Origin of the sequence: Streptomyces sp. NPDC050658 (assembly GCF_044457025.1) — a bacterium.
Lineage (GTDB): Bacteria > Actinomycetota > Actinomycetes > Streptomycetales > Streptomycetaceae > Streptomyces.
This window is the reverse complement of record NZ_JBITGM010000014.1, coordinates 1-114432: the sequence shown is the minus strand read 5'-3', so window position 1 is coordinate 114432 and position 114432 is coordinate 1. Positions and strand designations below refer to the sequence as shown.

99 protein-coding genes and 1 tRNA gene (1 of these 100 only partly in view) are annotated in these 114432 nt (G+C 70.9%); 58 read left to right on the top strand and 42 right to left on the bottom strand.

What is annotated here, in order from left to right; translation table 11 throughout:
• The 6 genes from eno to ACIBKX_RS35915 all read left to right on the top strand — a co-directional run.
• Window positions 1-1085, top strand: partial view of a phosphopyruvate hydratase gene (eno, locus tag ACIBKX_RS35940; RefSeq protein ID WP_363270105.1) — the 3' portion only. The gene continues 196 nt to the left of window position 1, outside the view; only the last 1085 of its 1281 coding nucleotides appear in the window; its start codon lies beyond the left edge, outside the window; it ends in the stop codon at window positions 1083-1085.
• Between the two features lie 90 nt (window positions 1086-1175).
• Entirely contained in the window at window positions 1176-1652 is a 477-nt protein-coding gene (locus ACIBKX_RS35935; protein WP_363270106.1) for a septum formation initiator family protein, read from the top strand.
• Window positions 1653-1674: 22 nt separating this feature from the next.
• Window positions 1675-2196 (top strand): DUF501 domain-containing protein, encoded by a 522-nt coding sequence (locus tag ACIBKX_RS35930; RefSeq protein ID WP_363270107.1) that lies wholly within the window; start codon window positions 1675-1677, stop codon window positions 2194-2196.
• 97 nt (window positions 2197-2293) lie between these two features.
• On the top strand, window positions 2294-3220 hold the full coding sequence (locus tag ACIBKX_RS35925; protein ID WP_363270108.1) for a Ppx/GppA phosphatase family protein: 927 nt from the start codon (window positions 2294-2296) through the stop codon (window positions 3218-3220).
• Window positions 3221-3618: 398 nt separating this feature from the next.
• Window positions 3619-5019, top strand: coding sequence for an NAD(P)/FAD-dependent oxidoreductase (locus tag ACIBKX_RS35920; RefSeq protein ID WP_363270110.1), 1401 nt, complete (start codon window positions 3619-3621; stop codon window positions 5017-5019).
• 201 nt (window positions 5020-5220) lie between these two features.
• Entirely contained in the window at window positions 5221-6525 is a 1305-nt protein-coding gene (locus ACIBKX_RS35915) for a cyclopropane-fatty-acyl-phospholipid synthase family protein (protein WP_363270111.1), read from the top strand.
• A 74-nt stretch (window positions 6526-6599) separates the two neighbouring features.
• Here the strand turns inward: ACIBKX_RS35915 and ACIBKX_RS35910 are convergent, their stop codons facing one another.
• Both ACIBKX_RS35910 and ACIBKX_RS35905 read right to left on the bottom strand, forming a co-directional pair.
• Entirely contained in the window at window positions 6600-9113 is a 2514-nt protein-coding gene (locus tag ACIBKX_RS35910; protein WP_363270112.1) for an FtsX-like permease family protein, read from the bottom strand.
• A gap of 58 nt (window positions 9114-9171) precedes the next feature.
• Window positions 9172-9942 carry an ABC transporter ATP-binding protein gene (locus ACIBKX_RS35905; protein ID WP_363270113.1) on the bottom strand — a complete coding sequence of 257 codons (771 nt, stop codon included), beginning with the start codon at window positions 9940-9942 and terminating at the stop codon, window positions 9172-9174.
• 400 nt (window positions 9943-10342) lie between these two features.
• On the opposite strand from ACIBKX_RS35905, the gene ACIBKX_RS35900 reads away from it, so the two are divergent.
• Window positions 10343-10425: transfer RNA gene (locus ACIBKX_RS35900), tRNA-Leu, on the top strand.
• 255 nt (window positions 10426-10680) lie between these two features.
• Here ACIBKX_RS35900 and ACIBKX_RS35895 read toward each other — a convergent pair.
• The gene (locus ACIBKX_RS35895; RefSeq protein ID WP_363270114.1) at window positions 10681-12309 is read right to left on the bottom strand and encodes an IclR family transcriptional regulator C-terminal domain-containing protein; all 1629 of its coding nucleotides are present in this window, start codon (window positions 12307-12309) and stop codon (window positions 10681-10683) included.
• Window positions 12310-12465: 156 nt separating this feature from the next.
• Here ACIBKX_RS35895 and ACIBKX_RS35890 point away from each other — a divergent pair, with 156 nt between their 5' ends.
• From ACIBKX_RS35890 to ACIBKX_RS35880, 3 genes are all read left to right on the top strand, one after another.
• Window positions 12466-13644 carry a 4-hydroxybenzoate 3-monooxygenase gene (locus ACIBKX_RS35890; protein WP_363270115.1) on the top strand — a complete coding sequence of 393 codons (1179 nt, stop codon included), beginning with the start codon at window positions 12466-12468 and terminating at the stop codon, window positions 13642-13644.
• 60 nt (window positions 13645-13704) lie between these two features.
• Window positions 13705-15081, top strand: coding sequence for an MFS transporter (locus tag ACIBKX_RS35885; RefSeq protein ID WP_363270116.1), 1377 nt, complete (start codon window positions 13705-13707; stop codon window positions 15079-15081).
• 66 nt (window positions 15082-15147) lie between these two features.
• Window positions 15148-16074 (top strand): Bax inhibitor-1/YccA family protein, encoded by a 927-nt coding sequence (locus ACIBKX_RS35880; protein ID WP_363270117.1) that lies wholly within the window; start codon window positions 15148-15150, stop codon window positions 16072-16074.
• A gap of 116 nt (window positions 16075-16190) precedes the next feature.
• Here ACIBKX_RS35880 and ACIBKX_RS35875 read toward each other — a convergent pair whose 3' ends face one another.
• Window positions 16191-16421 (bottom strand): DUF4287 domain-containing protein, encoded by a 231-nt coding sequence (locus ACIBKX_RS35875; RefSeq protein WP_356262997.1) that lies wholly within the window; start codon window positions 16419-16421, stop codon window positions 16191-16193.
• A gap of 132 nt (window positions 16422-16553) precedes the next feature.
• On the opposite strand from ACIBKX_RS35875, the gene ACIBKX_RS35870 reads away from it, so the two are divergent.
• On the top strand, window positions 16554-16835 hold the full coding sequence (locus tag ACIBKX_RS35870) for a hypothetical protein (RefSeq protein WP_363270148.1): 282 nt from the start codon (window positions 16554-16556) through the stop codon (window positions 16833-16835).
• Between the two features lie 57 nt (window positions 16836-16892).
• Here ACIBKX_RS35870 and ACIBKX_RS35865 read toward each other — a convergent pair whose 3' ends face one another.
• The 3 genes from ACIBKX_RS35865 to ACIBKX_RS35855 form a co-directional block, all read right to left on the bottom strand.
• The gene (locus ACIBKX_RS35865; RefSeq protein ID WP_363270149.1) at window positions 16893-17711 is read right to left on the bottom strand and encodes a hypothetical protein; all 819 of its coding nucleotides are present in this window, start codon (window positions 17709-17711) and stop codon (window positions 16893-16895) included.
• 299 nt (window positions 17712-18010) lie between these two features.
• A complete protein-coding gene (locus tag ACIBKX_RS35860) occupies window positions 18011-19231 on the bottom strand; it encodes an acetyl-CoA C-acetyltransferase (RefSeq protein WP_363270118.1) in 1221 nt (406 codons plus the stop codon).
• Window positions 19232-19548: 317 nt separating this feature from the next.
• Entirely contained in the window at window positions 19549-20550 is a 1002-nt protein-coding gene (locus ACIBKX_RS35855) for an SGNH/GDSL hydrolase family protein (RefSeq protein WP_399377036.1), read from the bottom strand.
• A 181-nt stretch (window positions 20551-20731) separates the two neighbouring features.
• On the opposite strand from ACIBKX_RS35855, the gene ACIBKX_RS35850 reads away from it, so the two are divergent.
• Complete coding sequence (locus tag ACIBKX_RS35850) at window positions 20732-22132, top strand: cystathionine beta-synthase (RefSeq protein ID WP_363277985.1); 1401 nt, start codon at window positions 20732-20734, stop codon at window positions 22130-22132.
• A 271-nt stretch (window positions 22133-22403) separates the two neighbouring features.
• Here ACIBKX_RS35850 and ACIBKX_RS35845 read toward each other — a convergent pair whose 3' ends face one another.
• The 6 genes from ACIBKX_RS35845 to ACIBKX_RS35820 are packed head-to-tail and all read right to left on the bottom strand — an operon-like array spanning window position 22404 to window position 27601.
• Window positions 22404-22826: a hypothetical protein gene (locus ACIBKX_RS35845; protein WP_363277984.1), complete on the bottom strand. Its 423-nt coding sequence runs from the start codon at window positions 22824-22826 to the stop codon at window positions 22404-22406.
• Window positions 22813-24258: a cytosine permease gene (locus ACIBKX_RS35840; protein ID WP_363277983.1), complete on the bottom strand. Its 1446-nt coding sequence runs from the start codon at window positions 24256-24258 to the stop codon at window positions 22813-22815. Before ACIBKX_RS35840 ends, ACIBKX_RS35845 begins: the two co-directional genes overlap by 14 nt.
• 14 nt (window positions 24259-24272) lie before the next feature.
• Window positions 24273-25220 carry an ABC transporter substrate-binding protein gene (locus ACIBKX_RS35835; RefSeq protein WP_363277987.1) on the bottom strand — a complete coding sequence of 316 codons (948 nt, stop codon included), beginning with the start codon at window positions 25218-25220 and terminating at the stop codon, window positions 24273-24275.
• A gap of 20 nt (window positions 25221-25240) precedes the next feature.
• On the bottom strand, window positions 25241-25912 hold the full coding sequence (locus ACIBKX_RS35830; protein WP_363277982.1) for an ABC transporter permease: 672 nt from the start codon (window positions 25910-25912) through the stop codon (window positions 25241-25243).
• Window position 25913: 1 nt separating this feature from the next.
• Window positions 25914-26561: an ABC transporter permease gene (locus tag ACIBKX_RS35825; protein WP_363277981.1), complete on the bottom strand. Its 648-nt coding sequence runs from the start codon at window positions 26559-26561 to the stop codon at window positions 25914-25916.
• Window positions 26558-27601 carry an ABC transporter ATP-binding protein gene (locus ACIBKX_RS35820; protein ID WP_363277980.1) on the bottom strand — a complete coding sequence of 348 codons (1044 nt, stop codon included), beginning with the start codon at window positions 27599-27601 and terminating at the stop codon, window positions 26558-26560. The genes ACIBKX_RS35825 and ACIBKX_RS35820 overlap by 4 nt, the downstream gene beginning before the upstream one ends.
• 151 nt (window positions 27602-27752) lie before the next feature.
• On the opposite strand from ACIBKX_RS35820, the gene ACIBKX_RS35815 reads away from it, so the two are divergent.
• The 3 genes from ACIBKX_RS35815 (at window position 27753) to ACIBKX_RS35805 (ending at window position 32432) form a co-directional block, all read left to right on the top strand.
• The gene (locus ACIBKX_RS35815; RefSeq protein ID WP_363277979.1) at window positions 27753-29312 is read left to right on the top strand and encodes an aromatic amino acid ammonia-lyase; all 1560 of its coding nucleotides are present in this window, start codon (window positions 27753-27755) and stop codon (window positions 29310-29312) included.
• Entirely contained in the window at window positions 29309-30142 is an 834-nt protein-coding gene (locus tag ACIBKX_RS35810) for a MurR/RpiR family transcriptional regulator (RefSeq protein ID WP_363277978.1), read from the top strand. The genes ACIBKX_RS35815 and ACIBKX_RS35810 overlap by 4 nt, the downstream gene beginning before the upstream one ends.
• Before the next feature lie 1702 nt (window positions 30143-31844).
• Window positions 31845-32432, top strand: coding sequence for a hypothetical protein (locus ACIBKX_RS35805; RefSeq protein ID WP_363277724.1), 588 nt, complete (start codon window positions 31845-31847; stop codon window positions 32430-32432).
• Window positions 32433-32710: 278 nt separating this feature from the next.
• Here the strand turns inward: ACIBKX_RS35805 and ACIBKX_RS35800 are convergent, their stop codons facing one another.
• The 6 genes from ACIBKX_RS35800 to ACIBKX_RS35775 form a co-directional block, all read right to left on the bottom strand.
• Window positions 32711-34078, bottom strand: a complete 1368-nt coding sequence (locus ACIBKX_RS35800) for an APC family permease (protein ID WP_363277723.1) — start codon at window positions 34076-34078, stop codon at window positions 32711-32713.
• 224 nt (window positions 34079-34302) lie between these two features.
• Window positions 34303-34677, bottom strand: coding sequence for a hypothetical protein (locus tag ACIBKX_RS35795; protein ID WP_363277722.1), 375 nt, complete (start codon window positions 34675-34677; stop codon window positions 34303-34305).
• An 84-nt stretch (window positions 34678-34761) separates the two neighbouring features.
• Window positions 34762-35172 (bottom strand): roadblock/LC7 domain-containing protein, encoded by a 411-nt coding sequence (locus tag ACIBKX_RS35790; protein WP_363277721.1) that lies wholly within the window; start codon window positions 35170-35172, stop codon window positions 34762-34764.
• A gap of 82 nt (window positions 35173-35254) precedes the next feature.
• Window positions 35255-35998 carry a transcriptional regulator gene (locus ACIBKX_RS35785; protein WP_363277728.1) on the bottom strand — a complete coding sequence of 248 codons (744 nt, stop codon included), beginning with the start codon at window positions 35996-35998 and terminating at the stop codon, window positions 35255-35257.
• Window positions 35999-36039: 41 nt separating this feature from the next.
• A complete protein-coding gene (locus tag ACIBKX_RS35780) occupies window positions 36040-36492 on the bottom strand; it encodes a hypothetical protein (RefSeq protein ID WP_363277720.1) in 453 nt (150 codons plus the stop codon).
• Between the two features lie 230 nt (window positions 36493-36722).
• Window positions 36723-38135: a diaminopimelate decarboxylase gene (locus ACIBKX_RS35775; protein WP_363277719.1), complete on the bottom strand. Its 1413-nt coding sequence runs from the start codon at window positions 38133-38135 to the stop codon at window positions 36723-36725.
• Window positions 38136-38306: 171 nt separating this feature from the next.
• On the opposite strand from ACIBKX_RS35775, the gene hutU reads away from it, so the two are divergent.
• The 8 genes from hutU to ACIBKX_RS35735 all read left to right on the top strand — a co-directional run bounded on the left by hutU (window position 38307) and on the right by ACIBKX_RS35735 (window position 45873).
• Window positions 38307-39971, top strand: a complete 1665-nt coding sequence (gene hutU, locus ACIBKX_RS35770; protein WP_363277718.1) for a urocanate hydratase — start codon at window positions 38307-38309, stop codon at window positions 39969-39971.
• A gap of 17 nt (window positions 39972-39988) precedes the next feature.
• On the top strand, window positions 39989-41191 hold the full coding sequence (locus tag ACIBKX_RS35765; protein WP_363277727.1) for an allantoate amidohydrolase: 1203 nt from the start codon (window positions 39989-39991) through the stop codon (window positions 41189-41191).
• Complete coding sequence (locus ACIBKX_RS35760) at window positions 41182-42561, top strand: formimidoylglutamate deiminase (RefSeq protein ID WP_363277717.1); 1380 nt, start codon at window positions 41182-41184, stop codon at window positions 42559-42561. Before ACIBKX_RS35765 ends, ACIBKX_RS35760 begins: the two co-directional genes overlap by 10 nt.
• A gap of 162 nt (window positions 42562-42723) precedes the next feature.
• Entirely contained in the window at window positions 42724-43896 is a 1173-nt protein-coding gene (gene hutI, locus ACIBKX_RS35755) for an imidazolonepropionase (RefSeq protein WP_363277716.1), read from the top strand.
• A gap of 66 nt (window positions 43897-43962) precedes the next feature.
• The gene (locus tag ACIBKX_RS35750; protein WP_363277715.1) at window positions 43963-44307 is read left to right on the top strand and encodes a peptidase inhibitor family I36 protein; all 345 of its coding nucleotides are present in this window, start codon (window positions 43963-43965) and stop codon (window positions 44305-44307) included.
• Between the two features lie 93 nt (window positions 44308-44400).
• Window positions 44401-44910, top strand: coding sequence for a DUF3995 domain-containing protein (locus ACIBKX_RS35745; protein ID WP_363277714.1), 510 nt, complete (start codon window positions 44401-44403; stop codon window positions 44908-44910).
• The gene (locus tag ACIBKX_RS35740; RefSeq protein WP_363277713.1) at window positions 44900-45424 is read left to right on the top strand and encodes an RNA polymerase sigma factor; all 525 of its coding nucleotides are present in this window, start codon (window positions 44900-44902) and stop codon (window positions 45422-45424) included. The genes ACIBKX_RS35745 and ACIBKX_RS35740 overlap by 11 nt, the downstream gene beginning before the upstream one ends.
• Window positions 45421-45873 carry a hypothetical protein gene (locus ACIBKX_RS35735; protein ID WP_363277712.1) on the top strand — a complete coding sequence of 151 codons (453 nt, stop codon included), beginning with the start codon at window positions 45421-45423 and terminating at the stop codon, window positions 45871-45873. The genes ACIBKX_RS35740 and ACIBKX_RS35735 overlap by 4 nt, the downstream gene beginning before the upstream one ends.
• 228 nt (window positions 45874-46101) lie before the next feature.
• Here the strand turns inward: ACIBKX_RS35735 and ACIBKX_RS35730 are convergent, their stop codons facing one another.
• Complete coding sequence (locus ACIBKX_RS35730) at window positions 46102-47085, bottom strand: RNA polymerase sigma factor SigF (protein WP_363277711.1); 984 nt, start codon at window positions 47083-47085, stop codon at window positions 46102-46104.
• 238 nt (window positions 47086-47323) lie between these two features.
• Here ACIBKX_RS35730 and ACIBKX_RS35725 point away from each other — a divergent pair, with 238 nt between their 5' ends.
• From ACIBKX_RS35725 to ACIBKX_RS35700, 6 genes are all read left to right on the top strand, one after another.
• Window positions 47324-47692 (top strand): STAS domain-containing protein, encoded by a 369-nt coding sequence (locus ACIBKX_RS35725; RefSeq protein WP_363277710.1) that lies wholly within the window; start codon window positions 47324-47326, stop codon window positions 47690-47692.
• Window positions 47693-47942: 250 nt separating this feature from the next.
• The gene (locus ACIBKX_RS35720) at window positions 47943-48455 is read left to right on the top strand and encodes an ATP-binding protein (protein ID WP_363277709.1); all 513 of its coding nucleotides are present in this window, start codon (window positions 47943-47945) and stop codon (window positions 48453-48455) included.
• Between the two features lie 225 nt (window positions 48456-48680).
• Window positions 48681-49415 carry an LPXTG cell wall anchor domain-containing protein gene (locus tag ACIBKX_RS35715; RefSeq protein ID WP_363277708.1) on the top strand — a complete coding sequence of 245 codons (735 nt, stop codon included), beginning with the start codon at window positions 48681-48683 and terminating at the stop codon, window positions 49413-49415.
• 98 nt (window positions 49416-49513) lie between these two features.
• On the top strand, window positions 49514-50506 hold the full coding sequence (locus tag ACIBKX_RS35710) for a WxL protein peptidoglycan domain-containing protein (RefSeq protein WP_363277707.1): 993 nt from the start codon (window positions 49514-49516) through the stop codon (window positions 50504-50506).
• Window positions 50503-51708: a hypothetical protein gene (locus tag ACIBKX_RS35705; protein ID WP_399376968.1), complete on the top strand. Its 1206-nt coding sequence runs from the start codon at window positions 50503-50505 to the stop codon at window positions 51706-51708. Before ACIBKX_RS35710 ends, ACIBKX_RS35705 begins: the two co-directional genes overlap by 4 nt.
• Window positions 51705-53075, top strand: a complete 1371-nt coding sequence (locus ACIBKX_RS35700; RefSeq protein WP_363277706.1) for a hypothetical protein — start codon at window positions 51705-51707, stop codon at window positions 53073-53075. Before ACIBKX_RS35705 ends, ACIBKX_RS35700 begins: the two co-directional genes overlap by 4 nt.
• Here the strand turns inward: ACIBKX_RS35700 and ACIBKX_RS35695 are convergent.
• The gene (locus ACIBKX_RS35695; RefSeq protein ID WP_363277705.1) at window positions 53038-54246 is read right to left on the bottom strand and encodes an MFS transporter; all 1209 of its coding nucleotides are present in this window, start codon (window positions 54244-54246) and stop codon (window positions 53038-53040) included. The genes ACIBKX_RS35700 and ACIBKX_RS35695 overlap by 38 nt on opposite strands.
• A 132-nt stretch (window positions 54247-54378) precedes the next feature.
• Here ACIBKX_RS35695 and ACIBKX_RS35690 point away from each other — a divergent pair, with 132 nt between their 5' ends.
• Window positions 54379-55146, top strand: a complete 768-nt coding sequence (locus tag ACIBKX_RS35690; protein WP_399376965.1) for an AraC family transcriptional regulator — start codon at window positions 54379-54381, stop codon at window positions 55144-55146.
• Here ACIBKX_RS35690 and ACIBKX_RS35685 read toward each other — a convergent pair.
• Both ACIBKX_RS35685 and ACIBKX_RS35680 read right to left on the bottom strand, forming a co-directional pair.
• Complete coding sequence (locus tag ACIBKX_RS35685) at window positions 55143-55967, bottom strand: alpha/beta hydrolase (RefSeq protein ID WP_363277704.1); 825 nt, start codon at window positions 55965-55967, stop codon at window positions 55143-55145. The two genes, ACIBKX_RS35690 and ACIBKX_RS35685, sit on opposite strands and share 4 nt — an antisense overlap.
• Window positions 55968-56086: 119 nt before the next feature.
• A complete protein-coding gene (locus tag ACIBKX_RS35680) occupies window positions 56087-57583 on the bottom strand; it encodes an oligopeptide:H+ symporter (RefSeq protein WP_363277703.1) in 1497 nt (498 codons plus the stop codon).
• Between the two features lie 477 nt (window positions 57584-58060).
• On the opposite strand from ACIBKX_RS35680, the gene ACIBKX_RS35675 reads away from it, so the two are divergent.
• Both ACIBKX_RS35675 and ACIBKX_RS35670 read left to right on the top strand, forming a co-directional pair.
• The gene (locus tag ACIBKX_RS35675; RefSeq protein WP_363277702.1) at window positions 58061-58738 is read left to right on the top strand and encodes a response regulator transcription factor; all 678 of its coding nucleotides are present in this window, start codon (window positions 58061-58063) and stop codon (window positions 58736-58738) included.
• A 141-nt stretch (window positions 58739-58879) separates the two neighbouring features.
• Entirely contained in the window at window positions 58880-60151 is a 1272-nt protein-coding gene (locus tag ACIBKX_RS35670; protein ID WP_363277701.1) for an ATP-binding protein, read from the top strand.
• Between the two features lie 40 nt (window positions 60152-60191).
• Here the strand turns inward: ACIBKX_RS35670 and ACIBKX_RS35665 are convergent, their stop codons facing one another.
• Window positions 60192-60719 (bottom strand): GtrA family protein, encoded by a 528-nt coding sequence (locus tag ACIBKX_RS35665; protein ID WP_363277700.1) that lies wholly within the window; start codon window positions 60717-60719, stop codon window positions 60192-60194.
• 209 nt (window positions 60720-60928) lie between these two features.
• On the opposite strand from ACIBKX_RS35665, the gene ACIBKX_RS35660 reads away from it, so the two are divergent.
• The 3 genes from ACIBKX_RS35660 to ACIBKX_RS35650 are packed head-to-tail and all read left to right on the top strand — an operon-like array spanning window position 60929 to window position 63829.
• The gene (locus tag ACIBKX_RS35660; RefSeq protein WP_399376961.1) at window positions 60929-62083 is read left to right on the top strand and encodes a 5-(carboxyamino)imidazole ribonucleotide synthase; all 1155 of its coding nucleotides are present in this window, start codon (window positions 60929-60931) and stop codon (window positions 62081-62083) included.
• On the top strand, window positions 62080-62625 hold the full coding sequence (gene purE / locus ACIBKX_RS35655; protein WP_363277698.1) for a 5-(carboxyamino)imidazole ribonucleotide mutase: 546 nt from the start codon (window positions 62080-62082) through the stop codon (window positions 62623-62625). Before ACIBKX_RS35660 ends, purE begins: the two co-directional genes overlap by 4 nt.
• Before the next feature lie 4 nt (window positions 62626-62629).
• Entirely contained in the window at window positions 62630-63829 is a 1200-nt protein-coding gene (locus ACIBKX_RS35650) for a dipeptidase (protein ID WP_363277697.1), read from the top strand.
• A 1705-nt stretch (window positions 63830-65534) separates the two neighbouring features.
• Here the strand turns inward: ACIBKX_RS35650 and ACIBKX_RS35645 are convergent.
• Both ACIBKX_RS35645 and ACIBKX_RS35640 read right to left on the bottom strand, forming a co-directional pair.
• Window positions 65535-65744, bottom strand: a complete 210-nt coding sequence (locus tag ACIBKX_RS35645) for a DUF397 domain-containing protein (protein ID WP_363277122.1) — start codon at window positions 65742-65744, stop codon at window positions 65535-65537.
• A 16-nt stretch (window positions 65745-65760) separates the two neighbouring features.
• Window positions 65761-66618 carry a helix-turn-helix transcriptional regulator gene (locus ACIBKX_RS35640; protein WP_363277123.1) on the bottom strand — a complete coding sequence of 286 codons (858 nt, stop codon included), beginning with the start codon at window positions 66616-66618 and terminating at the stop codon, window positions 65761-65763.
• A 250-nt stretch (window positions 66619-66868) separates the two neighbouring features.
• Between ACIBKX_RS35640 and ACIBKX_RS35635 the strand changes: the two genes are divergently transcribed.
• Complete coding sequence (locus ACIBKX_RS35635) at window positions 66869-67282, top strand: ATP-binding protein (protein ID WP_363277124.1); 414 nt, start codon at window positions 66869-66871, stop codon at window positions 67280-67282.
• Between the two features lie 116 nt (window positions 67283-67398).
• Here the strand turns inward: ACIBKX_RS35635 and ACIBKX_RS35630 are convergent, their stop codons facing one another.
• Window positions 67399-68556 (bottom strand): acyl-CoA dehydrogenase, encoded by a 1158-nt coding sequence (locus tag ACIBKX_RS35630; RefSeq protein ID WP_363277125.1) that lies wholly within the window; start codon window positions 68554-68556, stop codon window positions 67399-67401.
• Between the two features lie 188 nt (window positions 68557-68744).
• Between ACIBKX_RS35630 and ACIBKX_RS35625 the strand changes: the two genes are divergently transcribed.
• Window positions 68745-70088 carry a UDP-glucose/GDP-mannose dehydrogenase family protein gene (locus tag ACIBKX_RS35625; protein WP_363277126.1) on the top strand — a complete coding sequence of 448 codons (1344 nt, stop codon included), beginning with the start codon at window positions 68745-68747 and terminating at the stop codon, window positions 70086-70088.
• A gap of 31 nt (window positions 70089-70119) precedes the next feature.
• Here ACIBKX_RS35625 and ACIBKX_RS35620 read toward each other — a convergent pair whose 3' ends face one another.
• The gene (locus ACIBKX_RS35620; protein ID WP_363277127.1) at window positions 70120-70701 is read right to left on the bottom strand and encodes a CGNR zinc finger domain-containing protein; all 582 of its coding nucleotides are present in this window, start codon (window positions 70699-70701) and stop codon (window positions 70120-70122) included.
• Window positions 70702-70788: 87 nt separating this feature from the next.
• Between ACIBKX_RS35620 and ACIBKX_RS35615 the strand changes: the two genes are divergently transcribed.
• Window positions 70789-71157 (top strand): VOC family protein, encoded by a 369-nt coding sequence (locus tag ACIBKX_RS35615; RefSeq protein WP_363277128.1) that lies wholly within the window; start codon window positions 70789-70791, stop codon window positions 71155-71157.
• 163 nt (window positions 71158-71320) lie between these two features.
• Here ACIBKX_RS35615 and ACIBKX_RS35610 read toward each other — a convergent pair whose 3' ends face one another.
• Both ACIBKX_RS35610 and ACIBKX_RS35605 read right to left on the bottom strand, forming a co-directional pair.
• Window positions 71321-72439 (bottom strand): dipeptidase, encoded by a 1119-nt coding sequence (locus ACIBKX_RS35610; RefSeq protein ID WP_363277129.1) that lies wholly within the window; start codon window positions 72437-72439, stop codon window positions 71321-71323.
• 197 nt (window positions 72440-72636) lie between these two features.
• Window positions 72637-73995 (bottom strand): LCP family protein, encoded by a 1359-nt coding sequence (locus ACIBKX_RS35605; protein ID WP_363277130.1) that lies wholly within the window; start codon window positions 73993-73995, stop codon window positions 72637-72639.
• 129 nt (window positions 73996-74124) lie between these two features.
• Between ACIBKX_RS35605 and ACIBKX_RS35600 the strand changes: the two genes are divergently transcribed.
• On the top strand, window positions 74125-74673 hold the full coding sequence (locus tag ACIBKX_RS35600; RefSeq protein WP_363277131.1) for an acyl-CoA thioesterase: 549 nt from the start codon (window positions 74125-74127) through the stop codon (window positions 74671-74673).
• 142 nt (window positions 74674-74815) lie between these two features.
• Here ACIBKX_RS35600 and ACIBKX_RS35595 read toward each other — a convergent pair whose 3' ends face one another.
• Complete coding sequence (locus tag ACIBKX_RS35595) at window positions 74816-76177, bottom strand: LCP family protein (protein WP_399376955.1); 1362 nt, start codon at window positions 76175-76177, stop codon at window positions 74816-74818.
• Window positions 76178-76420: 243 nt separating this feature from the next.
• Here ACIBKX_RS35595 and ACIBKX_RS35590 point away from each other — a divergent pair, with 243 nt between their 5' ends.
• Window positions 76421-77461, top strand: a complete 1041-nt coding sequence (locus ACIBKX_RS35590; RefSeq protein WP_363277133.1) for a glycosyltransferase family 2 protein — start codon at window positions 76421-76423, stop codon at window positions 77459-77461.
• A gap of 61 nt (window positions 77462-77522) precedes the next feature.
• Here the strand turns inward: ACIBKX_RS35590 and ACIBKX_RS35585 are convergent, their stop codons facing one another.
• The 4 genes from ACIBKX_RS35585 to ACIBKX_RS35570 all read right to left on the bottom strand — a co-directional run bounded on the left by ACIBKX_RS35585 (window position 77523) and on the right by ACIBKX_RS35570 (window position 83372).
• Window positions 77523-79169 carry an LCP family protein gene (locus ACIBKX_RS35585; RefSeq protein ID WP_363277134.1) on the bottom strand — a complete coding sequence of 549 codons (1647 nt, stop codon included), beginning with the start codon at window positions 79167-79169 and terminating at the stop codon, window positions 77523-77525.
• 75 nt (window positions 79170-79244) lie between these two features.
• Window positions 79245-80987, bottom strand: a complete 1743-nt coding sequence (locus ACIBKX_RS35580) for an LCP family protein (protein WP_363277135.1) — start codon at window positions 80985-80987, stop codon at window positions 79245-79247.
• Between the two features lie 226 nt (window positions 80988-81213).
• Window positions 81214-82476: an LCP family protein gene (locus ACIBKX_RS35575; protein ID WP_363277136.1), complete on the bottom strand. Its 1263-nt coding sequence runs from the start codon at window positions 82474-82476 to the stop codon at window positions 81214-81216.
• Window positions 82477-82610: 134 nt separating this feature from the next.
• Window positions 82611-83372: a TIGR03089 family protein gene (locus tag ACIBKX_RS35570; RefSeq protein WP_363277137.1), complete on the bottom strand. Its 762-nt coding sequence runs from the start codon at window positions 83370-83372 to the stop codon at window positions 82611-82613.
• A gap of 161 nt (window positions 83373-83533) precedes the next feature.
• On the opposite strand from ACIBKX_RS35570, the gene ACIBKX_RS35565 reads away from it, so the two are divergent.
• The 5 genes from ACIBKX_RS35565 (at window position 83534) to ACIBKX_RS35545 (ending at window position 89264) form a co-directional block, all read left to right on the top strand.
• Entirely contained in the window at window positions 83534-85102 is a 1569-nt protein-coding gene (locus ACIBKX_RS35565) for an N-acetylmuramoyl-L-alanine amidase (RefSeq protein ID WP_363277138.1), read from the top strand.
• A gap of 96 nt (window positions 85103-85198) precedes the next feature.
• Window positions 85199-86281: an NDP-sugar synthase gene (locus ACIBKX_RS35560; protein ID WP_363277139.1), complete on the top strand. Its 1083-nt coding sequence runs from the start codon at window positions 85199-85201 to the stop codon at window positions 86279-86281.
• Window positions 86282-86976: 695 nt separating this feature from the next.
• Complete coding sequence (locus ACIBKX_RS35555) at window positions 86977-87246, top strand: DUF1905 domain-containing protein (protein WP_363277140.1); 270 nt, start codon at window positions 86977-86979, stop codon at window positions 87244-87246.
• A gap of 65 nt (window positions 87247-87311) precedes the next feature.
• A complete protein-coding gene (locus ACIBKX_RS35550; RefSeq protein ID WP_363277141.1) occupies window positions 87312-88316 on the top strand; it encodes a DNA-3-methyladenine glycosylase 2 family protein in 1005 nt (334 codons plus the stop codon).
• A gap of 231 nt (window positions 88317-88547) precedes the next feature.
• Entirely contained in the window at window positions 88548-89264 is a 717-nt protein-coding gene (locus ACIBKX_RS35545; RefSeq protein WP_363277142.1) for an alpha/beta hydrolase, read from the top strand.
• A gap of 96 nt (window positions 89265-89360) precedes the next feature.
• Here ACIBKX_RS35545 and ACIBKX_RS35540 read toward each other — a convergent pair whose 3' ends face one another.
• From ACIBKX_RS35540 to ACIBKX_RS35530, 3 genes are read right to left on the bottom strand one after another with little or no spacing between them, the layout of a single operon-like run.
• On the bottom strand, window positions 89361-90668 hold the full coding sequence (locus tag ACIBKX_RS35540) for a coenzyme F420-0:L-glutamate ligase (protein WP_363277143.1): 1308 nt from the start codon (window positions 90666-90668) through the stop codon (window positions 89361-89363).
• Window positions 90665-91621, bottom strand: coding sequence for a 2-phospho-L-lactate transferase (gene cofD, locus ACIBKX_RS35535; RefSeq protein WP_363277144.1), 957 nt, complete (start codon window positions 91619-91621; stop codon window positions 90665-90667). The genes ACIBKX_RS35540 and cofD overlap by 4 nt, the downstream gene beginning before the upstream one ends.
• 34 nt (window positions 91622-91655) lie before the next feature.
• On the bottom strand, window positions 91656-92171 hold the full coding sequence (locus ACIBKX_RS35530) for a cysteine dioxygenase family protein (RefSeq protein ID WP_363277145.1): 516 nt from the start codon (window positions 92169-92171) through the stop codon (window positions 91656-91658).
• 727 nt (window positions 92172-92898) lie between these two features.
• Here ACIBKX_RS35530 and ACIBKX_RS35525 point away from each other — a divergent pair.
• The 3 genes from ACIBKX_RS35525 (at window position 92899) to ACIBKX_RS35515 (ending at window position 98547) form a co-directional block, all read left to right on the top strand.
• On the top strand, window positions 92899-93162 hold the full coding sequence (locus ACIBKX_RS35525; RefSeq protein ID WP_016642094.1) for a WhiB family transcriptional regulator: 264 nt from the start codon (window positions 92899-92901) through the stop codon (window positions 93160-93162).
• A 247-nt stretch (window positions 93163-93409) separates the two neighbouring features.
• Complete coding sequence (locus tag ACIBKX_RS35520; RefSeq protein ID WP_363277146.1) at window positions 93410-97048, top strand: glycosyltransferase family 2 protein; 3639 nt, start codon at window positions 93410-93412, stop codon at window positions 97046-97048.
• Window positions 97045-98547 carry a DUF5719 family protein gene (locus ACIBKX_RS35515; protein ID WP_363277147.1) on the top strand — a complete coding sequence of 501 codons (1503 nt, stop codon included), beginning with the start codon at window positions 97045-97047 and terminating at the stop codon, window positions 98545-98547. Before ACIBKX_RS35520 ends, ACIBKX_RS35515 begins: the two co-directional genes overlap by 4 nt.
• A 30-nt stretch (window positions 98548-98577) precedes the next feature.
• Here ACIBKX_RS35515 and ACIBKX_RS35510 read toward each other — a convergent pair whose 3' ends face one another.
• The gene (locus ACIBKX_RS35510) at window positions 98578-99027 is read right to left on the bottom strand and encodes a metallopeptidase family protein (protein ID WP_363277160.1); all 450 of its coding nucleotides are present in this window, start codon (window positions 99025-99027) and stop codon (window positions 98578-98580) included.
• A 355-nt stretch (window positions 99028-99382) separates the two neighbouring features.
• Between ACIBKX_RS35510 and ACIBKX_RS35505 the strand changes: the two genes are divergently transcribed.
• The 7 genes from ACIBKX_RS35505 to ACIBKX_RS35475 all read left to right on the top strand — a co-directional run bounded on the left by ACIBKX_RS35505 (window position 99383) and on the right by ACIBKX_RS35475 (window position 107224).
• Window positions 99383-99760: a DUF3499 domain-containing protein gene (locus ACIBKX_RS35505; RefSeq protein ID WP_363277148.1), complete on the top strand. Its 378-nt coding sequence runs from the start codon at window positions 99383-99385 to the stop codon at window positions 99758-99760.
• A 193-nt stretch (window positions 99761-99953) separates the two neighbouring features.
• Window positions 99954-101570 (top strand): L-lactate permease, encoded by a 1617-nt coding sequence (locus tag ACIBKX_RS35500; RefSeq protein ID WP_363277149.1) that lies wholly within the window; start codon window positions 99954-99956, stop codon window positions 101568-101570.
• 155 nt (window positions 101571-101725) lie between these two features.
• Window positions 101726-103090 (top strand): phosphomannomutase/phosphoglucomutase, encoded by a 1365-nt coding sequence (locus tag ACIBKX_RS35495; RefSeq protein WP_363277150.1) that lies wholly within the window; start codon window positions 101726-101728, stop codon window positions 103088-103090.
• A gap of 422 nt (window positions 103091-103512) precedes the next feature.
• Complete coding sequence (locus tag ACIBKX_RS35490) at window positions 103513-103689, top strand: Trm112 family protein (RefSeq protein ID WP_363277151.1); 177 nt, start codon at window positions 103513-103515, stop codon at window positions 103687-103689.
• 63 nt (window positions 103690-103752) lie between these two features.
• On the top strand, window positions 103753-104949 hold the full coding sequence (locus ACIBKX_RS35485) for an SIS domain-containing protein (protein WP_363277152.1): 1197 nt from the start codon (window positions 103753-103755) through the stop codon (window positions 104947-104949).
• A 65-nt stretch (window positions 104950-105014) separates the two neighbouring features.
• On the top strand, window positions 105015-106166 hold the full coding sequence (gene manA, locus ACIBKX_RS35480; RefSeq protein ID WP_363277153.1) for a mannose-6-phosphate isomerase, class I: 1152 nt from the start codon (window positions 105015-105017) through the stop codon (window positions 106164-106166).
• 113 nt (window positions 106167-106279) lie between these two features.
• A complete protein-coding gene (locus ACIBKX_RS35475; RefSeq protein WP_363277154.1) occupies window positions 106280-107224 on the top strand; it encodes a cation diffusion facilitator family transporter in 945 nt (314 codons plus the stop codon).
• 72 nt (window positions 107225-107296) lie between these two features.
• Here ACIBKX_RS35475 and ACIBKX_RS35470 read toward each other — a convergent pair whose 3' ends face one another.
• On the bottom strand, window positions 107297-109399 hold the full coding sequence (locus tag ACIBKX_RS35470) for a fructose-specific PTS transporter subunit EIIC (protein ID WP_399376946.1): 2103 nt from the start codon (window positions 109397-109399) through the stop codon (window positions 107297-107299).
• Between the two features lie 377 nt (window positions 109400-109776).
• Between ACIBKX_RS35470 and ahcY the strand changes: the two genes are divergently transcribed.
• Window positions 109777-111231: an adenosylhomocysteinase gene (gene ahcY / locus ACIBKX_RS35465; protein ID WP_363277155.1), complete on the top strand. Its 1455-nt coding sequence runs from the start codon at window positions 109777-109779 to the stop codon at window positions 111229-111231.
• Between the two features lie 148 nt (window positions 111232-111379).
• Window positions 111380-111994 (top strand): hypothetical protein, encoded by a 615-nt coding sequence (locus ACIBKX_RS35460; RefSeq protein ID WP_363277156.1) that lies wholly within the window; start codon window positions 111380-111382, stop codon window positions 111992-111994.
• Between the two features lie 13 nt (window positions 111995-112007).
• Here ACIBKX_RS35460 and ACIBKX_RS35455 read toward each other — a convergent pair whose 3' ends face one another.
• Window positions 112008-112967, bottom strand: a complete 960-nt coding sequence (locus tag ACIBKX_RS35455) for an RDD family protein (protein WP_363277157.1) — start codon at window positions 112965-112967, stop codon at window positions 112008-112010.
• Window positions 112968-113056: 89 nt separating this feature from the next.
• Here ACIBKX_RS35455 and ACIBKX_RS35450 point away from each other — a divergent pair, with 89 nt between their 5' ends.
• Entirely contained in the window at window positions 113057-114064 is a 1008-nt protein-coding gene (locus tag ACIBKX_RS35450) for a stage II sporulation protein M (RefSeq protein ID WP_363277158.1), read from the top strand.
• Window positions 114065-114186: 122 nt separating this feature from the next.
• Here the strand turns inward: ACIBKX_RS35450 and ACIBKX_RS35445 are convergent.
• The coding region (locus ACIBKX_RS35445; RefSeq protein WP_363277159.1) for a hypothetical protein at window positions 114187-114432 on the bottom strand (246 nt) is incomplete at its 5' end.

The following is a 114432-nucleotide window of genomic DNA, read 5'->3' as shown; positions in this document are numbered from 1 at the left end:
AGGCCGTCCTCGCCGTCATCGAGCAGATCGGCCCGGAGCTCGTCGGCTACGACGCCACCGAGCAGCGCCTGATCGACCAGGCCATGTTCGACCTGGACGCCACCGACAACAAGGGCTCCCTCGGCGCCAACGCCATCCTCGGCGTCTCCCTCGCCGTCGCGCACGCCGCCTCCGAGGCCAGCGACCTGCCGCTGTTCCGCTACCTCGGCGGCCCGAACGCGCACCTGCTGCCCGTCCCGATGATGAACATCCTGAACGGTGGGTCGCACGCCGACTCCAACGTCGACATCCAGGAGTTCATGATCGCCCCGATCGGCGCGGAGTCCTTCTCCGAGGCGCTGCGCTGGGGCACCGAGGTCTACCACACCCTCAAGAAGGTCCTGAAGGACAAGGGTCTGTCGACCGGCCTCGGCGACGAGGGCGGCTTCGCCCCGAACCTGGACTCCAACCGCGCCGCGCTCGACCTCATCCTCGAGGCCATCAAGCAGGCCGGTTACGTCCCCGGCGAGCAGATCGCGCTCGCGCTCGACGTCGCCGCGTCCGAGTTCTACAAGGACGGCAAGTACGAGTTCGAGGGCAAGTCCCGCTCGGCCGCCGAGATGACCGAGTACTACGAGGAGCTCGTCTCCGCGTACCCGCTGGTCTCCATCGAGGACCCGCTGTTCGAGGACGACTGGGCCGGCTGGAACGTCATCACCCAGAAGCTCGGCGACAAGGTGCAGCTCGTCGGCGACGACCTGTTCGTCACCAACCCGGAGCGCCTGGCCCGCGGCATCGAGGAGAAGTCCGCGAACGCCCTGCTGGTCAAGGTCAACCAGATCGGTTCGCTGACCGAGACCCTGGACGCCGTCGAGATGGCCCAGCGCAACGGCTTCAAGTGCATGATGTCCCACCGCTCCGGCGAGACCGAGGACGTCACCATCGCCGACCTGGCCGTCGCCACCAACTGCGGTCAGATCAAGACCGGCGCCCCGGCCCGCTCCGAGCGCGTCGCCAAGTACAACCAGCTCCTGCGCATCGAGGAGATCCTGGACGACGCGGCGGTCTACGCCGGTCGCTCGGCCTTCCCGCGCTTCAAGGGCTGAGCTCCCCTGACGCTGTAGTTACGTACGTCCCCGTACTCGGTCCCGTACCGTGTGCGGGGACGTACGCGCGTGTGAACGGGAGGCGGGGACATGGCCGTGAAGGACCGGGACCGGTTCTCCACCGCGACCAGGCTGAAGCTGCTCGGCGAGCAGACCGCCGAGCGCGTCTACCGCTCCCAGACCAAGCGCCAGGCCCGCCGCTCCCGGCTCACCGGCCGGGCGGCGCTCCTCGCGCTCGTGCTCTGCTCGCTGGTCGTCGCCCTCGCCTATCCCATAAGGCAGTACGTCTCGCAGCGCGCCGAGATCGCCGATCAGCGCCGGGAGCAGGCCGAGCGGCGCGAGAACGTGGAGAAGCTGAAGGACGAGAAGGCCCGCTGGCGGGACGACTCGTACGCCGAGCAGCGCATCCGGGACCGGCTGCACTATGTGATGCCGGGCGAGACCGGGTTCACGGTGATCGACCCCGCGGCGACGAAGAGCCGCCGCACGGACCAGGGGGCGGCGACGCGCCCCTGGTACTCGAACGTCTGGGACGGCGTCGACAAGGCCGACCGCCCCGACGACTGACCCAAGGACACGAAAGACAGGCATGGAAACGCCCCCGCCGACCACCCCGCGCACCGAGCCCACCGACGCCGACGTCGAGGCCTTCAAGCAGCAGCTCGGCCGGCCGCCGCGCGGCCTGCGGGCCATCGCGCACCGCTGCCCGTGCGGGCAGCCGGACGTCGTCGAGACGGCGCCGCGGCTTCCGGACGGGACGCCGTTCCCGACGACGTACTACCTGACGTGCCCGCGGGCCGCGTCCGCGATCGGCACCCTTGAGGCCAACGGCGTCATGAAGGAGATGTCGGAGCGCCTGAAGACGGACCCCGAGCTCGCGGCGAAGTACCGCGCGGCGCACGAGGACTACATCGCGCGCCGTGACGCCATCGAGGTCCTGGAGGGCTTCCCCAGTGCGGGCGGCATGCCGGACCGCGTCAAGTGCCTGCACGTCCTGGTCGGCCACTCCCTGGCCGCGGGCCCCGGCGTGAACCCCCTGGGCGACGAGGCGATCGCCATGCTCCCGGAGTGGTGGCGAAAAGGCGCCTGCGTAACCCTGCCTGAGGAGTAAGAGGCGGCCGTCCCCGTTGTGGGCAGGCGTTCCGCGCGGCGGAACGGGTGGGCACAACGCACAGCGCCGAGTACCGATCAATAGAGGAGCCCTCAGAGTGACCCGCGTGGCAGCCATCGACTGCGGTACGAACTCCATCCGCCTGCTCGTGGCGGACGCCGACCCCGCCACCGGCGAACTGGTCGACCTGGACCGCAGGATGACCATCGTCCGCCTGGGGCAAGGCGTGGACAAGACGGGCCGCCTCGCCCCGGAGGCCCTGGAGAGGACCTTCGCCGCCTGCCGCGAGTACGCGGAAGTGATCAAGCTTCACGGCGCGGAGCGCACCCGCTTCGTCGCCACCTCCGCCTCCCGCGACGCCGAGAACCGCGACGACTTCGTCCGCGGAGTCCTGGACATCCTCGGCGTCGAGCCGGAAGTCATCAGCGGTGACCAGGAGGCCGAGTTCTCCTTCACGGGAGCGACGAAGGAGCTGAAGGGCAGCGCCCACCTCGACAAGCCCTACCTCGTCGTCGACATCGGCGGCGGCTCCACGGAGTTCGTCGTCGGCGAGGACCATGTCCGCGCCGCCCGCTCCGTCGACATCGGCTGCGTACGCCTGACGGAACGCCACATCCGCACCGACCCGCCCGCGGAGGCGGAACTCGACGCCGTCCGCGCGGACATCGAGGCCGCCCTCGACGTCGCCGAGCAGACGGTCCCGCTGCGCGAGGCCCGCACCCTGGTCGGCCTCGCGGGCTCGGTGACCACGGTGGCCGCCATCGCGCTCGGCCTCGACGCGTACGACTGGGCGGCGATCCACCACTCCCGCGTCTCCTACGAGCAGGTCGGCGAGATCGTCGCCCGCCTCAGCCGCGCCACGCACGACGAGCGCGCCGCGATCCCGGTGATGCATCCGGGCCGCGTGGACGTGATCGTCTCGGGCGCGCTCATCCTGCTGGCGATCATGGCCAGGATCGGCGCCCGGGAGGTCGTGGTGAGCGAGCACGACATCCTCGACGGCATCGGCTGGTCCCTCGCGTGAGCGATCCCGACAGCGTCTGAGCGCCTGCTGAGGGGCCTGAAGGGCCCCTCGGCGACGTCCTGTCGGGAAACTTCGTGAAGTTCTTCACAAGGAATTCGGCTCGGTTGGACGATGTTCAGGGGTTCCGACCCCCTAAAAGTGCCCTCCGGGCGCCTCATGACCCGTGACAGTGAAGGTTCGGGCGCGTGTCCGCCGGATGAATCCACCGGGTGGTCCACCGTGCGCCAGAGGCCAGAGCGGCAGCTCACGAGGGGTGCACAACGTCTCGGGTTACACCGTGGTTCCCCTGTGGCGCTATGGCCTGGGTCACGTGGGCGGCGCAGTGTAGCAGAGGGCATACCCATGCTTGTGAAGGGGCGCACGAGCGACCCCCCTCGGGCAGGTGGATACTCGATGGCATGAGCACCACGGAGCGTCCCAGGATCCTCGTAGTAGGCGGTGGGTACGTAGGCCTGTACGCAGCTCGGCGCATTCTCAAGAAGATGCGCTACGGAGAGGCGACCGTCACGGTCGTCGACCCCCGGTCGTACATGACCTACCAGCCCTTCCTCCCCGAAGCCGCCGCCGGCAGCATTTCGCCTCGGCACGTCGTCGTCCCGCTGCGACGCGTGCTGCCCAAGGCGGAAGTTCTGACCGGCCGGGTCACCACCATCGACCAGGACCGCAAGGTCGCCACGATCGCCCCCCTCGTGGGTGAGGCGTACGAGCTGCCTTTCGACTACCTCGTCATCGCGATGGGCGCGGTCTCCCGCACCTTCCCGATCCCCGGCCTCGCCGAGCAGGGCATCGGCATGAAGGGCATCGAGGAGGCCATCGGCCTGCGCAACCACGTCCTCGAGCAGCTCGACAAGGCTGACTCGACCACCGACGAGGAGGTCCGCCGCAAGGCGCTGACCTTCGTCTTCGTCGGCGGTGGCTTCGCGGGTGCGGAGACCATCGGCGAGGTCGAGGACATGGCCCGCGACGCGGCCAAGTACTACAACAACGTGAAGCGCGAGGACATGCGCTTCATCCTGGTCGACGCCGCGGACAAGATCCTCCCCGAGGTCGGTCCGAAGCTCGGTCAGTACGGCAAGGAGCACCTGGAGGGCCGTGGGGTCGAGGTCTACCTCTCCACCTCCATGGACTCCTGCGTCGACGGCCACGTGGTCCTGAAGAACGGCCTCGAGGTCGACTCCAGCACCATCGTGTGGACCGCCGGCGTGAAGCCGAACCCGGCGCTCGCCCGCTTCGGTCTCCCGCTCGGCCCGCGCGGCCACGTGGACGCCGAGCCGACCCTCCAGGTCAAGGGCACGGACTACATCTGGACCGCGGGCGACAACGCCCAGGTGCCGGACCTCGTGGGCCGCAAGGCCGGCAACGAGAACGCCTGGTGCCCGCCGAACGCCCAGCACGCGCTGCGTCAGGCGAAGGTCCTCGGCGACAACGTGATCTCCGGCATGCGGGGCTTCCCGCAGAAGGAGTACAGCCACGCCAACAAGGGTGCGGTCGCCGGTCTCGGCCTGCACAAGGGCGTCGCGATGATCGTCATGGGCAAGATGAAGATCAAGCTCAAGGGCCGTCTCGCCTGGTACATGCACCGCGCGTACCACGGCATGGCGATGCCGACGTTCAACCGCAAGATCCGCGTCTTCGCCGACTGGACCCTCGCGGTATTCCTGAAGCGCGAGGTCGTCTCGCTGGGCGCCATGGAGACTCCGCGCGAGGAGTTCTACGAGGCCGCCAAGCCGGCGCCGAAGCCCGCGGCCGCCGCCGAGACCCCGGTCGCCAAGACCGAGGAGAAGGCCAAGGCCTCCTGACCTCCGGTCACTGATCCGCCCCGAAGGGGCCGTCCGCCATCCGTGGTGCGGACGGCCCCTTCGGGTTTTCCGCGACCTTTTACATGGCGGCTACATGCATTTTGCCGTTCCGTAACGCGGCAACGGGACTGCGGGAGCACCCTGTTGGTGTTTACGTGGTGTTGAACCGATCCGGGATTTGCTGTCACGGAGGTGTGCGCCATGCCAGACGCCGCGCTGCGGCTGAAGAACCTTGCCGAACAATTGCTGGGAGCACCGCTCCCGGTACGTATTCGTGCCTGGGATGGTTCGGAGGCGGGACCGCCGGGCGCATCCGCCCTCGTCGTGCGCAGCCGCCGGGCCCTGCGCCACCTGCTGTGGAAGCCGGGCGAACTGGGCCTGGCGCGCGCCTGGGTGGCCGGGGACCTGGACGTCGAAGGGGATCTGTACGAGGCCCTGGACCAGCTCGCCGAGTTCATCTGGGAGCGCGGCGACGATGCCAGGAGCCTCAGGGAATCCCTGCGCGACCCGAAGTTCCGCGCCGCCGCCCGCTCGCTGATCGCGATGTCCGCGCCGTTCCTGCCGCCCGCCCCGCCGCCGGAGGAGATGCGCAGGCACGGCAGGCTGCATCTGCACACCAAGGGCAGCGACCGGCAGGCCATCAGCCACCACTACGACGTGGGCAACGACTTCTACGAGCTGGTGCTCGGCCCCTCGATGGTCTACTCGTGCGCCTACTGGGGGACTGATGAAGACGAAGCGTCCACCCTTGAGCAGGCCCAGCGCGACAAGCTGGAGCTGATCGCCCGCAAGCTCGCCCTGAAGCCCGGCCTGCGGCTGCTCGACGTCGGCTGCGGCTGGGGCTCCATGGCGATCCACGCGGCCCGCGAGCACGGCGTGCACGTCGTCGGCGTGACCCTCTCCCAGGAGCAGGCCGCGTACGCCAGGAAGCGCATCGCCGAGGAGGGCCTGACCGACCGGATCGAGATCCGCGTCCAGGACTACCGCGACGTGCGCGACGGTCCGTACGACGCGATCTCGTCCATCGGTATGGCCGAACACGTCGGCGCCGAACGGTATTTGGAGTACGCGCACGATCTGCATGCCCTGCTCAAGCCGGGCGGCCGGCTGCTCAACCACCAGATCGCGCGCCGGCCGCAGGCCGACGAGTCCGCGTACACGGTGGACGAGTTCATCGACGCCTATGTCTTCCCGGACGGCGAGCTCGCCCCCGTGGGGACCACGGTCGGCCTCCTGGAGCGGGCCGGGTTCGAGGTGCGCGACGTGGAGGCCATCCGCGAGCACTACGCCCTCACCCTGCGCCGCTGGGTCGCCAACCTGGAGGCCAACTGGAAGGAGGGCCAGCGGCTGACCTCGCCGGGGCGTGCGCGGATCTGGCGGCTCTACATGGCCGCCTCCGCGCTGGCCTTCGAGCGCAATCGCATCGGCGTCAATCAGGTGCTCGCCGTGAAGACCCCGGAGATCGGCACTTCCGGGATGCCGCTGCGGGCGCGCGACTGGCGGTAGCCGCCTGCCGGTACGTACGACGAAGGGGCCCCGGACGGATCGTCCGGGGCCCCTTCTCACGCCCCGAGGGTCTGCTACTCGCTCTTGATGGCGAGCAGCGGGTTCAGCCGTGCCGCGCTGCGGGCGGGCCACAGGGCCGCGAGGACGCCGACCACCGCGGCGATCGCCAGGAAGATCGCGATGCGGCCGAACGGGATCTCCATGGAGTACGTCGTCACCGTCTCGGCGATGCTGCCGCCGGCCGCCCAGCCCATGAAGAGGCCGAGGCCGATGCCGAGCACCGCGCCGAACAGGGAGATCACGACCGACTCCAGGCGCACCATCTGCTTGACCTTGGCGCGGTCGAGGCCGATGGCCCGCAGCATGCCGATCTCGTGCTTCCGCTCGAAGACCGACATGGCCAGCGTGTTGATGACGCCGAGCACCGCGATCAGGATCGCCATGGCGAGCAGGCCGTACAGCATGTTCAGGAGCATGTTGATGGCGCCGCCGATGGCGTTGCTGATCGCCTGCTTGTCCTGGATGGTGATGGCCGGGTTGTCGCCGAGCGCCTTGACGATGGAGTCCTCGGCCGCCTCGGAGGTGCCGTCCTTCATCTTCAGGAGGACCTGCTTGTCGACGATCTTGTCGAGGTGCGGGTCGACGACGGACGTCGGGGCGAAGAGACCGTTGAGCATCTCGTTGCCCTTGTAGACACCGGCGACCTTCAGCTGGACCGTCTTGTCGTCCTCGTCGAACTTCAGCGGGAAGGAGTCGCCCGTCTTGAGGCCCTTGTCCTTCGCGGTGTCCGAGTCGACGAGCACGCCGCCGTCCCGCAGACCGGCCGGCGAGCCGCTCGCGAAGTCGAGGCCCACCAGGTCGCCGAAGGTCTTCGGGTCGACACCGGAGATGGTGTTGTAGCTGCCGTCGACCTCGCCGTAGGCGGACCGCAGCGGGCTGCTCGCCTCGACGCCCGGCAGCTTGTCGAGCTTCTCGCGGACCTCGGGGGTCAGCGGCTGGAAGTTCGCCATGGAGACGCTGTAGTCGGCCTTCAGCGAGTCGACGGCCATCTTGTTGATGGCGCTGCTCATGGAGGTCGCGACGACCGTCATCGCCGTGATCAGGGTCAGGCCGATCATCAGCGCCGACGCCGTGGACGCCGTACGGCGCGGGTTGCGCACCGAGTTGAGGCGGGACAGCTTGCCGGTGACGCCGAACGGCTTCAGGAGCGGCGCGGAGGCGGCGATGAAGGGGCGGGACAGCAGCGGCGTGAGGACGATGACGCCGACGAGGATGACACCCGCGCCGCCCGCCATCACGTAGTTGTCGCTGTTGAAGAGCATGACCGTGCCGATCGCGACGATCAGCGAACCGATCGTGTTGCGTACGACGAGACCACGCGTCGTCGGCGTCGCGTGCACGCTGTTCATCGCGGCGACCGGCGGGATCTTCGCGGCGCGGCGGCCCGGCAGCCAGGCGGCCAGCATGGTCACGACCACGCCGATCAGGAGCGCCACGACGACCGTCGTCGGGGAGATCACCAGCGGGCCGTCCGGCAGCGAGGCGCCGCCGGAGTTCATCAGGGCCTCCAGGCCCATGGAGACGCCGATGCCGAGCCCGAATCCGGCCACGGCGGCGACCAGGCCGACCAGGAACGCCTCGATGAGCACCGAGCGGGTCACCTGGCGGCGCGAGGCGCCGACGGCCCGCATCAGGGCCAGCTCCTTGGTGCGCTGGGCGACCAGCATGGTGAAGGTGTTGGCGATGATGAAGATGCCGACGAAGAGCGCGATGCCGGCGAAGATCAGCAGGACCTGGCTCATCGAGCTGGTCTGCTCCTCGATCATCGACTCCTGCTGGTCGGAGAGCTTGGTGCCGGTGACGGCGTCCGTGTCCTTCGGCAGGATCTTCTCGACGGAGCCCTTGAGCGCCGTCTCGGAGGTGCCGGCGGCGGCCTTCACGTCGATCTCGTCGTACTCGGTCTTGTTCAGCGCCTTGAGCGCGGTGGCGTTGTCGAACACCATCAGGCTGCCGCCCGCGACGACACTGCCGTCGTCGGTGTCGAAGACGCCGCTGATCTTCGCCTCCTTCACCGGGCCCTCGGTGGAGTAGCGGACCGTGTCGCCGACCTTGAAGCCGGTGCGCTCGGCGGTCCGTGAGTCCAGGGCGACATCGCCGGCGGACTTGGGCGCGGAGCCGTCGGTGAAGTCGTACCGCGGGTCCTTGCCGTCCTTGCCGGGGTAGTAGTTGGCGCCGGTGGTGCCCCACTCGCCGCCGACCAGCTTGCCGTCCTTGTCGGCGAGCGCGGTGAAGCCGAAGACGCCGCCGATCGCGGACTCGGCGCCGGGCAGCTTCTTGGCCTCGGCGAGCAGCGCGTCGGTGAGCCGGGGCTGCTGCTTCTTGCCGTCCTCGGAGCCGCCGCCGTCCGGCTGGATGGCGACCGAGACGTGGTCGAAGCTCTTCGCCGACTTGTTCTTGTAGGCGTTGCCGAAGGTATCGGTGAAGACGAGGGTGCCGGACACGAAGGCGACGCCGAGCATGACGGCGAGCACGGTCATGAGCAGCCTGGCCTTGTGCGCGAGCACGTTGCGCAGGGCGGTACGGAACATGGTCCTGTCCTGGGAGGGCTTGAGGGAGTGGGCCGGGGCTACGTCAGTTGGGTGGGCCTCAGCTGGTACGCCCCTTGGCGTCGAAGTCCTTCATCCGGTCGAGGACGCCCTCGGCGGTCGGCGACAGCATCTCGTCGACGATCCGTCCGTCGGCGAGGAAGATGACGCGATCCGCGTACGCCGCCGCCACCGGGTCATGGGTGACCATGACGACCGTCTGCCCCAGCTCCCGCACGGAGTTGCGGAGGAACCCGAGGACCTCGGCACCCGAGCGGGAGTCCAGGTTTCCGGTGGGCTCGTCGCCGAAGATGATGTCCGGCCGCGAGGCCAGCGCGCGGGCCACGGCGACGCGCTGCTGCTGACCGCCGGAGAGCTCGGTGGGCCGGTGGGAGAGCCGCCCGGCGAGGCCGACCATCGAGATGACCTGCTCCAGCCACGCCTTGTCCGGCTTGCGGCCCGCGATGTCCATCGGCAGCGTGATGTTCTCCAGGGCCGTCAGCGTCGGCAGCAGGTTGAAGGCCTGGAAGATGAAGCCGATCTTGTCCCGGCGGAGCTTGGTGAGCTGCTTGTCCTTGAGGGAGGACAGCTCGGTCTCGCCGATCCGCACGGAGCCGCCGCTGAAGCTGTCGAGCCCGGCCACGCAGTGCATGAGCGTCGACTTGCCGGAGCCCGAAGGGCCCATGATCGCGGTGAACTCGCCCTGCCGGAAGTCGACGGACACATGGTCGAGGGCGACCACCTGGGTCTCGCCCTGTCCGTACACCTTGGAGAGATCCGTGGCGCGCGCGGCCACGGCGGTGGCGCGGGCGGCGAAGGGTGTGGTGGTCACGGGGCGGTGCTCCTGTCGGGACGACGAGTGGGGGACGTACTCCATCGTGCTTGCCGATCCGCGCCGTGTAGTCAGCCGCTGTTCCGGTTCCCGGGGCCGTCTCCAGTCGGACTCGGGACGCCCGTGTCATACCTGGGGATGACGCCCGCCCCTGAGGCGGGTAGCACCTACGAGGGTGCGAGGGGGTGGTCACGGGGGTGCGGGGCGGCGGCTAAATTCCGTCATTCCGTCCCGGAGTCCGCGAAACCGGGGAAGGGCCTGCGGCATGTACCGATGGCCCGTACCGGTGGCTGATGCACCCTCAGACGTCAATAAAATAAGACAACATCGGGCTGTTGTTCCGCTGTTCGGGGGACGCCTCCCGATAGGGTCGAAACACTTGATGCGGAGCCCACGGCCTGCCCGGATGGTGGAATGCAGACACGGCGAGCTTAAACCTCGCTGCCCCTCGGGGGCGTGCCGGTTCGAGTCCGGCTCCGGGCACCTCCGCCCCCTCTGTGCGGGGCACTTGTGTGCGGTCGGTGACGGTGCCGGCCAACGGCTCAACCCAAGATCATCGTTCCCTCCTGCGGTGAAGATCAGCCGGATCTGATCGGTCCGACCGTTCGACATTCAACCATGAGGCATGTTTCTGACGACACGTCATGTCAAGCGTTCCGCAACGGTGTTGACGACCGAAGCGGACAACGTCGACGGCAAGCGCGGTCAGTGGCACACGCTGGTGGACTCCGTCCCGCTCTAGGGAAGGCGTACTGAGTTGAACCGCGCCGCGGTGTGCAGATCGGCCTCGATCGCCGCCGCGGTCTCGCGCAGGGCCGGCAGCAGCGCGTCGATCGTCTCGCCGAGCGGGGCCGTGCCCGCGTGCTGGGCCACGTTCAGGGCCGCGATCACCCGCCCTTCCGCGTCCTTCAGGGGTACGGCGACCGAGCGCAGGCCCTCCTCCAGCTCCTCGTCCGCGGTGGCGTAGCCGTCGGCCGCGGCCCGGTCGAGGGCGCGGTGCAGCTCGGCCGGGTCCGTGACCGTGCGCCGGGTGAGGGCCTTGGGCGGCTCGGCCTTCAGGAGGCGGGTGCGCTCCGGCTTGGGGAGGCCCGCGAGCAGGACCCGGCCCATGGCCGTGGGGTAGGCCGGGAAGCGGGTGCCGAGCGTGATGTAGACGCTCATGACGCGGACGGTCGCCGCGCGCGCCACGTACAGGATGTCCGTGCCGTCGAGCACCGTCACCGACGCCGACTGCTGCACGCGGCCGGTCAGTTCGCGCAGGTGCGGCTCGGCGATCTCGGCGAAGCCCAGCCGCGACAGGCGGGCGTAGCCGAGCTCCAGGATGCGGGGGAGCGGGCGGTAGTCGCGGCCGTCGTGCGTCGCGTAGCCCGCCATCTCCAGGCTGTGCAGACAGCGGCGCGCGGTGGCCCTGGGCAGCCCGGTGGCCTCGGCGATCGCGGTGAGCGGCAGCCCTGCGCCGCGTGCCCGGCCGAGCGCGCGCAGCACGGCGAGGCCGCGGGCGAGGGACTGGAGGAAGCCGGGGCCCAGCTCGGCCTTGGCCCCGGCGGTGTCCGCCGCCGCGTCGGACGCGGAATCCGATCCTTCGTACGCCGACGGGGCGGGCCGCAGCGACTCCAGGAACGCCGCTTCCTCCCGCAGCCTCGGCAGCACCTGCTCCGCGAGGCCCCGCGCCGTGTGCCTGCTGGTGTGGCTCACCGCCGACAGCGCGTACCGCACCCGGCCCGCCTCGTCGCGCACCGGGACCGCCACGGCGATCAGGCCAGGCTCGATCAGCTGGTCGTCGAGTGCCCAGCCCGTGCCCCGCGAGTGCGCCACGCGGCCCGCCAGGTCCGGGACCTCGGGCGCGGGCCCCGGCGGCAGCGCGGGAAAGGCCAGGCCGTCCGGATCGGCGGCCACGCGCGCGTGCCACGCGGCCCAGCCCTCCTCGCCCCACTCGGCGGCGAACAGCGCACCCGGCGCGCACCGCTCGGCGGGCAGCAGATCGCCGATGCGGAAGGCCACCGACATCGCGCGGCGCCGCGCGGCCTGCGTCACGAAGCGGACGCCGTCGCCGTCCGGCACCGCGAGGGACACCGACTCGTCCAGCTCGTCCGCCAGTCGCGCGGTGCGCGCCGCGACCTCGCCGGTGAGTCCGCTCGCCGCCAGGTAGGCGTTGCCCAGCTCCATGAGGCGCGGGGTGAGCCGCAGCTCCTGGCCGTGTTCGCGTACGTATCCGAGCCGGGCCAGGGTCGCCACCACCCGGTCCACCGTCGAACGGGCCAGGCCCGTGGCCCGCACCAGATCGCCTGCCCGCGCCTGGTCGGCGGCCGCCAGGGCGCGCAGGACCGCGAGACCGCGCTCCAGGGGGCGTACGGACTCTTCTGGCATCGCACCGCTCCTCGCACAGGTGGAAAAGGGCGCCCCGAAACCGTTGACAGCCGCTGGGTCCGGTCGGAGACTCCCGTCAGCACATTATGAACGAAAGTTCACCAGGCGAACAAGTCGAGTTCGGGTGAGCGCGTTCGGGAGCGAAGGGATCGATCGATGCGCACCACCGTCGGAATCATCGGAGCCGGACCCGCGGGCCTGCTCCTGGCCCGCCTGCTGCACAACGCCGGCATCGATTCCGTCGTCCTGGAGAGCCGGGACCGCGCCTACGTGGAGCAGCGCCAGCGCGCCGGAATCCTGGAGCAGGGCACCGTCGACGTCCTGCGCGAGGCCGGTGTCGCCGCCCGCATGGACCGCGAGGGCATCCCGCACGACGGCATCGAGCTGCGCTTCGACCGCCGCAGGCACCGCGTCGACTTCCCCGCGCTCACCGGCGGCCGGTCCGTGATGGTCTACGCCCAGACCGAGGTCTGCAAGGACCTCATAGCCCTCCAGCTCGCGGCGGGCGGCCCGCTGCTCTTCGAGGCGGAGGCCCTCTCCGTAGAGGGCGCCGATACCGATCACCCCAGCATCCGCTTCCGCCACCAGGGCCGCGAGGACGTCCTGGAGTGCGACTACGTAGTGGGCTGCGACGGCTCCTGGGGCGTGGCCCGCAAGGCGGTCCCCGCCGACGTCTCCCGGGTCTTCGAGCGCACGTACCCCTTCGGCTGGCTCGGCATCCTCGCCGATGTGCCGCCCTCGCACGACGAACTGGTCTACGCCCGCCACGACCGCGGTTTCGCGCTGCTCTCCATGAGGTCGCCCACCGTCACGCGCGCGTACCTCCAGGTTCCGGCCGGGACGGACGCCGCCGACTGGAGCGACGACGAGATCTGGGACGAGCTGGACCGCCGCCTGGAGACGGACGACCGCTCCTGGACCCTGAAGCGCGGGCCCATCACCGCCAAGTCCGTGACCCCGATGCGCAGTTACGTCCACGAGCCGATGCGGCACGGCAGCGTCTTCCTCGCCGGGGACGCCGCCCACATCGTCCCGCCCACCGGCGCCAAGGGCCTCAACCTCGCCGTCGGCGACGTCGTCACCTTCGCCCGCGCGCTCGCCGAACTCCGCGAGACCGGCTCCGACGCCCGCCTGGAGGCGTACTCACAGACCTGTCTGCGCCGCGTCTGGCAGGCCGAGCGCTTCTCGTACGCGATGACGACGATGCTGCACCGCGCGCCCGACGCCACCCCCTTCGACGACCGCATCCGGCTCGCGCAGCTGGACCGCGTCACCACCTCCCGCGCGGCCGAGACCGACCTCGCGGAGGGCTACACCGGCTTCCCCCTCGACTGAGCCCGTCCCGCCGCACCCCTGAAACGTCCCCACCTGGTCCCACAGAGAAGTGAGAGCCCCGTGACCGCTCCCCAGGGCACCGCCCCCGAGCGCACCTTCAGATCTGTCGCCCCCGTCATAGCCCTGTGCTGGCTCGTCGTCTTCTTCGACGGCATGGACGTCAACATCTACGGCGCCGTGATGCCGCACCTCATCGACGACAAGGGCTTCGGCTTCACCCCGTCGACCGCCGGCACCATCGGCTCCTGGACCACCTTCGGCATGCTGATCGGCGCCCTCGGCTGCGGCACGCTCACCGACTGGCTCGGCCGCAAGCCGATGGTCACCGGCAGCGTCGTGCTGTTCTCGCTGGGCTCCGCGGTCTGCGCGCTCGCGCCGAGCGCCGCCGTGTTCGGCACCGGACGGTTCATCGCCGGGCTCGGCCTCGGCGGCCTGATGCCGATCAGCCTCGCGATCGTCGCCGAGTTCGCGCCGCGGCGCAGGGCCGCGCTCGCCACCGGCCTGATGATGACCTCGTACCACGCGGGCGGCATGGCGGCCACGGGCCTCGGCCTCTGGCTCGGGCCCGACCACGGCTGGCGCGTCGTCTTCTGGGCGGGGGTGATCCCGGCGGTCGTCGCCGTGCCCCTCGTACTGAAGTGGCTGCCGGAGTCGCCGGGCGTGCTCCTGAACAAGGGGCGGGTGAGCGAGGCCGAGGCGGTGGCCGCCCGCTATCTGCTGCCGTCGCCGACCCTCGCGGAGGCGCCTGAGGCCGGGGCCAAGGGCCGCTTCTCCGCCGTGGCGTCGCTCTTCACGCCGGGGCAGCGCCTGGCCACCCCGCTCCTGTGGATCGCGTCCTTCGCCGGGCTTCTCCTCGTCTACGGAGTCTCCACCTGGCTCCCCGAGCTGATGCGGGCCTCCGGCTACTCGCTCTCCTCCTCCGTCACCTTCCTCATGGTGATCAACGCGGGCGGCATCGTCGGCATGCTGATCGCGGGGCGGGCCGCCGACAAGTTCGGCGCGGTGCGGATCTCCGCGATCTGGTTCCTGCTCACCGCGTGCGGCGCCTTCCTGCTCAAGGCGCAGCTGCCGCTGGGTGTCGCGTACGCGATCGTCTTCGTCACCGGCATCTGGCTCTTCTCGGCGCAGGTCATGGTCTACGCCTCGGCCCCCTCGGTCTACACGCCGGCCCAGCGCGCCACGGGCCTCGGCTGGATCACCGGCGTCGGACGCACCGGCGCGGTCGTCGGACCGTGGCTGGGCGGCGCCGTCGTCTCCGGCGGCAACGCCTCCCTCGGCTTCACGACGTTCGCCGTGGCCGCCGTGCTGGGGGCCGTCGCGATCTCGCTGGTGCCACTCGTCCGGAGGAGCCGCCGAATCCCGGCCATGGCGGGAACAGAGACCCCCGCGCCGGACGTTCTCGGTCACAGGGAGGGAAAGATCCTCCCCAAGCACTAGCGCCTTGCTTTTGCCTACGCATTACTCTTGAGCCAAAGCCACACTCGGTGGCCATGGAGGAGTGAGATGAGGAGCAGCAACCCGGTCTTCTCGCGACGGGGGTTCAGCCGCGACAACGGCTACGCGGGCTTCGGCACGCAGCCGCAGGCCGGGGGACCCGCGGGCGGGACGCAGACCCAGCAGGGCAACCCTTACGCGCAGGGCAATCCCTACGCCGCGGGCCAGCAGGCCCCGACCAATCCGTACGCGACGAATCCGTACGCTCAGCAGGACCTGCAGCACGGCGCGCCCCAGGCGCCCGTAACCACCGCGGGCCGCATGACGATGGACGACGTCGTCATGCGTACGGCCACCACGCTCGGCACGCTGGTCGTCACGGCCGCGCTCGCCTGGGCGCTGCTGCCAGTGGACGACGCCAACATCAGCAAGTCCTACGGCATCGCGATCGGCGCAGGCCTCATCGCGATGGTGCTCGGCCTCGTCCAGGCCTTCAAGCGCAAGGCCTCGCCCGCGCTGATCCTGACGTACGCGGCGCTGGAGGGTGTCTTCCTCGGCGTCATCTCGAGCGTCGTCGACAACCGCATCGCGAGCGGCGCGGCCATGCAGGCCGTGCTCGGCACGATGGCCGTCTTCATCGGCGTACTCATCGCCTACAAGGCGGGCTGGATCCGGGTCAACCGTCGCTTCTACGGCTTCGTGATGGCCGCGGCGATGGGCTTCCTGCTGCTGACCGCCGTGAACCTGCTGTTCATGGTCTTCGGCGGCGGTGACGGCCTCGGCTTCCGCAGCGGCGGCCTCGGCATCGTCTTCGGCATCGTCGGCATCCTGCTCGGCGCCTGCTTCCTGGCCCTGGACTTCAAGCAGGTCGAGGACGGCATCGCGTACGGCGCTCCGAAGGAGGAGGCCTGGCTCGCGGCGTTCGGTCTGACGATGACGCTGGTCTGGATCTACCTGGAGTTCCTGCGTCTGATCTCCATCCTGAGCAGCGACTGACCGTCAACCGGCAGACACCGAAGGGCCCCGCGGAACAGCTGTTCCGCGGGGCCCTTCGCCGTATGAGTGCCGTATGAGTGCCGTGTGTGTGCTGTGTGTGAGGGGGACAGGAGGGATCAGAGCAGCTTGCGCGCGGCCCGCCGCAAGTCGTACTCGTGAATGATTGCCTTGGCGTGCCCGTACGCGAGGTTGTGCTCCGCGCGGAGCCAGCTGACCTTCTCCTCGAAGCGGAAGAGGGAAGGGCCTTCGTCTACGGCGCGAAGCCAGTCGGAGACTTCACGACCGGTGCAGTGGGGGATGCGGGCGAGCAGATTGCGGTGGGTCTCCTCGGAGAAGACTTGGGACATCGGCGCCTCCGGACGCGTCGCGATGTGTTCCGTCCTTCACGACACCGTGCCTGAGCGTTGGGGCGTTGGCAACAGTCCCGTCCCGGCGCATAAGGTCGCCAGGTGCTTGATACGACGCCTTTGACGGCCGCAGTGGACCATTTCGCCGACCGGTTGCGGGCCGCCCCGCAGAGTCGCCTGCAGCGGGGGGCGGCAGCCGAAGCGCTCGCTCTGGCCAGGGAGTTGGCGGCGTGGGCGCAACGGGTGGAGGTGCCGGACGCCGAGCCGCGGGAGATGCCGGACGCCGGGATGTTCGCGGCGGCCGACCAGATCACTGTCGCGGGGCGGGACTTGGCCCTCGTACTGGACGACGAGCGCCAGCTGGCGGAGGCGCTGACGCTGGTGGAGAAGGCGCAGAAGCGCGCGGGGGTGTGAGGGGCGTGGGGGGCGTTCGGGGTGTGAGCGCCCCGGCGCCCCGCCTCGGTCGGACGGTCAGACCGAGGCGATGACGCGGTCCGCCAGGATGTAGATGTTCTCCGTGCCGCACTCGAAGGTCAGCGCGTAGGCGCCGGAGACTCCGGAGCCGCCGAGCAGGACCGGCGTGTGGCCGTCGCGCAGGGCGTCTGCGAGCTGCTCCGCGGTCTCGCGGTGGCCCGGCGTCATGCAGAGGGTCGTACCGTCCGCGAAGACGTAGACGTCAAGGGTGCCCAGCGGGCCGGGGCGGACGTCGGCGAGCGCGGTGCGGGCGCCGGCCAGCTCCTCCAGGCAGGCGACGGTGCGCTCGTGGTCACCGGCGCCGTCCGGGTGGGGCGTCTGGACCGGTACGAAGTCCGGGTGCGAGGGGTGGCGGCGGCGGGCCGCGGCCAGCTCGGGGGAGTCGCCCGCGAACTCGTCGGCGGGCTCGGCGAACGGCTCGATCACCGGCTCCAGACTGTCCGACTCGAGGCCGGCGAGGTCCGCCTGGCGGGGCAGGAACAGCTCGTCCGCCATGTCGGAGAGGCCGGGCAGGCCGCTGAGCAGCGACGGCGCGTCCGACGCGTCACGGGCTTCCTGGGCGGCCCAGAAGGCCCGCGCCTCGGCCAGCTCGCGCTCCCGCTCCTCGGCGAGGGCGTCGGCCACGGCCGCGCGTATCTCGTCGGCGTCCGCGGTGCTGCGGGCTGCGGGCACGGTGGGGTGCCCCGTCGCGGCCTGGCTCTGGGCCAGCTCGGTGCGCAGGGCCGTTATCTGCTTCCGCAGCCCGTGCACGGCGTGCAGGGCGGCGGCGCCCACGGCCGTGGCGGCAGCCGTGGAGAGCAGCAGGGCAAGAGGCATGGCGCTCACTGACGTACTCCCGGTTTCAAGTCGACCCCCGACTTCCTACATCAGCTTGAAGCCTGCACGATCCACCTGTCAGTGCATTACGTCACGAATTGGACAGGTCTTTCGGCCCGGTGTTTATCCATAGATCCGCGCTGACCTGGGCATATGCATCTCCCCCAGGAGATAGGTCACATCCTGGGGGAGATTGAGTCACGAATCAGTGGAGGTGTGAGGGGCGCATGGGGTGTGCGCCCCTCACCGGGGCGTACGCGGCCGGCTGAGGCGCTGGGCCCGCTCCGGTCGGCTTCCGGTCAGCTGAGGCGCTCGATGACCATGGCCATGCCCTGGCCGCCGCCGACGCACATCGTCTCCAGGCCGAACTGCTTGTCGTGGAACTGGAGGGAGTTGATGAGCGTGCCGGTGATGCGGGCGCCGGTCATGCCGAAGGGGTGGCCGACGGCGATGGCGCCACCGTTCACGTTCAGCTTGTCGAGCGGGATGTTCAGGTCACGGTAGGAGGGGATCACCTGGGCGGCGAAGGCCTCGTTGATCTCGAAGAGGTCGATGTCGTCGACGGTCAGACCGGCCCGCTTGAGGGCCTGCTTGCTCGCCTCGACCGGGCCGAGGCCCATGATCTCGGGGGAGAGGCCGGTGACGCCGGTGGAGACGATGCGGGCGAGCGGGGTCAGGCCGAGCTCGCGGGCCTTGGTGTCGCTCATGATCACCAGGGCGGCGGCGCCGTCGTTGAGCGGGCAGCAGTTGCCGGCGGTGACGAGGCCGTCGGGGCGGAAGACGGGCTTCAGACCCTCGACGCCCTCCATGGTCACGCCGGCGCGCGGGCCGTCGTCCTTGCTGACGACCGTGCCGTCGGGGGTGGTGACCGGGGTGATCTCGCGCTCCCAGAAGCCGTTCTTGATGGCTTCCTCGGCGAGGTTCTGCGAGCGGACGCCGAACTCGTCCATGTCCTGGCGGGTGACGCCCTTGGCGCGGGCGAGGTTCTCGGCGGTCTGCCCCATGGCGATGTAGGCGTCGGGGATGAGCCCGTCCTCGCGCGGGTCGTGCCAGGTGGAGCCCTCGGACTTGGAGACGGCCTCGGTGCGGGCCTCGGCGTCGGCGAAGAGGGGGTTGTGCGTGTCGGGCAGCCCGTCGCTGGAGCCCTTGATGCTGCGGGAGACCATCTCGACGCCCGCCGAGATGAAGACGTCGCCCTCGCCCGCCTTGATGGCGTGCAGGGCCATGCGGGAGGTCTGCAGCGAGGAGGAGCAGTACCGGGTGATGGTGCAGCCCGGGAGGTGGTCCATCCCCATCTGTACGGCGACGATGCGGCCGAGGTTGTGCCCCTGCTCCCCGCCGGGCAGACCGCAGCCGAGCATCAGGTCGTCGATGTCCTTGGGGTCGAGCTCGGGGACCTTGGCGAGGGCGGCCTGGACGATGGTGGCGGTCAGGTCGTCGGGCCGCAGATCCTTCAGCGAGCCCTTGAAGGCGCGGCCGATCGGGGTGCGGGCGGCAGAGACGATCACGGCTTCGGGCATCACGGACTCCTGGCGAGGGCGCGGGCGCCCTTGGCGGGCGGCGGCTGGCGGCTGGGCGGACTCCTTGGGAAGTTACCTGTACGTACTGCGAAGGTCATCGGGCTGGGCGTGTGATGCGGGCCGCATTTTACTAAGCGCTTGCTTTTTCTGGCGGGGGCGCCTTGGGCGGGGAGGGGCGGTTTCTGTCTGCGGGTCGGTGGGGGCTTGTCGCGCAGTTCCCCGCGCCCCTTCCAGGGGCGCAGGCGGTGGGCGCCCCTTCAGGGGCGCGGGGAACTGCGCGATCAGCCACAGGCGGCCCGCAGATGACGCAACGGCCCTTAGTTCGGCAGCGGCGATGGGTCCGGGGCATGGATCCGGCGGCGCCGCCTGCGCTTGAGGAGGGCCCAGGGCCCCCTGGGCCCCGTAGGCATCGCGGCGGCGACCTCCGTGCCGCCCTCCGAAGCCGCCTGTGCCGCTGCCCGGGCCACCGGCAGGAAGCCCTCGTGGCGGGAGACGTCGGGGCGCTCCTCCTCCGGCCACAGGCCCAGCGCCGCGCACAGGGTCGGGAGTACCGCCATCGCCGCCGTCGCGTACCCCTCCGCCGAGGGGTGGTAGTTGTCCGGGCCGAACAGTTCCCGCGGGTTCGCCGCGAACTCGGGGCCCAGGAGGTCGCCCAGGGAGACCGTTCGGCCGCCCTGTTCCACGACGCCGATCGTCTGCGCGGCGGCCAGCTGGCGTGACACCCGTCGTGCCATCCAGCGCAGGGGCTGGTAGACGTTCTCGACCGTGCCGAGGTCCGGGCACGTGCCCACGACCACCTCCGCCCCGACCGTACGAAGCCGCCGCACCGCCGCCGCCAGACAGCGGACCGAACGCGTCGCCGGCATCCGGTGCGTCACGTCGTTCGCGCCGATCATGACGACGCAGACGTCCGGGACCCAGGACGGGTCGGAGAGGATCAGCGTCACCTGGCGGTCCAGGTCGTCCGACTGGGCCCCCGGCTGCGCCACGTTCCGCAGCTCCACCGGGCGCTCCGCCACCGCCGCGAGCCCCGAGGCCAGCAGCGCGGCCGGTGTCTGCCGGGCCCGGTGCACCCCCTGCCCCGCCGCCGTCGAATCCCCGAGCATCGCGAAGCGCAAGGGCTCGGCGCAGTCCGGCCGGTCCGCGAACGCCCCGCCGTACCGCCCGTCGGCCACCGGCGGCGCCGCATGCTCCCCGTTGTTGCCCACCGACCGCTTCGCCAGCTGCACCTCGGCGAGGACCACTCCCACGGTCGCCGCCCCGAGCAGCCCGATGCCTCCGCCGCCGTACGCCGCGCCCGCGGCGATCCGCCGCGCCACCCTCGCCCTCGACATGCCCTGCAGCCACCTCCTCGTAGCCATACCGCCCTACATCAACTCATTGCCCCGTAGGGACGGTCGGCCAATCGCTCGCGGAGGTGAACGACTGAACGGGAGCCGAAGGGGAGCCTTAGGCTGACGACACCCATTCGTCGCACTACATCGCAGCCCGGAGACAACGGTGCAATTCCACGACTCGATGATCAGTCTCGTCGGCAACACCCCGCTGGTGAGGCTCAACAACGTGACCGCGGGCATCCAGGCGACCGTCCTGGCCAAGGTCGAGTACTTCAACCCCGGTGGTTCGGTGAAGGACCGCATCGCGCTGCGCATGATCGAGGCGGCCGAGCAGAGCGGGGAGCTCAAGCCCGGCGGGACGATTGTCGAGCCGACCTCCGGAAACACCGGGGTCGGGCTCGCCATCGTGGCCCAGCAGAAGGGTTACAAGTGCATCTTCGTCTGCCCGGACAAGGTTTCCCTCGACAAGATCAATGTGCTGCGGGCGTACGGGGCCGATGTCGTCGTCTGCCCCACCGCCGTCGACCCTGAGCACCCGGACTCCTACTACAACGTCTCCGACCGCCTGGTGCGCGAGACGCCCGGCGCCTGGAAGCCCGACCAGTACTCCAACCCGAACAATCCGCTCTCCCACTACCACTCCACCGGCCCTGAGCTGTGGGAGCAGACGGAAGGGAAGATCACCCATTTCGTGGCGGGCATCGGCACCGGCGGCACCATCTCCGGTACGGGCGGCTATCTGAAGGAGATCTCGAAGGGCAAGGTCAAGATCGTCGGCGCCGACCCCGAGGGTTCCGTGTACTCCGGCGGCTCCGGGCGGCCCTACCTCGTCGAGGGCGTCGGCGAGGACTTCTGGCCGACGGCGTACGACCGCAATGTGACCGACGAGATCGTCGCCGTGTCCGACAAGGACTCCTTCCAGATGACGCGGCGGCTCGCCAAGGAGGAGGGGCTCCTCGTCGGCGGGTCCTGCGGCATGGCCGTCGTGGCGGCGCTGCGGGTCGCGGAGCGGCTCGGCCCCGATGACGTGGTGGTCGTTCTTCTGCCCGACTCCGGGCGCGGCTACATGAGCAAGATCTTCAGCGACGAGTGGATGAACGACTACGGGTTCCTGGAGCAGGCCGGCGACCAGCCTCGCGTCGGTGACGTACTGAGCCGCAAGGAGGGCGGCCGGCTGCCCTCGCTCGTTCATATGCACCCGGAGGAGACGGTCGGCGAGGCCATCGAGGTGCTGCGTGAGTACGGCGTCTCGCAGATGCCCATCGTGAAGCCGGGCGCGGGCCACCCCGACGTGATGGCGGCGGAGGTCATCGGCTCGGTCGTCGAACGCGAGCTCCTGGACGCCCTGTTCGCGCAGCGCGCCTCGCTCGGCGACCCGCTGGAGAAGCACATGTCGGACCCGCTGCCGCAGGTCGGCTCGGGCGAGCCGGTCGCCGACCTGATGGCGGTGCTCGGCGAGTCCAGCGGCGCCGACGCGGCGATCGTCCTCGTCGAGGGCAAGCCGACCGGCGTGGTCAGCCGTCAGGACCTGCTGGCCTTCCTCGCGGCGCAGCAGGGGCAGTAGCCGCGGGCGGCCACCAGGTGTGCCGTGGTCCGGACTTCGCGGAAGTGGTACGAGCGCGACACGTCCGCGCAGCACCCGCTTAACACGGCTCCGGCACATTGGTGGTTGTCGGCGTACAGGAACTCCGGAGCGGCTCCCGGACCTCTGAACGCCAGGACGCGGCCGGGTCCTGACCCGGCCGGCGTCCCTCGCGGGGACCGCCGTCGTCCCGCCCCCTGGGCAACCGGGGGTGCGGCGGTCCCCGCGCATGAACCTCAGGGGAAGCGGACGCTCAGTCGTCCCACTCCGAATTCCGCCCCCGGTCCCGGCGCCGGCCGAAGCGCATCCCGCGCATCGAATGCACCGCGTTCACCCCGACGATGCCGCCCCACGTCACGAAGAGGCCCGGCAGGTCGGCGTTGACCACGCCGATCGCCGAGAGCGGGATCGCCAGGATCAGCGAGACGATGCCGAAGCCGAAGCGCTCGCCCCACGAGTCCACCGCGTCGGCCGGCGCCCGGGAGCCGCGGGCGACGACCATCTGCTGCTCGGCCATGTGCCGGCGCATGCGCCGGTCTATCGTGCCGTCCAGGCGCTGCTCGACCTTCTCGAGGAACGAGTCGACCAGCGCGGACTCATACTCTTCGCCTAGCTCTCTGCGGGCGTGCAGAGTGGCGTCGAGTTCCTTCTTGAGTTCGGCGTCACGGGCTTCCATAGTCCTTCACGGTACGGAGTTCCGGCGCCTGTGACAGTGGGGCTATCCCCCCATTCTCATCGGGGTCAGCCCCTAGGGCATTGCGCCGGGCCACGAGCCAGTACAGGACCGCCGGGACGACCAGACCCACGATCCACGACACGTCCGCGCCGCCGAGCGGCTCCACCAGCGGGCCGGTGTAGAAGTGCGTGACCAGGAACGGGAGCTGGGCGAGGAGCCCGACGACGTACACGGAGAGCGCGTCCCAGCGCCATGCGCCGTACCGCCCCGCCGGGTCCGAGAGCGCCGGGATGTCGTAGCGCTCCTTCGAGATCAGGTAGTAGTCGACCAGGTTGATCGCCGACCACGGCGTGAAGAACGTCAGCAGGAACAGCAGGAAGTCCTTGAAGGACGTCAGGAAGCTGTCCTTTCCGAGGAGCGCCACCGCCGTGCCCGCCACCATGATCAGCGCGATGTACGCCGCCCTGCCGCGCGGGGAGAGGACCTTCTGGCCCCGGAATCCGCTGATGCTCGTCACCATCGACATGAAGCCGCCGTAGGTGTTGAGCACGTTGATGGTCAGCTTGCCCAGCGCGATCACGAAGTACAGGAACGAGGCGATCAGGCCCGTGCCGCCCAGGCCCACGACGTACCCGACCTGGTTGGCGAGGAAGGCCTCGCCCGCGCTCGCCGCCACCAGGACGCCGAACGTCATCGACCACTGCGAGCCGAGCGCCGAGCCGGACAGCGTCCACCAGAAGGTGGCCTTCCCCGACGTCGTACGCGGCAGATAGCGCGAGTAGTCCGCGACGTACGGACCGAAGGCCAGCTGCCAGGACGCCGAGAGGGAGACGGCGAGCAGGAACATCGGCAGGTCGAAGTGGGCGTCGGAGAGGAGTGCCGACAGGTCCACGCGGTCCAGGAGGCGGATGCCGAGGTAGACGAAGGCGAGCGCACAGATCACGCTCGCGATCCGGCCGAGCGTGTGGATGACGCGGTAGCCGACCGCCGCCGTCACCGCCGTGACCACCGCGAAGATGATGATGCCGGTGGTGTCGTTCGTGTGCGTCAGCTCGGCCGTGGCCTGTCCGGCCAGGACGCTGCCGCTCGCGAAGAATCCGACGTACATCACGATGACCAGGAGCAGCGGGACGACCGCGCCCTTCACGCCGAACTGGGCGCGCGACTGGATCATCTGGGGCAGGCCCAGTTTCGGGCCCTGCGCCGAGTGCAGGGCCATCACCGCGCCGCCGAGCACATTGCCCAGGAGCAGGCCCACGATCGACCAGACCACGTCGCCGCCGAAGACGACGGCGAGCGCGCCGGTGACGACCGCGGTGATCTGCAGGTTGGCGCCCAGCCAGAGTGTGAACTGGCTGAACGCGGTGCCGTGCCGTTCGTCGTCGGGGACGACGTCGATGGAGCGCCGCTCCACCAGGTCCTCAGCTGCCATGCCGCTCGACTCCCCTACTTCTTCGGTTGCTTCTTGGTGAGTCCGTGGCGCGCCGCCCAGTCGTTCGCGACGTCCTCCGGGTCCTTCTTGTCCTTGTCCACCAGGCGGTTGAGCTCGGTGAGTTCCTTCGTCGTCAGTGCGGCGCCGAGGCGGGCGAGCGCCTTGCGGACCGTCGAGTCGGCCTTGCGGTCGGCGATGAGCGGGACGACGTGCTGGCCGGGGATCAGGTTCTTGGGGTCGCTGAGCACGACCCACTTCTCGGCCTGGATGTCGGTGTCGGTGGTGAAGAGGTTCGCCACGTCCACGTCACCCTTCTTCAGGGCGCCCTTCACCAAGGGCCCCGAGGAATCAAGGGACTTGAACTCCTTGAACTCGACTCCGTAGACGTCCTTGAGGCCGACCGCGCCGACCGTGCGCTTCTTGACCTCGGGCGCCGCGCCGATGACGAGCTTCCCGTTGTGCTTCGCGAGATCGGCGAGGGACTTGAGGCCGTACTCGTCGGCGGTCTCGCGCGTGACGGCGAAGGCGTCGGAGTCCTCGGCGCGCCCGTAGGGCAGGATCTGCAGCCCGCGCGGCAACGCCATGGCGAGGGCGTTCTGCATCTCGCCCTCCTCGGTGGCCGTCGCCTTGGGGTCGAGGTAGTGCAGGAGCGCGCCCTGGTACTCGGGCAGCAGATCGATGTCGCCGCCCTTGAGCGCGGGGATGAGGATCTCGCGGGTGCCGAGGTTGGGGCGGACGTTCGTCTTCACGCCCTCCGCTTCGAGCGCGGCGGCGTAGAGGTAGCCGAGCACCTGGTTCTCGGTGAAGTTGGCGGTGCCGATGGTGACGCCGTTCTTGCTGGAGCCGCCGCCTCCGCCGCCGGCACCCTGGCCGTCGAGCGAGGTGATGCCGCCGCTGCACGCGGCGAGCGCGGGGACGGACGCGGCGGCGAAGAGTCCGCCGAGGAGAGTTCTGCGGTTGATGTGGGCCATCTGGCTTGCTCCTAGGCCGACTTGGCGGGGCGGTGGCGGAAGAGGGCGCGCTGCAGTGCGGAGAGCGCGAGGTCGAGGACGACGGCGACGACGGCCACGAGCACGGCACCGCCGAGCACTTGGACCAGATCACGCTGGGCGAGCCCGTCGAAGACGTACCGGCCGAGCCCGCCGAAGGAGACGTACGCGGCGATGGTGGCCGTCGCCACCACCTGGATCAGGGCGAGCCGCAGGCCGGTCATGATCAGCGGCAGTGCGAGGGGGAGTTCGACCTGGAACAGGACCTGGTGCCAGCGCATCCCCTGCCCCCGCGCGGCGTCCCGCACCTCCGGGTCGACCGCGGTCATCCCCGCGTAGGTGTTGGTGACGATGGACGGCACGGCGAGCGCGACGAGCGCGATGTAGACGGGCCACATGGAGAGCCCGCTGGCCAGGAAGACCAGCACCACCAGGCCGACGGTGGGCAGCGCGCGCCCGAAGCTCGCCAGGTTGATGGCGAGGAACGCGCCGCGACCGGTGTGCCCGATGAGCAGGCCGACCGGCAGCGCGATGGCGGCCGCGATGAGCGTGGCGAGCAGCGAGTACTGGAGGTGCTCGGCGAGGCGGTGCGCGATGCCGTCGGGCCCGGCCCACTGCTCGCCGCCGACCAGCCAGGCGCCGAGGTCCTTGAAGAGTTCGTACATGTCACGCACTCCTCTTGCGGCGGGTCCACGGGGTCAGGGCGTACTGGAGGGTGACGAGCAGCGCGTCCGCGGCGAGCGCGAGCAGCAGGGTCAGGACGACGCCCACGATCACCGGGGTGGGGAAGTTGCGCTGGAACCCGTCCGTGAAGAGCTGCCCGAGTCCGCCGTCGCCGATGTAGGTCGCCACGGACACGAGGGAGATGGCCATGACGGTCGCGATCCGCACCCCCGCCATGATCACGGGGAGCGCGAGCGGGAGTTCGACGGTGAGGAGGGTGCGCAGCGGCCGTGTGCCCATGGCCTTGGCCGCCTCCTTCGTCTTCGCGGGGACGGAGTCCAGGCCCTCGACGGTGTTCCGCAGGAGCACGACGAGCGTGTAGATGGTGAGCCCGATGACGGTCGTCGTCCGCGTGAGCCCGCTGACCGGGAGCAGCAGCACGAACACCGCGATGGACGGGATCGTGAACAGGACGTTCGACAGGCCGAGCAGCAGCCCGCGCAGCGGCCTGACGCGGTGCGCGACGACGGCGAGCGGCAGCGAGATCAGCAGTCCGAGGAGTACGGCGGTCAGGGCGGCCTGGAGGTGCGACAGCGTGAGGGTGGTGAGGTCGCCGGAGTGGTCGGATATCCACGACCAGTCGACGGTCATGCCTTGACCGCGCTTGCCTCGGTGTGCGCGTGCCCCGCGTGCTCGTGGATGTCGTCGCGGGACGTGACGCCGGTCAGGATGCCGTTCGTGTCGACGCGGGCGACGAGGCCGCTGGGGGCGGCTATGGACTCGTTGAGCGCGGAGAGCAGCGAGTCGGTGTCCCGCAGGGGTCGTACGGGGGTCTCCGCCTCGGTCTCCGTGTCGCGCCAGGCCAGCGGCTTGCGGGCCGCGTCCACGGCCAGCGTCCAGCGGCCGCCCTCGGGGGCGGGGCCCTGGGGGACGCCGGCGAGGGTGCTGAGGGAGAGCAGCTTGAGGCCGCGTTCGGCGCCGAGGAAGTCGGCGACGAAGTCGTCGGCGGGGCGGGCCAGGAGCTCGGCGGGGGACGCGCACTGGACGAGGTGGCCGCCGGTGCGGAAGACGGCTATCCGGTCGCCGAGCCGTACGGCCTCGTCGATGTCATGCGTGACGAAGACGATGGTCTTGTTCAACTCCCGCTGGAGTCGCAGCAGTTCGTCCTGGAGCTGGGTGCGGACCACCGGGTCGACGGCCCCGAAGGGCTCGTCCATGAGCAGCACCGGCGGATCGGCGGCGAGCGCGCGGGCCACGCCGACGCGCTGCTGCTGGCCGCCGGAGAGCTGGTGCGGGTAGCGCTTCCCGGCGTCGGCGGCGAGGCCGACCGTCTCCAGGAGTTCCGCCGCGCGTGCTCGTGCCTTCCGGCGGCCCCAGCCGAGCAGCAGCGGCACGGTGGCGATGTTGTCCAGGACCGTGCGGTGCGGGAAGAGTCCCGCCTGCTGGATGACGTAACCGATGGAACGGCGCAGTTCGGCGGCGTCCTGTTCCAGGACGTCCTTGCCGCCCACCCTGATGGTCCCGGAGGTCGGATCGACCATCCGGTTGATCATGCGGAGGGTCGTCGTCTTGCCGCAACCGGAAGATCCGACGAGGACGGTGACGCCGCCTTCGGGCATCTCCAGGTTGAGGTCGTGGACCGCGGTGGTGCCGTTCGGGAAGCGTTTGTGGACCGTGTCGAACTGGATCATGAGGAGTCCCTTGCCCGGCTGTATATCGTCATGCAGAGTTCTTTGTGACTGAATAGATTGTCAATAGTCCGTCGGCGCCCAGGCGTAAATCCCTGGTTACGAGTGGCCGCAGGGCAAGACGGAGCGTCCGTTTGAGGAGGAAAGGCGCGTGATGTCGTCTCGTATCGCGGACAGGGCGACCGATGGCAGCGGCCCGGTCGTCGTCCTGGACGGCCGCGGACTGATGGTCGCGGATGTCGTACGACTGGCTGATTCCGCCGCCCGGCCGGTGCCGGCGACCGACGGGATGAAACGCGTCGAGCACGCGTGGAACGCCGCGCGGGAGATCGCCTCCTGGGGGCGCGTCTACGGCCGCTCCACCGGTGTCGGCGCGAACCGGAACGAGTCCGTGCCCACCGAGGCGGCCGCCGACCACGGTCTGCGGCTGCTGCGTTCGCACGCCGGGGCGATCGGCGAGGAACTGCCCGCGCGGGAGGTGCGGGCGATGCTGGCGGTGCGCGCCAACCAGCTCCTGGCGGGCGGCGCGGGCCTGCGCCCGACCGTCGTGACAGCCCTCTGCGAGGCGCTGGAGACGGGCGCCTACCCGAAGGTGAACGAGTTCGGCTCGGTCGGCACGGGCGACATCGCGGCGCTCGCCCAGATGGGCCTGGCGCTGGCGGGCGAACACCCTTGGCAGGGACAGGGGGTGCCCCCCGCCCCCCAGCCCCTGGACAACAACGACGCCCTGGCCCTGATCAGCAGCAACGCCCTCACCCTCGGCCAATCCGCCCTGGCGCTGCAGGAGTTGCGCGGCCTGATCGCGGCGACGCAGGTGGTGGCCGCGCTGTCCCTGATGGCGGTGGACGGTTCGTACGAGGCATACGCACTACCCGTCCACGAGGCGCGCCGCCACGCGGGTTCGTACGCGGTGGCGGAACGCATGCGGCGGCTCCTGGGCGCCCCCGACCGCCCGACCCCGCCCCTGGGCCGCATCCAGGACCCGTACGGCTTCCGCTGCGTACCGCAGATCCACGGCCCCGCGCACGACGCGGCGGACGCGCTGGAGGAGGTGCTGACGGTGGAGATCAACGCGGCGGCGGAGAACCCGCTGATCTCCCCGGACGACATGGCGGCGTACCACCACGGCGGCTTCTACCTGGCCCAACTGGCGCTGGCCCTGGACCACTTCAGACTGTCGATGACGCAGGCGGCGCGCCTGTCGACGTCGCGGTTGTCGACCCTGAACGAGCCGTCCTTCACCCGCCTGCGCCCCTTCCTGGCGGACGGCGAACCGGCGTCGTCGGGCGTGATGATCCTCGAGTACGCGGCCGGGGCGGCCCTGGGTGACCTACGGGCCTTCTCCGCGCCCGCGTCACTCGGCCACGCGGTGCTGTCGCGAGGGGTGGAGGAGCAGGCGAGCTTCGCCTCGCTGGCGGCGCGGCAGACGCTGCGGGCGTGTGAGGCGTACCGGATGGTGGTGGGCTGCGAACTGGTGGCGGCGGTACGGGCGTTGAGGCAGCGGGACATGCGCCTCGATCCGTCTCTCCCGGTCGGCAGGGCCTTCGAGCTGGCGGATTCGGTCCTGGATCCGGAGCTGGCGGACCGCCCGCTGACGGATGATGTGACGGCGGCGGCCGGGCTGCTCGACCGGTTCACCGAGCTGTGGGCGGGGCTGGGGACGACCGGAACGGCCTTTGAGGGACAGGGTGTTGTGACGAGGGGAACGGTATGAGTGACAGTCCTGCGGCGCGGCTGCAAGTGCTCTTCGAGGGGCATCGGCTGACGCCCACACAGCGGCGTATCGCGCACTGCATGGTGCGGCGGGCGGCGGACGTCCCGTTCCTGTCCAGCGTCGAGCTGGCGGAGCTGGCCGGGGTGAGCCAGCCGTCGGTGACGCGGTTCGCCGTGGCGCTGGGCTTCGACGGATACCCGGCGCTGCGGCGCCATCTGCGGGACGTGACGCCGGCGGAAGAGGCGGCGGAGAACCCCCTCAACGAGTACCAGCAGGCGGTGGAGGCGGAGATCGCGAACCTGCGGCACCTGGCGGAGGTCCTCGCGGACCCGTCCCCGGTGGAGCGGGCGGGCCGCCTGCTCGCGGCCTCCCGCCCCCTGCCGGTGCTCGGGCTGCGGGCGGCGGCGTCGCAGGCGTACGGCTTCGCGTACTTCGCGGCGAAGGTGCATCCGGATGTACGGCTCCTCGACTCGGGCGGCACGATGCTGGCCGACCGGATCGACGCGGCGGTGCGGGCGGGTGCCTCCGCCCTCCTCTGCTTCGCGCTGCCGCGTCATCCGCGGGAGGTGGTGGACGCCCTCGCGTACGCGCAGGGCGCGGGCCTCTCCGTCGTAACGGTGGCGGACTCGGCGTTCGCCCCCGTGGCAGCCCACTCGGACCTCCTCCTCCCGGCAGCGGTAGGCACAGGCCTGGCCTTCGACACGGCCTGCGCCCCGATGCTGCTGGGCCGGGTCCTCCTGGAGGCGATGTGCGACGGCTTGCCGGATGCGCAGGCGCGGTTGGAGGAGTTTGATGTGGGAGCGGCGGAGCGGGGGTTGTTTGTGGAGTAGGGGAGGGGAGGGGAGGGGAGGGGAGGGGAGGGGAGGGGAGGGGGCCAGGGGTTGGTTGGGGCGGCTGCTTGGGGGTGGGCCGGTGCCTTCGATCGTGGCCGGGGCCGCCCGGCTTCTGCGGAGTGTGGCGGTTCCGGCGCCCCTGTAAAGGGCGCTCCGCTGCGCTACGCGTCGGCTTCGCCGATTCCGCTTGCGCTCCACCCTTGACAGGCCCGCCTCCACCGCAGAGACCTTCTTGACCGGGCGGCCAGGGGAGGGGACTCACGGGAGGGACCGGTCCGGTGCCCGGTCTTCATGCCGGGTGCGGACTGGTTCGGAGTGGCTCGGTCATGCGAGGAGGGGCCGTCCGACAGATCGGCTCAGCCCCGGGACCTGGGCCGGCCGTTGTGCCGTCTGCGGACTGGTCCGGTGCAGCTCGCCCACTGGGTGAAGTCGGGGCCCGACAGGCCGGCTTCGCTCCGGGACCTGGGGCGGCCGTCGTGCCGTCTGCGGACTAGTCCGGTGTAGCTCGCCCACTGGGTGAAGTCGGGGCCCGACAGGCCGGCTTCGCTCCGGGACCTGGGGCGGCCGTCGTGCCGTCTGCGGACTAGTCCGGTGTAGCTCGCCCACTGGGTGAAGTCGGGGCCCGACAGGCCGGCTTCGCTCCGGGACCTGGGCCGGCCGTCGTGCCGTCTGCGGACTGGTTCGGTGCAGCTCGCCCGCGCGGAAGGGCGCGGCAGCAGGGCGGCATGCGGTGCAGGGGCTGCTTTCCGAGAAAGTCCCACGACACGCCGCCCCCAGCCCCCAATCAGCGGGACTTTCTCGGATCCCGCCCCAGATCCCCCCTTCCAGCACCCGAGATGACCGATATGCCGGAATCGGGGGCGGGAGGTAAGGCCCCGCCCGTCACACACACCTCGACCGCCTCCCCTTCATCGCGCCGCCCTTCCCGCCCCTGCCGTCTGGCCGCCGCCACCGGCGGCACGACGTCCGTCATCCGGCACCCATCTCCCACTGTCCGGCGGCCCCCACCGCCCGCACGGCCGTGATCACCACAGACCGTCAGCCGGACCCGGCCGCGCACCCCCAGCCCCTTCCGCCTGGCGGCACCCCCGCCGCATGACGCCCGCCCCGAAAGATCCGGTCGGCAGCCGCTTGACGAAACCGGGACCCATCCCCGCACCGACCGCGCACCCCCGCTCCTCCCAACTGGCGGCGCCTGCACCGAACCAGTCCGCACCCGACATGACGACCCGGCCCGCCCTCCGGGGCGATGTCGGGCTGTCGGGCGGCCTCTCCCCAAGTGGGCGAGCCGCACCGAACCAGTCCGCACCCGGCACGAAAGCCGAACCGTTCTACCGGCCCTCCCCGTGAGTCCCCTCCCGTGGCCGCCCGGTCAAAAGGGTCACTGCGGTGGAGGTGGGCCTGTCAAGGGTGGAGCGAAGCGGAATCGGCGAAGCCGACGCCCGTAGGGCGCCCTTTACAGGGGCGCCGGAACCGCCATACTCCCCAAAACCGGGCGGCCCCGGCCACCAACAACGACACCGGCCCACCCCAAGCAGCCCCCGCCCGACCGGCGTTCACCCTTGCCCATGACGGCAGTTCAGCTCAGGCAGAGGCGCGGCCCCCTCCGAAGCCCGCCGCCCCCCCACCTCTCACCCTCCCCTCAGATTCCCCCGCTAGCCTCCCCCGCCAAAAGCAGCGTGCGGAGGAGGCAGGGGACGTGGGGCGTGGTGGGGTTGGGGTGGGGCGGGTGTCTGTTGTTGTGCGGGCGGGGGCCTGGCCGCTGGGGTGGATGGGAGTGCTTGCCGCCGGTGTCGGTGCGTTGCCGAGTGGGCTCACCGGGCGGCGTATCGGCATGTTCAGTGGCGCCGCGCTCTTTGTGCTCGCGGCCGCCACCGTCACGTACGTCCGAAGGAATCGGTACACCGCCCTCGCCCGCGAAGCGACCCGCGTCGGGCGGTACGACGTGCTTCAGGATCGGGCCGTCACCGTACGCAACTGGCGTCGCGCCCACCGCCGGTGGCTCGCCACGGCCTTTCTCGGCGCCGTCGGCACTTCCTTCGTGATCCCCGTGGCGGCAGGTGCCGCGATGGCCGGTGCGGGAGTCGGGCTCTGGGCCAAGGCCGCCTGGCTCGGCCACAGGGAACGGGACGCTGACGCCCTGTACTGGGTACGCGTCGACTGGCTGAACCCCCGCGCAGGCGCCCCCGCGGCCAAGGCCGTCAAGGGCTACCGCACCACAGGCCCGGCGGCGGGCGACGCCGCACCCGGCGGGGCGCGGCGCCGCACGACAGCGCTGCGGGGATAGGGCCCGCCCGGCGGATCTGGCCGTCTCTGCCGGGCCGTCGTGCCAGGCCCGGCGGAAGGACGCCCTAGGGCCTGTCCGGCGGATCTTGCCTGGGACGCGCTGGCCTGGCACGCGCATCTGCGGCGTTGTCGTCAATCACCATCGCTCCGCGATGCCTCGATCCTCCGCCTTGCAGCTGCACGCACCAGACCACCGCTCACCGGCAGAGACAAGGCACCGCCCACAGGAGCCGGCCAGATCCGCCGGACAGGCCCTAGTCCCCGCCCGGCGGAAACGCCCTAGTCCTCGCCCCGCACCCGCAGCACCACCTTGTTGAGCGCCCACAAGCCGATCCCGATCGCCACCAGTACCCCCGCCCGGATGTAGACCTCCGCCGGGCGGTCGGCCAAGGGGCTCGCCAGGATCAGGGCCGTGATCGCCCCGAGGACCGGCAACGCCGTCGGCGTACGGAAGTGTTCGTGGTCCACGCGGTCGCGGCGCAGGACGAGGACCGACACGTTGACCACCGCGAAGACGCAGAGGAGCAGGAACGCCGTCGTGTCGCCCAGGCCCTCGATCTCGCCCGTCGAGACCAGGCCGATGGCCAGGATCGAGACGAAGACGATGCCGACGACCGGCGTCCGGCGTCGCGCCAGGACGCGGCCCATCGCGCGCGGCAGGATGCGTTCGTTGGCCATCCCGTAGCAGAGGCGCGAGGCCATCATGATGTTGATGAGAGCGGAGTTCGTCACCGCGAACAGCGCGATCAGGGCGAAGAGTTTGTGCGGGAAGTCGACGCCGCCCGCCTTCACGACCTCCAGGAGCGGGCCGCTCGATCCCTCCAGGGTCTTGTGGTCGACCAGGAGGGAGGAGACCAGCGCCACCAGGACGTAGATCGTGCCCGTCACCGCCACGCCGATGAAGATCGCGCGCGGGAAGGTGCGGACGGGATCCTTCGTCTCCTCCGCCATGTTCACGGAGTCCTCGAAGCCCACGAACGCGAAGAAGCCGAGCGCGGTCGCGCCGAGCACGCCCGTCATCAGGGCGTACGCCGTGCCGTCGCCCGCCTCGAAGTCGGTCAGGCGGGACGGTTCGCCGTCCCCGGTCAGGACGGCGTACGCGCCGATCGCGAGGATGATGACCAGGCCCGTCAGTTCGACGACGGTCAGGACGACATTCGTCTTCACCGACTCCGACACGCCCCGCATGTTCAGCGCGGCCAGCAGCACGATGAAGGTGATCGCGATCAGCGTCGGCGGCAGCGCGTCGCTCGTCAGCTCGCTCAGGTAGTCGCCGCTGAAGGCCCTGGCCGCCGCGCTCGCCGACGACAGGCCCGAGCACATCACCATGAACGCGATGATGAAGGTGAGGAACGGGGTCTTGAAGGCTTTCTGGGTGTAGAGGGCCGCGCCCGCCGCCTTCGGGTACTTGCCGACCAGTTCGACGTACGAAGCGGCCGTCAGGATCGCCACGACGAAACCGATCGCGAACGGCACCCACAGCGCGCCGCCGACCTTCCCCGCGACCTTGCCCGTGGTCGCGTAGATGCCGGTGCCGAGGATGTCGCCGATCACGAAGAGGATCAGCAGCTTGGGGCCGATGGCACGGTGCAGGGCGCCCTCTTCGGCGGGTGGTGGTGTGGTCGTGGACGTGTCGGATGTCGTCACAGGTGCCTCCCCCGAGACCGGGTACGCGGATGAGTACGGGTCTGGTGAGAGGGTCTGCCCGTGATGCACGTCACTATGCGGGACTTGAGGAATCTCAGAGCCTCCGGGTGACGGGACGGCGCCGCCCCCTCTTGGGTGCGGCGCCGCAGGCCTGCTGGATCAGGCGTCCGGATCAAGCGTCCGGATCAGACGTCCGGATCAGACGTCCGGATCAGACGTCCGGATCAGACGTCCAAGTCCGCCTCGATGCGCTTCAGTTGATGCCGCGCCATCGCCAGATTCGCCCGGTTCTTGTCCAGCGCCACGTAGAGGAACAGGCCGTTGTTGTTGCGGCCCTTGATGAGCCGGATCAGGTGGTACTGGGATCCGAGCGAGATCAGGATGTCCTCGATCTCGTCCTTGAGGCCCAGCATTTCCATCGTGCGCAGTTTGGCGCGCACCACGTCGGTGTTCCCCGCGGCGGCGACGGTGAGGTCCATGTCCTTCCCGCCGCCGAGCGTGCCGAGCGCCATACCGCTCGTGTAGTCGACCAGGGCGGCGCCGATGACACCTTCGATCGATGTGGCTGTCTCTTTGAGCGCGGTCTCCGTGTTGGCCATGAGCTTCGCACTTCCTTTCCGTCGGCTGGGTGTCCGTGACGAACCGGACGATGAGGGTGATGCGGGTGAGGTGGGGGGCATGGGTCAGGCTTCCTCCGCTGGTTGGGCGGCGGCGTCCGGACGGACGGCCGCGTCGACCAGCTCTCCGATGAGAGCGCTGGACCGGCGGGCCTCCAGATGCAGTCGGCCGACGTTGATACGGGGCTCGGCGAGCAGGGTCAGGACGGCGGACGAGCCGGCCGCGTACGTCGCGACGTATCCCTCCTCGCCCCGGACGATCAGCTCCCGGAAGTCGCCCTGGTGCGTCGCGTCGGCCAGGCGCAGGGCCACGCCGAGCGCCGCCGCCGTGAGCGCGCAGACTCCTTCGGCCTCCACGTCCGTGGCGTCCTGGGCCAGCACCAGACCGTCGACACTGGCCGCGAGGGCGCCCCTGAGCTGGGGTATCCGAGACCGCAGCCGTTTCAGTTCGCCGAGTACCTCGGCTTCGGCAGGCATCCGCTTTCTCCTCCCGGAGCGCCGCCAGAGCGCAGAGAGTTTCATGTGGGCAGATACGCGGCCCGGTGAGCGGTGCGGAGCTTCACAGGCTTGCCTCCAGTGCGTCACGGAGCCGGCGTAACAGGGCGATGTCCGGGTCGGCAGAGACCTCCCCGACCCATGCGGGGGCGAGGGGCGGGTCGGGGGACGCCCGCTCCCGCATCGTCGTCACGAGCCCGGCGGCGGCCAGCCGCCGCACTTCGAGCAGGGTGTGGAACGCGGGGAGCCCGAGGGCCCAGGCGATGGCCGTGGGGGTACGGACGCCGTCCGCGAGCCGCAGCACGGCCCGCTGCCGGGCGGAGACCGACTGGCCGGGCGCGGGCGGGCGGGCCACGACGGGCGTGTCGTCGATCTCCGGGTCGGGCCAGATGCCGTCGAGCAGCGCCCGGCGCCGCCGGGACTCCCGGTCCACCGTCGCCACGGGCACCGGCCGCACCCGGCCGAGCCAGTGCGCGACGCCGTAGCGGAACCGGGTGGGCCCGCAGGTGGGACCGAGCACGAAGAACGCGGCGTCGAACAGCGCGCCGAGATGGCACAGCTCCAGTTCGCCGGCCGCCACCCGGCCGCTGTCGACGAGATGGCGCCCCACCTCGTTGCGGGCGCCCGCCTCGGTGAGGGCCTCCTCCCAGCCCTGCCGGGGCAGCACTCCGCCGGTGGTGAGCAGGACGTCGAGGCCGGGCGCCGCGGGGCTCTCGGCGTGCACGACGCTGCCCTCCGCGAGATACAGGGTGCCCTGGCCGCGCAGCAGCGCGCCCGTCGCGTGCTCCTCGGCGAGCCGCAGCAGCATGGGCGAGGTGGTGACGCGGGCGGTGGTGACCTCGGCGGTGGTCACAGCAGGACCAGCCGTTCGGCGAGGTCGCTCAGCCGTCTGCGCGCGAGGGCGAGGTTGCCGTTGTCGCGGTCGAGCCAGAGATGCAGGAAGACGCTGCTGTCGAACGTCGTCGCCACGAAGCGGATCAGGTGGAAGCTCGTCCTGGTGGTGACGATGAGGTCCTCGACGGGCAGTCTGTCGGACGCCGGTTCCTCGCCCGGCGCTCCGTCGCCCGACGGTTCCTCGCCAGGGGGCCCCTCGCCCGGCGGTCCGTCGGCCGGTGCGAAGGCGCGGTACTCGACCGCGGCCCGTGCCACCTCCGCGGACTCGGCCGCGGTCACCTCATGGTCTCCGTTGGGCGAATCGCCGACTGCCCCGAGGGAGAGCCCGCTGGTCCAGTCGACGATCGCGACCCCGCGTGCCCCTGGCAGTGTCATCGCTTCGAGCAGACACTCGTCGATTCCGGGCACGCGCGGCCCCCTCCCCATCCCCATGGTGCGCCGGGCAATCCCCATCGCCCGGTGACGAGGAAGGTACGCACAGTCGTGAGGATCGCGGGGGGTTCCGGCGCTTTCCCCGTGAAGATGCCCTGGATCGACGGGGTCGGTACGCAGAGAGTCGCGACGTGTTTCGCGAGGGACCGGATTCTAAGGCCAAATGATCGCGGTCTGTGGTGGAGGGCGTGGTGCGGGCGGGCCGTTCAGAGGCGGCGCAACGCGTCCCGCTCGATGTCGCCGCCCGCCTCCGCCACGATCTCCTCCTGCGTCTGCGGCTCCCGTACCACCGCGAACCGCACCCCCGCGGACCGCACTCCCTCGGACCGCACCCCCTCGGACCCGGCCACGAAGCCGTAAATCCCGGGCCTGGCAAGGCTGTTGTACGAGTAGTGGTGCGCGAAGTAGTACGCGCCGGTGTCGAGCGCCGCCGCGTAGTCGCCCTGTTCCAGCAGCGGCAGCGGGCGGTTCTCGGCGAGCAGGTCGCCCGCGAAGCACGCCGGGCCCGCCACGTCCTGGGCGACCGGGGGTCCGCTCTTGGGCAGTCCCTTGGCGTCGTACGCGGCGATCCGCAGCGGCCATGACGCGGGCGCGTACACCGTGCGGGCCGCGACCTGGACGCCCGCGTGCGTCACCGCGATCGGCCTGCCGCCCGCCTTCTTCGCGTACTCGACGCGGGCGAGGACCGTGCCGTGCTTGGCGAGCAGCGAGCGGCCGAACTCCGTCACCAGTCCGTACCGCCCGTCCAACAGCCCCGGCACACGGGACTTGAGGCGGCGCGCGTACTGCGCGTGCGTAGGGCTCTCCTCGTCCGAACCGAAGTTGACGGGCAGTCCGCCGCCGATGTCGACGGTGTCGATCTGCCGGCGCCCGGCGCGTTCGTTGATCTCCTCGGCCAGTTCGTACGTCGCCGCCACGCCCCGCACCATCAGTTCGAGCGGCATGCCCTGCGAACCGGAATGGGCGTGCAGCCGGGTCAGCCACGGGCGGTCGAGGCAGGCCCGGACGACCCACTCTCGGGCGCCCTCGTCGCGCAGCGGCACCCCGAACTTGGAGGTCGACGTGGCCGTGGACAGCGCGCCGATGGAGCCGCCGCCGATCTGCGGGTTCACCCGCAGGCCGATGGGGGAGCTGCTGTGCGCCGACCGGACCATCGCGTCGATGCGGTCCAGCTCCTGCGGGTTGTCCGCGTTGACCGCGATGCCGAGCGCGAGGGCCTCGCGCAGTTCGGCGGGCGTCTTGGCGGGCGAGTCGAGGACCGTCTGTGCGGGGGACACCCCGGCGGCCCGCGCGATGCCGAGCTCGCCGGGGCTCGCCACCTCGGCGCCGATGCCCGCGTCCCGAAGCAGCCGCACGACCGGGACCAGCGGCGACGCCTTCACGGCGAAGGCGTGCAGGACGGGGGTGCCGGCGGGCGTGACCGCGTCGAAGGCGGCGTGCAGGGCGGCGGCGGACGCCCGGATGCCGGTGATGTCGAGGAGTCCGACGACCGGCGACGACGGGCCGACGACGCCCTGCTCGACGGCGGCGCGGACGGCCTGGTCGCGGCGGGCCGCCGACTCCGCGGCCGGTGCGGCCGGTGCGGACGCGTGTGCGGTCTCCACCCCGTGATCGCTCATGCGTTCAAGCCAATCACCCGCGACGCGACCCCGCTGCCGTACCAGGGTATTGACTAGTTCTATTCATCATCGCAGGATGTGAATAACAAGGTCACAGCGGCAAGACACAGCAGACACAGCAGCAAGACACAGCAGAGCGTCACGGACGGCTTCACGCTAGGAGGCATCGCCATGTCAGGACCCCGCCCCGTACGGGCACCGCGCGGTACGGAACTGAGCGCCCTGGGATGGCAGCAGGAGGCCGCCCTGCGCATGCTGCAGAACAACCTCGACCCAGAGGTCGCCGAGCACCCCGACAAGCTCGTCGTCTACGGCGGCACCGGCAAGGCGGCCCGCGACTGGCGCTCCTTCGACGCCATGGTGCGTACGCTCCGGACCCTCAAGCAGGACGAGACGATGCTCGTCCAGTCGGGTCGCCCGGTCGGCGTCATGCAGACCCACGAGTGGGCGCCGCGCGTCCTCATCGCCAACTCCAACCTCGTCGGCGACTGGGCCAACTGGGAGGAGTTCCGCCGCCTGGAGCAGCTGGGCCTGACCATGTACGGCCAGATGACGGCCGGCTCCTGGATCTACATCGGCACGCAGGGCATCCTCCAGGGCACGTACGAGACGTTCGCCGCCGTCGCCGCGAAGAAGTTCAACGGCACGCTCGCGGGCACCATCACCCTCACCGCCGGTCTCGGTGGCATGGGCGGCGCCCAGCCGCTCGCCGTGACGATGAACGACGGCGTCGCCATCTGTATCGACGTCGACCCGCGCGCCATCGACCGCCGCATCGAGCACCGCTACCTGGACGTGAAGGCCGACAACCTGGCCCACGCGCTCCAGCTCGCCACCGAGGCCCGCGACCAGCGGAAGCCGCTCTCCATCGGCCTCCTCGGCAACGCCGCCGAGCTGCTCCCGCAGATGCTCGCCGAGGGTGCCCCGATCGACATCGTGACCGACCAGACCTCGGCGCACGACCCGCTCTCGTACCTCCCGGTCGGCGTCGACTTCGACGACATGGCCTCGTACGCCGCCAAGGACCCGGCGGGCTTCACCACCCGCGCCCGTGAGTCCATGGCCAGGCACGTCGAGGCGATGGTCGGCTTCATGGACGCCGGCGCCGAGGTCTTCGACTACGGCAACTCGATCCGCGGCGAGGCCCAACTGGCCGGATACGAGCGGGCGTTCGCGTTCCCCGGGTTCGTCCCCGCCTACATCCGCCCGCTCTTCTGCGAGGGCAAGGGCCCGTTCCGCTGGGCGGCGCTGTCCGGCGAGGCGTCCGACATCCACAAGACGGACAAGGCGATCCTCGACCTCTTCCCGGAGAACGAGTCCCTGCACCGCTGGATCAAGATGGCGGGGGAGCGCGTCCACTTCCAGGGCCTCCCGGCGCGCATCTGCTGGCTCGGCCAGGGTGAGCGCGACAAGGCGGGCGACATGTTCAACGACATGGTCGGCAACGGCACCCTCGCCGCCCCGCTCGCGATCGGCCGCGACCACCTGGACTGCGGCTCGGTGGCATCCCCGTACCGTGAGACGGAAGCCATGCTGGACGGCTCCGACGCGATCGCCGACTGGCCGCTCCTGAACGCCATGGTGAACGTCGCGTCGGGCGCCTCCTGGGTCTCCATCCACCACGGCGGCGGCGTCGGCATGGGCCGCTCCATCCACGCGGGCCAGGTCTCGGTCGCCGACGGCACGAAGCTCGCGGGCGAGAAGATCCGCCGCGTCCTCACCAACGACCCCGGCATGGGCGTCATCCGGCACGTCGACGCGGGCTACGACATCGCGGAGTCCGTGGCGGACGAGAAGGGCGTACGGATTCCGATGCGCGAGGGCGGCGACGCGTGAGCGACACGTTCCACGCCATGTGGCGTTCGCTGCGGCCCATCGGCCGCAGCGACGCCTCGGGCGGCTACCGCCGTTTCGCCTGGACCGGCGCCGACGCCGAGTGCCGCCTCTGGTTCCAGGCGCAGGCGGAGGCGCGCGGCCTCGACCACGAGGTCGACCGCAACGGCAACCAGTGGGCCTGGCTCGGGAATCCGGAGGCAGGGAACGCGGTCGTCACCGGCTCGCACCTGGACTCCGTCCCGGACGGCGGCGCCTTCGACGGCCCGCTCGGCGTCGTCTCCTCCTTCGCCGCCCTCGACGAACTCCGCGCCAGGAAGGTGTCGTTCACCCGCCCCCTGGCGATCGTCAACTTCGGCGACGAGGAGGGCGCGCGCTTCGGCCTGGCCTGCGTCGGCTCCCGGCTCACGGCGGGACAGCTGACCCGTGAGGCGGCGTACGAACTGAAGGACGGCGAGGGGATCAGCCTCCCGCAGGCGATGGAGGCCGCGGGCCACGACCCGTCCGCCATCGGCCCCGACCCCGAACGCCTCGCCCGCATCGGCGCGTTCGTGGAACTGCACGTGGAGCAGGGCCGGGCGCTCGACCTCTCCGGCGACGCCGTCGGCATCGCGTCCGCGATCTGGCCGCACGGCCGCTGGCGCTTCGACTTCCGGGGCGAGGCCAACCACGCGGGCACGACCCGCCTGGTCGACCGCCGCGACCCGATGCTGACGTACGCGGAGACGGTTCTCGCGGCCCGCAGGGAAGCCGAACTCGCGGGCGCGGTCGCGACGTTCGGCAAGATTTCCGTGGAGCCCAACGGGGTCAACGCGATCCCGTCGCTGGTGCGCGGCTGGCTCGACTCGCGCGCGCCGGACCAGCAGTCGCTGGACACGGTCGTGACGGGCGTCGAGAAGGCCGCCCGCGAGTACGCGGACCGGCACGGCATCGACCTCGACGTCGTACGGGAGTCCTTCACGCCGGTGGTGGAGTTCGAGGACGCGCTGCGGGACGAGCTGGGCGCGATCCTCGCGGGCGGTGCCGGGCGGCCGATCCCGGTGCTCGGCACGGGCGCCGGACACGACGCGGGTATTTTGTCCGGCTCGATCCCCACCGCCATGCTGTTCGTACGGAACCCCACGGGTGTCTCGCACTCCCCGGCCGAGTTCGCGGCCGAGGACGACTGCGTGGCCGGGGTGCGGGCACTGGCCGACGTACTGGAGGGCTTGGCGTGCAGGTGACGACTGGGACGGGCGCAGGCACGGAAGCGACGTACTGGCTGGAGCACGCCTGGCTCGACACGAACGTCGAGCCGGGCGTGGCGGTGGAGGTGTCGGGCGACCGGATCACGGCCGTCCGCAAGGGCGTCGTGGCACCGCCGCCCGGCGCGACGGTGCTCCGCGGCCTGACGCTCCCCGGTCTGGCGAACGCCCACTCGCACGCCTTCCACCGCGCGCTGCGCGGCACCGTCCAGGTGGGCTCGGGCACGTTCTGGACGTGGCGCGAGGTCATGTACTCGGTGGCGGACCGGCTGACTCCGCAGACGTACCACGCGCTGGCGCGGGCGGTGTACGCGGAGATGGCGCTCGCGGGCATCACGACGGTGGGCGAGTTCCACTACCTGCACCACGGTCCGGGTGGTACGGCGTACGCGGACCCCAACGCGATGGGCGAGGCGCTCATCCAGGCGGCGGCGGACGCGGGCGTCCGCATCACGCTCCTGGACACGGCGTACGTGGCGTCGGGCCTGCTGAGCGAGACGCGCGGCGAGCCGCCCAACCGCCACCAGCTCCGCTTCTCCGACGGTACGACGGAGGCGTGGGCGGAACGGGCCTCGCTCCTGAAGGACCGCGACCACGCCCGGATCGGCGCGGCGATCCACTCTGTACGCGCGGTCCCCGCGAGGCAGTTGGGGACGGTGGCGGAGTGGGCGTCGGCCCGCAACGCCCCCCTGCACGTCCACCTCTCCGAGCAGAAGGCGGAGAACGAGGCGTGCCAGGCGGTGCACGGCTGCACGCCGACGCGGCTGCTCGCGGACCACGGGGTGCTCGGGGCCCGCACGACGGGCGTCCACAACACGCACCTCACGGACGAGGACATCGCGCTGCTCGGCGGTTCCACGACGGGCACGTGCATGTGCCCCACGACGGAACGCGACCTCGCGGACGGAATCGGCCCCGCGGTCGCCCTGCAACGGGCGGGCAGCCCGCTGTCCCTGGGCAGCGACAGCCACGCGGTGATCGACATCCTCGAAGAGGCGCGGGCGATGGAACTGAACGAGCGCCTGCGCTCGCACACGCGGGGCCACTGGACGGCGGCGGCGCTGCTGCGGGCGGCCACGGCGGACGGGCATGCGGCGCTGGGGTGGTCCGACGCGGGGGTGCTTGAGGCCGGAGCCCTCGCCGACTTCGCGACGATCGCGCTGGACTCGGTGCGTACGGCGGGCCCGGTGCCGCGCCTGGCGGCGGAGACGGCGGTCTTCGCGGCGACGTCGGCGGACGTCCGCCATACGGTGGTGGGCGGCCGGCATGTCGTACGGGACGGGTCCCATGCCCTGGTGGAGGACGTGCCGGGGGCGCTGGCGGAGGCGGTGTCGGCGCTGCGAGATTGACGTACGTCGGGCGGGTGTCTCCCACTCGCCCGGCCCGTTGCCCCGCACCTTCGGCCGCACCGAACAGACCTTTTCCGCCCACCCGCCCATTGCCCCGCGATCGGGGAAAGAACCGCCAAAGGCAGGACCCCCGCCCGCACCAACCCGCAGAGGAACCACCCCATGACCACCACCCTCATCACCAACATCGCCAGCCTCGTCACCAACGACCCGGCGCAGGGCGACGGAGGCCCGCTCGGCCTCCTGACGGACGCAGCCGTAGTCCTGGACGGCGAGCACATCGCCTGGGTGGGCCCGGCCGGCAAGGCCCCCGCGGCGGACGCCGCCCACGACGCGAACGGCCAGGCCGCGATCCCCGGCTTCGTCGACTCCCACTCCCACCTCGTCTTCGCGGGCGACCGCACCCAGGAGTTCAACGCCCGTATGTCGGGCCGCAGTTACTCCGCGGGCGGCATCCGCACGACGGTGGCCGCGACCCGCGCCGCCACCGACGAGGCCCTGGAGGCGAACCTCACCCGCTACCTGGCGGAAGCCCTCCGCCAGGGCACCACCACCTTCGAGACGAAGTCCGGCTACGGCCTCACCACGGAGCACGAGTCCCGAGCCCTCCGCATCGCGGCGAAGCACACGGACGAAGTCACGTACATGGGCGCCCACATCGTCTCCCCGGACTACGCGGAGGACCCGGCGGCGTACGTGGAACTGGTCACCGGGGAGATGCTGGACGCCTGCACGCCGCACGCCCGCTGGATCGACGTCTTCTGCGAGAAGGGCGCGTTCGACGGCGACCAGGCCCGCGCGATCCTGACGGCGGGCAAGGCGAAGGGCCTGCACCCCCGCATCCACGCGAACCAGCTCAGCTACGGCCCCGGAATCCAACTGGCGGTAGAGCTGGACGCGGCAAGCGCGGACCACTGCACGCACCTCACGGACGCGGACGTGGACGCGCTGTCGAACAGCGACACCGTCGCCACGCTCCTCCCCGGCGCCGAGTTCTCCACCCGAGCCGAGTGGCCGAACGCGCGCAGGCTCCTGGACGCGGGCGCGACGGTGGCGCTGTCGACGGACTGCAACCCGGGATCCTCCTTCACCTCCTCCGTCCCCTTCTGCATCGCCCTCGCGGTACGGGACATGGGCATGACCCCGGACGAGGCGATCTGGTCGGCGACGGCGGGCGGCGCGGCGGCCCTGCGCCGCACGGACGTCGGCCGCATCACGCCGGGCGCCCGCGCGGACCTGGCGATCCTTGACGCCCCGAGCCATGTCCACCTGGCGTACCGGCCGGGCGTACCGCTGGTCGACGCGGTGTGGCGAAGGGGCGTGCGCGCGTACTGACATCGACTAGCCTCTCGCCGGGGGCCGCAGACCACGGTCCCGGTCGAGAGAAACAGGGGACATCTCATGCAGCGCAAGCACCGGTTCACTGCAAGGTTCGCCGTGGGGGCCGTAGTTGCCGCCGCGGCGATCATCGCCCCGTCCACGGCAGCGACGGCGGCACCGCGCTGCGAATCCGACCTGTGTGTGTGGTCGGGCGTCAACTACAGCGGCACCAAGACCACGGCGGGCTACTTCGACAGGAACACGCACTGCTACCCGGACGGGCGCTACAACTCGGCGATCAGCAAGACCGGGTACAAGCTCCGGATGTACAGCGGTTCGCGCTGCAACGGTCCGTCGTTCATCCTCAAGCCCGGCCAGAAGATCTCGGACACCCGGTTCGTGGTGCACAGCTTCAAGCGCGCCTGAGCGGAAGAATTCCCGTACACCGACGGAACGTTTCGCATGAAGGCCTCCTCTGTTGGGCGACGGATTCTCACGTCGCCCAACAGAGGAGGCCTCATGTCGTACGGACCCGAGAAGACCGGCACAGCCGACACAACTGCCGCCCCCGCCCCCGCCCCCGCTCCCGCCCGCGTCCCCACGCCGACCCGCGCCGCCGCCCTCGTGGCCTCTGTGCTCACCGCGGACGCCCTGCTCCACCTGTACTGGACGACGGGCGCGACCTGGCCGGCGGCGGACGACAGCGGCCTGTCCCAGGCGGTGCTCGGTACGGACGTACCGTTCACGCCACCGGTGCTGCTCCCGCTGGTCGCGCTCCTCCTCACCGCCGCGGCCCTGGTCACGGCGTACGCCCGAGGCCCCCGTCACGTACTTCTCCGCCTCGGCACCCTGGCGGTGACCGCGGGCCTGACGCTGCGCACCCTCGCGGGCGTGTACTGGCTGTTCACCAAGGAGCCGGACACCGCGTTCTACTGGCTCAACCTCGGTCTCTACACCCCGCTGTGCGCCGTCCTGGCCGTCGCGGCCCTGCGCGTGGCGCGGTGGAAGGATACGGCCCGTGCCCGATGAGCGATCAGGTTCCGGCGACCGGACGGCGGCGGCCCGTCTGGTGCGTGCGGCCCAGCGCGGCGACACCCTGGCGATGGCCGAACTCCTGGACCTCCTCACGCCGTACGTGGCCCGCATCTGTACGCCGATCGCCCTGGACCAGGGGGCGGACGCGGCGCAGGAGGCGCTGGTGGCGGTGTTCAGGTCGCTGCGCACGCTGAAGGAACCGGCCGCGCTGTACGGCTGGGTCCGCGCGATAGCCGTACGCGAGGCGATCCGCACCGCGCGCCGGTCCGCGCGCACCGTGCCGGCGGACCTCAGCGCGCTGCCGGCCCGAGGCGACCCGCAACTCTCCGCCGACATCAGGGACGTACTGGACCGGCTCTCCCCCGAACACCGTGCGGTGCTGATGCTGCGTGACGTGGAGGGCCTGGACGAGCGCACTGCGGCCGCCCTGCTCGGCGTGCGCACGGGCACCGTCAAATCCCGGCTGCACCGGGCCCGCGACACCTTCCGGAAGGCGTGGACGTCATGAACGAGCCCTGGCCCACCACTGAGCTGGACCCCGTACGCCGTCTGCACGCGTTGGCGGCCGGCATCAGCGGCGCCCACGTCACGGAGGCATTCGTGGACGCGCCCTTCGACCGGGTCTGGTCCCTGCTCGGCGACCTGGAGGGCGGCTTCGGACAGGTCGTACCGGACATGGAACGGCTGCGCGTGGTCCGTCGCCGCGGCGAGCGAGTCGAGGCCCTGGCCCGCAGCAAGTACGGCCTCCGCGCCCATCTGCGGGGCGTCCACCGCCCGGGCTGGTGCTGGCTGCAGAGCCGCTTCCTGCTGATCGGAGCAGCGGCGACCCCGGAGGGCCCGGGCACGCGGGTGGCGTTCACGGGCGGCGTCCGCCTCCCGACCCGCGCCGCGCTGATCCCGCTGGGGGTACGCAGGGAGGGCGACCGCAGCGTGCGGAAGCTGACGGCGCTGCTGTGAGCGCGTGTTGGCGTGCTGCTTGCAGGACAGGCCGTTGAGCTTCCGGCTCGGGAGCGGCTCGCCTTGCGGGGGCTCGATGTGCTGGTGCCGGGGCCGCTGCGCGGCTGCACGCCGAGACCGCGGTGGCGGCGGCGCTGTAGACGAACTCACCCACCCCCTACCCCGCGTTGCGGGGTAAACGGGTGGGTGAGTGGGAGAGATCGTCCGGACACCGAGCGGCGCGGCACCTCACTCCTCTACGGTCAACCCCTTGCGGAGCTTGACCAGCGTTCGCGACAGCAGGCGTGAGACATGCATCTGTGAGATGCCCAGTTCATCGCCTATCTCCGACTGCGTCATGTTGGCGACGAAGCGGAGGGAGAGGATCTTGCGGTCGCGCGGCGGCAGTTCGGCGATCAGCGGCTTCAACGACTCGACGTACTCGATGCCTTCGAGTCCGTGGTCCTCGTAGCCGATGCGGTCGGCCAGCGCGCCTTCGGAGTCGTCCTCCTCGGGCTGCGCGTCCAACGAGCTTGCCGTGTAGGCGTTGGAGGCGGCCATGCCCTCCACGACCTCGTCGTTGGAGATGCCCAGGCGCTCGGCGAGCTCGCCCACCGTGGGGGCGCGATCGAACTGCTGGGCGAGTTCGTCGCCCGCCTTGGCGAGGTCCAGTCGGAGTTCCTGAAGGCGGCGCGGCACGCGCACCGACCAACTCGTGTCGCGGAAGAAGCGCTTGATCTCGCCGACGATGGTCGGCATGGCGAACGTGGGGAACTCGACGCCTCGGCTGAGCTCGAAGCGGTCGATCGCCTTGATCAGGCCGATGGTGCCGACCTGGATGATGTCCTCCATCGGCTCGCTGCGGGAGCGGAACCGGGAGGCCGCGAACTTCACCAGGGCGAGGTTCAGCTCGACCAGGGTGTTGCGGACGTACGCGTATTCGTGCGTGCCTTCCTCGAGCGACTCGAGGCGTTCGAAGAGGGTCTTGGAGAGAGCTCGTGCGTCGAGCGGTCCCACCTCGTCGTACGGGGGAATCTCGGGCAGATCGGCGAGCCCGTGCTCCAGGACTTCCGCATCCGTCACGGCCGGTGCGGCCGGCTGCGCTTCCGGCGTTCCTTCCGTGCGAGGGCCCGGGATCGTGGTCTCGGAGCGGTGCGGCGGGAGTGTCGGGAGTGTCGACGTCGCTTGGTCAGTATGCGATTCGTCGAGCCGGGGTGACATGGTGTCCTCCATCGTTCTCGGCATATGGCTGCCGATGCCAATACGTGCACTGCGGTGTGCGGCGCCTCCAAAGCCGTCCGTGTTGATTGCTGTCTCTTCTACCCCTACCCGCTTCCGCGGCACAGTCGCAAGTGCGTTCTGCGGGGAAATGTCCGAATTCGGGGGGATGTTCGGGTACCCGAGGCCGTACGGAAGGCGTAATGTTCGAGGGCGTCATCAACAGCCACGACGGTCGGAAGTGAGTGACGGAATGGACCGCGGGACGGTCGGCAGCGCACATAGGGGCCGACTTCGGGTCGAAGTGCGAGGAGAGGGCCCGAGTGCCGTAGTGACACCGGCGGGTGAGCTGGATCACCACACCGCCGATCTGTTGCGCGAGCCGCTCGAGAGCTGCCTCGACGACGGCTTCACGCGCCTGGTCGTGGACTGCTCGAGACTTGAGTTCATGGACTCCACCGGACTGAACGTGCTGCTCGGCGCCCGGCTCAAAGCCGAGGCCGCGGGAGGCGGGGTTCATCTGGCGGGGATGCAACCGGTGGTGGCTCGGGTCTTCGAGATCACCGGCGCCGACGCGGTCTTCACGGTCCACGAGACGCTCGAGGCGGCGCTCGTCCACTGACCGGACGGCCGACTGACGGTGCGTGTCCAAGAGTTACTCGGCAGTTGTCTCTGCGTGATCACCGCGTTACCAGCGTCACACGGGCCGCACCGAATAAGTGGGTGTTCTCACGGTTCGGCCGGGCAGGAGACACCCTGGATCCGTCATCAGAAGTCAGCCAGAAGTCATCAGAAGTCTCTAAATCAATCTTGTCCAGCTTTGTTGTCCAGCTTTCTGTCCAGAGTCCCCTTGTCGGTGAGGTGAAGCGCTGATGAGCACCACCCGGCCTTACTCGCCGGGCGACCGCGGCCCGGAGTCGGAGGCCGCCGTCGCGGACGCTCCCGTGGGCCCGGCCTCCGCGGCGGCCGCCACGGGCCGCCAGGTCCGCAGGCTGAGTCTGAACGGCGCGAGCGGCATCGTCCCGCTCGCCCGGGACTTCGCGCGCCAGGCCCTCCAGGCATGGGGGTGGCTGCCCGCGGCGGGCGCGGATCAGCGCGCCGCGGCCGAGGACGTCCTCCTCGTCGTCTCCGAGCTGGTCACCAACGCGTGCCTGCACGCCGAGGGCCCCGACGAGCTGTGGCTCTCCTCCGACGCCAAGGTGCTGCGCATAGAGGTCTCCGACCGCGGCGCGGGCCAGCCCGCCCCGCGCACCCCGCACCGGGCGGGACGGCCCGGCGGGCACGGGATGTTCATAGTGCAGCGGCTCTGCCTCGACTGGGGGGTCGTCAGGACGCCGGGGGTCTCCGGCAAGACGGTGTGGGCGGAACTGAGCGCGCCGGTTTAGCCCGCCCCGCGGCCGCCCCACGGCCGTCCCGCGGAGCTTCCCGGGCCCCCGCTCAGTCCCCCTTGGGTTACCCGCGGTTCGACACGCGCCGGATCACTACGGATCCGGCGCGTTCTTTGTCTTCCCTCTCCAAGGCGCCGGGCGTACCTTGAGCGCCCAATCTGATGTGCCGTCAGTAAATCCGCACCCCGCGGCACGCCACGACCGGCATGAGGGGAACTCGAGGTGTCTCACCAGAAACGAAGGGCCGCGCTCGCGCTCGCCACGGCTCTGGCCGGGGGCTCGGCGGTGCTGATGGCCGCCCCCGCCGCGCAGGCCGAGGTCCAGGACGTCAACTACCAGTGCAAGACGCCCATCGGGAACAAGGGCGCGGTCTCGCCGATCGACATCAAGAGCGTCAAGAGCGGCAGCGGCTACAAGCTCACCATGTCCTTCCAGAAGGGCGTCTCCTCCAGCCCCGTGGAGCTCGGCAAGGGCGCGATGAAGCCCAGCGCGCTGATCAAGCTGGGGGGCGCCGAGAGCGGCACGGTCCCGGTGTCCGGGGCGCCCAACGACAAGGCGATCCCCGCCAACACCCCCATCAAGATCAGCGATCTGTCGGGGACGTACACCCCGAAGAAGAGCGGCAAGGTCACCTTCACCGCCGGTGTCCTGACCATCAAGGCACTCGGTACGACGACGACGTGCACCCCCTCCAACAGTCCCAAGCCCTCGCTCTCCCTCGATGTCAAGGGCTCGGGCGGCGGCGGTGACGACAGCGGCTCCGCGACCGGCGGCGGCTCCGGCGATGCGGGCTCGGGCGGCTCGGCCAGCGCCCCCTCCGGCGGCGACGAACTTCCGCAGACCGGCCCCGCGGATTCGGCCATCGCGCTCGGCACCCTCGGTGGCACGGTGCTGCTCGCGGGCGCGGCGGGCGCGCTCTGGCTGACCCGCAGGAACCAGGCGGCGCGGTCGCGCTAGGCGGGATGCGCGGCGTCGCGGGGACGCGACGACCGCGCACGCCTGTGTCCGACCACCGCGAACGACGCGTACTTCCCCAAGCTCTTGAGGAGCAGGGGATGCCCCATCTCCAGGAGCCGCCGATGCCGTCGCTGCTGTCCGCCGCCCGTGCTCTCCCCCTGGCCGTGGCCTTACTGGTGGCGGGCGCGACCGCGACTCCCGTGTACGCCGATGACGCCGGGGCGTGGTCGCTGGCGCCCTCCGCGGGAGGCGGGACCCGGCCCGCGAAGGACGGCCGGCCCTACTTCTATGTGGAGGGCACGCCCGGCTCCGTCCTGGAGGACACGGTCACCGTCACCAACCCCGGACCGAAGCCGCGGACCGTCGAGCTGAGCGGCGCGGACGCGGACAACACACGGGGCGGCGCGTTCTCGCTGGACCGCGGGAAGCCCACCGACACCGGCGCCTGGATCACCTTCGCCGAACGCGAGGTGAAGGTGCCGCCGCGCAGCCGCGCCGAGGTCCCGTTCAGCGTGAGCGTCCCCGAGAACGCCGTACCGGGCGACCACCCCGGCGCGGTCGTCGCGCGCGAGGGCGGCCGGGACGCCGGGGTGCGGGTGCATCTGCGGGTCAGCGGACCCACGCTGTCCGCGCTGACCGTGGAGCACGTGAAGGTCGCGGACGGGCGTATCACGTACGACGTCGTCAACCGCGGCAACACCGTCCTGACCCCGAAGCTCGCGGTCCACGCGGAGGGCGTCTTCGGCACCCTCCTGGACCGCGCCCCGCGCCGCCTGCCCCTGGAACTCCTGCCGGGCCGCCGGGTCAGCCTCACCGAACCCTGGCCCGACACCCCAGCCCTTGACTCGGCGGAGGTCCGCCTCACGGTGACGGCGGCGGGCGGGGCGGAGGACGAGTCCGCCGTGGAGGTGCGGTTCGTGCCGTGGGGAGCGGTGCTCGGGGGAGCGCTGGGGGTCGCCGCTCTGGCCGGGGCCGGCTTCTGGTTCGTACGCAGACGCGGCGGGCCGGGCGGTGGGCCGCCCCCGGAAGAGGCCGAACAGGACGACACCGAACGGGAGTTGACGACTGTGGGACGGGGTGAGGGACGATGAGCGACTCCCTGCTGCGGCGAGGCAGGAGCTGCCTGGCGATGGCCGCCGCGCTGGGGGCCCTGCTGGCCGCGCTGCTCCCGGCGGCCCTGGCCACGGCCGCCGAGAAGCCGGCCGTCACCCTCTCCAAGAACCAGGCCGGCCAGGGCGGGGACATCACCGTCAAGGGCAAGGGCTGGCGCGCGGACGCCCTCCTGATGATCCTGATCTGCGGCCAGGCCACCCCCGCCAAGGGCGTACCCGGCGGCACCAACTCCTGCGCCAACGCGGAGGGCCTCGCCGTCACGACCAAGGGCGACGGCACCTTCACCAAGAAGCTCCCCGTGGCGGAGCCGCCCGAGCCCTGCCCCTGCGTCGTCCACGTGGCCACCGTCACCGGAGAGAAGGCCCAGGCGGACGCCGCCTTCAAGGTGGCGGGCCACCCGGTGAAGGATCTGCCCGAGCAGGAAAGCGGCGGCCGGCTCTCCGTCCTCACCGACACCCGCCTGGACGGCGACAGCGGCGTACTGACCTGGTTCGGCGCCCCGCCCTCCCGCAAACTCGTCTTCACGGTGGGCAACGTCGGCTCCGCCCCCGTCAAGGATCCGGTCTTCCGGGTCGGCACGTCCCACGGGGTCTTCGCCCCGCAGTGGGAGGAGCAGCAGTGGCGCGGCACCATCGCGCCCGGCAAGAAGGCCCAGATCAAGCTCCCGGTCGAACTCTCCGCCGGGGCACACGGCAACTACCTCGTCTCGCTGAAGTTCGGCGGCAAGGTCCTCGCCGAACAGCCCTGGGGCGTCGGCCGCCCCTGGGGCGTGACCGTCTTCTGGATCCTGCTCTGCGTCGTCGTACCGGCCGCGGTCTTCCGTATCGGCATGGCGGTCGTGGACCGGATCCGCCCGAACCGCCGCGGCGGCGGGCGCTCCCGCGCGGCGGGACGCCACCGCACCGGCAGGCTCGCCGAACTCACCGACCGGCTGCCGAAGTTGCGGCTGCCCCAGGGGGCGGTCGCGGCGGACCAGGCGGCACGCACCCGACGTACGAAACCGACCGAGGACACGCGGCAGGGCGGCGCCGACCCGAACGGCACGGCCACCCTCCCGTGGTTCACGCCCGACACCGGCCCCGGCGGCACCGCACCCGCCGGCCGGCTCTCCGCACCGTCAGAGAACAGCCCGACGGCGAATTCACCGGACTCGCCGAAAACGACGAAGGGAAACACGTGATCAGCAAACGACGGAGAGCGGGCGCGGCCTCGGCTTCGCTCCTCCTTGCCGGTGCGGGCATCCTCCTCGGGGCGGGCCCCGCGCAGGCGGCCGAGGTCGCCTACAAGACGGAGTGCATCCCGCCGGCGATCTCGGGCCTGCCGCCGGTGCAGGGCACCACGAAGGTGGAGATCACCGCGCCGGCCACCGCGAAGGTGGGCGACGAGGTCGAGGTCGTATGGAAGACGACCGAGGCGGCGTCCAAGAACCCGGACATCCTCGACCTGGACAAGGACACGGTGAAGCCGACCGGCACCATCAAGGTGGCCGGCGGTCAGACGACAGACCTGGCGATGGCGGGCGAGCGGGTCAATCCGCCGATCAAGAAGAACAGCCCGATGATCCTGTCCGACATGAAGGGCAAGCTGAAGCTGACCAAGGCGGGCGAGGTCACGCTCACGCCGGACGCGTACAACATCAACGTCAGCAAGCCGATGTCGACCGACACCAAGTGCACGCCGAAGGAAGAGGTCAAGGCGGGCGCGACGATCAAGGTGACGGACGGGGGCGGGAGTTCGGGCGGCTCGACCGGTGGTGACACCGGCGGGACGGGTGGCTCCTCGGGCGGTTCCTCGGGTGGTTCCTCGGGTGGTGACACCGGCGGTGACACGGGAGGCGGGTCCACCGGTGGCTCCACCACCGGCGGAGGCGGCGGCGAGACCGACTTCACCGGCAAGGAAGTCCAGATTCCGTACAAGTGCAAGACGCCCATCGGCGACAAGGAAGCGACGTCGCCCGTCCAGATCAACGCCAAGAAGGACGGCGGCAACTACGGCCTGACCGTGAAGTTCAAGAAGTCCGTCATGGACAGCCCCGCCGACATCCCCAAGGACTCGGTGAAGCCGTCCATGGAGGTCAAGCTGGGCGGCGCGGACAAGGGCACGGTGCATGTCGAGGGGCCCGCGAACAAGGAGCCCATCAAGTCCGGCGACCCGATCAACATCCCTGACCTGACCGGGACCTACAAGCCGGGCGCGGACGGCAAGTCGACGCTGTCGCCGGGTGTCCTGACGGTCGAGGCACTGGGTACGACGACGACGTGTACGCCCGCCAAGAGCGAGGTGTCGCTGGAGATCGACACGGCGGCGCAGCCGGGCGGGGCCGCGGGCGGCGGGTCCGGCTCTGCGGGTGGCTCGACCGAGGGCGGCTCCACGGGCGGCTCCTCGGGCAGCTCCGCGGGTGGTTCGTCCTCCGGCGGCGGTCTCGCCGAGACCGGCGCCGAGAACGACGGCACCCTGCGCGCCCTCGGCCTGGTCGCCGGCACGGTGATCCTGCTGGGCGGCGCGGTGTTCACGTTCCTGCCGAAGCGGCGGGGCGGCCTGCGCTAGCGGCCTCTTGGGGGCGCTGCCCCTGGGCTGGCTCGGGAGCCGCGGGCTCGGGAAGCGCGCGGAAGAGGAGCCAGCTCAGGGCGGGCATGGCGATCAGCGGTGTCAGGGCCGTCCGCAGCGAAGTGGCGTCGGCGAGGCGGCCGAGGAGCGGGCTGATCAGGCCGCCGATGCTGACGGTGAGGCCGAGGGTGACGCCGCTGGCGGTGCCGATGCGGGAGGGCAGGTAGTCCTGGCCGAGGGTGACCTGCAAGGAGAACGGGACGTACAGGCCCGCGGAGGTGAGGGCCAGGAAGGGGAACATGGCCGGGCCCGGGGCGTAGACCACTCCGGCGACGGCGCCGACCGAGACCAGGTAGGACCAGCGGGAGACGCGGACGCGGTCGTAGCGGTTGGCCAGGAAGCCGCCCAGGACCGAGCCGACGGCGCCGCCGAGGAACAGCAGGAACAGGGCCACGGTTCCGGCGGTGGTGCTGCCCTGCATGCGCTCGCGGGCGTACAGGGAGACGAACGTACTCAGGCCGGTGAAGACGACGGAGCGGAAGACCACCGCCAGGGACAGCTTCACGAACGAGGCCATGTCGTCGGTGCCCGTGACCGGGGCGGACTTGGCGGCGCCGGCCTGATGCCGGCCGAGCAGCTGGAGCACCGGCACGCACAGCGCGGCGCCGGCGAGCGCGGGCAGGACGAGCACCGGGGTCCAGTGCAGCGACCCGTGTCCGACGACGACCGCCACCATGATCGGGGCGAGGGCGAAGCCGATGTTGCCGCCGAGGGAGAACCAGCCCATCGCGCTGTGGCTGCCCCGGCTCACCAGCCGTGCCACGCGGGCGGACTCGGGGTGATAGGCGGCGACGCCCATGCCGGAGACGGCGACGAAGAGCAGCGTGAGTCCGTAGGAGCCGCTCAGGCCGCTCAGCGCGATGCCGACGCCGCCGAGCAGCGTGCTGACCGGAAGCAGCCACGGCATCGCCCACCGGTCGGTGAGCGCGCCGAACACCGGCTGGGCCACCGAGGACAGCAGGGACGCCGCGAGGACGATGCCGGAGGCGACGGCGTAGCTGTAGTCGCGCTCGGCCACAAAGAACGGGATCAGCGCCGCGACGGCGCCCTGGTAGACGTCGACGCAGGCATGCCCCACGGACAGCAGAGAGATCGCTGGATTCCTTCGCACCCGTCCATGCTGGGAGAGGCGAGGGGTGGCCCGCTTTCGATAGATTGCCAGATGATGCAGGAAAACCGCCACGGGGTCAGGGACGGGGTCCGTCATGAGTTCAGCCCTGGGATCCGCCATGAAGGCCATGAAGTGAGCGCTGGGCTCCGCCATGAAGTGAGCCCTGGGATCCGCTACGAGCCCATCGCGCCGACCCGGACCCAGCGGCTCGCGTCCGGCGGTGAGATCGACGCGCACCGGCACGACGACCACCAGATCATCTACGCCAGCCAGGGCATCGTCGCCGTCACCACCGACGCCGGGTCATGGGTCGCCCCCGCCACCCGCGCGCTCTGGATTCCGGCGGGCACCGTCCACCGTCATCAGGCCCACGGCGAACTCGACCTCCACTTCGTCGGTCTGCCCGCCACGGAGAATCCCCTGGGCCTCGACAAGCCGGCCGTCCTGGCGGTCGGCCCGCTGCTGCGTGAACTCATCGTCGCCTACACGCGCGACCCCGAGGACGACAGCCCGCCCCACCTGCGCCTGCGGGCCGTCATGCTCGACCAGCTCAAGGCCTCTCCCGAGCGGCCGCTGCACCTGCCGACCCCGACCGACCCGTTGCTCCGGGAGCTGCACGGCATCCTGTGCGCCGACCCGGCGGAGGGCCGGTCCCTCGACAGACTCGGCCGACAGCTCGGTGCCAGCGCCCGTACGCTCTCCCGCCGCCTCCACGACGACCTGGGCCTCAGCTACCCCCAGTGGCGTACGCAGCTCAGGCTCCACCACGCGCTGATCCTGCTCGCCGACGACACCCCGGTCACCGCCGTCGCGCACCGGTGCGGCTGGTCGTCCGCCAGCACTTTCATCGACGTGTTCCGCCGCACCTTCGGCCACACGCCCGGCTCCCGCCCCGCCTAGGCGTGGCCCCGGAGCCATCGGAGTACGTCCTGTGCCATGCCGGGAGTCTTGAGCAGCGGGCCCCCGTGGGCCGAGCCGCGGGTCGTCCGTACGGTCACGTCGTCCAGGCCCGCCCTGCGCTGGGCGTCCGCGAACTCGGCCGAGTGGGCGGGCGGCACGAAGTCCCCAGCCGAGTGGACCAGCAGCAGCGGTGCGTCCTGTGCGCCCGAGGCGTGGGACTTGGCGGCGAGGTCTCCCCACTGGTTCCGGCACGGCTGCCCGCCCCGGTCCGGCGAGCAGCCCGCGAGCCGCTCCGCCGACCGGCGCAGGCCGCGGCGCGCGGACGATGCGTCGGGCTTCGCGCCGTCCGCCCAGGCGCGGTAGGGCGAGGCGACGGGGGAGAGGGCGACGACGCCGCGGGTCCGCTTGCCGCCCGCCCCGTACGCCCCGGCGCTGAGGGCGAGATGTCCGCCGGCCGACGAGCCGAGCAGCAGCGGCCGCTGCCCGGAGCGGCGCTTCACCCACCGCAGCGCGGCGAGCACGTCGTCACGCTGCGCGGGCCACACGGCGTCGGAGGCCAGCCGGTAGTCGGTGTCGTACACGGTGAACCCGCGCGCCGCGAACCACCGCGCCCAGCCGCTCCAGTCGGTGTCCCGCATCCAGGACCCGCCGTGCAGGATGACGAGGGCGGGACCCCGGTCCCCGTACACGGTGATGTTCTGCCGAGCGTGCCCCCCGTAGGAGAAGACCCGGCCGTCGCGCGGTTCGGGCGCCGCTTCGGCGGCGGCACTGGACGACAGCAGCGCCCCGCAGAGGGCGAGGGCGGGCAAGGTACGGCGCATGAGGCTGATGCTGCACGGCGACGCGCGGCAACCGGAGCAGAAACGCCAAGGGCCACCGCACCGGGTGGTACGGCGGCCCTCAGTTCGTTTATGCGCTTACCCGACGGGCGCGGCGCAGGTCAGTTCACGGAACCCATCAGTTCCTTGACCTTCTTGCGGTTCATCCAGATGCCGAAGCCCGCGATGACCGCGATGATCGCCTCTACTGCCACCGCGCCCGACGTGTCCAGGTTGACGCCCAGCTGCGGGGACGTCAGGAGGCCGGTGACCGAGTCGCCCGCGGTGACCGCGAGGAACCAGACACCCATCATCTGGGCGGTGTACTTCGCCGGGGCCATCTTCGTGGTGACGGAGAGCCCGACCGGGGAGAGGCAGAGCTCGCCGACGGTCTGGATGAAGTAGATCGACACCAGCCACATCGGGCTGACCTTGCCGCCGTTGTTGGCGGTGTCGATCAGCGGGATGAGGAAGACGGCGAAGGAGATGCCGATCAGCGTGAGGCTGGAGGCGAACTTGACCGCGGTGCTCGGCTCCTTGCCCCGCTTGTTCAGCCACAGCCACGCCGAGGCGACCACGGGGGCCAGCGCCATGATGAAGATCGGGTTCAGCGACTGGTACCAGGAGGTCGGGAAGTCCATCCCGAGCAGGCTGTTCGTCGTCTTGCCCTCGGCGAAGATCGACAGCGTCGAACCGTTCTGGTCGTAGATCATCCAGAAGACGGCGGCGACGATGAAGAACCAGACGTAGCCGGAGAGCTTGGACTGCTCCAGGGTCGTCAGTTCCTTGTCGCGCTTCATGCGGACCAGGACGGCGATCGGGATGATCAGACCCGCGATGGTCAGCGGCATCAGCGCCCAGTCGGCGAAGTTCCCGGTGACGCCGAGGAACGTGTAGAGCGCGGCCGCGACGATCAGCCAGATCAGGCCGGTACGCAGGGCGGAGGCACGCTGCTGCGGCGTCGCCGGCTGCGAGACGACGCTGCTCTCGGCGCTCAGGTGACGCGAGCCGATCATGAACTGGGCCAGACCCAGCGCCATGCCGACCGCGGCGAGCGCGAAGCCGAGGTGCCAGTTGACGTTCTCGCCGACGGTGCCGATGGTCAGCGGGGCGAGGAAGGCACCCATGTTGATGCCGATGTAGAAGAGCGTGAAGCCACCGTCACGGCGCGGGTCCTCGGGACCGTCGTAGAGGTGGCCGACCATCGTGGAGATGTTGGCCTTCAGCAGACCGGAACCGAGCGCGACGAGCGCGAGGCCGGCGAAGAAGGAGGCCGAGCTCGGCAGCGCGAGCGTGATGTGGCCGAGGATGACGACACCGGCGCCGATGGCGACCGTCTTGCGCGGCCCCCAGAAGCGGTCGGCCATCCAGCCGCCCGGCATGGCGAGCAGGTAGACCATCGACATGTAGACGGAGTAGATCGCCGTCGCCGTCGTGGCACTCATGTTCATGCCGCCGGGGGCGATCAAGTACAGCGGGAGCAGTGCCTTCATGCCGTAGAAGCTGTACCGCTCCCACATCTCGGTCATGAAGAGTGTGGCCAGTCCGCGGGGGTGGCCGAAGAAGGTCTTCTCAGAACCAGGGGTACTGGCCGAGTCCTTCGTCAGGCTGGACGCCATGGGTCGATCCTCGTGGGTTCGGGACGCGCGCCAAGAGCGTGTGCGCGCCCGGTGGGGGGCGGTCGGCACCGGGGTCTGACCGCCCACGCCCCCACGCCCGGGGGGAGATTCGCCCTCCGTGTCGAGGAGGGCGCAAGGCGGCGACTCCGAGATCCACACCCTGGGCGCGTCTTCACGGCCAGGGCCCGACCACAGGTCATTCCTTTCAAGGCTGGCAGTAGCCGGCCCGCACATAAAAGAGACCTAAGGCGCGCACAGCGGGCCATAGGTCCTTGGGTAGTGCATCAGGCGTTGGGTCACCATACGCCACGACAGTGCGGCATATGGAAGGACTTGAGAGATGGATCACAGGTTACGACGGAACCAACGGCCCAGTTTTAAAGGTGATTCTCAGGATCGCACCCCAGAGCCGCAGGGTTCAACGATCAGGCGGCGATCACCCCACGGCGCTCGTCCGTCGCGGACTACCATCACCCCATGACCCGTGTACTGCTCGCCGAGGACGACGCGTCCATCTCGGAGCCGCTGGCCCGCGCCCTGCGCAGGGAGGGTTACGAGGTCGAAGTGCGCGAGGACGGCCCGACCGCCCTCGACGCCGGGCTGCAGGGCGGCGTCGACCTCGTCGTACTCGACCTGGGGCTGCCCGGCATGGACGGCCTGGAGGTGGCCCGCAGGCTGCGCGCCGAGGGGCACACGGCGCCGATCCTCATCCTGACCGCCCGCGCCGACGAGGTGGACACCGTGGTGGGCCTGGACGCGGGCGCCGACGACTACGTGACCAAGCCCTTCCGCCTCGCCGAACTCCTTGCCCGCGTCCGGGCCCTGCTCCGGCGCGGCGCCACCGAGCCGCAGCAGCCGCCGGCGACGCACGGGGTGCGGATCGACGTGGAGTCGCACCGCGCGTGGATGGGCGAGGAGGAGCTCCAGCTCACGGCGAAGGAGTTCGACCTGCTGCGGGTCCTGGTCCGCGACGCGGGCCGGGTGGTCACCCGCGACCAGCTGATGCGCGAGGTCTGGGACACGACGTGGTGGTCGTCCACGAAGACCCTGGACATGCACATTTCCTGGCTGCGCAAGAAGCTGGGCGATGACGCGGCCAATCCCCGGTACATCGCCACCGTGCGCGGGGTGGGCTTCCGCTTCGAGAAGAGTTGAATCGAGCGGCCTGAGGAGCGCCCCGTCAGGGGCGCGGGGAACTGCGCGATCAGCCACGACGCACCCGCGCTCGCCGTGGAACCGCCGAAGGCAGACGCGACTGCGGGGCCTGACGGGGCTCGTATCCAGGACACTGGGTAAATGCGCCGCCGATTGATCAGCTCCACGCTGGCCGTGGTCCTCGTAGTCATCGCCGTCTTCGGCGTAAGCCTCGTCATCGTCGAGACGAGGACCATCACCAGCAGTGCCCAGGAGCGGGTGACCTCCGAGGCCGTGCGGCTCGCCGGGATCGTGGACAGCCGGCTCATCAGCGACGAGCGGATCAACGCGGAGATCCTGCGTGACGTCGCCGCGGTCGACGCCGACCGCTACGCCCTGATCGAGATCCCCGGCCGGGCCGCCATCGAGATCGGCTCCCGCCCCAACGGCGACGTCATCCACGCCACCGCGTCCGGCGAGGAGGGCGAGAAGGTCACCGTCGAGGAGCCCCGCACCGCGGTCACCGACGAGGTCGGCCGGACGCTCCTGATCATCGGCGCCGTCGCCCTGCTCGCGATCATCGCCGCCGTACTCCTCGCCGTCCGCCAGGCCAACCGCCTCGCGTCCCCGCTCACCGACCTCGCCGAGACCGCGGAGCGCCTCGGCTCGGGCGACCCCAGGCCCCGCCACAAGCGGTACGGGGTGCCGGAGCTGGACCGGGTCGCGGACGTCCTGGACGGCAGCGCCGAGCGGATCGCCCGCATGCTGACCGCCGAGCGGCGCCTGGCCGCCGATGCCTCGCACCAGCTGCGTACGCCGCTGACGGCGCTGTCCATGCGCCTGGAGGAGATCACCGTCACCGACGATCTCGACACGGTGAAGGAGGAGGCGACGATCGCGCTCGCGCAGGTCGAGCGGCTCACCGACGTGGTGGAGCGGCTGCTCACCAACTCCCGTGACCCGCGCACCGGTTCGGCCGTCTCCTTCGACCTGGACGAGGTGATCAAGCAACAGATCGAGGAGTGGCGACCGGCCTACCGCAGCGCGGGCCGCGCCATCGTCAGCTCGGGCAAGCGGCATCTGCACGCCGTGGGCACACCGGGCGCGGTCGCCCAGGTGCTCGCCGCGCTGATCGAGAACTCCCTCATGCACGGTGGCGGCACGGTCGCCCTGCGCACCCGCGTCACCGGCAACCAGACGGTCGTCGAGGTCACGGACGACGGCCCCGGAGTCCCCGCCGACCTCGGCGCCCGGATCTTCGAGCGCACGATCAGCGGCCACAACTCGACGGGCATCGGCCTCGCCGTGGCCCGGGATCTGGCCGAGGCGGACGGCGGCCGGCTGGAGATGCTGCAGACGAAGCCGCCGGTGTTCGGGCTGTTCCTCTCGCGTACGCCGCCCCAGAAGCGCGACCGGCAGGACACGGTCCGCTAGCGCGGGGCGGGGCAGGAGGGGCGGGGAGGGGCAGGCGGGGCTAGCGGCGGGCCGGAGCCTTGCGCTCGGCGGCCGACGCCTCGGCCTTGGCCCCGGCGTCCAGGAACGATTCCGCATGGGCGACGGCCTCGCGGGCCGGCAGCGCCCGGAAGACCCAGGTGCGGTACGACCAGAAGCGGAAGCAGGTCGCGATGCCGATGCCGAGGAACTTGAAGAGGTTGGACTCCAGGCGGCCGTCCCAGCCGAAGCCGTACGTCGCCGCGTAGAGCACGCCGTTCTCGATCACCAGGCCGACCGCGCTGAACAGCAGGAAGAGGGTCATCTCCTTCGTCCTGCCGCTCTTGTCACGGTCCCGGTACGTGAAGTAACGGAAACCGACGTAGTTCACGGCGATCGCGACGACCGTGGCGATCACGCTCGCGCGCACGACCTGCAGGTCGGAGGTATGGCGTACGAGGTTGAAGACGGCGAAGTTCACCACCGTCCCGACCGCTCCCACGGCCCCGAACTTGACGACTTCGCGTGCGAGCCGGTCCAGCCGCACCCGCAGTGCGCCACGTTCCGTCATAGTGGTCGCCCCAACCCCCGTCGATTCGTATCGGTCGCGTCGACGTATGTGGTCATTCGGTCGCGTCAACCAAGCCATGCTAACCAGCGACCCCCGTCCGTCGCTCGTCACCGCCTCCACACTGTGGCGGCTCTGTGACGAGAGAGCCCGTGCGGGGCGTGCAAACCGGCCGTTCCGGGGTGGCTGATACGGGCCGATACCCTGGGGGTGTGACGTTCCCGGTAGTCGGCATGGTCGGCGGCGGTCAGCTCGCCCGTATGACCCACGAGGCGGGCATCCCCCTCGGCCTAAGATTCAAGCTCCTCAGTGACACCCCTCAGGATTCCGCGGCGCAGGTCGTCAGCGATGTCGTCATCGGCGACTATCGCGACCTCGACACGCTGCGCGAGTTCGCGAGGGGCTGCGATGTGATCACTTTTGATCACGAACACGTACCCACCGAGCATCTACGGGCCCTGGAGGCGGACGGCATCCCCGTGCGTCCGGGGCCCGACGCGCTGGTGCACGCCCAGGACAAGGGCGTGATGCGCGCGAAGCTCATGGAGATCGGCGTGCCGTGTCCACGCCATCGGATCGTGAAGGACGTGGCCGACGTGGCCGCCTTCGCGGCCGAGGGCGCGACGGATGGCGGCGACGGCTTCCCGGTGATCCTCAAGACGGTGCGTGGCGGCTATGACGGAAAGGGGGTGTGGTTCGTCCGTTCCGTCGAGGACGCCGAAGACCCCTTCCGGGCCGGCGTCCCGGTGCTCGCCGAGGAGAAGGTCGACTTCGTACGCGAACTGGCGGCGAATGTCGTGCGCTCGCCGCACGGCCAGGCCGTGGCCTACCCCGTCGTCGAGTCGCGGCAGGTCGACGGCGTCTGCGACACGGTGATCGCCCCGGCGCCCGGCCTCGACGCCACCCTCGCCCTCCAGGCGGAGGAACTGGCGCTCCGTATCGCCAAGGACCTCGGCGTCGTCGGCCACCTCGCGGTCGAGCTCTTCGAGACGACCGACGGCCGCATCCTGGTCAACGAGCTGGCGATGCGCCCGCACAACTCGGGCCACTGGACGCAGGACGGCGCGATCACCTCGCAGTTCGCCAACCATGTCCGCGCGGTCCTCGACCTGCCGCTGGGCGACCCGCGCCCGCGCGCCAAGTGGACGGTCATGGCGAACGTCCTGGGCGGCGACTACCCGGACATGTACCAGGCGTACCTGCACTGCATGGCGCGCGACCCGCAGCTCAAGATCCACATGTATGGCAAGGACGTGAAGCCCGGACGCAAGGTCGGCCACGTCAACACTTACGGCGACGACCTGGACGACGTGCTCGAGCGCGCCCGTCACGCAGCCGGCTACCTCAGAGGAACGATCACCGAATGACCGCACCTGTAGTTGGCCCCGTTGTAGGCATCGTCATGGGCTCGGACTCCGACTGGCCAGTCATGGAGGGGGCCGCCAAGGCGCTCGACGAGTTCGAGATCCCGTACGAGGTCGACGTCGTCTCGGCGCACCGCATGCCGCACGAAATGATCGCGTACGGCGAGCAGGCGGCCGACCGGGGTCTCAAGGCGATCATCGCGGGCGCGGGCGGCGCGGCGCACCTGCCGGGCATGATGGCGTCGGTGACGCCGCTGCCGGTGATCGGCGTGCCCGTCCCGCTGAAGTACTTGGACGGCATGGACTCCCTGCTCTCCATCGTGCAGATGCCGGCCGGTGTCCCCGTGGCGACCGTCTCGGTGGGCGGCGCCCGCAACGCCGGTCTCCTCGCGGCCCGCATCCTCGCCGCGCACGACGCCGAACTCCTGGGCCGGATGCGGGAGTTCCAGCAGGAGCTGAACGAGCAGGCCACGGAGAAGGGCAAGCGGCTGCGGGCCAAGGTCGAGGGGGCGGGTTCCGGTTTCGGTTTCGGCTCGGGAAAGTAAGCGCATGACTTCTCCCGACAGCACCTCTCTTGCCGAAGCCCGTTCCCTGCTCGCCGAGTTCCCGGTGGTCGACGGTCACAACGACCTGCCCTGGGCGCTGCGCGAGAAGGCGGGCTACGACATCGACCGCCTCGACATCGCCGCCGACCAGACGGGCAGCCTGCACACGGACATCGCCCGGCTGCGGTCGGGCGGTGTCGGCGCGCAGTTCTGGTCGGTGTACGTCCGCACGGACCTGTCGGGCGACGCGGCGGTCAGCGCGACCCTCGAACAGATCGACTGCGTCGACCAGTTGCTGACGCGCTACCCGGCGGATCTGGCCCGCGCCTTTACGGCGGCGGACATGGAGAGCGCCCGCGCCGAGGGCCGTATCGCGTCCCTGATGGGGGCCGAGGGCGGCCACTCGATCAACAACTCCCTCGCGACCCTGCGGGCGTTGTACGCGCTGGGCGTCCGCTATATGACGCTGACGCACAACGACAACATCGCGTGGGCGGACTCGGCGACGGACGAGCCGGGGGTCGGGGGCCTGTCGCCCTTCGGCCACGAGGTGGTCCGCGAGATGAACCGCACCGGCATGCTCGTCGACCTCTCCCATGTGGCGGCGACGACGATGCGGGCGGCCCTGGACACGTCCGTGGCGCCGGTGATCTTCTCGCACTCGTCGTCGCGGGCGGTCTGCGACCACCCGCGCAACATCCCGGACGACGTCCTGGAGCGGCTGCCCGCCAACGGCGGTGTGGCGATGGCGACGTTCGTGCCGAAGTTCGTGCTGCAGGCGGCGGTCGACTGGACGGCGGCGGCCGACGACAACATGCGGGCGCACGGCTTCCACCACCTGGACACGACGCCGGAGGCGATGAAGGTCCACGCGGCCTTCGAGGAGTCGACCCCGCGCCCGATCGCCACGGCCGCGACGGTCGCCGACCATCTCGACCACATGCGCGAGGTGGCGGGCGTCGACCACATCGGCATCGGCGGCGACTACGACGGCACGGCGTTTACGCCGTCCGGCCTCGACGACGTCGCGGGCTACCCGAACCTGATCGCGGAGCTCGTCGACCGCGGCTGGTCGCGCGGTGATCTCGCGAAGCTGACGTGGCAGAACGCGGTACGGGTCCTTGGCGCGGCCGAGGACGTGGCGCGGGACGTCCAGTCGCGTCGCGGTCCGTCGGTGGCGACGCTGGAGCAGCTGGACGGCTGACGGCCCCTTGACCGCACTGTGCTGCGCCCGGCGCTCGAAGGGTGGGCATCCCGCCCTGGGGCTGGTGAGGGACGCCAACCTGGGCTCGGTGAGGGCGGGTTGGCGGGGCGGCGTCCGTTGGTTACCGGGCGGGGGCTTCGGCGGACCGGCGCTTCATCGGCGCCGGGGCCGCCCGCTGTTACTAGGTTGGCGGTTCCGGGCCGGGAGTCAAGGGCGCTCCTTCGTCGCGTCGGCTGCGCCGATTCCGCTGCGCTCCACCCTTGACACCCGTCCCTCCACCGCAGGTGAACGCCGACCGGGCGGCCCGGGAAGCGGGCCTCTCGGGAAGCGGGGGCGGGTCATCCGGCTTCGCTGCCGGGTGCGGACTTGTTCGTTTCAGCGGGCGCCTGCTGGAGGGGGGCGCGGCCGCTCCGGGGATGGCTACCGGTCTCGTCAAGCGTCCGCCGACCGGATCGCAGGGGGGACCGTCACGCGTCAGGCGGCACCCCCAGCCCGCGAGGCGCCCTCGGCCCGTCTGTCGTCGATGAAGGGGAGGCGGCAGGGGCATGTGTGACTGACGTGGCCCAGCCGCCTCCCCCTACCCTCACCTCATCTCGACATATCGGTCATCTCGGGTGCTGGGGGGTGGTGATGGGGGCCGGATCCCAGGAAAGTCCCGCCAACCAGGCCCTTTCCCCGGCGTGTCGTGAGACTTTCCGGCCATCGGTCATCGGCCATCGGCGATCGGTGGGAATCGGCCATCGGTGATCGGTGGGCATCGGCCATCAGCTATCGGTCATCCGCCATGCGACTGCCCCTATCCGTCAGACGATTCCCGACCGGCCGCCCGACCGGCCGCCTGCCCGGCCGCCCGACCGGCCGCCTGCCCGGCCGCCTGACCGCCCGGCCGCCCGCCCGCCTGACCGGCCGACCGCCCGACCACCTGACCGCCCGCCCGACCGACCGTCCGCCTGACCGACCGACCGCCCTCCCGCCTGACCGACCGCCCTCCCGCCTGACCGCCCGCCCGACCACCTGACCGCCCGGCCGCCTGACCGCCCGCCCGACCACCTGACCGCCCGGCCGCCTGACCGCCCGGCCGCCTGACCGCCCGCCCGACCACCTGACCGCCCGACCACCTGACCGCCCGACCACCTGACCGCCCGCCCGCCCGACCGACCGCCTGACCGGGCGCGTCCGTGGCCGACCGAGCTGCCCCGCACGGACCGGACCGGACCGCACCCGCCTCTCCTGTCTGCCCTCCTGTCCGGCGGCGCCTGGAACGAACTGGTCCGCACCCGCCAGGACACCCGGCACCGCACCGGAGCGCAGCCGGCAGGCGGGGTCGCGCCTCCTCCTGTGACCTGGGCTGCTCCGAACCAGTCCGCACCGGCCAGGAGACCCGGCACCGCACCGGAGCGCAGCCGGCTGGCGGGGTCGCGCCTCCTCCTGTGACCTGGGCTGCTCCGAACCAGTCCGCAGACGGCAGGACACCCGGCACCGCACCGGTCCTCCCCGTGAGCCCCACCCCCTGGGCCGCCCGGTCAAGAAGGTCTCTGCGGTGGAGGTGGGCCTGTCAAGGGTGGAGCGCAAGCGGAATCGGCGAAGCCGACGCCCGTAGGGCGCCCTTTACAGGGGCGCCGGAACCGCCACACTCCGGAGCACCGGGCGGCCCCGGTCACCATCTCGACGCAGGCTCAGCGAAGTCGCCCTCCGACGTCCGCTCTTAAGCGGACGCGGCGTCGCTGATGCTGCCCGACCGTGCTGCGCGCAGCAGCGCCTGCAGGGAGGTGCGGGTCGTGCGGAGTACCGCGTGCGGGGCGTCGGACTCGCGTAGGAGGACTGCTTCCCTGTCGAGGGCCGTGGCCAGCTCGATGCAGTCCCGGTTGGCCTCGTCACCCGAGAAGCTGGACTTCTGCCACACGAGTCCCGGCACGCTGCTCCTCCGTCGTTCAAAGCCGCTGAATCGCGTCCTTGAGGAGGTTCAGCGACTGTCCGGGGCCGAGGGCCATGGCCCTCAGTTGGTCGAACATGAGTCTATACGCGGCTACTTGGGCCTCATCCTCGACGTACAGGGAGGACATGGCGGTCTCGGCCCGCACCACATCCATGCCCGGATCGGGCATGCCGACGATCCCGAACGGGCCGTTCACGCCTCGGTGCGAGTCGACCGTGTACGGAAGGATCTGCACGGTCACGTGTTCCCGCTGAGCCATCTCGGAGAGGTGCCGCAGCTGTCCACGCATGACATCCGGCCCGCCGAACTTCCCGTGCAGTACGGCTTCGTAGAGAATCACCCAGAGTTCAGGCGGACGGTCGGCGTCGTCCAGGATCTTCTGTCGCTGCCGTCGCCCGCGCACATGGTCGTCCAACTCGCCCTCAGGGGCATCGAGTCGGCCGCGCTGGAAGAGGACCCGCATGTATTCAGGGGTCTGCAACAGGCCCGGCACCAGGATCGTCTCCCAGGAGTGCAGGCTCACCGCCTTCGACTCCATCTCGGCGAGGTCGACGAAGCCTGGCGGCAGCATATTCTCGTACTGGTTCCACCAGTTCCGCCGACGCCCTTCGCGGGCCATCTCGGCCAGGGCCTGAGCGATGTCGTCCTGGGCCGCTCCGTATGCGTGGAGCAGCGCTCTCAGCTCCACGGATCGGATCCCGCTCATGCCTGTCTCGATGCGGCTGATCTTCCCTTTGCTGCATTCGAGCACCTCGGCGGCTTGCTCGCCGGAGAGCCCGGCTGCCTCGCGCAGGCGGCGCAGCTCAGTGCCCAGACGCTTCTGCCGAACTGTCGGATTCTTCCTGGGTGGCATTCGACTCCCTTGCGTGTAGCGCTAGTTGAGTCTTCCGGCGCGTTGTGAATCCGTCTAGTCACACGGTCGTGTGAACTCACCGCAGAATGTTGCACCTTTAGAAGTCGCACTTCTACTTTCGAGGGGAGCGCTCACCCCCGCGCACCTCATGACCCCGGAAGAGCACCTCCACCGCACCCCAAGCGGCCGGAGATACCGCCACCGCATGAGAGCGCGGCCCATCGGTCCTTCCCAGAAAGGGAGTTCAGTCATGGACAGCCTCTTGCCCCCGGCGTCGGGTGACGCGTGGGAGTACTGCCTCACCCTCCCGCACACGGCCATCGGCCCCGGCGTGGCCCGCAGCACGGTCCGGGCGATCCTCACGCGCCACGCACTGGCCGGCCTCGCGGACACCGCCGAGCTGCTGACCAGCGAGCTGTGCGGCAACGCGTATCGCTACTCCGCCGGCCCCGTGGCCGTACGGGTGCGCTGGCGGGACGGCACGCTGCACGTAGGCGTCCGGGACGGCAGCGGAGCGCTGCCCTGTCCGACGGGCGAGGGAATGGCTCACGACCGGGAAGGCGGGCGGGGGCTTCTGTTGGTGAGCCGGTGCGCGCAGGCCTGGGGGAGCAGGGCGGCTCCGCCGGGGCCGGGGAAGGTGACGTGGTTCGAGCTGCGGGCGTGACTTCCGGGCGTTGCGGCGGCGTGCCTCGGCGCTGTCGCAAACGTGCGTCGCCCTCCCCCGAAGCCGGGAGAGGGCGACATCTCGTACCGCTGAAGCGAGCCGAAGCGAGCCGTCGGTTACGGCAGGTTCCGCGCCATCACGATCCGCTGGACCTGGTTGGTGCCCTCGTAGATCTGCGTGATCTTCGCGTCGCGCATCATCCGCTCGACGGGGTAGTCACGGGTGTAGCCGTAGCCGCCGAGCAGCTGGACGGCGTCCGTGGTGACCTCCATCGCGACGTCCGAGGCGAAGCACTTGGCGGCCGCGCCCTGGAAGGTGAGGTCCGCGTCACCGCGCTCCGACTTGGCCGCCGCCGCGTACGTCAGCTGACGCGCGGCCTCGATCTTCATGGCCATGTCGGCGAGCATGAACTGCACGCCCTGGAAGTCGCCGATCGGCTTGCCGAACTGCTTGCGCTCCTTGACGTAGCCCTTGGCGTAGTCGAGGGCGCCCTGCGCGATGCCGAGCGCCTGGGCCGCGATCGTGATGCGGGTGTGGTCCAGGGTCTTCATCGCCGTGGCGAAGCCCGTGCCCTCCTCGCCGATCATGCGGTCGGCGGGGATGCGTACGTTGTCGAAGTAGACCTCGCGGGTCGGCGAGCCCTTGATGCCGAGCTTCTTCTCCGGGGCGCCGAAGGAGACACCCTCGTCCGACTTCTCGACGACGAAGGCGGAGATGCCCTTCGAGCGCTTGGTCGGGTCGGTGACGGCCATCACCGTGTAGTACTCGCTGACGCCCGCGTTGGTGATCCAGCGCTTCACGCCGTTGAGGACCCAGAAGTCGCCGTCGCGGACGGCCTTCGTCTTCATGCCGGCCGCGTCCGAACCCGCGTCGGGCTCGCTCAGGCAGTACGAGAACATGCCCTCGCCCTTGGCGAGCGGCGTCATGTACTTCTTCTTCAGCTCCTCGGAGCCGGAGAGGATGACCGGCAGCGAGCCCAGCTTGTTCACGGCGGGGATCAGGGAGGACGAGGCGCAGACGCGGGCCACCTCCTCGATCACGATGACCGTGGCGAGCGCGTCGGCACCGGCGCCGCCGAAGCTCTCCGGTACGTGCACCGCGTGCAGGTCGTTCGCGACGAGGGCGTCGAGCGCCTCCTGCGGGAAGCGGGCCTCCTCGTCGACGGCCGCGGCGAACGGCGCGATCTTCGCCTCGGACAGCGAACGGATCGCGTCGCGGAGCATGTCGTGCTCCTCGGACGGGCGGTACAGGTCGAAATCAGCCGATCCGGCCAAGGTCTCTCACGCTCCAAGGACGCTAATTACCGTTAAGTAACCCAAATTTTAGAGGTCGGCTCACGAGACGGATACGTGAGCTTCCTGACAGCGGGCGTCGAGCAGGGGACAACGGCGGAAACGTGCCCCGTCACAGGCCCGACTATGCTCGGGCAGCGCACCGACGCCGCAGACCTCTGGAGTACCGCATGGCCCTCAAGATCACCGTGATCGGCACCGGCTATCTCGGCGCCACGCACGCCGCGGCCATGGCCGAGCTCGGCTTCGAGGTGCTGGGGCTCGACGTCGTACCCGAGAAGATCGAGATGCTGCAGCGGGGCGAGGTCCCGATGTACGAGCCCGGTCTCGAGGAGCTGCTGCGCAAGCACGTCGCCGGGATCGAGGGGTCGAGCGGGCGGCTGCGCTTCACCATGGACTGGGCAGAGGTCGCCGCCTTCGGCGACGTGCACTTCCTCTGCGTGAACACCCCGCAGAAGCACGGCGAGTACGCCTGCGACATGAGCTACGTGGACAGCGCGTTCGCGCAGCTCGCCCCGCATCTGACGCGGCCCGCGCTCGTCATCGGCAAGTCCACGGTGCCGGTCGGTTCCGCGGACCGCCTCGCGCGCGAGCTGGCGGCTGCCGCGCCGGTGGGCGCGGAGGCGGAGCTGGCCTGGAACCCGGAGTTCCTGCGGGAGGGCTTCGCCGTGCAGGACACGCTGCACCCCGACCGGATCGTGGTCGGCGTACGCAGCGCGCACGCGGAGAAGCTCCTTCGCGAGGTGTACGCGGGTCCGATCGGCGAGGGCTCGCCCTTCGTCGTGACGGACTTCTCGACCGCCGAGCTGGTGAAGACCTCCGCGAACTCCTTCCTCGCCACGAAGATCTCCTTCATCAACGCCATGGCGGAGCTGTGCGAGGCCGCGGGCGGCGACGTGGTGAAGCTGGCGGAGGCGCTCGGGTACGACGACCGGATCGGCAAGAAGTTCCTGCGGGCCGGTATTGGTTTTGGTGGTGGCTGTCTGCCCAAGGACATCCGGGCGTTCATGGCGCGGGCGGGGGAGCTGGGCGCGGACCAGGCGCTGACGTTCCTCCGTGAGATCGACTCCATCAACATGCGGCGGCGTGGGCAGATGGTCGAGATGGCGCGTGAGGCCCTTGGCGGCGGCTCCTTCCTCGGCAAGCGGGTCGCTGTGCTGGGTGCCACCTTCAAGCCCGACTCGGACGACGTCCGCGACTCGCCCGCACTGAACGTCGCCGGGCAGATCCACCTTCAGGGCGGTCAGGTCACGGTGTACGACCCCAAGGGCATGGGCAACGCGCGCCGCCTCTTCCCGACGCTCGGCTACGCGGAGTCGGCGGTGGAGGCGGTCCGGGGCGCGGACGTGGTCCTGCACCTGACGGAGTGGCGCGAGTTCCGCGAGCTGGACGCGGCGGCACTGGGTGAGGTGGCTTCGGCGAAGCTGATCCTGGACGGCCGCAACGCGCTGGACCCTGCGGTGTGGCGTGCCGCCGGCTGGACGTACCGGGGGATGGGCCGTCCGTCCGCATAGCGCGGGGCTTGGGCGGGTCTCTCCCGCGCGGTTACCCCGCGTCTCGGTTGCGCCGAACAGGCCTTTCCCGTCCGCCCGCCCGATTTCCCTGCATCTCCCCCGCACCCTTCCGCGCCCGATAGGCCCGCATCTTCGCCCGGGCCCCGCACACCCCCATGTCGCACCACCGGCTCCGGCCCGCCGGGCTGCGGTCGTAGTACGCCCAGTGGCAGTCCGGCGCCTCGCACGCCTTCAGCCGCTCCCATGTCCCCGTGGCGACGCCCTCCGCGATGGCCGCCGCGACCCGTGAGACAAGGGCGGACGGCTCGGCGGGGGCCAGTGACGCCGAGCCGTCGGCCTCCGTCACCGTCACCAACAGCGGCGCCCCCGCCAGGAGTCGGCTCAGCCCTGCCGCAGGCGCGCCCGCGTGCGGCCCGTGCCCCGCATGGGCCAGGCACGCCACCCGCAGCGCCTCCCGCAACTCCCGCGCCCCCGCCACCTCACCGGCCGTCAGCGAGAACCGTCCCCGCCCCTCCGCCGTGTCGAGCGCGTCCGCGCCCGACTCCAGGTCCAACGTGTTCACCAGCGCCTGGACCAGCGCGAGACCGCCGGGAGCGGGTGCCCTGTCATTCATGGTTGCGACGTTACCTCCAATGCGGGAACATGGAGTAACCGTTACCGCTACAAGGCCGTTGCCGGTAACCCGACCGAGGAGACACCCATGCCCCTCGCCAAATTCGGCGCCGTCGTGCTCGACTGTCCCGACCCCCTGGCCCTCGCCACCTTCTATGCCGCCCTGCTCGGCGGCACACCCAAGGACGACGGCGACGGATGGGTGGACCTGGAGGGCAACGACGGCACGCCCCTCCAGTTCCAGCAAGCCCCCGGATTCGTCCCGCCGAAGTGGCCGTCCCCCGAGCAGTCACAGCAGTTCCACCTGGACCTCACGGTCCCGGCCGCGGAGCTGGACGACGTCGAGCGCCAGGTCCTCGCCCTCGGCGCCACCACGCTCGACGCGGCGGACCGCACCCGCAGCTTCCGGGTGTACGCGGACCCGGCGGGCCACCCCTTCTGCCTCTGCGCCGACTGAGGGGACCGGCCGTCCGGGACAAGGGACGCGCCCAGGACCATGTACTGGCCCTGGGCGCTGAACCGCGAATCTGCTAAACCGCGAACCGCGAACCGCGAACCGCGAACCGCGAACCGCGAACCGCGGAACCGCGGAACCGCGGAACCGCGAAACCGCTCGAACGTCAGCCGGCCGCCTGCCGGCGCGTCCGCTCCTTCGCCGCCCGCGCGGTGAAGTCCGCCCCGCGCAACGCCCGTTGGACGTTGCCCCAGGTCAGCCTCGCCAGATCCGTCTCCGGCCAGTCGCGCTCGATGAGCTCGGCCACGAGATGCGGATAGCGCGAGGCGTCGGCAAGGCCCTCGGGGTGTGCGGCCCCCGTGTCGTACGTGCCCGCGAGGCCCACGCACTCCGGGCCCGCGAGCGCCCGTACATGGTCGAGGTGGTCCGCCACCTCACCGATCGAGGCACCTGTCCGCTCGGCGGCCAGCGGCACCAGGCACAGGCCCTTGGCCTCGCCGAGCGCGGTCAGTACGTCGTCGGGGAGATTCCCCGGGGCGTCGCGCAGCGCACGGGCCCCGGAGCCGACGAACAGCACGGGCGACCGGGAGAGCGTGAGCACCCGGTGCGCCACCGCGTCGGACGCGCCGGCGAGATCGGCCAGCACCCCGAGCCGGTTCAGCTCGCGCACGACCTCCTCGCCGAACGGGCTCAGCCCCTCCGGGCCGGCCCAGTCCGTGCCGGCCAGCGTGAGCGAGCACAGGCCGAGGTCTCGCAGCGCCCGCAGCGTGGCCAGCGAGTCGCCGATGGCGGCGCCCCGCGCGGGGCCGATCAGGGCGGCGATACGGCCGCAGTGCCGGGCGTCCACCGCCTCGGACGCGGTACGGGCGAGCCGCAGCCCCTCCGCGTGGTCGGCGACGACATGCTTGACGAGGTCGAGCTGTTCGAGGGTCGCCCCGAGGGCATGGTCACCGCTGAGGTGCTCGGGCACGTGCACGGACCAGAACTGCGCCCCGACGCCGCCCGCCCGCAGCCGCGGCACATCCCCCTCCACCCCGCTGTCGCCGAGTTCCAGGTCGCACCAGGGCAGCTCGCGCAGCGCCCCGGGCAGTCCGCTGCAGCCGTCGGCGACGGGGTGCGCGGCGAGCAGCGCGCGGGCCCTCCGGAGCGGGTCGGGCCGGGGGTCCGGCGCGGACGCGGGGTCGGGTGATGACTCGGATATGGCGGGTGGGGCGGCCTCCGCGAGGGGCTGGTCAAGATCCCCGGCCTCGGCGGTGGTGTTGAGTTCGACCTGCAGGTCTGCCATGGCATTGCTCCGGACTTCAGGGTGGCAGTCGACTCCACCGTGACACGCGGAAGCCGCCCCTTCGCGGCAGACGAAGCGTTCGGGGTACAGCCAAGTCCGACGGCACCTGGAAGGCGCGTCCGGCAGCACGCGAAGGGGCCCCGCCGATGCACCGGCGGGGCCCCGTCCACGTACGGAAGAAGTACGGCAGCAGAGCCTCAGTCGCTCGACACCGTCACCTTCTCGTCGTTGTTCAGCTGCGAGACCAGCTGCTTGACCTTGGCCTTGTCCCACAGCAGGTTGCCGCCGGTGGAGCCCGCGAGCGGCATGTTCATCGACTTGCCGTCGCCGCCCGTGACGCCCTTCATCGCCCAGAACATGGACGCCACGTCGAACAGGCCCATGTCCTTGTCGACGATCAGCGTGTCCAGGCCCGCGCCCATCGTGGGGTAGAGCTTGAAGGGGTTCATGACCGTGCCCGGCGTCGCCGCCTGGTTGGCGAGGGCCGCGAGGAACTTCTGCTGGTTCTTCGTACGGTCCAGGTCGCTGCCCGGCAGGGCGTAGCGGGTGCGGACGAAGGCGAGGGCCTGCTGGCCGTCGAGGGTCTGCTTGCCCGCCTCGAAGTCGGCGCCGGACTTCTCGTCCTTGAAGCCCTTGGGGATGTCCATCTCGACGCCGCCGACCGCGTCCACGATCTTGGCGAAGCCGCCGAAGCCGATCTCCGCGTAGTGGTCGATCCGCAGGCCGGTGTTGAACTCGACGGTGCGGACGAGCAGCTCGGGGCCGTCCTCCGTGTATGCGGCATTGAGCTTTGTCTGGCGGCCCGTGTTCGGATAGAGCTTGCCGGACTCAGCTCCCTTGAAGGACGGGATCGTCACGTTCGAGTCGCGGGGCAGCGAGATCATCGTGTTCCCGCCGTCGTCCGCGACGTGCAGGATCATCATCGAGTCCGTGCGTTTACCCTTCACCGAACCGGTGTGGAGCTTTTCCTTTTCCTCTTCGGACATACCGGCACGGCTGTCCGAACCCACGATCAGGTAATTGGTCCCCGCGCCGCCCTCGGGCCGCTCGATGACCTTGGAGAGGTCGACCTCGCGCTTGAGCTTGGAGTCGGCCCAGAAGTACGTGCCGACCGAGACCGCGAGCAGCACCACGATCAGTGTGAGCGAGCCGATCTTGATGCGGCGGCGCCAGTTCGGGGCGGGGCGCTGCGGGCGGGTGCCGTCGCCGTAGCCGTCGTCACGGCCGCCGCGGCCGTTTCCGTTGCCGTTCGGGCTGCCGTAGACCTGGCCGGTGTTGTAGCCGCTGTCGTACCCGCCGTTGTCGTAGCCGTCGTCGTACGTGTTCTGGCGGGGCGTCCGGGGCTCGAACATGTCGTCGCGTGCGTCGCCGTACCGCTGGCCGGACCCGTCGTCGTACCCCGGCTGCTGGGGGACTCCTCCCGGCTGCTGGCCCGGCCGGCCGGAGCCGCCGCCGCGCTGGACATGCCGCATCGCGCGGGCGCCCTCAGGCTGTGCGCTCCCGCTGCCGCGGCCGTATCCCCGGCCGCCACCCTGGTCGTCAGGCCAATCGCTCATGTGGCCCAGTGTGCAGGTTCAAGGAGTGCGCCTCACAGGGCGGGCGGGATTTCGGTTCAGGGCTGTTGCAGAGCTGATGCAAAGCGGCCCGGCAGGGCCCGGACATACGTCCGACATAGGGTGGACCCCATGACAGACCTGGCCCCTGGCACGGAATCGGAGATTCCGGGCAAGCCGACTTCGGCGTCCCGTACGACTCTCAGCCACATCATGACGCACAACGACACCAACCTCCTCGGAACGGTGCACGGCGGCGTGATCATGAAATTGGTGGACGACGCGGCGGGGGCCGTCGCCGGACGCCACTCGGGCGGGCCCGCCGTCACCGCGTCCATGGACGAGATGGCCTTCCTTGAGCCGGTGCGGGTCGGCGACCTCGTCCATGTGAAGGCGCAGGTCAACTGGACCGGCCGCTCCTCCATGGAGGTGGGCGTCCGGGTCCTCGCCGAGCGGTGGAACGAGTCGACGCCGGCGCAGCAGGTGGGCTCCGCCTATCTCGTCTTCGCGGCGGTGGACGCGGACGGGAAGCCGCGGATGGTGCCGCCGGTCCTCCCGGAGACCGAGCGCGACCGGCGGCGCTACCAGGAGGCCCAGATCCGCCGCACACACCGCCTCGCGCGGCGCCGGGCGATCAAGGAGCTGCGGCAGAACAGGGCGGCGGAGGGGCTCGACGACTGATCCGGGGCGGCGGAGGGGCTCGACGGCTGGTCCGGGGCGGCGGAGGGGCTCGACGGCTGGCCCGGGGCGGCGGAGGGGCTCGACGACTGATCCGGGGCGGCGCAAGCGGTCGACGGCCGAGCGCCCGCCCGCGCCAGGACAGCTACCTGCACACCGCCTGATCCCCGGTGATCGCCCCGAACTCGCCCTGATAGGCGTCCTCCGCCCGCACCGGCCGCACCTTCTTGAAGTCCTGCCCGGCCAGCACCTTCAGCGTCGCGCCCTGGCCCTTGACCGCCCGCAGCTGCGCGCCCGGCAGCGCCGCCGCGAGGGATCTCGCCGAGCGGTCCCAGCGAGGGTCGTACGCGACGACCGTGCGCGCCAGCGGCTTGCCCGCCGCATTGCCCGGCGCCCGCGTCGTACGGAACCCGGTGGACCGCAGCGCGCTGTCGACCTGCTTGCCCAGGCCCGGCCTGCCCGTCGCGTTGTCGACCTGCACCCGGATCTGCTGCGGCGACACGTCCACGACGGCGGCATGGCGCCTGGGGTTGTGCGCGGCGAGCGGCCGGTCCTCGCGCAGCGCCTTGAAGAGCTTCCCGGACTTCTTCGGGTCCCACCTCAGAGTCGACCCGATGCCCGGCACGTTCACGCCCCGGCTGCGCAGCGGCACGGTGGTGAACTCCGACGACCGCGGCGAGAAGCCCCGCATCGCCCGGCCGAGCGCGAGGATCTCGTTCGTGCCGAAACCCTTGTCCGCGCGGACCGAGCCGAGCAGCGTCCGGCTCACGTCCCGGAACTTCAGCGGATTGAGCAGCACGCCACCACTGGTCACCTTGGAGATCAGCGCGGCGAGGAACCGCTGCTGGCGCTGCATCCGGCCGAGGTCGGACGAGCCGTCGACGTGCCGGGTGCGGACGTACTGGAGGGCCTGTCCGCCGTTCAGCCTGTGGGTGCCGACGGACAGATCGAGTCCGGTGTACGAGTCCTTGAGCGGGCGGGTGGTGCAGACCTCCACGCCGCCGATCACGTCCACCGTCTTCATGAAGCTGGTGAAGTCGACCTCCATGTAGTGGTCGATCTTGACCTTCGTCATGTTCTCGACGGTCCGCACGGTGAGATTGGGTCCGCCCTCCGCGTACGCCGCGTTCATCTTGACCGGGTGGGCCTTGTGCCGGTCGCCCGAGTTCTGGTCGGTGTGCGGCGGCATCTCCGCGTAGCTGTCGCGCGGCAGGCTCACCACGCTCGCGCGCTCCCGGTCCTCCGAGATGTGCACGATCATGATCGTGTCCGTGCAGTGGCAGGGCGCCCCGCCGAGCCGGTACTTCTCCTTCTCCGCCTTGGTGATCTTGTCGCGCCCGTCGGTGCCGACGAGCAGGACGTTCATCCCGTTGCCCGCCGCCGGCCGGTTCTTCATGTCCTTGAAGGCGTCGACCCGGTCGATCTCGGTGTCCAGGCTGGTCACGACCCCGTGCCCGATCCCGGCCGCCGCGAGCACCGTCACGGAGAAGGTGGTCGCCACCCGCATGGCCCAGCGTGGTCGCCTCCCCCGTACGGCCGAGCGGGGCGCCTGCTTCCGGGACGCGGCAGGGCGCGGGGGACGCGGGCCGTGCGGCGGCGGAGCGGTGGGGCGGCGGGGCGGTGTGGGCACGAGGGGGACACCTCCGCGGTGACGGGGAACGCGAGAACCGTAGGCCCATACGATCTGCGGCCCGGGTAGTGACCCGGCGGCGCGCGCCGGTGTCCCCCATTCGCGGTAACGTGACGCCTGATGAACGCGACGCCCGATGTGCAGCTTCCTGCCGTATCCGTGATCATGCCGGTGCTCAACGAGGAACGGCATCTGCGTGCTGCCGTCACCGCCATCCTTGAGCAGGAGTACGACGGTGAGATGGAGGTCGTCGTAGCGCTCGGCCCCTCCACGGACCGGACCGACGAGATCGCCGCCGAACTGGTCGCCGAGACGGCCGGCCACCGCGCGCGCGTCCAGACGGTCCCGAATCCCACCGGTCGTACGCCCGCGGCGCTGAACGCCGCCATCAAGGCATCGAGTCACCCGATCGTGGTCCGCGTCGACGGCCACGCCAGCCTCTCGCCCGGCTACATCGAGACGGCCGTCCGCCTCCTGGAGGAGACCGGCGCGCAGAACGTCGGCGGCATCATGCACGCCGAGGGCGAGAACGCCTGGGAGGACGCGGTCGCCGCCGCCATGACGTCGAAGATCGGCGTGGGCAACGCGGCGTTCCACACCGGCGGCGAGGCCCAGCAGGCCGAAACCGTGTATCTGGGTGTCTTCCGGCGCGAGGCCCTTGAGCAGCAGGGCGGATACAACGAGGAGTTCATCCGCGCCCAGGACTGGGAGCTGAACTTCCGCATCCGCGAGGCCGGCGGCCTCATCTGGTTCTCGCCCGAGCTGAAGGTGCAGTACCGACCGCGGCCTTCGGTGCGCGCCCTCGCCAAGCAGTACAAGGACTACGGCCGCTGGCGGCACGTCGTCGCCCGCTACCACGAGGGCTCCATCAACCTGCGCTATCTCGCGCCGCCGACCGCCGTGTGCGCGATCGCGGCGGGCGTCGTCGTGGGTGCCCTGGTGACTCCCTGGGGCTTCGTCGTCCCCGCCGGCTATCTCGCGGCGATCACGGCGGGCTCGCTGCCCGCGGGCAAGGGCCTGCCGCTGAAGGCGCGCCTGCAGATCCCGGTGGCGCTCGCGACGATGCACATGTCGTGGGGCTGGGGCTTCCTGACCAGCCCGCGCTCGCTCGCCAAGAAGGTCATCGCCTCCCGGCGCCCGGCTGTCCTCAGCGAGGCCTGAGAACAGCCGGTGGGCCCGAGAGGGAACTGCCGGACGGACGACCCGGACCGCCTGGGAGCTGCTACTCCCAGGTGAAGTCCGGGTCCACGTGCATGCACGCCTTCTTGTCCGAGCCGTTGAGCGCGTCCGCCGAGTCCGGCGTCTTGTCGTCGTCCTTCGACGCCGACTTGGGATAGGTGTTCCCCTCCCGCCAGTCGGCGCCCACGACGAGCGTGACACCGGAGACGTCCGTGGACCGCTCCACCGAACGCAGCGGAATCCCGAGGGACTTGGCGATCCGCTGGGCGTCGCCCTCCAGCTCCGCGCTCGGGAACTTGACGACCGTCTTCTCCTCGGCGAGCACCGTCGTCGTGTCGGCCGCCGCCTTGCCGAAGCCCTTGCCGGTGAGCAGCTGGGTCACCGTGTTCGCGCGGCCGGACGCGGGCGGCTCGGTGTCGCTGCGGGTGCCGTTCTGCACCTGTACGGCGATCTCCGCGTCCGGCGCCGCAGGATCGTCCGAGAGCTTCTCCTTGGCCGGTTTCTTCTTCTTGCCCTTGCCGTCCAGCGAGACGTCGTCGCGTACGAGACGGAAGAGCTGCTCGGCGTCGCCCGGCTTCGGGATGACGCGCGCACCGACGTACTCGAAGGGCATCGTCGTCATCGTGGTGCGCTCCGGCGGCACCTTCTTGAGCTCGTTGCTGAGGTCGTAGAGCTTCTTGACGCTGCCGAGGCCCTCGTCGACCTTGAGCGCGCTGGTGGCCGTCTCGGCGAGCTTGCGCAGCTTGTTGGGGCTGCTCAGATTGGCGTTCTCGCGCAGCTCCCGCACGAGCGCGTTCATGTACATGTGCTGGGCCTTGGCGCGGCTGATGTCGGTGCCGCCGTCGAAGCCGTAGCGGGTGCGCAGCCACTGGAGGGCCTGCTTGCCCTTGATGTAGGTGGTGCCCTCCTCGAGCTTCAGACCGGAGCCGTGGCCCTCGTTGTCGCGCGAGTAGATGTTGGCGTCCACACAGACCGGTACGCCGCCGATCGCGTCGGCCATGGAGACGACACCCGAGAAGTCGACCTCCATGAAGTGGTCGATGTGGATGTTGGTGAGCTTCTCCCAGGTGGCGACCGTGCAGCCGGGGCCGCCGCGGCCGAGCGTCTGGTTCGTCATCGTCCGCTGCGTCGACGCCTCGTACACCTTGCCGTCGTCCGGGTCGGTGCACTTGGGGATGTCGAGGAGGGTGTCGCGCGGCATGCTGATGACCGACATGTTGGTGCGGTCGGCCGAGAGATGCAGCAGCATCTGTACGTCGGCGAGCGGTGTCCCGCCGAACGTCTCCTTGGCCCCGCCGAGCTTCTGGTTTTCCTTGGAGTCCCGCGCGTCCGAGCCGATCAGGAGGATGTTCAGCGGGGTCTGGCCCGCCGCGTTCGGCGTGGGCTCGGGGGCCCGGTGGTCGCCGAGGGTCAGATCGTCGGTCTCCAGATTGTTGTTCAGGTGCTGGTAGTACAGATATCCGGCGCCGGCCGTGCCAAGTATCAGTACCGACAGGACCGTTGCCGACCAACGGAGCACCCGCCGCTTGCGGCGCGGCGGCCGGCCCCCGCCGCCCCCACGGCGGTGCCGGTGCTTCCCGTCTCCCTCGGGCGGCGCGCCGCCCTCGTCCGGACTCCCGTCCTGGACCGCATCACTTGCGTGCGGGGCGCGTTCTCGCGCCCCCTCCCCACGCACGCTGCTTCTCCCCATCGCCTGCCCCTCCCCACCTAGCCCCCCAAGTACGGCCGTCCCGCGCCGTGTTAGACGCAGAACGGCTGCTTCAGGTCACTTCGCACACACGGTTTTGTCCGCCTCGACCTTCTGGATGCCCTCCGGCGCCTTCTTCGGAGCGCTGATCGGAATCCCGGCGCCCTTGAAGTCGCCGCCGAGCGTCAGCTTGATCGCCGGGAGCCCCTGCGCGTTCTTCTCGCTCTCTCCGGGCTTCATCGCGGAGCCGGGCAGCCCCATGATGTCCGCGAGCCGCCGGGCCTGGTCGGCCTGGTCGGGCGCGTACTCCAGCGTCGTCTTCTTTATGTCGGACGGCGCGTTGCCGAGTTGGCTGGACTTGAGCACGCCCTCATTGTTCTGCAGCCACGTGAGAGTTGTCTGAGCGGCGCCCGTCTTCCCACTGCCGTTGTAGATGTTGACCCGCACCTCGGAGGGGTCGGCCTTGCTGCCCTTGAGGCGGGCGGCGACCTCGGCCTTCTCCTTCTTCTCCTTCTTCTTCACCTCGGTGAGCGACTCGTCGGCGCGCATCATGGCGAACAGCGGCTGGGCCTTGGCCTCGTCCTCGACGACCGTGACCTTGACCTTCTCCGCCGGGTTGTCCTTCACCGGCACGGTCGCGAAGCTCAGGTTCTTCATGTCGAGCTTGCCGAGCTCCATGCCCAGGCTCTTGAGCTTCATTATGTCGGCGATCTGGGAGTCGACCGAGAGCGCCTCGGTGCCCGCCTCGGCGAGATCTATCATCTTCTTCGGGTTGGTCAGCGTGTCGTTCGACTTGAGCTTGCGCATCAGCGAGCTGAGGAACTGCTGCTGCAGCTCGATGCGGCTCAAGTCGCCGCCGGAGCCCACCGAATGGCGCGTACGGACGAAGGCAAGCGCGTCCTCGCCCTCGATCGTGTGCTTGCCCTTGGGCAGCTTCAGGTGCGAGTCCGGGTCGTCGATGTCCTTGGCGAGACAGACGTCGACGCCGCCGACCGCGCTGGAGAGCGTCTTGACGGCGTTGAAGTCCGCCACCATGAAGTGGTCGGGGACTATCCCGGTGATCTCCGTGACCGTGCGCATCGTGCAGCTGGGCGTGCGGTCGCTCTGCCCCAGGCTCTCGTTGAAGCGGACGTTCTGACTGCCCGGGATGGTCTTCTTGGTGCCGTCCTCCATCGTGGTCGGACAGTCCGGGATGTCTGTGATCATGTCGCGCGGGATGCTCAACGCGGTCGCGTTCGTACGGTCCTTGGAGACGTGCAGCAGGATCGTCGTGTCGGCGTGACCGACGCTCCCCTTGTCGCCGTACTTCGTGTTGCCCTTGCCGCTGCGCTTGTCCGTGCCCATCACCAGGATGTTGATGGCCCGGTCCTTGCTGAAGCCGCCGGTGCCGGCGCCGTCGTCCGGGATCGAGGTGATGTTGTCGTTCAGGTGCTGGTACCAGAGGTACGCACCCGCGCAGCCCGAGACGAGGATGAAGGCGAGCGTGCCGCCCGTCCACATCAGGGCCTTCTTGCCCTTGGACTTCTTCGGCTTCTGCTTGCGCCGACCGCCCGCCGCCTCCGGCTGCGGAGCCCGCCGTCTGCGCTGACCGGGGACCTCGCGCTGCTCGTCACGGTGCTCGTCGCGCTGCTCGTCGCGCCGGCCGCCACGGCCGCGCGTCCCCTGACGGGACGACGACCGGGAAGGTCTGCGCGGTCCGGGCACCGCCGACTGCCCTGCGGAAGGGCTCAGTCGCAGTTCGTAATCGCCAGTGTTCGGGTTGAGTACCCACTGGTCTGCGGGGTCGATGTTCTCCGCCCGCCCACGGCCTTGCGCGTCCACGGTTGTTTGCGTCCTCCGTCGGGGCCACGCGGCGCCTTTCCCCCCTCAAGAAGGCGCTCGGTCAGTCGTTCAGCGGTGCGCCGCCCAGGAGGGCCGGGCGCACCGGATCGCTCACACTATCCGCCCAGTTCAGCGCTGGACGACGCCGGTGACAAATTCCACTCCCCTACAACTGGGCAATCCGCCCCATTTCTTGATGCGCGGTGTCTTTCGTTTGAGGATGCCTTTACCCGCAGGCCGTTCCGGCGGCCGTGTTGCCCCGGAATGTGGGTGCGGGGCTCGGCGTATGCGAGGGGTCGTCCGGCTTCTCGTCGCCGCCGTCCCCCGAGCCGTCCCCGGCGTCCTCGCGCACCGCCTGTACGGGCTTCTCGCGCACCTTGAGGGGCGCGTCCGTGCGCAGCCGCGTGAAGAGTTCGTCGGCGGCGGGCTCGACGAGTTCATCGCGATTGGCGTCGTAGACATACGAACGCCGGGGCACTGTCAGGAACTGCACCCGTTCTGTGGGGATGTTGCGCATGCCGCGCACCAGTTCGTACAAACCACGCAAACTCGCGAGCCCCGGATCAGTCGTCAACGCGGAAGTCGCCGCGTCGAGAACGGGATACAGCTTCGCCGGATTGAGAAGGACGTCATTGCTCCGCACCTTGTTGACGAGCGCCGCGAGGAACTCCTGCTGGCGGTCCATCCGGTCGGTGTCGCTGCCGTTGCCGAGGCTTTTCCTGGCCCGCACATAGCCGAGCGCCTGCTCGCCGTCGAGGGTCTGCCGGCCCGCGGCCAGCTTGACCTTGGCGTCCTTGTCCTTGATCGGGGTCTTGAGGCAGACCTCCACGCCGTCGACCGCGTCGACCATGTCCTTGAACCCGGCGAAATCAATCACCATGTGATGGTCGATCCGGATCTTCGTCAGCTTCTCGAGGGTACGGATCGTGCAGGCGGTGCCGCCGAACTCGTACGCCCAGTTGAACTGCGCGAACTGGGCCCGCGTCCGCGAGCCGTCGGGGCGGCGGCAGCTGGGGATGTCCACCATCACGTCCCGCGGGATCGACACCGCGGTCGCGCTCTGCCGGTCGGCCGCGAGGTGCAGCAGGATCGTGGTGTCCGAGCGCTGGGTGCCCGGATCGCGGCCGTACTTCTTGTTGCCGCGGCCCGCGCGGGTGTCGGAGCCGATGAGCAGGATGTTCTGCGCGTCGTGCACCAGCGGGGTGGGGCGCTCCTTCTCGTAGCGCGCCAGCTCGGCGGCGGCGTCGGTGTCCTTGGTGATGTTGCCGTCGAGCTTGTTGTAGACCGCCCAGCCGGCGCCCGCCGCGCCGAGCACGACCGAGGCGGCGCCGATCGCCGTCCAGCGCAGCCACCGCCGTCTGCGCCGGGCGACGCCCGCACCCGTGGGGCTCGAGCCCGCTCCGGGTGCGTACGTGGCCTTCGGCTCAGGCTGGGCGCCGTCCGGGTCCGGGCGATCCGGTCCGGAGGGCATGCCTGCGGTCTCGGTCACGTGTGAGTCCACCCCTCGTGGCGACGTTCGGTGCATGGTGCGCTCTTACGACCATGGACCGGCGCGGCGCCGGTGGCCTGCGGGCCAGGGGCTGGGGTGGGCCGAACGGGGGACGGGTTACCGGGGGGTGCGGGTTACGCCTGTCGGACGGTGACGGTCACCCGCTCGTCCTCGGTCCGCTTGGCGAGCCCGGCGTCGCCGAGCTGGTCCAGGTGGCGGCAGAGCACCACGGAGCCGCCCGCCGCCAGCGGGGCGTACAGACCGGAGCTCAGGCCTTCCCAGCTGTCGTACGAAAGACCGGAGAGCAGCCGGGACCCCGGCGTGAGCCCCTGCGCCGCGGCGTCGGCGCGGGCCCGCTCCACCAGCTCCGCACCCGTGAGCTCGCCGGCCCCGGCCACCGCGAGGGCGGTCTCGTCCGGGTCCACGGGCGCGTACGGCGCGAACCGGTCGCCCTGGCTCGGCACCTCGACCGCGTAGTCGGCGAAGCCCTCGGGGGCCTGCGGGAAGCGCCCGCCGAGCGGCCGCAGCGCGAGCGCGACGCGCTCCCCGGAGCAGGCGCGCGCCTGCTCCAGCGTGTCGGGTCCGCTGACGACGAGATCGGCACCGGCCGGGTCCCCGCCCACGTCCGCGACGACCCCGACGGACGAACAGGCGAGCAGCCAGACGGCGGTCTGCCAGTGCGCCGGAAGGAGCAGCGCGAGCCGGTCGCCGGGCTCGGCGGCGAGGTCGCCCTGCAGCAGATTGGCGGTCTTGGCCACCCAATTGGCGAAGGTGGCCACGGACAATTCGACGCGCTCGCCCGTGGCGTCGTCGTAGAAGGTGATGAGCGGGCGGCCCGGGTCCGCGGCGAGCGCGGATCGCAGCAGGTCGGCAGGGGTGCGGTCGGTGGCGTTCACGCGCGCAAGGGTACGCGGGTGCCGGTGCGCCGCTCGGGGCGGCGGGGGAGTGGGGGCCACCGGTTCGGCGGAGCGGGCACCACCGGTTCGGCCGAGCGGAACCGACGGTCCGTCAGTTCCCGGATGGACAGAAGTACTCGGCTATGCGAACTATCAGACGTATGCGTGGATTTCTAGCTTCCTCGATCGGCGTCACGTGCGCGGCCGCCCTGTCCCTTCCCCTCGCCCTGCCGTCGTCCACCGCCCGCGCCGAGTCCCCGGCGGTGGGTCCGTCCTCGGCCGTGGTTCCTGGCAGCACTCAGTCCCTCCCGCTCGTCCCGCTCGGCTCGGAGCGTTCCCTGCGTGCGGGGCCCGCCCGCGAACAGGGGCTGCTCCAGCGCGAGGTCCGTCCCTTCTCTCTCGTGGGCGTCGTCTGGGACAACCCCGACGCCGAACTGCACGGCAGCGTCCAGGTCCGTACGCGGGCCACCGGCACCGGCACCTGGTCCGCCTGGCAGCCCCTGGAGACGCACAACCACGAGCACTCCGCCGACCCGGACGCCCCCGAGCGGATCTCCGGCAAGGTCCGCGGGTCCACCGCGCCGCTGTGGGTCGGCGACTCGGACGGCGTGGAGATCCGCGTACGGGCGGAGTCGGAGCAGTCGGAGCGGCCCGTGCGGCTGGGGCGGCTGGGGCAGTCGGAGCGGCCGGTGCGGCTGGGGCAGCCGGAGCGGCCCGTGCGCCGTGCGGCCGTCGCTCCGGAGGCGCCGCTGCCCAAGGGGCTGCGCCTCGAACTCGTCGACCCCGGAGCCGAGCCGCCCCCGCAGGGCTCCCCGGCCGACGGCCCCCGCTTCTCGTCGATGACCGCGGAGAGCGCCGCCGCGTCCGCCGTCAACGCGGAGCTGGCCCCGCTGGGCGCCGCGGTCATCCCTCCGCTGAGCAAGGCGGAGACGGAGTCGGATCTGATCGCGGCGCGGGGTGAGCCGGAGGACGCGGACGGCGCGGACGGCGCGGACGGCGCGGACGGCGCGGACGGCGCGGACGGCGCGGACGGCGCGGACGACGCGGGGGACGCGGACGACGCGGGGGAGGGGTCGGGGGCGGCGAAGCAGGCGAAGAAGAAGACGGACGGCAAGGCCAGGCCGTATGTCGGGCCGCGTCCGCGCATCATCACGCGCAAGGGCTGGGGCGCGAACGAGAAGCTGCGTGAGAAGGATTTCGCGTACACGAAGACCGTGAAGGCCGCCTTCGTGCACCACAGCGCGTCCGGGAACAACTACCGCTGCTCACAGGCCGGCTCCGTCCTGCGCAGTATCTACCGCTACCACGTCAAGAGCAGTGGCTGGCGTGACTTCGGCTACAACTTCGCGGTCGACAAGTGCGGAAACATCTACGAAGGACGTGCCGGAGGTGTGGCAAAGCCAGTCCTTGGGGCCCACACTCTCGGTTTCAACACCAACAGCATGGGCATCGCCGTCCTCGGCTCCTTCGGCTGGTCGGACCCGCCGAAGGCCGCCGTGACGGCCGTCGCCCGGCTGACCGCGTGGAAGCTCGGCCTGTACGGCGCGAACCCGCGCGGAACGACATACCTGAAGTCCGGCGGTGGAAATCTGTACAAGAAAGGTTCGAACGTCCGGCTCCATGTGATCTCAGGGCACCGTGACGGTTTCGCCACGGAATGCCCCGGAAGCCGCCTGTACAAGAAGCTAGGAAAGGCCCGGTCCTCCTCGGCCCGCTACCAGGGCCGCTGAGGCCCGGTCGCACTGCACGATCTGCAAAGCCATCTGCATACACTGGCCGGCCGCGACTCAAGTTCGGCCGGCCCCAGCAGGAAGCAGAGACGACAGGTGACAGAAGCGATCCTCCTGGTCGGCGGCAAGGGCACCCGGCTCCGTCCGCTCACGGTGCACACGCCCAAACCGATGGTCCCGGCGGCGGGCGTACCGTTCCTCACCCATCAGCTGGCGCGGGCCCGCGCGGCGGGCGTCGAACACATCGTCCTGGCCACCTCCTATCTGGCCGAGGTCTTCGAGCCGTACTTCGGCGACGGCTCGGCGCTGGGCCTTCACATCGAGTACGTCACGGAGACCGAGCCCCTGGGTACGGGCGGCGCGATCCGCAACGTGGCGTCCAAGCTCCACTCGGGGCCGGACGAACCGGTCCTGATCTTCAACGGCGACATCCTCACGGGCCTGGACATCCGCGCCCTCGTCGCGACGCACGAGGACTCCGGCGCGGACGTCTCCCTCCACCTCACGAAGGTCGACGACCCGCGTGCGTACGGCCTGGTCCCGACGGATCCGACGGGCCGCGTGACGGCCTTCCTGGAGAAGCCGCAGACCCCCGAGGAGATCGTCACCGACCAGATCAACGCGGGTGCGTACGTGTTCCGGCGCTCGGTCATCGACACGATCCCCGAGGGCCGCCCGGTCTCGGTCGAACGCGAGACGTTCCCGGACCTGCTCGCTTCCGGAGCGCACCTCCAGGGCATGGTCGACTCCACGTACTGGCTGGACCTGGGCACGCCCCAGGCCTTCGTACGCGGCTCGGCGGACCTCGTCCTCGGCCGCGCCCCCTCCCCGGCGGTCCCCGGCCGCTGCGGCGACCGCCTGGTCCTGCCCTCGGCCACGGTCGCCCCGGACGCGAAGCTCACCGGCGGCACGGTCGTCGGCGAGAACGCGGTGATCGGCTCGGGCGCGCGGGTGGACGGCAGCACGGTCCTGTCCGGCGCGGTCATCGAACCGAACGCGGTGGTGACGGACTCCCTGATCGGCGCGGGCGCGGTGGTGGGCCCGAGGTCGGTCCTCACGGGCGCGGTGATCGGCGACGCGGCGGTGGTCGGCGCGGACAACGAACTGAGGGACGGCGTAAGGGTCTGGTGCGGGGCGCGGTTGGGGGCGGGGGCTGTGCGGTTCTCTTCTGATCAGTAGGGGGGCGCTCTGAGGTGATCAGTAGGGGGGGCGCTCTGAGGTGATCAGTAGGGGGGAGCTCTGAGGTGATCGGCGACTTCGATCGGCGCCGGGGCCGCCCGGCCTCTCGGAGGTTGGCGGTTCCGGGGTGGGAGTCAAGGGCGCTCCTCCGTCGCGTCGGCTGCGCCGATTCCGCTCCGCTCCACCCTTGACACCCACCCCTCCACCGCCGGTGAACGCATGACCGAGCGGCCCAGGGGTGAGGCTCACGGGGGGTGTGGGCGGTGTCTTTAGTCTCGTGCCGGGTGCGGACTTGTTCGAGGCAGGCACCGTCGGACGGGAGGGCGGGCGGCACACGGGAGGAGCCCGGTGGGGGCAAGGCTTCGTGCCGGGTGTGGACTTGTTCGAAGCAGGCACCGCCGACGGGCGAGACGGGCCGGGTGGGACTTTCCTCCACCCCGTCCCTCCGACACCCGCCTCCGCGCAGGCACAGCCCTGCAATAGAGGGGCACACGCTGGTGGCAGTACGCCCAACACACGCCGCAACCCGAGAAAATCCCAGAAGCCCCTAAGTGCGAGCCCCCCCTGTAGCCCAGCCGGTGCGCGGCGTTTGCGGCGTGCCAGGTGTGGATCACTCGGCGATGAGTTTCCTCGGCCGCCCCCGTCTCATCTGAAGAAGCCCATCGAAGCAAGCCCCTGAAGAGGCGGTATCCGTCATGGACAAGCAGTTCACCGCGACCCTGCGGAAGAGCCCGAACAAAGGTGGCTGGACCTACGTCGTGTGGCCCGAGTCCGTTGAGTTCTTCGGGACCCGAGGCCTGGTGAAGGTCCGGGGCACGATCGACGGTCATCCGTTCCAGAGTTCCTTCATGGCCCTGGGGGACGGCACGCACAAGCTGCCCGTGAAGGCCGACGTCCGCAAGGCGATCGGCAAGAGGGAAGGGGACAGCGTGAACGTCCGGCTTGAGGAGCGGGTGGACGGCTAGCGGGCGGGGGGCCGGATTCTTGGCCCTCCGCGTGCCAGGCGGCGAAAACGCCTACCCTCGTACAGATGTCATCCCGTTTCGCCCCACGCCCCACCCGCACCACCGTGCGCGGCGGCGAAACGGCGATCCCGCGCGGCGTGCCCCGCCAGGTGACCGCCGGCAAGACCCGCAGCTGGACCCCGCCCTACCCCCTGGACCTCGGCCTCACCCTGGGCCCCCTGCGGCGAGGCCCCGCCGACCCCACCTTCCGGGCCACCCGCGACGGCTCCGCCTGGCGGGTGAGCCGTACCCCGCAGGGCCCCGGCACGCTGAGAGTGGCCCTGCGGGCGGGCACCGTGGAAGCGGAGGCCTGGGGGCCCGGGGCCGACTGGTTCCTGGACCGACTTCCGCAGATGTTGGGCGAATCGGACGACCCGGAAGACTTCGCGCCCCGCCACCGCCTCGTCGCCGCCACCGCGCACCGCCGACCCGGCCTCCGCCTGATCCGCACGGGGCTGGTCCTGGAGTCCCTCATCCCGTCGATCCTGGAGCAGAAGGTCACGACCGACGAGGCGTACCGCGCCTGGCGCCTCCTGATCCGCAGGTACGGCGAACCGGCACCCGGCCCCACCCCCGCCGACCTGCGCCTGCACGTCATGCCGGACCCGAAGACCTGGACGATGATCCCCTCCTGGGAATGGCACAAGGCCGGCGTCGACAACAAGCGCGCGTCCACGATCCTGCGCGCCGCACGCGTGGCGTCCCGCCTGGAGGAAGCGGCATCGATGGAGCCGCCCCAGGCCCAGGCCCGCCTGGAACTGATCCCCGGCATCGGCCCCTGGACCTCGGCGGAAACCGTCCAGCGCAGCAACGGTGCCCCCGACGCCGTGACGGTGGGCGATCTCCACCTCCCGGGCATCATCGGTTACGCCCTCGCCGGCGACCGCAGAGCAGACGACGACGCCATGCTGGCCCTCCTGGAGCCCTACGCGGGCCACCGCCACCGAGCCGCCCGCCTGATCCTCCTGAGTGGCAGAACCCCACCCCGCAGAGAGCCGAGAATGCGGGTCGGCAATATCGCGCAGCTGTAGCCGGAGCCCTGTCAGGGGCACGGGGGGAGGGGGAGGAGTCGGGGACAGTGCCCCGCGGAATTCCGTTGGGTGTGCCCGCCCGCCCCTGCTAGCCTCCCCGTGGCCGTGCGGCAGAACTAGGAGGTGGTACCCGTGAACGCAGTTTCGACATGGGTGCTCCCCTCCGGGGTCACGGTCGGGCGATAGGTCGTCCGGGAGCGCCGATCAAGCGCACTCCCGAAAGGCACGACCATGCGTTTCACTTCTCAGCAGCGCCTGGACGACGGCGTACTCGAACGCGAATTCATCCTCGGCGAGATCCCCGGCACCCTGTGGACGCCCGCCGCCCCGGCCCCGCTGGTCCTGATGGCCCACAACAACGGCCTGCCCAAGCGGGACCCCCGGCTGATGGCCCGCGCCCGGTACACCGCCGCGCGCGGCTACGCTGTCGCCACCATCGACGCCGCCGGCTGCGGCGACCGGCCCCGTTCCGCCGCCGACGAACAGGCCCGCGCCGAAATGCGCCGGGCGGTGCAGGCCGGGGAGCCGGGTGACGAGGTCTTCGAGTCCGTCGTCGGGCCGCTCGTCGGCGACGCCGTCCCGGAGTGGCGGGCCACCCTGGACGCTCTCCTCGCGCTGAGCGACATCAGCGGTCCCGTCGGGTACTCGGGGTGGGCCGCCCTCGGCATCCGGCTCGCGGCCGTCGAACCGCGCGTCGCCGCCGCCGGGCTCTTCGCCGGAGGCTACGTCCCCCGCGCCCAGCGCGCCGAGGCCCGGCAGGTCACCGTTCCGCTGCTGCTCCTGCTCCAGTGGGACGACGACGGCAACCCCCGGCAACGCGCCCTGGACCTGTTCGACGCCTTCGGCAGCAAGGAGAAGACCCTGCACGCCAACCTGGGCGGGCATCTCGGCACCCCGGCCTTCGAGTTGGAGGACGCGTGCCGGTTCCTCGACCGGCATCTGAAGTGACGCGGTAGGCGTGATCAGCCGCCCCGGCCGGTACCTGTGTCTGCCGGTCGGGGCGGCGGGCCGCCGTCTGACTCCGCCTCATCGCCGGGCCCGCCCCTACCGCACCGCGATGAAGTCCCCCGCGTCCCGGCCGGCCCGGGCCCTGGGATCGGCCGCCGCGTGGCCCACCGCCACCGCCCCCATCGGCTCCCACGACTCCGGCAGTTCGAGCACCCGGCGGACCACGTCCCTGCAGAACATCGTCGACGAGACCCACGCCGAGCCGAGGCGCTCCCCGGCCAGCGCCACCAGGAAGTTCTGCACTCCGGCACCGGCCGCCACCACGAACATCTCCCGTTCGGCGGCGTCCCGCCTGGCGTCCCCGTACGGGTGCGAACCGTCCATCACCATGCAGGGCACCACCAGGTACGGCGCGTTGCGCAGTACGTCACCCCTGCGCACCCTCTTGGCGATCGACTCCTCCGACTTCCCGTCCCGGCGAAGGTCGGCGATCCATGCGTCCCGCATCGCGTCCAGCAGTCGTACCCGTGACTCCGAGGACTCCAGGAGGACGAAGCGCCACGGTGTCGTGTGGTGCGGCGCCGGTGCCGTCACCGCCGCTGCCACCGCCCGTCGCACCGCCCCGGGGTCCACCTCCTCGTCCGTGAACTCCCGCACCGTCCGCCGCAGCGTGACCGCTTCCCGGACGGCCTCGGACGTGCCGAGCCGGAACATGTCGTCCCGGGAGTCACGGACCATGATCCTGGCCCCCTCGTCCGCCGCGCCGCCTCCCACGACATGCGGGAGGCCGCGCACGACCGCTACCGGCAGTCCGCCGGCCTTGCCCTTGACCAGGTCGCCCGCCGCGGCGAGTTCGTCACCGGTGGCCACGACCGTCGCGCTCAGCGGATTCCCGTACGCGTCCGTCCCGCCCCGCAGGTCGTCCAGGACCCGCACGCCCGCCGCCCCGATGGCGACATCGGTGAGCCCGGAGCGCCATGGACGCCCGAAGGTGTCGGTGACGATCACGCCGACGTCCACGCCCAGCGCGTCCCGCACCCCCTCGCGCACGGCACGGGCCGAGGCGTCGGGGTCCTCCGGCAGCAGAAGGATCGTCCCGGAGGGGGTATTGGAGGCGTCCACGCCGGCCGCGGCCATCACGAGGCCCTGCCGGTTCTCGACGATACGAAGGGTCCCGCGCCGCGCGACCACCCGCACCGTCTCGCTGTCGATGGCCGCCTCGCGGTCCGCCGCCTCGACGATCCGGCCCTCGGCCTTGCTGACGATCTTCGAGGTCACCAGGAGTACGTCCCCGTCGGCGAGCCCCGGCTCGGCGGCGACGATCAGCTTGGCGAGGTCGTCCCCCTGCCGCACCTCGGGCAGCCCGGGCACGGCCCACACACGGAACGCAGGGGACGGGCTCACGCGCGCACCGCCTCCGCGAGGTCGAGCGCCGCCCGCGCCATCTCGGCGGCCGCGTCGACGTCGGTCATCAGGAGCGGGATCGCGCGACAGCGGATGCCCGCCGACTCGATCCGCTCCACGGAGCCCTCGTCCACGGTGTCGACGAGCCAGCCGTCGAGCAGCCCCGAGCCGTAGTGCTCGGCGACCGCGGCGGCCGTCGACTCCACGCCCACGGCCGCGAGCACCTTGTCCGCCATGCCCCGCACGGGCGCGTCCCCGACGATGGGGGAGAGCCCCACCACCGGAACGTCCGCCTCGGCGATGGCCTCGCGGATGCCGGGCACGGCGAGGATCGTGCCGACGCTCACCACGGGGTTGGACGGCGGGAAGAGCACGACGTCGGCCTCGGCGATGGCCTCCAGGACGCCGGGCGCGGGCTTGGCCTGGTCGGCGCCGACCGGCACCACCGCGTGCGCGTCCACGGAGGCGCGAAGGCGTACCCAGTACTCCTGGAAGTGCACGGCCTTCTGCTCGCCGTCCACGGTGACGGCGACATGCGTCTCGACCCGGTCGTCCGACATCGGGATCAGGCGCACGCCCGGCTGCCACCGCTCGCACAGCGCCTCCGTCACCGCGCTGAGCGGGAATCCGGCGCCGAGCATCTGCGTCCGCACGATGTGCGTGGCGAAGTCCCGGTCGCCGAGCCCGAACCACTCGGGCCCGACTCCGTAGGCGGCGAGCTCTTCCTTGACCTTGAACGTCTCGTCCGTACGACCCCAGCCCTGCTCCTCGTTGATGCCGCCGCCGAGCGTGTACATCACCGTGTCGAGGTCGGGGCAGACCTTGAGCCCGAACAGATGAATGTCGTCACCGGTGTTGCCGATGACCGTGACGTCCGCGTCAGGCGCGGCCTTCTTGAGCCCGCGAAGGAAACGGGCGCCGCCGATACCGCCGGCCAGTACCACAATGCGCATGAGGCCAAGCATGTCAGGCGGGTACGACACCGCGTCAGGCGGTTACGACATCTCCGGCCGAAGGCGCACCGGCCGCCGCCGCGCACCGCGCCGCGTGCATCGGCATGTCGGTCAGGCCGGGATAGTAGACGTGCAGGCTGACGGCCGGTTCCAGGGAGTCGTTCACGACCTCGTGTACGTAGCCGGGCGCGAAGACCCGCTGGGCGCCCGCGCCGAGTGCGCGCTGCCCGCGTTCCGTACGCTCCGTCAGTTCGCCGTCCAGGACGGTCAGCACGCCGGACGACCGGCCGTGGTCGTGCAGTCCGCTGCCCTGTCCGGGCACCCAGGAGAGCAGCCACACCTCGTAGCCGGGCCCCGTGCGCAGCCGGTGGTACCAGCGGCTGGTCGCGTCGTACTGGACGAGGTGGGCCCACTGGGCGCGGTCGGCCGCGATGGTGCGGGCCAGGCCGACGAACTCGGCCACGGTGGCCGGGTGTTCGCGGACGGGCTGCAGGAGGTGCGGGACTTCGAGGATGTCGCCGGCGATCTGGAGGTCGCTGTCGCTGTTCATCGTGCGGTGGTTCCTCAACGTGAGTGCTGGGGTGTCGCGAAGGGATGGTGAAGCGGGGAGAGGCTCAAGCGGTGAAGCTCTGAAGCGGGGGCTGCGGCTCGGGACCGGGCTCCGTGAAAGTGGCGGAAATGGCGCGATCCGAGCGGTTCAACAGCTGGAAGCAGGTCGGCTCAACAGCTGGAACAGGAACAGCGACAGCGCGCGTGGGCAGCACCGAGGAGCCCGCTGCTGCGGGTCGTCGAGAGTGCCAAGTTTGCGAGCATGCCCACCAGGACAGCGGCTCACACCTTCTATGTCAACTCGATGTCCGCTATGTGGGATATGTTTCACCTCATCCGGTTGTTCTGTGAGGCGAAAGGTTTGTGCATCCGGCGCACGGGACACATGGCGCATCAACCGGCGCGTAAACCCCGTCGCGACCACGTGACCCGAATGTGATCCCTTTCGCTTCGGTCGAGCGACTGCAACGGGGTCGATCCCCGTGACGTCCTTCCCTGGTGGGAGGCGGTCGCGGGGCGCCTCGGGATGGGCCGCTGGCAAGTGTCAGGGTTTATGTCGATTTGAACACTTTCCGCATAGCCTTGGTTCCGCAGAGTGAATAAGGGGCCCAATAGCAGATCTCGGCTTGACTGGCCCGGATCGGCACACTTGTAATTTCACTCGTGTCGTTCAGCCGAAATCGGTAACGGCAGCACCACGGGGACGCACGTACAGACGAGGGGCGCACATGACCGAGCTGGTTCAGGAACTGCTGGTCGAGGACGCGGACGAGGAACTCGGCTGGCAGGAGCGCGCACTGTGCGCCCAGACCGATCCCGAATCCTTCTTCCCCGAGAAGGGCGGCTCCACGCGCGAGGCCAAGAAGGTCTGCCTCGCCTGTGAGGTCCGCTCCGAATGCCTTGAGTACGCACTCGCCAACGACGAGCGATTCGGCATCTGGGGCGGCCTGTCGGAGCGCGAACGCCGCCGCCTGAAGAAGGCCGCCGTCTGACAGTCACCGCACAGGCGCGCGTCACGCGCGCGTGCGAGCCACGCAGGCGCGTGCGAGCAGGCCGGCCAATTCGGCACACATCTCCCGTAATCAATGCGCAACGAACAGCCCTTCGCCAGTGGGATATCCACAGGCGGCGGGCTGTCTTCATGCCAGCCGTTAGTGTGGGGCCCCGTCCGAGACGCCCCGGCGCCCCCGCAGGGCGCAGGCGTCCACCGCAGTCCATCGAACCGGGGCCCGTACCTCGATGTCCGTGCACAGCACTTCGGCAGCCAGCCACCCTGACGCTGCCGCCGCAGGTTTCGACCCGACGCGCCCGCCCGAGTTTCCGCGGCACGTCGTCACCGCCGTGATCGTCTCCCACGACGGCGCCCGCTGGCTGCCCGACGCCCTCGCCGGACTGCTCGGCCAGGAGCGCCCGGTGCAGAACGCCGTGGCCGCGGACACCGGCAGCGCGGACGACTCCGCGCGCCTGGTCACCGAGGCGTTCGGCCCCGACCGCGTCCTGCATCTCGCCCGGCGCTCCGGCTTCGGCACCGCCGTCGACGAGGCCGTCCGCACGGCCGGCGTGCTCACCCCCGAAGAGCTGCCCTATCTGAAGCGCCCCAGCGGCTGGGACCCGGTCACCCGGTCCTGGCGCGACGACGCCTACGACATGCCGGAGCTCCCGCACGGCGAGCCCGAGCAGTGGCTGTGGCTGCTGCACGACGACTGCGCGCCCGAACCCGGCGCGCTCGCCGAACTGCTGCGCGTCGTCGAGAACGAACGCGAGGCCGGCAAGGACGTCGCGATCGTCGGCCCCAAGCTCCGCGGCTGGTACGACCGCAGGCAACTCCTCGAAGTCGGCGTCTCCATCGCCAACAGCGGCCGCCGCTGGACCGGCATCGACCGCCGCGAACAGGACCAGGGCCAGCACGACCACGTACGACCGGTCCTCTCGGTCTCCACGGCCGGCATGCTGATCCGGCGCGACGTCTTCGACCAGCTCGGCGGCTTCGACCGGCGCCTCCCGCTGATGCGGGACGACGTCGACCTGTGCTGGCGCGCCCAGAACGCGGGCCACCGCGTCCTCGTCGCCCCCGACGCCGTCGTGCGGCACGCCGAGGCCTCGTCCCGCGAGCGCCGCACCGTCGACTGCGTCGGCCGTACGTCGACGTCGCCGCACCGCGTGGACAAGGCGGGCGCCTCGTACGCGCTGCTCGTCAACGCCCGCACGGCGGTGCTCCCGTGGGTGCTGCTGCGGCTCGTCGTCGGCACCGTCCTGCGTACCGTCGCGTACCTCGTCGGCAAGGTCCCCGGACAGGCGGTCGACGAGGTCGCGGGTCTGCTGGGGACGCTGCTGCGGCCCGGCCGGATCCTCGGCGCCCGCAAGCAGCGCGGCAAGCCGGTGCCGGAGGCCGCCGAGATGCGGCCGCTCTTCCCGCCGCCCGGCGCCACCGTCCGTGCCACCGTCGAACAGGTCGCCGGCAACATCGTCGGCCGCTCCGACCCCGAGGCCGTCATGGGCGCGGGCCGGCACGGCGCCGTCGAGTCGGGCCCCGGCGGGGACGACGCGGACTTCCTGGAGGTCGAGCAGTTCGCCCGGCTCAAGCGCATCGCCCGCAAGCCCGGACCGATGCTCTTCGTAGTGCTGCTCTTCGTCTCCCTCATCGCCTGCCGCCAACTCCTCGGCAGCGGTGCCCTCGCGGGCGGCGCCCTGCTGCCCGCACCCGCCGACTCCGCCGGCCTCTGGGACCGCTACCTGGACGCCTGGCACCCCCTGGGCACCGGCGGCACCCAGGCCGCGCCGCCCTACCTCGCGCTCGTCGCGGGGCTCTCCTCCCTGCTCTTCGGGTCGACCGGGCTCGCCGTCACGGTGCTCCTCGTCGGCTCGGTGCCGCTGGCCGGATTCGCCGCCTACTTCGCGTCCCGGCCGCTGGTCGAGTCGCGCCTCCTGCGCGCCTGGGCCTCGGTCGCCTACGCCTTCCTGCCGGCCGCCACGGGCGCGCTCGCGGGCGGCCGTATCGGCACCGCCGTCCTCGCGGTCCTGCTGCCGCTCATCGCCCGCGCCGGCATCGCGGCGAGCGGACTGACCTCTCCGGAGGGGACGCGCGGAAGCTGGCGCGCCACCTGGGCGTACGCCCTGCTCCTGACGGTCGCCACGGCCTTCACACCGATCGTGTGGCCGATCGCCCTGGTGCTCGGCCTCGCCCTGCTCGCGCTGCGCCGTGCCGACATCACCGCGTACGGACTGCGCTTCCTCGCCACGCTCGGCACCCCGCTCCTGATCCTCGCCCCGTGGTCGCTCTCGCTGCTGCCGTTCGGCTTCTTCCGCGAGGCCGGGCTCGAGTTCGGCGCCGGCTCCGCGAGCGGCTTCGACCTGCTCGGCGGCAGCCCGGGCGGCCCCGGAACCGTGGACGGGCTGCTGCTCATCGGCATCGTGCTCGCCGCCCTCGCCGCACTGCTGCGCACCGAACGGCAGCTCGCGGTCCGCACCGCGTGGGTCATCGCCCTGGTCTCGCTGGTCTTCGCCGCCCTGTCGAACGGCTCGGCGTGGGCCGGACCCGCGACCCTCGCCTACGGCATCGCGCTCCTCGCCGCCGCCGCGCTCGGCGCCGACGGGGCACGCACGCGTGTCGCCGAGCAGAGCTTCGGCTGGCGTCAGCCGGTCGCCGTCCTGATCGCCTTCGCGGCGGCCGCCGGGCCGCTGCTGGTGGCCGCCGGGTGGATGATCCGGGGCGCCGACGGTCCGCTGGAGCGGCGGGACCCGGTGCAGGTGCCCGCGTTCGTCGCCGAGGAGAGCGGCACCCAGGACCAGGCCCGCACCCTCGTCCTGGACAGCGGGTCGCCCGCCGACGTCTCGTACTCCCTGGTCCGCGGCTCGGGCTCGCGGCTCGGTGACGCCGAGCTGGCGGACGCCGGCGGCTCGAACGAGCAGCTCGACAAGATCGTCGCCCACCTCGTCGCGGGCTCCGGGGCCGACCAGGCCGACCAGCTCGGCGGCTTCGCGGTGCGCTACGTCCTCGTACGCGACGGAGCGCCCCGGCAGATGAGCCGCGTCCTGGACGCGACGCCCGGCCTCACCCGGCTCAGCCAGGAGGACGGCAGCGCCCTGTGGCGCGTCGACCGGCAGGTCGCGCGCGCCACGATCGTCTCCGAGTCCGCCGACCCGCTGCCGGTGGCGGCGGGCCCCGTGGAGCTGCACACGAACGTCCCGGCGGGCGACGAGGGCCGCACCCTGCGCCTGGCCGACGAGGCAGACGAGGGCTGGACGGCCACCCTGGACGGCCGCCCGCTCACCAGGACCACGCTGGACGGCTGGGCCCAGGGCTTCGACCTGCCCGCCACCGGAGGCCGCCTGGACGTCACCTACGACGGCTCCGCGGGCCACACCGGATGGCTGTGGGCGCAGGGCGCGATGGCCGTCGTCCTGGTGGTGCTCGCACTGCCGGGCCGCCGCCGCGACGTGGACGACGACCTCCCCGAAGCACCCGTCATCCCGGCCCAGCCGGTCGAGGGCGAGGGGCGCAGGGCGCGCAGGCTGCGGGCCCAGGCCGAACAGGACGCCGCCGCGCAGGACGAGACGGGAACACCGTCTCCTCCTCCGGAGGAGGAGCCCGCCCTCGCGGCGGTCCCCGGGCAGCAGGCGCAGTCGTACGGCGGGTGGGAGACCCCGGCCGCACCCGCGGGCGGCGACCACACCGCGTACGACGGCGGGCAGCCCTACCCGGCGGGCTCGTACGAGCAGTCCGCGTACCAGGCCGACGCCTACCAGGGCGGTCAGTACGACCCCTACGAGCAGTCGTACGACGCGGCGTACGGGCAGCAGCAGCCCCCGATGCCGCCCATGCCCCCGCAGCCGCCGCACAGCACCGACAGTGAGCGTCCCGACGGGAGCCGGCAGTGAACCGCACGACCCAGTCCCTGATCGCCGCCGTGGCCGCGCTGGCGGCCGTCACCGGATTCGCCGCGGCCAATGTGCCGGGCGGCTCGGCCGACGACGGCGCGAAGGCGGCCCCGCGGCTGCCCGTCGAACGCACCAGCCTGCTCTGCCCGGTGCCCAGTTCGTCCGACCTCGCCGAGACCTCGTACACGGCGTTCACCCCGAAGGGGGAGGGCTCCGGAGATGAGGGCGAGGCGGAACTGCTGCCCGCCACGCGGGCGTTGACGGAGGCCGCCCTCAAGGGCACCGAGAAGGACAAGAAGAAGGCCGTCAAGCCGTTCCTGACGTCGAAGACGCCGGGCAAGCCGGTCGCCGGGGAGGAGTCCGGCGCAGAGTCGCCCGCCCTCATCGGCACCGCCGACGGGGCGCTCGCCCCCGGCTGGACCGTCCAGCAGACCACCACGTACGCGGCGGGCAGCGGACGCGGCGTCCAGGGCGCCAACTGCACCGCTCCCGACACGGACTTCTGGTTCCCCGGAGCGAGCACGTCCAAGGACCGCAGCGACTACATCCACCTGACCAACCCGGACGACTCGGCGGCTGTCGTCGACATCGAGCTGTTCGGCCCGGACGGCCCCATCAAGTCCGAGGTGGGGGAGTCGATCCAGGTCCAGCCGAACGGCAGCGTCCCCGTGCTGCTCTCCACGCTCGTCCCGAAGGAGCACACCAACCTGACGATGCACGTCATGGCGCGCAGCGGCCGGGTCGCGGCCGCCGTCCAGTCGTCGGACGACAAGCTCGGCGGCGACTGGCTGCCGGCGTCCGCCGACCCCGCGGGCCGTGTCGTACTGCCGGGCATCCCCAAGGACGCCACTTCGGTACGCCTGGTCGCCTTCGCGCCCGGTTCCGACGACGCGGACCTGAAGGTCCAACTGGCCTCGCCCACCGGCTCGATCAGCCCGGCGGGACACGCCACGCTGCACGTCAAGTCCGGGATGACGACCGCCGTGGACCTCGGTGATGTCACCAAGGGCGAGGCGGGCTCGCTGGTCCTCACGCCGACCGAGGACGAGGTGCCGGTGGTGGCGGCCCTGCGGGTCGTCCGCGGGAAGGGCGCCGACCAGGAGACGGCGTTCATCCCGGGCACCAATGCGATCGGTACGCGCGCGACGGTGGCCGACAACCGCTCCAAGGGCTCCACGCTGTCCCTGGTCGCCCCCGGCAAGACGGCGAAGGTGAAGGTCACCGCGTCGGCGGGCACCGAAGGCGGCTCGTCGGCGACGAAGACGTACACGGTCAAGGGCGGCACGACCCTGGGCGTCAGGCCTCCGGTCCCCGCCGGGCTCAAGGGCGCGTACGCCCTCACGGTGGAGCCCGTCGGGGGCGCCGAGGTCTACGGCTCCCGGATGCTGGAGATCCCGGAGGACGGTGTCCCCGGCTTCACGGTCCAGACGCTGCCGGACGACCGGGGGATGGTGTCGGTGCCGGAGTCGGAACAGGATCTGACGGTGCTGCAGAAGTAGGGCTTCTCCGTACGGCTGCGGGGAGGGCGCTCAGTCTTCCCCGTACCGCGGGTCCACCGACTCCGGAGAGAGCCCGAGCAGCTCGGCGACCTGCTCGACGACCACTTCGTGGACCAGCGCGGCCCGCTCGTCCCGCCCCTTGGTGCGGATCTCGACGGGCCGCCGGTAGATCACGACACGGGCGGGGCGCCCCTCGGAGGCCTGGATCGTGCCTCCCAGAGGGACCGCCTCGTCGCTCCAGTCGCCCTCGCCGCCGCCCAGGGGCGGCACCTCGAGCACCAGGAAATCGATGTCGCTCAGCTGCGGCCAGCGCCGCTCGAGCCGCTCCACGGAGTCCTGCACGAGGTCGGTGAAGACCTCGGCGCGGCTGGCCGACAGCGGCACCTGGGGCGGCGCCACAGGGCCGCGCATGCCCCTGCCGTGGCGGTCGCGGCGGCGGGGCCTCGGCTCGGCGGAGCGGGGCTGTACGGGGTCTTCCATCACTGACGAAGCGTAGTCCTCGAGATCGCCGTTTCCGCACAGCTTCCGCCCGGCGCCCGCCCCCGCTTCCGCGCCGGTTCCGAACGGCGCACGCCATGTCGCCCGATGACCATTCCGGCCAAGCTTGCGCCCGATTCCGTGTCTCTCCCGGACCGTCGATCTCGCGACGAATGACGGGAAATGCGCCAAGTGGTGACCGGATTCAACACCATGGGGCACCCTGGCCTCCGACGTCGCCGCAGGTCAGTGAGGCGCCCCAGAAGCCCGTCGTGGCGGGGATCACAGCGCGACACGGTGGGGTGACGTCGGGGAGAGTCGTCGCGGCCCGCTCAAGAGTGCGGTACCGTCCAACATCGTGAGCCCTGTACGTCGCTGTTCGCGCACCGCTTGCGGCCGTCCCGCCGTCGCGACGCTGACGTACGTCTACGCCGACTCGACCGCGGTCCTCGGCCCCCTCGCCACCTACGCCGAACCCCACTGCTACGACCTGTGCGCCGAGCACTCCGAGCGCCTCACCGCCCCGCGCGGCTGGGAGGTCGTCCGGCTCGCCGACGCCTCGGGTCCGGCCCGCCCCAGCGGCGACGACCTCGAGGCGCTCGCCAACGCGGTGCGCGAGGCCGCACGGCCGCAGGAGCGCGCGGCGGAGGCCGGCGGAGGCGGTGCGCGCACGGCGGACCCGATGGAGGTCGCACGCCGCGGCCATCTCCGGGTGCTGCGCTCCCCGGATTCCTGAGCAGGCACTCTCCGTGGGCCGCGTTTCCGAGGCGGCCCTCTCCGTAGGCGTATCCGCACTCCCGGAGCACCCTGTCGTTTACCGCTGAACAATTTCTGTTGCACGACCCATTGACGTGCCCATGTCGCGGAGTCGACCATTCCCCCACTCGTGAGAGATCGCTTTCCGCATCACGGAAACCGGGGAGTCGCCCGTGTACGTGCAGCAGCTGGAGCCCCTCGCCGATTCGCTCGGCCTGTCCGCCCTCATCGCGACCCTGCCCCTGCTCACCGTCCTCGTCCTGCTCGGCGCCGTCCGCATGAAGGCGCACCGGGCGGGGCTCATCGGCCTCGCGGTCGCCGTCCTCGTCGCCTGGCTCGCGTACGGCATGCCGCTCGGTCAGACCGTCTCCAGCGCCGCGCAAGGGGCCCTCTTCGGCCTCTTCCCCATCCTGTGGATCGTCGTCAACGCCCTGTGGGTGTACCGGATGACGGTCCGCACCCGGCACTTCGACATCCTGCGCCGCTCCTTCGGACGGCTCTCCGACGACCCCCGCATCCAGGCCCTCGTCGTCGCCTTCTGCTTCGGCGCGCTCCTGGAGGCCCTCGCCGGCTTCGGCGCGCCCGTCGCGATCTGCTCGGTGATGCTGGTGGCGCTCGGCTTCGACCCCGTGAAGGCCGCCGTCGTCGCCCTCGTGGCCAACACCGCGCCCGTCGCCTTCGGCGCGATGGGCACCCCCGTGGTGACGCTGGCTCAGGTGACGGGGCTTCCGCTGGACACCGTCGCCACGGTCGTCGGCCGCCAGACGCCGCTGCTCGCCCTCGTCGTACCGCTGCTCCTGGTCGGCCTCGTGGACGGCCGCCGCGGGCTCCGCGAGACCTGGGTGCCCGCCGTGGTGTGCGGATTCGCCTTCGCCGCCGCGCAGTTCGTCGCGTCCAACTACGTCTCCGCCCAACTCGCCGACATCGGGGCGGCCCTGGTGGGCGCGGGCGCCCTGGTGGCGGTGCCCGGCGCGCGCAGGCCCGCGGCGGAACCCGTACGCGCCGCGGTCCTCACCGGCGTACGCAGCGAGGACCTGGACGAGCAGGACCGGCGGCCCGAGATCCTGCGCGCCTACGCCCCCTACGCGCTCATCGTCACCATCTTCTCGATCGCCCAGATCCCGCCCGTGAAGGACCTGTTGACGAAGGCGACCCGGACCTTCGACTGGCCCTTCCTGAACGTCGGCAACCCGGACGGGGACCCGGTCGGCGGCAATCTCTTCTCGCTGCCGCTGGTGGCGACGGGCGGGACGCTCGTGCTGCTCGCCGGTGTCGGCACGGCCGCCGTCATCGGGGTGCACGCGCGCGTGGCAGTGCGCGAATGGCTGGCGACGGTCCACGAACTGCGCTTCGCGATCCTCACCGTGACCTCGGTCCTCGCTCTCGCGTACGTCATGAACCTGTCCGGACAGGCCGCCACCATCGGCCACTTCGTGGCGGCCGCGGGCGCGGGGCTCGCCTTCCTCTCGCCGGTGCTCGGCTGGTTCGGCGTGGCCGTCTCCGGCTCCGACACCTCGGCCAACGCGCTCTTCGGCGCCCTCCAGGTGACGGCGGCCCAGCAGTCGGGGCTCTCGCCCGAACTGCTCGCCGCCGCCAACAGTTCGGGCGGCGTACTCGGCAAGATGATCTCCCCGCAGAACCTGACGATCGCGTGCGCGGCGGTCGGACTCGCGGGCAAGGAAGGCGATCTGCTGCGCAAGGTCCTGCCCTGGAGCATCGGACTCCTGCTGGTGATGTGTCTGATCGTGGTGGGACAGAGCACGGCGGCGCTGGGCTGGATGCTGCCGTGACGCGAGCCTGATGCCGGCGGTTGGGCTTGGCGCCACTCACAGCTGGCTGTCAGTTGTTGCGGGTAGTTTGGGGTGACCGACGAGTGCCTCCTGGACCAAGACAGGGACACTTTCCGAGACCGCTGAACTCGCAGAACCTGCAGAGAGGGTTGGCCGTGACTGCTGATCTGTCCCAGATCGTGAAGGCGTACGACGTGCGCGGGGTCGTACCGGACCAGTGGGACGAGTCGCTGGCCGAGCTGTTCGGGGCGGCCTTCGCGAAGGTGACGGGCGCGGACGCGATCGTGACCGGGCACGACATGCGGCCCTCGTCGCCGGGCCTTTCGCGTGCCTTCGCGCGCGGTGCCGCCTCGCTCGGCGTGGACGTCACGGAGATCGGCCTCTGCTCGACGGACCAGCTCTACTACGCGTCGGGGGCGCTGAACCTGCCGGGCGCGATGTTCACGGCCTCGCACAACCCCGCGCAGTACAACGGCATCAAGATGTGCCGCGCGGGCGCCGCCCCGGTCGGCCAGGACACCGGCCTCGCCGACATCCGCGCCCTGGTGGAGGGCTGGACGGAGACCGGCGCCCCGGAGCCGGCGGCCACGCCCGGCACGCTCACCGCGCGGGACACCCTCAAGGACTACGCGGCGCATCTGCGGGGCCTGGTCGACCTGACGTCCATCCGCCCCCTGAAGGTCGTCGTCGACGCGGGCAACGGCATGGGCGGGCACACGGTCCCGACGGTCTTCGAGGGCCTCCCGCTCACGCTCGTACCGATGTACTTCGAGCTGGACGGCACGTTCCCGAACCACGAGGCGAACCCCCTCGACCCGAAGAACATCGTGGACCTGCAGCAGCGGGTGCGCGAGGAGGGCGCCGACCTCGGCATCGCCTTCGACGGCGACGCGGACCGCTGCTTCGTCGTCGACCAGAGCGGCGACCCGGTCTCGCCCTCCGCGATCACCGCCCTGGTCGCCGCGCGCGAGCTCGCGCGCAACGGCGGCAAGGGCACTGTCATCCACAACCTGATCACCTCGTGGTCGGTCCCCGAGGTCGTCCGGGAGAACGGCGGCACGCCCGTCCGCACCCGCGTGGGGCACTCCTTCATCAAGGAGGAGATGGCCAAGACGGGCGCGATCTTCGGCGGCGAGCACTCGGCGCACTACTACTTCCGCGACTTCTGGAACGCGGACACGGGCATGCTGGCCGCGCTCCACGTCCTCGCGGCGCTCGGCGGCCAGGACGGCCCGCTGTCGTCCCTCGTCGCCCAGTACGACCGCTACGCCGGCTCCGGAGAGATCAACTCCAAGGTCGACGACCAGACGGCCCGCCTCGCCGCGATCAAGTCGGCGTACGAGGGCCGCGAGGACGTCACCCTGGACGAACTGGACGGCCTGACGATCACGTCCACGGACTGGTGGTTCAACGTCCGAGCCTCCAACACGGAGCCGCTCCTCCGCCTGAACGTGGAGGCGAGGGACGAGGCAACGATGACCACCACACGGGACGAGGCCTTGGCGATCATCAGGGGCTGAGCCAACAGCCACCGCCCCACCGCCGCGTTTGCGGGCAGGCGTCCCGGACCTTCTGCCCACCCCGCCGCCGCACCTGCGGGCAGGCGTTCCGGCCCTTCTGCCCACTCCGCTCCGTTTGCGGGCAGGCGTCCCGGAGCCTCTGCCCGCCCCGCCGCCGCACCTGCGGGCAGGCGTCCCGGCCCCTCTGCCCACCCCCGCCCCGTTTGTGGGCAGGCGTTCCGCACGGCGGAACGGGTGGGCACAAACCACCACCGGCCCGCAGCCGGCAAAGAGACCGGTCACCGAACCAAGGGGGCCTGGGGCGGAGCCCCGGCCGAGCACAAGCCCAGGCCCCCGGCCGAGCACAAGCCCAGGCCCCCGGCCAGCGGTACGCTGACCAGGCCACATCCCCCACCCCACCCGCGCCCGAAGGGACCAACCCCATGCCGCTCGAAGCCGGCCTCCTGGAGATCCTCGCCTGCCCGGCCTGCCACGCCCCCCTCAAGGAGGCCGACACAGAGCTGCTCTGCACGGCGGACGCCAAGGACTGCGGCCTCGCCTACCCCGTCCGCGACGGCATCCCCGTCCTCCTCGTGGACGAGGCCCGCCGCCCGGAGTAACCGCGAAAACACAGACGCGCACCCCGCAGGAAGCCGCGCACGGCGATCGGAGGCCTCACCCCCATGCTCGACGAATCGCTGCTAGACGCCCCAGAGGCGCTCGCCGTGGCCGACCGCCGCGGCCTGCTCCGCGGCGCCGCGGAGGCCGGCGCCCGCGTCCGCACCGCGGTCCGGCACGCCACCGAGGCCGGACTCACGCAGCTCAAGCCCGACGGCCGCCCCCGGGCCGTCCTGATCGCGGGCCCCGGCACCGCCGCCACCAGCGTCGCCGACTTCCTCGGCTCGCTCGCGGGCGCAGGCTGCCCCGTGATCCGCCTGGCCCCCACCGGCGTCGCCCCCGCGGCAGGCGCCCTGCGCTGGGCGCTCCCCGGCTGGGCGGGCCCCGTGGACCTGCTGCTCATCGCAACGCCGGACGGCACGGAACCGGGCCTGACCCTGCTCGCGGAGCAGGCCTACCGCCGAGGCTGCACGGTCGTCGCCGTGGCCCCCGCCCGCACCCCACTGGCCGAAGGCGTGGAAGGCAGCCACGGCCTCACGGTGCCGATGGCGACATCTCCGTACGGAGAATTCGAGGCCCCGCACGACGGCGAGCGAGCCTCCGAGGGGTACGAGGCGCGCCGCCTGGAGGACGAGGCCGCCGCGGCCGCCCCCGCCACCCTGTGGGCCCTCCTGACGCCGCTCCTGATCCTCCTGGACCGCACGGGCCTGATCACCGCCCCGGTCGAGACCCTGGAAAAGATCGCCGACCGCCTCGACACCGTCGCCGAACGCTGCGGCCCCGCCATCGCGACGTACAGCAATCCCGCCAAGACCCTCGCCGCGGAGCTCGCCGACGCGCTCCCGGTGATCTGGACCGAGGGGCAGCTCGCGGGCCCCACGGGCCGCCGTTTCGCCGCCACGCTCGCCGAGCTCGCCGGACATCCGGCGGTAGCCGGAGAGCTCCCCGAGGCGCTGCCCGCGCACGGCGCGCTGCTCGCCGGCGACCTCGCCCCGAGCGCCGACGGCGACGACTTCTTCCGCGACCGCGTGGAGGAGCCCCAGTCGCTGCGCGCCCGCGTCGTGCTCCTGCGCGACCAGTCGATCGACGCCGGCGGTCTCACCGCCGCCCCCGCGGCCAGGGAGCTCGCGCACGGCCACGACGTGGCGATCAGCGAGCTGGAACCGGAGGCCGGCGAGGAACTGGAAGCCCTCGCCGACCTGATCGCCGTCACGGATTTCGCCGCCGTTTACCTGGCGCTCGCCCCGAGGGACCGATCATGACCCCGGTCGGGTCATGACCTGAGACCCCGCAGCACGCAGATACGTACGTAAGGGAGACCCCCTCCGTGGACCGCCTCACCAACACCATCCGCCCCTACGCCTGGGGTTCCACCACCGCCATCGCGGAGCTGCTCGGCGTCGAGCCGAGCGGTGAGCCGCAGGCCGAGATGTGGATGGGCGCCCACCCGGGCGCGCCCTCGCGCACCGAGCGCGGTCCGCTCAACGAGGTGATCGGCGAGGACCCGGAGCACGAGCTCGGCCGCGCGGCGGTCGCCAAGTTCGGCCCGCGCCTGCCCTTCCTCCTCAAGCTCCTCGCGGCCGGCTCCCCGCTCTCCCTTCAGGTGCACCCCGACCTGGAGCAGGCGAAGGAGGGGTACGCGGACGAGGAGCGCCGCGGCGTCCCGATCGACGCCCCGCACCGCAATTACAAGGACGCCAACCACAAGCCCGAACTGATCTGCGCGCTCACCGAGTTCGACGGCCTGTGCGGCTTCCGCCCGCCGGTCGAGGCCGCTGACCTGCTAGCCGGTCTGGGCGTCGACTCCTTGAAGCCGTACGTCGACCTGCTGCACGCCAAGCCCGAAGAGGCCGCCCTGCGCGAGGTCCTGACGGCCGTGCTGAGCGCCGACCCCGAGCAGATGGCCGCGACCGTCACCGAGGTCACCGCCGCCGCCGAGCGCCTGGGCGGCGACTACGCCCCGTACGCGGGACTCGCGCACCACTACCCCTCAGACCCCGGCGTCATCGCGGCGATGCTGCTCAACCACGTCCGACTGCAGCCCGGCGAGGCCCTGTTCCTCGGCGCCGGTGTCCCGCACGCCTACCTCGACGGCCTCGGCGTCGAGATCATGGCCAACTCGGACAACGTGCTGCGCTGCGGACTGACCCCCAAGCACGTCGACGTACCCGAACTCCTGCGCATCGTCCGCTTCGAGGCGACCGACCCCGGCATCCTGCGCCCGGAGGCCTCGCCCGACGGCGAGGAGGTCTACGACACCCCGATCGACGAGTTCCGCCTCTCCCGCTTCGTGCTGCCCGAGGGCGGCGCCACGCACGACCTCACCGCAGGCACCCCGCAGATCCTGCTCTGCACGGCGGGCGCCGTCCGTGTGGGCGATGTGCCGCTGACGCCCGGCGGATCCGTGTTCGTCCCCGCGGAGGAAAAGACCGAAGTGTCGGGAGTAGGCACCCTCTTCCGTGCCACTGTGGTGGCCTGAGACACCACGCGTCGCTCGTGCTGCAACAATGACCCACCGCAAAGGACGGGCAAAGCCGCGTCCGACCGGCAGTGGTTGAAGAGCGTACGCAGGCGAAGGGACAACGGGCACTCATGAGCGCGTCAGGCGGAACAAAGGCGATCGTGGCGGCACTCGCCGCCAACTTGGCGATCGCGGTGGCGAAGTTCGTGGCGTTCCTCTTCAGTGGCTCGTCGTCGATGCTCGCCGAGAGCGTGCACTCGCTCGCGGACTCGGGCAACCAGGGGCTGCTGCTCCTCGGCGGCAAGAAGGCGCAGCGCGAGGCGACCCCGCAGCACCCCTTCGGCTACGGCCGCGAGCGCTACATCTACGCGTTCCTGGTCTCCATCGTGCTCTTCTCGGTCGGCGGCATGTTCGCGATCTACGAGGGCTACGAGAAGATCAAGCACCCGCACGAGATCGAGGCCTGGTACTGGCCGGTCGGCGTGCTGGTGTTCGCGATCATCGCCGAGAGCTTCTCCTTCCGCACGGCCATCAAGGAGTCGAACCACACGCGTGGCAGCCTCACCTGGACGCAGTTCGTCCGCCGCGCGAAGGCTCCCGAACTGCCGGTCGTGCTCCTGGAGGACCTCGGCGCGCTCGTCGGTCTGATCCTGGCCCTCGGCGGCGTGGGCCTCGCGCTCGCCACCGGCGACGGCATCTGGGACGGCATCGGCACGCTCTGCATCGGTGTCCTGCTCATCCTGATCGCGATCGTCCTCGCCGCGGAGACCAAGTCCCTGCTCCTGGGCGAGGCCGCGGGTACGGACGAGGTCGAGAAGATCGAGCAGGCCCTGGTCGACGGCGACACGGTCACCCGCGTCATCCACATGCGCACGCTCCACCTCGGCCCCGAGGAACTCCTCGTCGCGGCCAAGGTCGCCGTCCAGCACGACGACACGGCCACCGAAGTGGCCAACGCGATCAACGCCGCCGAGGAGCGCATCCGCGCGGCGGTCCCGATCGCCCGCGTGATCTACCTGGAGCCGGACATCTACAGCGAGACGGCGGCGGCCGAGGGCACGAACCCGGCGAAGTAGCGTTTTTTGTACGTACGTTGATGGGGCCCCGCACCTGGGAAGGTGCGGGGCCCCATCAACGTACTGACGCGACTACTGGACCTCGCGCAGCACGTCGAGAATCGCCGCGTCGTCCGGCGCCGCCTCAAGCCGGGCACGGAAGTCCGTGTCCATCAACTTCCGCGAGAGCAGCGCGAGAATCCGCAGGTGCTCATCCCCGGCGGCCGCCTCCGGCACCGAGATCATGAAGATCAGCTTGGCCTTCGTACCGTCGAGCGCACCCCATTCGATGCCCTCCGAAGACCGCGCGAACCCGACGACCGGCGAGACCACCGCGTCGGTCTTGGCGTGCGGGATGGCGATCTCCTCGCCGAGCCCGGTGGTGCCCTGGGCCTCGCGGCGCAGGGCCGTCCGCACGAGCTCGTCCACGTCGGCGACCTTGCCGGTAGTGGCGAGGAGCGCCGCCATCTCGCGGATCGCGGAATCCTTGTCCTCGGATTCCAGCTGGACCTTCACGGTCTGCGCGGTGAGATAGCCGGAGAGGACCTCGGGGGCCGCGTCCGCCGGGACCGCGTCCGCGGGGGCGGCAGCAGCCGGGGCGGCGGCGGTCGTCGCGGCAGGCGCCTTCTGGAGCGACGCGCCGACGGCTCCCGCATCCGCACCCGCACCTGCGCCCACGCCCGCGAGCACCGGCTCGGGACCACCCGGCACGTCCACGACCGGCGCCCCGCGTCGCTTGCGCTCGCTGAGGTCGACCAGCGTGACGGTGGTGAGCGCGGTGACGACGGTGCCGATGGCGACCGCGACGAAGAACATCGGTACGCCCCCGATGGCGCCCAGAACCGCCACGATCGGCCCGCCGTGCGGCACCGCGTCCTCGACGCCCGCGAGACCCGCGATCGCACCGGCCACGGCACCGCCCAGCATGTTCGCCGGAATGACCTGCGCGGGCCGGGCGGCAGCGAACGGAATCGCACCCTCCGAGATGCCGAACATGCCCATGAACAAGGCCGCGAGGCCCGTCTCCCGCTCCTGCTCGCTGTAGAGCCGCTTGCGGATCAGCGTCGCGAGGCCCTGGCCGAGCGGCATGACCGGGATCGCCGCGGCACACATGCCCATGACGGTCTGGTTGCCGGTCGCGATGAGCCCCGCGCCGAAGAGGAACGCCGTCTTGTTGACGGGCCCGCCCATGTCGAAGGCGATCATCAACCCGAGGATCGCGCCGAGCAGAATCGCACTCGTCCCCGTCATCCCGCTGAGCCAGTCGGTCAGATGCTCGAAGACCCACGAGATCGGTTTGCCGATGACGTAGATGAAGAAGAGCCCGAGTGCCGTCGTCGCGACGATGGGGATCACGATGATCGGCATGATCGGCTGGGCGAACTTGGGGACCTTGACCTTCTTGATCCACAGCACCAGATAGCCGGCGAGGAAGCCGGTCACGATGGCCCCGATGAAGCCCGCGCCCGCCTTGGAGTCGTACAGCTCACCGGTGTTGGCGATCCAGCCGCCGATCATGCCGGGCACCAGCGCGGGCCGGTCCCCGATCGCGTACGCGATATAGCCGGAGAGGATCGGCACCATCAGCGTGAAGCCGATGACGCCGATCTGGTTGACGTGCATCCAGAAGGAGTCGTCGGGGATGACGAGTCCGCCCTCGGGGTCGGTGTGACCGCCGAGCGAGAGCGAGATGGCGATCAGCAGACCGCCGACCACGACGAACGGAATCATGTACGAGACGCCGTTCATCAGCGCCTTGTACGCGACGCTGCGCTCCCTGCCGCCTCCGCCGCCGCTGGTGAGCGGCTCGGCGGCACCGCCTCCGCCGCCCGCCCCGTGCACGGGGGCGCTCTGCACCTGCTCGATGAGCCGCTCGGGGTGGCTGATGCCCTCGGAGACCCCGACGGACAGCACGCGCTTGCCGACGAAGCGGCCGCGGTCGACGTCCTTGTCGGCGGCGATGATGATGCCGTCGGCGTCTCTGACATCGTTGTCAGTCAAGACATTCTCGGCCCCGATGGAGCCTTGGGTCTCCACCTTCATGTCGATGCCGAGGCTCTCCGCGGCCTGCGCGAGCTTCTCCGCGGCCATGTACGTGTGAGCGATACCGGTCGGACAGGCGGTCACCGCGAGCAGCTTGAGCTTCTTCCGCTCGCCGTCGCCACCGCCTATGGGGGGATCGGCCGGATGGTTCACGTGGATCTCCTAACGCCTAACACCTTCGTCAAACAAGATCGCGCAAATGTTCCCGATCTCAAGGCATCCTGCAACACATACGACGAGGATCAAAAGCGCAAAGGTCCCGTATTGGCAGGGTCTGTGGCCCTTTCCTCGGCCACCCCGCCCGCACGGGCGTGGCCGGAGGCGGGCTGGGGCTGACTCGGCCAATCGGTGTAGCTTTGTGACTGAGCCAGACGTCGCTGCTGATGGCGGTCGGGCGGTCCGCGCACGGACCGGCCGAGGGAGAGAGGGCCTCCGACGGACTGCGCTGCGCGCGCCGGTGCACTCGTGTGTCCCGTTGCCGCAGGTCAGCCATGTCCACCCTCGATCCATCCACGAGGAGCAGCTCACTCATGACTCTCATCAACGGCCAGGACTTCAAGGTCGCCGATCTCTCCCTCGCCGAATTCGGCCGCAAGGAGATCACCCTCGCCGAGCACGAGATGCCCGGCCTGATGGCGATCCGCAAGGAGTTCGCAGCCACCCAGCCGCTGGCCGGCGCCCGCATCATGGGCTCGCTGCACATGACCGTGCAGACCGCCGTCCTCATCGAGACCCTGGTCGCCCTCGGCGCCGAGGTCCGCTGGGTCTCCTGCAACATCTTCTCGACCCAGGACCACGCGGCCGCGGCCATCGCGGTCGGTCCGAACGGCACGCCGGACGACCCCCAGGGCATCCCGGTCTTCGCCTGGAAGGGCGAGACCCTCGAGGAGTACTGGTGGTGCACGGAGCAGGCGCTGACCTGGCCGAACACCCCCACCGGCGGCCCGAACATGATCCTGGACGACGGCGGCGACGCCACCCTCCTCGTCCACAAGGGCGTCGAGTACGAGAAGGCCGGCAAGGTCCCCTCCGAGGACACCGCCGAGTCGGACGAGCACCGCGTCATCCTGCAGCTCCTCAACCGCACCATCACCGAGGGCTCGCAGAAGTGGACCCAGCTCGCCTCGGAGATCCGCGGCGTGACCGAGGAGACCACGACGGGCGTCCACCGCCTGTACGAGATGCACCGCGACGGCACGCTGCTGTTCCCGGCGATCAACGTCAACGACGCCGTCACCAAGTCGAAGTTCGACAACAAGTACGGCTGCCGCCACTCCCTGGTCGACGGCATCAACCGCGCCACGGACGTCCTGATCGGCGGCAAGACCGCCCTCGTCTGCGGCTACGGCGACGTGGGCAAGGGCTGCGCGGAGTCCCTGCGCGGCCAGGGCGCCCGCGTGATCATCACCGAGGTCGACCCCATCTGCGCCCTCCAGGCGGCGATGGACGGCTTCCAGGTCACCACGCTCGACGAGGTCGTCGACAAGGTCGACATCTTCGTCACCACGACCGGCAACAAGGACATCATCATGGCCTCGGACATGGCCAAGATGAAGCACCAGGCGATCGTGGGCAACATCGGCCACTTCGACAACGAGATCGACATGGCCGGCCTCGCGAAGATCCCCGGCATCGTCAAGGACGAGGTCAAGCCGCAGGTCCACACCTGGACGTTCCCCGACGGCAAGGTCCTCATCGTGCTCTCCGAGGGCCGCCTGCTGAACCTGGGCAACGCGACGGGCCACCCGTCCTTCGTGATGTCCAACTCCTTCGCGGACCAGACCCTGGCCCAGATCGAGCTGTTCACCAAGCCGGACGAGTACCCGACCGACGTCTACGTGCTCCCCAAGCACCTCGACGAGAAGGTCGCCCGCCTGCACCTCGACTCGCTCGGCGTGAAGCTCACGACGCTCCGCCCCGAGCAGGCCGCGTACATCGGCGTGGAGGTAGAGGGCCCGTACAAGCCGGACCACTACCGCTACTGACCGAGCCCGGCGGGGCCCCGGCCCCGCCGACCACGCTCACCGCAGGCCCTCGCCCACCGGGGCGGGGGCCTGCGCCCGTGAGAGCACGGCCGCAACCGGTCAACACCCACCCCGGCCGAACCCCGCCCACGACGAGGACTCAACCCCCATGCCCCGCGGCCACTATTCGCTCCACGACCCGCACGACCACACCCCCCTCGGTGAGGAACACTTCCACTGCGCCCCTGGCCCCTCCGGCTGGCGCTACGTCTCCCAGCGGATCGCATCCTCGGGCGAGCACACCGGCTCCGTCGACCTCGCCCTGGACGAACTCGGCCGCCCCATCCGCCTCGAACTGCACGCGGGGGACTGGCAGATCCGCGCCGCCGCCATCGACGGCGTGACCTGGGTCCGCACCGACGCCACCGGCGCCCATGCCACCGAGGACAACGCCCCCGCCCACGCCTTCACCGGAACTTCCCCCGCTTTCCTCGTCGCGACCTCACGCCTCCTGCGCCTCACCCCCACTGCCCCCGCGACCCGCGTACGTCTCGTCGCCTTCACCGACCCGGTCCTCGCCCCCCGCACCCTCGACCAGTCCTGGGCCCTGCTCAAAAGCGAAGCACACGCCACTGACAACGGCCCCCTGATCGTGGACGAATACCAGGTCACAGCCCTGGACACCGGCGAGCAGCACGCCGTACACATCGCCGGCGACGTAGTCCTCTCGGCCCCCGGCATCGAACTCGAGAACCTCGAAACCCCGCCGTCGACGTTCGCCTGACGCATGCCCAGCTCTAGGCGGGCGGGACGAATCCCGTGCTCGGAGGCGACACTTCGGCCGGGGGAGCGGCGGCGGCCGGGTGGGCTGCAGGCGTTGAGGGAGTTCCGGTCACTGACGGAGCTGCGGGAACTGAGGGAGCCGGGTAGCCGGAATAAACAGCCTGATGGCCCGCAGTCGGCAGAGGACCGGCAGGACCCCCGCCACCGCCACCGCTCGCACTCCCACCTCCACCGAACGCCCGCCGGGCATCACGCGCCTGCCGCTCCTGCACCACAGCGGCCAGGTACGCGGCCGGCGGCACACCCTGCGGCGCAGGCGTCCCCGTCCGCGCCGCGAGATCCCCGGCGAGCCGCTCGGCCATCGCCCAGCCCACCTGCGGATCCAACTGCCCCATCCGCGTCAGGTACTGCCGGATCGCCAGCCAGAGCCCGTCGGGCACCCCGGACAGATCCAGCCCCGAGAACCGCCCGGACAGCCAGGGCGGCGGCGGAGGCACGAACGCCGCCCGACCGGCAGGCACCCGCTCCCGCACGACCAGCGTCCCCGCGAACACATCCCCGAGCCGCCGCCCCCGCGCCGACACCAGCGAGGCAATGACCGCGACGACCCCGAAGGTCAGCAGAATCTCGACGACCCCCACTGCACCCCGCACCAAGGCGTGCCGGAACCGGATCGGCCCTCCGTCGTCCCGCACCACCCGAAGCCCGCACGCCAGCTTCCCCAGCGACCGCCCATGGCTGAGCGTCTCCACGGCGATCGGCCCGCCGACGAGGATCAGCAGGAAACTCGCGACAGCGATCGCGGCGGCCGCGGCGTCATCCAGCGACGAGGTCGAGGCCACGATCCCGATGGTCACGCCGAGATAGACCGCCCAGGCCACCACGAGATCGATCAGTACCGCGAGCGCCCGACTCGGCAGCTTCGCGGGCCGCAGCTCCAGCGCCACCGCCTCGCCCGTCACCAGCTCACTCACGCCGACCGCCCTTCCCCGTAGTGCCCCAGTAACGGCCAGTCTGCCAAGCTGAGGCAGCATCGTGCCGCAGTACGAGGAGCAGCCGCCTGATGGACCTCGACGTCTTCGTCTCCGCCCACCGCGCCGAGTGGGACCGCCTCGACGCCCTGCTGCGCCGCCAGCGCCGCCTCAACGGAGCCGAGACCGACGAACTCGTCGCCCTCTACCAACGCACGGCCACACATCTCTCCCTCATCCAGTCCAGCGCCCCGGACCCCCAGCTCACCGGCCGCCTCACACACCTGGTGGCACGCGCGCGTAGCGCGGTGACAGGAACCCGGCGCGCCTCCTGGCGCGACGTGACCCGCTTCCTGACCCACGGCTTCCCGGCAGCGGTCTACCGAAGCCGCCACTGGTGGGTTCCCACCGCACTCCTCTCGACGCTGCTCGCCGCGGTCATCGGCTGGTGGATATCCACGCACCCGGAGGTCCAGGCCTCGATCGCGGCCCCTTCGGAACTGCGCGAGCTCACCCGGCCCGGCGGCGAGTACGAGACGTACTACTCGAGCCACCCCGCGGCGTCCTTCGCCGCCCAGGTGTGGACGAACAACGCCCAAGCAGCGGCGATGTGCCTGGTCCTGGGCGGCTTCCTCTGCTTCCCGGTGATCTGGATCCTCTTCCAGAACATGCTCAACCTGGGCGTGGGCATCGGCCTGATGTCATCGGCCGGCCGCCTGGACACCTTCCTCGGCCTGGTCCTGCCGCACGGCCTCCTGGAGCTGACCGCCGTCTTCGTGGCCGCCGGTACGGGTCTCCGCCTCGGCTGGACCCTCATCGACCCCGGCCCACGGACACGACGCACGGCACTGGCGGAAGAGGGCCGCGCCGCCCTGGGCATGGCTGTGGGCCTTGCGCTGGTCCTCTTCGTGGCAGGAGCCATCGAAGGCTTCGTCACCCCTTCAGGCCTGCCGACCTGGGCCCGCATCACCATCGGAATCGCTGCTGAGCTGGCATTCCTTGCGTACGTCTATGTGGTGGGCGGCAGGGCGGCACGTGCCGGCGCCACGGGTGACCTGGATGCCGAGGAGCGCAGCGCGACGGTTCCCACGGCCGCCTGATGTGCGTACGCCCCTGCTGACCTGCTAGTCTCCTCGACGCCCCAAGAAAACCGTTGACACGGAAGGACTGGGGAGGTAGATTCGAACAGTTGCCTAGAACTGGACAAGTCCAGTGGCGGCAGTTAACATCTGCTTGCTTCTTGAATTTCATTGACGAGAAGCCACTCCCGATAAATCGGAACTTCCGAGCCGGTCAGTCCGGCGGAAAACTTCTGATAAAGTCGGAACCGCCGGAAAGGGAAACGCGAAGGCCGAGAGGCTGGAGCGGGAACTGGAAAGGCACCGAGGAAATCGGACACGAAAGAGTCTGATAGAGTCGGAAACGCAAGAACAGCAAGAACAAAATGAAACACCGAAGGGAAGCGCCC

Coding starts and splice junctions, on each gene's coding strand:
- ACIBKX_RS35935 (WP_363270106.1), top strand. CDS start 1,176: ATGGCCGTGAAGGACCGGGACCGGTTCTCCACCGCGACCAGGCTGAAG.
- ACIBKX_RS35930 (WP_363270107.1), top strand. CDS start 1,675: ATGGAAACGCCCCCGCCGACCACCCCGCGCACCGAGCCCACCGACGCC.
- ACIBKX_RS35920 (WP_363270110.1), top strand. CDS start 3,619: ATGAGCACCACGGAGCGTCCCAGGATCCTCGTAGTAGGCGGTGGGTAC.
- ACIBKX_RS35915 (WP_363270111.1), top strand. CDS start 5,221: ATGCCAGACGCCGCGCTGCGGCTGAAGAACCTTGCCGAACAATTGCTG.
- ACIBKX_RS35910 (WP_363270112.1), bottom strand. CDS start 9,113: ATGTTCCGTACCGCCCTGCGCAACGTGCTCGCGCACAAGGCCAGGCTG.
- ACIBKX_RS35895 (WP_363270114.1), bottom strand. CDS start 12,309: ATGCCAGAAGAGTCCGTACGCCCCCTGGAGCGCGGTCTCGCGGTCCTG.
- ACIBKX_RS35890 (WP_363270115.1), top strand. CDS start 12,466: ATGCGCACCACCGTCGGAATCATCGGAGCCGGACCCGCGGGCCTGCTC.
- ACIBKX_RS35880 (WP_363270117.1), top strand. CDS start 15,148: ATGAGGAGCAGCAACCCGGTCTTCTCGCGACGGGGGTTCAGCCGCGAC.
- ACIBKX_RS35875 (WP_356262997.1), bottom strand. CDS start 16,421: ATGTCCCAAGTCTTCTCCGAGGAGACCCACCGCAATCTGCTCGCCCGC.
- ACIBKX_RS35865 (WP_363270149.1), bottom strand. CDS start 17,711: ATGCCTCTTGCCCTGCTGCTCTCCACGGCTGCCGCCACGGCCGTGGGC.
- ACIBKX_RS35860 (WP_363270118.1), bottom strand. CDS start 19,231: ATGCCCGAAGCCGTGATCGTCTCTGCCGCCCGCACCCCGATCGGCCGC.
- ACIBKX_RS35845 (WP_363277984.1), bottom strand. CDS start 22,826: ATGGAAGCCCGTGACGCCGAACTCAAGAAGGAACTCGACGCCACTCTG.
- ACIBKX_RS35840 (WP_363277983.1), bottom strand. CDS start 24,258: ATGGCAGCTGAGGACCTGGTGGAGCGGCGCTCCATCGACGTCGTCCCC.
- ACIBKX_RS35830 (WP_363277982.1), bottom strand. CDS start 25,912: ATGTACGAACTCTTCAAGGACCTCGGCGCCTGGCTGGTCGGCGGCGAG.
- ACIBKX_RS35825 (WP_363277981.1), bottom strand. CDS start 26,561: ATGACCGTCGACTGGTCGTGGATATCCGACCACTCCGGCGACCTCACC.
- ACIBKX_RS35820 (WP_363277980.1), bottom strand. CDS start 27,601: ATGATCCAGTTCGACACGGTCCACAAACGCTTCCCGAACGGCACCACC.
- ACIBKX_RS35815 (WP_363277979.1), top strand. CDS start 27,753: ATGTCGTCTCGTATCGCGGACAGGGCGACCGATGGCAGCGGCCCGGTC.
- ACIBKX_RS35810 (WP_363277978.1), top strand. CDS start 29,309: ATGAGTGACAGTCCTGCGGCGCGGCTGCAAGTGCTCTTCGAGGGGCAT.
- ACIBKX_RS35795 (WP_363277722.1), bottom strand. CDS start 34,677: ATGGCCAACACGGAGACCGCGCTCAAAGAGACAGCCACATCGATCGAA.
- ACIBKX_RS35790 (WP_363277721.1), bottom strand. CDS start 35,172: ATGCCTGCCGAAGCCGAGGTACTCGGCGAACTGAAACGGCTGCGGTCT.
- ACIBKX_RS35785 (WP_363277728.1), bottom strand. CDS start 35,998: ATGCTGCTGCGGCTCGCCGAGGAGCACGCGACGGGCGCGCTGCTGCGC.
- ACIBKX_RS35775 (WP_363277719.1), bottom strand. CDS start 38,135: ATGAGCGATCACGGGGTGGAGACCGCACACGCGTCCGCACCGGCCGCA.
- hutU (WP_363277718.1), top strand. CDS start 38,307: ATGTCAGGACCCCGCCCCGTACGGGCACCGCGCGGTACGGAACTGAGC.
- ACIBKX_RS35765 (WP_363277727.1), top strand. CDS start 39,989: ATGTGGCGTTCGCTGCGGCCCATCGGCCGCAGCGACGCCTCGGGCGGC.
- hutI (WP_363277716.1), top strand. CDS start 42,724: ATGACCACCACCCTCATCACCAACATCGCCAGCCTCGTCACCAACGAC.
- ACIBKX_RS35750 (WP_363277715.1), top strand. CDS start 43,963: ATGCAGCGCAAGCACCGGTTCACTGCAAGGTTCGCCGTGGGGGCCGTA.
- ACIBKX_RS35745 (WP_363277714.1), top strand. CDS start 44,401: ATGTCGTACGGACCCGAGAAGACCGGCACAGCCGACACAACTGCCGCC.
- ACIBKX_RS35735 (WP_363277712.1), top strand. CDS start 45,421: ATGAACGAGCCCTGGCCCACCACTGAGCTGGACCCCGTACGCCGTCTG.
- ACIBKX_RS35730 (WP_363277711.1), bottom strand. CDS start 47,085: ATGGAGGACACCATGTCACCCCGGCTCGACGAATCGCATACTGACCAA.
- ACIBKX_RS35725 (WP_363277710.1), top strand. CDS start 47,324: ATGGACCGCGGGACGGTCGGCAGCGCACATAGGGGCCGACTTCGGGTC.
- ACIBKX_RS35720 (WP_363277709.1), top strand. CDS start 47,943: ATGAGCACCACCCGGCCTTACTCGCCGGGCGACCGCGGCCCGGAGTCG.
- ACIBKX_RS35710 (WP_363277707.1), top strand. CDS start 49,514: ATGCCCCATCTCCAGGAGCCGCCGATGCCGTCGCTGCTGTCCGCCGCC.
- ACIBKX_RS35705 (WP_399376968.1), top strand. CDS start 50,503: ATGAGCGACTCCCTGCTGCGGCGAGGCAGGAGCTGCCTGGCGATGGCC.
- ACIBKX_RS35685 (WP_363277704.1), bottom strand. CDS start 55,967: ATGCGCCGTACCTTGCCCGCCCTCGCCCTCTGCGGGGCGCTGCTGTCG.
- ACIBKX_RS35680 (WP_363277703.1), bottom strand. CDS start 57,583: ATGGCGTCCAGCCTGACGAAGGACTCGGCCAGTACCCCTGGTTCTGAG.
- ACIBKX_RS35675 (WP_363277702.1), top strand. CDS start 58,061: ATGACCCGTGTACTGCTCGCCGAGGACGACGCGTCCATCTCGGAGCCG.
- ACIBKX_RS35670 (WP_363277701.1), top strand. CDS start 58,880: ATGCGCCGCCGATTGATCAGCTCCACGCTGGCCGTGGTCCTCGTAGTC.
- ACIBKX_RS35665 (WP_363277700.1), bottom strand. CDS start 60,719: ATGACGGAACGTGGCGCACTGCGGGTGCGGCTGGACCGGCTCGCACGC.
- purE (WP_363277698.1), top strand. CDS start 62,080: ATGACCGCACCTGTAGTTGGCCCCGTTGTAGGCATCGTCATGGGCTCG.
- ACIBKX_RS35650 (WP_363277697.1), top strand. CDS start 62,630: ATGACTTCTCCCGACAGCACCTCTCTTGCCGAAGCCCGTTCCCTGCTC.
- ACIBKX_RS35640 (WP_363277123.1), bottom strand. CDS start 66,618: ATGCCACCCAGGAAGAATCCGACAGTTCGGCAGAAGCGTCTGGGCACT.
- ACIBKX_RS35635 (WP_363277124.1), top strand. CDS start 66,869: ATGGACAGCCTCTTGCCCCCGGCGTCGGGTGACGCGTGGGAGTACTGC.
- ACIBKX_RS35625 (WP_363277126.1), top strand. CDS start 68,745: ATGGCCCTCAAGATCACCGTGATCGGCACCGGCTATCTCGGCGCCACG.
- ACIBKX_RS35620 (WP_363277127.1), bottom strand. CDS start 70,701: ATGAATGACAGGGCACCCGCTCCCGGCGGTCTCGCGCTGGTCCAGGCG.
- ACIBKX_RS35615 (WP_363277128.1), top strand. CDS start 70,789: ATGCCCCTCGCCAAATTCGGCGCCGTCGTGCTCGACTGTCCCGACCCC.
- ACIBKX_RS35610 (WP_363277129.1), bottom strand. CDS start 72,439: ATGGCAGACCTGCAGGTCGAACTCAACACCACCGCCGAGGCCGGGGAT.
- ACIBKX_RS35605 (WP_363277130.1), bottom strand. CDS start 73,995: ATGAGCGATTGGCCTGACGACCAGGGTGGCGGCCGGGGATACGGCCGC.
- ACIBKX_RS35600 (WP_363277131.1), top strand. CDS start 74,125: ATGACAGACCTGGCCCCTGGCACGGAATCGGAGATTCCGGGCAAGCCG.
- ACIBKX_RS35595 (WP_399376955.1), bottom strand. CDS start 76,177: ATGCGGGTGGCGACCACCTTCTCCGTGACGGTGCTCGCGGCGGCCGGG.
- ACIBKX_RS35590 (WP_363277133.1), top strand. CDS start 76,421: ATGAACGCGACGCCCGATGTGCAGCTTCCTGCCGTATCCGTGATCATG.
- ACIBKX_RS35585 (WP_363277134.1), bottom strand. CDS start 79,169: ATGGGGAGAAGCAGCGTGCGTGGGGAGGGGGCGCGAGAACGCGCCCCG.
- ACIBKX_RS35565 (WP_363277138.1), top strand. CDS start 83,534: ATGCGTGGATTTCTAGCTTCCTCGATCGGCGTCACGTGCGCGGCCGCC.
- ACIBKX_RS35555 (WP_363277140.1), top strand. CDS start 86,977: ATGGACAAGCAGTTCACCGCGACCCTGCGGAAGAGCCCGAACAAAGGT.
- ACIBKX_RS35550 (WP_363277141.1), top strand. CDS start 87,312: ATGTCATCCCGTTTCGCCCCACGCCCCACCCGCACCACCGTGCGCGGC.
- ACIBKX_RS35545 (WP_363277142.1), top strand. CDS start 88,548: ATGCGTTTCACTTCTCAGCAGCGCCTGGACGACGGCGTACTCGAACGC.
- cofD (WP_363277144.1), bottom strand. CDS start 91,621: ATGCGCATTGTGGTACTGGCCGGCGGTATCGGCGGCGCCCGTTTCCTT.
- ACIBKX_RS35530 (WP_363277145.1), bottom strand. CDS start 92,171: ATGAACAGCGACAGCGACCTCCAGATCGCCGGCGACATCCTCGAAGTC.
- ACIBKX_RS35525 (WP_016642094.1), top strand. CDS start 92,899: ATGACCGAGCTGGTTCAGGAACTGCTGGTCGAGGACGCGGACGAGGAA.
- ACIBKX_RS35520 (WP_363277146.1), top strand. CDS start 93,410: ATGTCCGTGCACAGCACTTCGGCAGCCAGCCACCCTGACGCTGCCGCC.
- ACIBKX_RS35510 (WP_363277160.1), bottom strand. CDS start 99,027: ATGGAAGACCCCGTACAGCCCCGCTCCGCCGAGCCGAGGCCCCGCCGC.
- ACIBKX_RS35490 (WP_363277151.1), top strand. CDS start 103,513: ATGCCGCTCGAAGCCGGCCTCCTGGAGATCCTCGCCTGCCCGGCCTGC.
- ACIBKX_RS35485 (WP_363277152.1), top strand. CDS start 103,753: ATGCTCGACGAATCGCTGCTAGACGCCCCAGAGGCGCTCGCCGTGGCC.
- ACIBKX_RS35475 (WP_363277154.1), top strand. CDS start 106,280: ATGAGCGCGTCAGGCGGAACAAAGGCGATCGTGGCGGCACTCGCCGCC.
- ahcY (WP_363277155.1), top strand. CDS start 109,777: ATGACTCTCATCAACGGCCAGGACTTCAAGGTCGCCGATCTCTCCCTC.
- ACIBKX_RS35460 (WP_363277156.1), top strand. CDS start 111,380: ATGCCCCGCGGCCACTATTCGCTCCACGACCCGCACGACCACACCCCC.
- ACIBKX_RS35450 (WP_363277158.1), top strand. CDS start 113,057: ATGGACCTCGACGTCTTCGTCTCCGCCCACCGCGCCGAGTGGGACCGC.